Annotated in this window: 134 protein-coding genes (2 of these 134 only partly in view); 41 read left to right on the top strand and 93 right to left on the bottom strand. The window is 44.8% G+C overall.

Annotated elements, in window-relative coordinates:
• From JKP77_RS03475 to JKP77_RS03405, 15 genes are all read right to left on the bottom strand, one after another.
• Positions 1–52, bottom strand: the start of a protein-coding gene (locus JKP77_RS03475) for a hypothetical protein (protein WP_218309833.1). The gene continues 251 nt to the left of window position 1, outside the view; the window shows 52 of its 303 coding nt (coding positions 1–52); its start codon is at positions 50–52; its stop codon lies beyond the left edge, outside the window.
• Between the two features lie 14 nt (positions 53–66).
• On the bottom strand, positions 67–366 hold the full coding sequence (locus tag JKP77_RS03470) for a hypothetical protein (protein ID WP_218309832.1): 300 nt from the start codon (positions 364–366) through the stop codon (positions 67–69).
• A gap of 125 nt (positions 367–491) precedes the next feature.
• On the bottom strand, positions 492–1,106 hold the full coding sequence (locus JKP77_RS03465; protein WP_218309831.1) for a hypothetical protein: 615 nt from the start codon (positions 1,104–1,106) through the stop codon (positions 492–494).
• A 12-nt stretch (positions 1,107–1,118) separates the two neighbouring features.
• Positions 1,119–1,271 carry a hypothetical protein gene (locus tag JKP77_RS03460; RefSeq protein ID WP_218309830.1) on the bottom strand — a complete coding sequence of 51 codons (153 nt, stop codon included), beginning with the start codon at positions 1,269–1,271 and terminating at the stop codon, positions 1,119–1,121.
• Between the two features lie 89 nt (positions 1,272–1,360).
• Complete coding sequence (locus JKP77_RS03455) at positions 1,361–1,519, bottom strand: hypothetical protein (RefSeq protein WP_218309829.1); 159 nt, start codon at positions 1,517–1,519, stop codon at positions 1,361–1,363.
• Positions 1,520–1,783: 264 nt separating this feature from the next.
• On the bottom strand, positions 1,784–4,819 hold the full coding sequence (locus JKP77_RS03450; protein WP_218309828.1) for a VOC family protein: 3,036 nt from the start codon (positions 4,817–4,819) through the stop codon (positions 1,784–1,786).
• Positions 4,819–5,013, bottom strand: coding sequence for a hypothetical protein (locus tag JKP77_RS03445; protein WP_218309827.1), 195 nt, complete (start codon positions 5,011–5,013; stop codon positions 4,819–4,821). Before JKP77_RS03445 ends, JKP77_RS03450 begins: the two co-directional genes overlap by 1 nt.
• A complete protein-coding gene (locus JKP77_RS03440) occupies positions 5,006–6,265 on the bottom strand; it encodes a hypothetical protein (RefSeq protein ID WP_218309826.1) in 1,260 nt (419 codons plus the stop codon). The genes JKP77_RS03445 and JKP77_RS03440 overlap by 8 nt, the downstream gene beginning before the upstream one ends.
• Positions 6,252–7,010: a hypothetical protein gene (locus JKP77_RS03435; RefSeq protein WP_218309825.1), complete on the bottom strand. Its 759-nt coding sequence runs from the start codon at positions 7,008–7,010 to the stop codon at positions 6,252–6,254. Before JKP77_RS03435 ends, JKP77_RS03440 begins: the two co-directional genes overlap by 14 nt.
• 11 nt (positions 7,011–7,021) lie before the next feature.
• Positions 7,022–7,408, bottom strand: a complete 387-nt coding sequence (locus JKP77_RS03430; protein ID WP_218309824.1) for a hypothetical protein — start codon at positions 7,406–7,408, stop codon at positions 7,022–7,024.
• A gap of 13 nt (positions 7,409–7,421) precedes the next feature.
• Positions 7,422–7,991 carry a hypothetical protein gene (locus tag JKP77_RS03425; protein ID WP_218309823.1) on the bottom strand — a complete coding sequence of 190 codons (570 nt, stop codon included), beginning with the start codon at positions 7,989–7,991 and terminating at the stop codon, positions 7,422–7,424.
• 2 nt (positions 7,992–7,993) lie between these two features.
• Entirely contained in the window at positions 7,994–9,004 is a 1,011-nt protein-coding gene (locus JKP77_RS03420) for a hypothetical protein (RefSeq protein WP_218309822.1), read from the bottom strand.
• Positions 9,005–9,015: 11 nt separating this feature from the next.
• Complete coding sequence (locus JKP77_RS03415; protein ID WP_218309821.1) at positions 9,016–10,374, bottom strand: hypothetical protein; 1,359 nt, start codon at positions 10,372–10,374, stop codon at positions 9,016–9,018.
• Complete coding sequence (locus JKP77_RS03410) at positions 10,367–11,314, bottom strand: DotH/IcmK family type IV secretion protein (RefSeq protein WP_218309820.1); 948 nt, start codon at positions 11,312–11,314, stop codon at positions 10,367–10,369. Before JKP77_RS03410 ends, JKP77_RS03415 begins: the two co-directional genes overlap by 8 nt.
• Positions 11,314–12,033 (bottom strand): DotI/IcmL/TraM family protein, encoded by a 720-nt coding sequence (locus JKP77_RS03405; protein WP_218309819.1) that lies wholly within the window; start codon positions 12,031–12,033, stop codon positions 11,314–11,316. Before JKP77_RS03405 ends, JKP77_RS03410 begins: the two co-directional genes overlap by 1 nt.
• 116 nt (positions 12,034–12,149) lie before the next feature.
• Here JKP77_RS03405 and JKP77_RS03400 point away from each other — a divergent pair, with 116 nt between their 5' ends.
• Positions 12,150–13,295 carry a toprim domain-containing protein gene (locus JKP77_RS03400; protein WP_218309818.1) on the top strand — a complete coding sequence of 382 codons (1,146 nt, stop codon included), beginning with the start codon at positions 12,150–12,152 and terminating at the stop codon, positions 13,293–13,295.
• An 870-nt stretch (positions 13,296–14,165) separates the two neighbouring features.
• Here the strand turns inward: JKP77_RS03400 and JKP77_RS03395 are convergent.
• Both JKP77_RS03395 and JKP77_RS03390 read right to left on the bottom strand, forming a co-directional pair.
• Positions 14,166–15,137, bottom strand: a complete 972-nt coding sequence (locus tag JKP77_RS03395) for a hypothetical protein (protein WP_218309817.1) — start codon at positions 15,135–15,137, stop codon at positions 14,166–14,168.
• A 3-nt stretch (positions 15,138–15,140) separates the two neighbouring features.
• Positions 15,141–16,367, bottom strand: a complete 1,227-nt coding sequence (locus JKP77_RS03390; RefSeq protein ID WP_218309816.1) for an AAA family ATPase — start codon at positions 16,365–16,367, stop codon at positions 15,141–15,143.
• Between the two features lie 997 nt (positions 16,368–17,364).
• On the opposite strand from JKP77_RS03390, the gene JKP77_RS03385 reads away from it, so the two are divergent.
• Positions 17,365–18,453, top strand: coding sequence for a replication initiation protein (locus JKP77_RS03385; protein ID WP_218309815.1), 1,089 nt, complete (start codon positions 17,365–17,367; stop codon positions 18,451–18,453).
• A gap of 626 nt (positions 18,454–19,079) precedes the next feature.
• On the opposite strand, the gene JKP77_RS03380 is transcribed toward JKP77_RS03385, so the two are convergent.
• A complete protein-coding gene (locus JKP77_RS03380; RefSeq protein WP_218309814.1) occupies positions 19,080–19,613 on the bottom strand; it encodes a hypothetical protein in 534 nt (177 codons plus the stop codon).
• 76 nt (positions 19,614–19,689) lie between these two features.
• On the opposite strand from JKP77_RS03380, the gene JKP77_RS03375 reads away from it, so the two are divergent.
• The 3 genes from JKP77_RS03375 (at position 19,690) to JKP77_RS03365 (ending at position 25,455) form a co-directional block, all read left to right on the top strand.
• Positions 19,690–21,825, top strand: coding sequence for an ATP-dependent DNA helicase (locus JKP77_RS03375; protein ID WP_218309813.1), 2,136 nt, complete (start codon positions 19,690–19,692; stop codon positions 21,823–21,825).
• An 11-nt stretch (positions 21,826–21,836) separates the two neighbouring features.
• Complete coding sequence (locus JKP77_RS03370) at positions 21,837–22,733, top strand: recombination-associated protein RdgC (RefSeq protein ID WP_218309812.1); 897 nt, start codon at positions 21,837–21,839, stop codon at positions 22,731–22,733.
• 1,180 nt (positions 22,734–23,913) lie between these two features.
• Positions 23,914–25,455: a replication initiation protein gene (locus JKP77_RS03365; protein WP_218309811.1), complete on the top strand. Its 1,542-nt coding sequence runs from the start codon at positions 23,914–23,916 to the stop codon at positions 25,453–25,455.
• Between the two features lie 21 nt (positions 25,456–25,476).
• On the opposite strand, the gene topA is transcribed toward JKP77_RS03365, so the two are convergent.
• Genes topA through JKP77_RS03345 form a run of 4 tightly spaced genes read right to left on the bottom strand, consistent with a single transcriptional unit; the run spans position 25,477 to position 29,142 of the window.
• Complete coding sequence (gene topA, locus JKP77_RS03360) at positions 25,477–27,864, bottom strand: type I DNA topoisomerase (protein WP_218309810.1); 2,388 nt, start codon at positions 27,862–27,864, stop codon at positions 25,477–25,479.
• A 10-nt stretch (positions 27,865–27,874) separates the two neighbouring features.
• The gene (locus tag JKP77_RS03355) at positions 27,875–28,201 is read right to left on the bottom strand and encodes a 2Fe-2S iron-sulfur cluster binding domain-containing protein (protein WP_218309809.1); all 327 of its coding nucleotides are present in this window, start codon (positions 28,199–28,201) and stop codon (positions 27,875–27,877) included.
• 10 nt (positions 28,202–28,211) lie between these two features.
• A complete protein-coding gene (locus JKP77_RS03350; protein ID WP_218309808.1) occupies positions 28,212–28,871 on the bottom strand; it encodes a hypothetical protein in 660 nt (219 codons plus the stop codon).
• The gene (locus JKP77_RS03345) at positions 28,861–29,142 is read right to left on the bottom strand and encodes a hypothetical protein (RefSeq protein ID WP_218309807.1); all 282 of its coding nucleotides are present in this window, start codon (positions 29,140–29,142) and stop codon (positions 28,861–28,863) included. Before JKP77_RS03345 ends, JKP77_RS03350 begins: the two co-directional genes overlap by 11 nt.
• A 100-nt stretch (positions 29,143–29,242) precedes the next feature.
• Between JKP77_RS03345 and JKP77_RS03340 the strand changes: the two genes are divergently transcribed.
• The 3 genes from JKP77_RS03340 to JKP77_RS03330 all read left to right on the top strand — a co-directional run bounded on the left by JKP77_RS03340 (position 29,243) and on the right by JKP77_RS03330 (position 31,769).
• Entirely contained in the window at positions 29,243–30,106 is an 864-nt protein-coding gene (locus JKP77_RS03340) for a hypothetical protein (protein ID WP_218309806.1), read from the top strand.
• A gap of 2 nt (positions 30,107–30,108) precedes the next feature.
• A complete protein-coding gene (locus tag JKP77_RS03335; RefSeq protein WP_218309805.1) occupies positions 30,109–31,017 on the top strand; it encodes a LysR family transcriptional regulator in 909 nt (302 codons plus the stop codon).
• Between the two features lie 314 nt (positions 31,018–31,331).
• Positions 31,332–31,769, top strand: a complete 438-nt coding sequence (locus JKP77_RS03330; RefSeq protein ID WP_218309804.1) for a hypothetical protein — start codon at positions 31,332–31,334, stop codon at positions 31,767–31,769.
• Here the strand turns inward: JKP77_RS03330 and JKP77_RS03325 are convergent.
• From JKP77_RS03325 to JKP77_RS22495, 7 genes are all read right to left on the bottom strand, one after another.
• Positions 31,762–32,280, bottom strand: coding sequence for a hypothetical protein (locus JKP77_RS03325; protein WP_218309803.1), 519 nt, complete (start codon positions 32,278–32,280; stop codon positions 31,762–31,764). The genes JKP77_RS03330 and JKP77_RS03325 overlap by 8 nt on opposite strands.
• Positions 32,258–32,782, bottom strand: a complete 525-nt coding sequence (locus tag JKP77_RS22505) for an N-6 DNA methylase (protein ID WP_420840035.1) — start codon at positions 32,780–32,782, stop codon at positions 32,258–32,260. The genes JKP77_RS03325 and JKP77_RS22505 overlap by 23 nt, the downstream gene beginning before the upstream one ends.
• On the bottom strand, positions 32,779–33,453 hold the full coding sequence (locus tag JKP77_RS22500; protein WP_218309801.1) for an N-6 DNA methylase: 675 nt from the start codon (positions 33,451–33,453) through the stop codon (positions 32,779–32,781). The genes JKP77_RS22505 and JKP77_RS22500 overlap by 4 nt, the downstream gene beginning before the upstream one ends.
• 116 nt (positions 33,454–33,569) lie before the next feature.
• Complete coding sequence (locus tag JKP77_RS03310; RefSeq protein ID WP_218309800.1) at positions 33,570–34,370, bottom strand: prepilin peptidase; 801 nt, start codon at positions 34,368–34,370, stop codon at positions 33,570–33,572.
• A gap of 107 nt (positions 34,371–34,477) precedes the next feature.
• A complete protein-coding gene (locus JKP77_RS03305; protein ID WP_218309799.1) occupies positions 34,478–34,951 on the bottom strand; it encodes a hypothetical protein in 474 nt (157 codons plus the stop codon).
• A 48-nt stretch (positions 34,952–34,999) separates the two neighbouring features.
• Positions 35,000–35,335 carry a hypothetical protein gene (locus JKP77_RS03300; protein ID WP_218309798.1) on the bottom strand — a complete coding sequence of 112 codons (336 nt, stop codon included), beginning with the start codon at positions 35,333–35,335 and terminating at the stop codon, positions 35,000–35,002.
• Positions 35,336–35,339: 4 nt separating this feature from the next.
• Positions 35,340–35,855 (bottom strand): endonuclease domain-containing protein, encoded by a 516-nt coding sequence (locus JKP77_RS22495; protein WP_218309797.1) that lies wholly within the window; start codon positions 35,853–35,855, stop codon positions 35,340–35,342.
• A gap of 154 nt (positions 35,856–36,009) precedes the next feature.
• On the opposite strand from JKP77_RS22495, the gene JKP77_RS03290 reads away from it, so the two are divergent.
• Genes JKP77_RS03290 through JKP77_RS03280 form a run of 3 tightly spaced genes read left to right on the top strand, consistent with a single transcriptional unit; the run spans position 36,010 to position 38,047 of the window.
• Entirely contained in the window at positions 36,010–36,411 is a 402-nt protein-coding gene (locus tag JKP77_RS03290; protein WP_218309796.1) for a hypothetical protein, read from the top strand.
• On the top strand, positions 36,405–37,592 hold the full coding sequence (locus JKP77_RS03285; protein ID WP_218309795.1) for a hypothetical protein: 1,188 nt from the start codon (positions 36,405–36,407) through the stop codon (positions 37,590–37,592). The genes JKP77_RS03290 and JKP77_RS03285 overlap by 7 nt, the downstream gene beginning before the upstream one ends.
• Positions 37,592–38,047, top strand: a complete 456-nt coding sequence (locus JKP77_RS03280) for a hypothetical protein (protein ID WP_218309794.1) — start codon at positions 37,592–37,594, stop codon at positions 38,045–38,047. The genes JKP77_RS03285 and JKP77_RS03280 overlap by 1 nt, the downstream gene beginning before the upstream one ends.
• Here JKP77_RS03280 and JKP77_RS03275 read toward each other — a convergent pair.
• Together JKP77_RS03275 and JKP77_RS03270 are read right to left on the bottom strand one after the other, a co-directional pair.
• Positions 38,029–38,466 carry an RDD family protein gene (locus JKP77_RS03275; protein ID WP_218309793.1) on the bottom strand — a complete coding sequence of 146 codons (438 nt, stop codon included), beginning with the start codon at positions 38,464–38,466 and terminating at the stop codon, positions 38,029–38,031. The genes JKP77_RS03280 and JKP77_RS03275 overlap by 19 nt on opposite strands.
• A 500-nt stretch (positions 38,467–38,966) precedes the next feature.
• Entirely contained in the window at positions 38,967–39,713 is a 747-nt protein-coding gene (locus JKP77_RS03270; RefSeq protein WP_218309792.1) for a hypothetical protein, read from the bottom strand.
• A gap of 306 nt (positions 39,714–40,019) precedes the next feature.
• Between JKP77_RS03270 and JKP77_RS03265 the strand changes: the two genes are divergently transcribed.
• Complete coding sequence (locus JKP77_RS03265) at positions 40,020–40,361, top strand: hypothetical protein (RefSeq protein ID WP_218309791.1); 342 nt, start codon at positions 40,020–40,022, stop codon at positions 40,359–40,361.
• A 12-nt stretch (positions 40,362–40,373) separates the two neighbouring features.
• Complete coding sequence (locus tag JKP77_RS03260; protein WP_218309790.1) at positions 40,374–40,952, top strand: restriction endonuclease; 579 nt, start codon at positions 40,374–40,376, stop codon at positions 40,950–40,952.
• 2 nt (positions 40,953–40,954) lie between these two features.
• Here JKP77_RS03260 and JKP77_RS03255 read toward each other — a convergent pair whose 3' ends face one another.
• Genes JKP77_RS03255 through JKP77_RS03245 form a run of 3 tightly spaced genes read right to left on the bottom strand, consistent with a single transcriptional unit; the run spans position 40,955 to position 43,802 of the window.
• Positions 40,955–41,530 (bottom strand): hypothetical protein, encoded by a 576-nt coding sequence (locus JKP77_RS03255; RefSeq protein ID WP_218309789.1) that lies wholly within the window; start codon positions 41,528–41,530, stop codon positions 40,955–40,957.
• Complete coding sequence (locus tag JKP77_RS03250; RefSeq protein WP_218309788.1) at positions 41,530–42,837, bottom strand: hypothetical protein; 1,308 nt, start codon at positions 42,835–42,837, stop codon at positions 41,530–41,532. Before JKP77_RS03250 ends, JKP77_RS03255 begins: the two co-directional genes overlap by 1 nt.
• 56 nt (positions 42,838–42,893) lie before the next feature.
• Complete coding sequence (locus JKP77_RS03245) at positions 42,894–43,802, bottom strand: LysM peptidoglycan-binding domain-containing protein (protein ID WP_218309787.1); 909 nt, start codon at positions 43,800–43,802, stop codon at positions 42,894–42,896.
• A 141-nt stretch (positions 43,803–43,943) separates the two neighbouring features.
• On the opposite strand from JKP77_RS03245, the gene JKP77_RS03240 reads away from it, so the two are divergent.
• Entirely contained in the window at positions 43,944–44,684 is a 741-nt protein-coding gene (locus JKP77_RS03240; RefSeq protein WP_218309786.1) for a DUF7007 domain-containing protein, read from the top strand.
• A 50-nt stretch (positions 44,685–44,734) separates the two neighbouring features.
• Here JKP77_RS03240 and JKP77_RS03235 read toward each other — a convergent pair whose 3' ends face one another.
• The 13 genes from JKP77_RS03235 to JKP77_RS03175 all read right to left on the bottom strand — a co-directional run bounded on the left by JKP77_RS03235 (position 44,735) and on the right by JKP77_RS03175 (position 58,251).
• A complete protein-coding gene (locus JKP77_RS03235) occupies positions 44,735–45,565 on the bottom strand; it encodes a Dam family site-specific DNA-(adenine-N6)-methyltransferase (protein ID WP_218309785.1) in 831 nt (276 codons plus the stop codon).
• Positions 45,565–45,828 carry a DNA translocase FtsK gene (locus JKP77_RS03230; protein ID WP_218309784.1) on the bottom strand — a complete coding sequence of 88 codons (264 nt, stop codon included), beginning with the start codon at positions 45,826–45,828 and terminating at the stop codon, positions 45,565–45,567. Before JKP77_RS03230 ends, JKP77_RS03235 begins: the two co-directional genes overlap by 1 nt.
• Positions 45,819–46,280 carry a hypothetical protein gene (locus JKP77_RS03225; protein WP_218309783.1) on the bottom strand — a complete coding sequence of 154 codons (462 nt, stop codon included), beginning with the start codon at positions 46,278–46,280 and terminating at the stop codon, positions 45,819–45,821. The genes JKP77_RS03230 and JKP77_RS03225 overlap by 10 nt, the downstream gene beginning before the upstream one ends.
• A gap of 746 nt (positions 46,281–47,026) precedes the next feature.
• Positions 47,027–47,896: a hypothetical protein gene (locus JKP77_RS03220; protein WP_218309782.1), complete on the bottom strand. Its 870-nt coding sequence runs from the start codon at positions 47,894–47,896 to the stop codon at positions 47,027–47,029.
• Positions 47,897–47,959: 63 nt separating this feature from the next.
• Positions 47,960–49,282 carry a hypothetical protein gene (locus JKP77_RS03215; RefSeq protein ID WP_218309781.1) on the bottom strand — a complete coding sequence of 441 codons (1,323 nt, stop codon included), beginning with the start codon at positions 49,280–49,282 and terminating at the stop codon, positions 47,960–47,962.
• A gap of 65 nt (positions 49,283–49,347) precedes the next feature.
• Positions 49,348–49,980, bottom strand: a complete 633-nt coding sequence (gene yfbR / locus JKP77_RS03210) for a 5'-deoxynucleotidase (RefSeq protein ID WP_218309780.1) — start codon at positions 49,978–49,980, stop codon at positions 49,348–49,350.
• Positions 49,981–50,038: 58 nt separating this feature from the next.
• A complete protein-coding gene (locus tag JKP77_RS03205; protein ID WP_218309779.1) occupies positions 50,039–50,422 on the bottom strand; it encodes a hypothetical protein in 384 nt (127 codons plus the stop codon).
• Positions 50,423–50,579: 157 nt separating this feature from the next.
• Complete coding sequence (locus JKP77_RS03200) at positions 50,580–51,713, bottom strand: ankyrin repeat domain-containing protein (protein ID WP_218309778.1); 1,134 nt, start codon at positions 51,711–51,713, stop codon at positions 50,580–50,582.
• A gap of 67 nt (positions 51,714–51,780) precedes the next feature.
• A complete protein-coding gene (locus JKP77_RS03195) occupies positions 51,781–52,035 on the bottom strand; it encodes a hypothetical protein (RefSeq protein ID WP_218309777.1) in 255 nt (84 codons plus the stop codon).
• Between the two features lie 9 nt (positions 52,036–52,044).
• Positions 52,045–55,431 (bottom strand): sulfurtransferase TusA family protein, encoded by a 3,387-nt coding sequence (locus tag JKP77_RS03190; RefSeq protein ID WP_218309776.1) that lies wholly within the window; start codon positions 55,429–55,431, stop codon positions 52,045–52,047.
• A 138-nt stretch (positions 55,432–55,569) separates the two neighbouring features.
• The gene (locus JKP77_RS03185) at positions 55,570–56,670 is read right to left on the bottom strand and encodes a phosphoadenosine phosphosulfate reductase domain-containing protein (RefSeq protein WP_218309775.1); all 1,101 of its coding nucleotides are present in this window, start codon (positions 56,668–56,670) and stop codon (positions 55,570–55,572) included.
• A 46-nt stretch (positions 56,671–56,716) separates the two neighbouring features.
• Complete coding sequence (locus tag JKP77_RS03180; RefSeq protein ID WP_218309774.1) at positions 56,717–57,112, bottom strand: hypothetical protein; 396 nt, start codon at positions 57,110–57,112, stop codon at positions 56,717–56,719.
• A 26-nt stretch (positions 57,113–57,138) separates the two neighbouring features.
• Complete coding sequence (locus tag JKP77_RS03175; RefSeq protein ID WP_218309773.1) at positions 57,139–58,251, bottom strand: DNA sulfur modification protein DndB; 1,113 nt, start codon at positions 58,249–58,251, stop codon at positions 57,139–57,141.
• Positions 58,252–58,514: 263 nt separating this feature from the next.
• Here JKP77_RS03175 and JKP77_RS03170 point away from each other — a divergent pair, with 263 nt between their 5' ends.
• The 6 genes from JKP77_RS03170 to JKP77_RS03145 all read left to right on the top strand — a co-directional run bounded on the left by JKP77_RS03170 (position 58,515) and on the right by JKP77_RS03145 (position 64,078).
• Entirely contained in the window at positions 58,515–58,859 is a 345-nt protein-coding gene (locus JKP77_RS03170) for a hypothetical protein (RefSeq protein WP_218309772.1), read from the top strand.
• Positions 58,860–58,956: 97 nt separating this feature from the next.
• Positions 58,957–60,369, top strand: coding sequence for a DNA cytosine methyltransferase (locus JKP77_RS03165; protein ID WP_218309771.1), 1,413 nt, complete (start codon positions 58,957–58,959; stop codon positions 60,367–60,369).
• A 12-nt stretch (positions 60,370–60,381) separates the two neighbouring features.
• A complete protein-coding gene (locus tag JKP77_RS03160; RefSeq protein ID WP_218309770.1) occupies positions 60,382–61,281 on the top strand; it encodes a 3'-5' exonuclease in 900 nt (299 codons plus the stop codon).
• Positions 61,282–62,008: 727 nt separating this feature from the next.
• Positions 62,009–62,857, top strand: coding sequence for an HNH endonuclease family protein (locus tag JKP77_RS03155; RefSeq protein WP_218309769.1), 849 nt, complete (start codon positions 62,009–62,011; stop codon positions 62,855–62,857).
• A 436-nt stretch (positions 62,858–63,293) separates the two neighbouring features.
• Positions 63,294–63,812, top strand: coding sequence for a hypothetical protein (locus tag JKP77_RS03150; protein ID WP_218309768.1), 519 nt, complete (start codon positions 63,294–63,296; stop codon positions 63,810–63,812).
• Positions 63,812–64,078, top strand: coding sequence for a hypothetical protein (locus tag JKP77_RS03145; protein WP_218309767.1), 267 nt, complete (start codon positions 63,812–63,814; stop codon positions 64,076–64,078). Before JKP77_RS03150 ends, JKP77_RS03145 begins: the two co-directional genes overlap by 1 nt.
• A gap of 80 nt (positions 64,079–64,158) precedes the next feature.
• Here the strand turns inward: JKP77_RS03145 and JKP77_RS03140 are convergent, their stop codons facing one another.
• Positions 64,159–64,524: a hypothetical protein gene (locus JKP77_RS03140; RefSeq protein ID WP_218309766.1), complete on the bottom strand. Its 366-nt coding sequence runs from the start codon at positions 64,522–64,524 to the stop codon at positions 64,159–64,161.
• Positions 64,525–64,647: 123 nt separating this feature from the next.
• On the opposite strand from JKP77_RS03140, the gene JKP77_RS03135 reads away from it, so the two are divergent.
• The 4 genes from JKP77_RS03135 to JKP77_RS03120 are packed head-to-tail and all read left to right on the top strand — an operon-like array spanning position 64,648 to position 68,368.
• Positions 64,648–64,947: a hypothetical protein gene (locus JKP77_RS03135; RefSeq protein WP_218309765.1), complete on the top strand. Its 300-nt coding sequence runs from the start codon at positions 64,648–64,650 to the stop codon at positions 64,945–64,947.
• 9 nt (positions 64,948–64,956) lie between these two features.
• Positions 64,957–66,426 carry a DNA cytosine methyltransferase gene (locus JKP77_RS03130; RefSeq protein ID WP_218309764.1) on the top strand — a complete coding sequence of 490 codons (1,470 nt, stop codon included), beginning with the start codon at positions 64,957–64,959 and terminating at the stop codon, positions 66,424–66,426.
• Between the two features lie 18 nt (positions 66,427–66,444).
• Positions 66,445–68,106 carry a class I SAM-dependent methyltransferase gene (locus JKP77_RS03125; RefSeq protein WP_218309763.1) on the top strand — a complete coding sequence of 554 codons (1,662 nt, stop codon included), beginning with the start codon at positions 66,445–66,447 and terminating at the stop codon, positions 68,104–68,106.
• Between the two features lie 13 nt (positions 68,107–68,119).
• Entirely contained in the window at positions 68,120–68,368 is a 249-nt protein-coding gene (locus JKP77_RS03120; RefSeq protein WP_218309762.1) for a hypothetical protein, read from the top strand.
• Positions 68,369–68,372: 4 nt separating this feature from the next.
• Here the strand turns inward: JKP77_RS03120 and JKP77_RS03115 are convergent, their stop codons facing one another.
• The gene (locus JKP77_RS03115) at positions 68,373–69,368 is read right to left on the bottom strand and encodes a hypothetical protein (protein WP_218309761.1); all 996 of its coding nucleotides are present in this window, start codon (positions 69,366–69,368) and stop codon (positions 68,373–68,375) included.
• Between the two features lie 60 nt (positions 69,369–69,428).
• A complete protein-coding gene (locus JKP77_RS03110; protein ID WP_218309760.1) occupies positions 69,429–69,986 on the bottom strand; it encodes a hypothetical protein in 558 nt (185 codons plus the stop codon).
• A 146-nt stretch (positions 69,987–70,132) separates the two neighbouring features.
• Here JKP77_RS03110 and JKP77_RS03105 point away from each other — a divergent pair, with 146 nt between their 5' ends.
• The gene (locus JKP77_RS03105) at positions 70,133–70,456 is read left to right on the top strand and encodes a hypothetical protein (protein ID WP_218309759.1); all 324 of its coding nucleotides are present in this window, start codon (positions 70,133–70,135) and stop codon (positions 70,454–70,456) included.
• A 159-nt stretch (positions 70,457–70,615) separates the two neighbouring features.
• On the opposite strand, the gene JKP77_RS03100 is transcribed toward JKP77_RS03105, so the two are convergent.
• The 3 genes from JKP77_RS03100 to JKP77_RS03090 all read right to left on the bottom strand — a co-directional run bounded on the left by JKP77_RS03100 (position 70,616) and on the right by JKP77_RS03090 (position 74,978).
• On the bottom strand, positions 70,616–72,337 hold the full coding sequence (locus JKP77_RS03100; protein ID WP_218309758.1) for a S8 family peptidase: 1,722 nt from the start codon (positions 72,335–72,337) through the stop codon (positions 70,616–70,618).
• 1 nt (position 72,338) lies between these two features.
• The gene (locus JKP77_RS03095) at positions 72,339–73,586 is read right to left on the bottom strand and encodes a hypothetical protein (protein WP_218309757.1); all 1,248 of its coding nucleotides are present in this window, start codon (positions 73,584–73,586) and stop codon (positions 72,339–72,341) included.
• Between the two features lie 696 nt (positions 73,587–74,282).
• Positions 74,283–74,978 carry a hypothetical protein gene (locus tag JKP77_RS03090; protein WP_218309756.1) on the bottom strand — a complete coding sequence of 232 codons (696 nt, stop codon included), beginning with the start codon at positions 74,976–74,978 and terminating at the stop codon, positions 74,283–74,285.
• A 151-nt stretch (positions 74,979–75,129) separates the two neighbouring features.
• Here JKP77_RS03090 and JKP77_RS03085 point away from each other — a divergent pair, with 151 nt between their 5' ends.
• Positions 75,130–75,633, top strand: coding sequence for a DUF5983 family protein (locus JKP77_RS03085; protein WP_218309755.1), 504 nt, complete (start codon positions 75,130–75,132; stop codon positions 75,631–75,633).
• A gap of 264 nt (positions 75,634–75,897) precedes the next feature.
• On the opposite strand, the gene JKP77_RS03080 is transcribed toward JKP77_RS03085, so the two are convergent.
• Positions 75,898–76,377, bottom strand: coding sequence for a hypothetical protein (locus JKP77_RS03080; protein ID WP_218309754.1), 480 nt, complete (start codon positions 76,375–76,377; stop codon positions 75,898–75,900).
• Positions 76,378–76,752: 375 nt separating this feature from the next.
• Between JKP77_RS03080 and JKP77_RS03075 the strand changes: the two genes are divergently transcribed.
• The 3 genes from JKP77_RS03075 to JKP77_RS03065 are packed head-to-tail and all read left to right on the top strand — an operon-like array spanning position 76,753 to position 79,278.
• The gene (locus JKP77_RS03075; RefSeq protein ID WP_218309753.1) at positions 76,753–77,763 is read left to right on the top strand and encodes a hypothetical protein; all 1,011 of its coding nucleotides are present in this window, start codon (positions 76,753–76,755) and stop codon (positions 77,761–77,763) included.
• Positions 77,764–77,809: 46 nt separating this feature from the next.
• A complete protein-coding gene (locus JKP77_RS03070) occupies positions 77,810–79,003 on the top strand; it encodes a site-specific integrase (protein WP_218309752.1) in 1,194 nt (397 codons plus the stop codon).
• Positions 79,000–79,278, top strand: a complete 279-nt coding sequence (locus JKP77_RS03065; RefSeq protein WP_218309751.1) for a hypothetical protein — start codon at positions 79,000–79,002, stop codon at positions 79,276–79,278. The genes JKP77_RS03070 and JKP77_RS03065 overlap by 4 nt, the downstream gene beginning before the upstream one ends.
• Before the next feature lie 106 nt (positions 79,279–79,384).
• Here JKP77_RS03065 and JKP77_RS03060 read toward each other — a convergent pair whose 3' ends face one another.
• Positions 79,385–80,749 carry a hypothetical protein gene (locus JKP77_RS03060; protein WP_218309750.1) on the bottom strand — a complete coding sequence of 455 codons (1,365 nt, stop codon included), beginning with the start codon at positions 80,747–80,749 and terminating at the stop codon, positions 79,385–79,387.
• Between the two features lie 120 nt (positions 80,750–80,869).
• On the opposite strand from JKP77_RS03060, the gene JKP77_RS03055 reads away from it, so the two are divergent.
• A complete protein-coding gene (locus tag JKP77_RS03055; RefSeq protein ID WP_218309749.1) occupies positions 80,870–81,454 on the top strand; it encodes a hypothetical protein in 585 nt (194 codons plus the stop codon).
• A 6-nt stretch (positions 81,455–81,460) separates the two neighbouring features.
• Here the strand turns inward: JKP77_RS03055 and JKP77_RS03050 are convergent, their stop codons facing one another.
• The 3 genes from JKP77_RS03050 to JKP77_RS03040 all read right to left on the bottom strand — a co-directional run bounded on the left by JKP77_RS03050 (position 81,461) and on the right by JKP77_RS03040 (position 83,345).
• Positions 81,461–81,733: a hypothetical protein gene (locus JKP77_RS03050; RefSeq protein ID WP_218309748.1), complete on the bottom strand. Its 273-nt coding sequence runs from the start codon at positions 81,731–81,733 to the stop codon at positions 81,461–81,463.
• A gap of 107 nt (positions 81,734–81,840) precedes the next feature.
• Positions 81,841–82,470: a hypothetical protein gene (locus JKP77_RS03045; RefSeq protein WP_218309747.1), complete on the bottom strand. Its 630-nt coding sequence runs from the start codon at positions 82,468–82,470 to the stop codon at positions 81,841–81,843.
• 65 nt (positions 82,471–82,535) lie between these two features.
• On the bottom strand, positions 82,536–83,345 hold the full coding sequence (locus JKP77_RS03040; RefSeq protein ID WP_218309746.1) for a DUF6884 domain-containing protein: 810 nt from the start codon (positions 83,343–83,345) through the stop codon (positions 82,536–82,538).
• 327 nt (positions 83,346–83,672) lie between these two features.
• On the opposite strand from JKP77_RS03040, the gene JKP77_RS22215 reads away from it, so the two are divergent.
• Both JKP77_RS22215 and JKP77_RS03030 read left to right on the top strand, forming a co-directional pair.
• Positions 83,673–84,797: a hypothetical protein gene (locus JKP77_RS22215; RefSeq protein WP_246601057.1), complete on the top strand. Its 1,125-nt coding sequence runs from the start codon at positions 83,673–83,675 to the stop codon at positions 84,795–84,797.
• Positions 84,798–84,834: 37 nt separating this feature from the next.
• Positions 84,835–85,254 (top strand): hypothetical protein, encoded by a 420-nt coding sequence (locus tag JKP77_RS03030; protein WP_218309745.1) that lies wholly within the window; start codon positions 84,835–84,837, stop codon positions 85,252–85,254.
• Between the two features lie 379 nt (positions 85,255–85,633).
• Here JKP77_RS03030 and JKP77_RS03025 read toward each other — a convergent pair whose 3' ends face one another.
• The 7 genes from JKP77_RS03025 to JKP77_RS02995 form a co-directional block, all read right to left on the bottom strand.
• Positions 85,634–85,798, bottom strand: a complete 165-nt coding sequence (locus tag JKP77_RS03025) for a hypothetical protein (RefSeq protein WP_218309744.1) — start codon at positions 85,796–85,798, stop codon at positions 85,634–85,636.
• 20 nt (positions 85,799–85,818) lie between these two features.
• Positions 85,819–86,073, bottom strand: coding sequence for a hypothetical protein (locus JKP77_RS03020; RefSeq protein WP_218309743.1), 255 nt, complete (start codon positions 86,071–86,073; stop codon positions 85,819–85,821).
• 7 nt (positions 86,074–86,080) lie between these two features.
• A complete protein-coding gene (locus JKP77_RS03015; RefSeq protein ID WP_218309742.1) occupies positions 86,081–86,332 on the bottom strand; it encodes a hypothetical protein in 252 nt (83 codons plus the stop codon).
• The gene (locus JKP77_RS03010; RefSeq protein ID WP_218309741.1) at positions 86,329–86,778 is read right to left on the bottom strand and encodes a hypothetical protein; all 450 of its coding nucleotides are present in this window, start codon (positions 86,776–86,778) and stop codon (positions 86,329–86,331) included. The genes JKP77_RS03015 and JKP77_RS03010 overlap by 4 nt, the downstream gene beginning before the upstream one ends.
• A 177-nt stretch (positions 86,779–86,955) precedes the next feature.
• Complete coding sequence (locus JKP77_RS03005; protein ID WP_218309740.1) at positions 86,956–87,663, bottom strand: nucleotidyl transferase AbiEii/AbiGii toxin family protein; 708 nt, start codon at positions 87,661–87,663, stop codon at positions 86,956–86,958.
• An 8-nt stretch (positions 87,664–87,671) separates the two neighbouring features.
• Entirely contained in the window at positions 87,672–87,872 is a 201-nt protein-coding gene (locus tag JKP77_RS03000) for a hypothetical protein (RefSeq protein WP_218309739.1), read from the bottom strand.
• A gap of 125 nt (positions 87,873–87,997) precedes the next feature.
• A complete protein-coding gene (locus JKP77_RS02995; RefSeq protein ID WP_218309738.1) occupies positions 87,998–88,624 on the bottom strand; it encodes a hypothetical protein in 627 nt (208 codons plus the stop codon).
• A 401-nt stretch (positions 88,625–89,025) separates the two neighbouring features.
• Here JKP77_RS02995 and JKP77_RS02990 point away from each other — a divergent pair, with 401 nt between their 5' ends.
• Entirely contained in the window at positions 89,026–89,316 is a 291-nt protein-coding gene (locus tag JKP77_RS02990; RefSeq protein WP_218309737.1) for a hypothetical protein, read from the top strand.
• 257 nt (positions 89,317–89,573) lie between these two features.
• Here JKP77_RS02990 and JKP77_RS02985 read toward each other — a convergent pair whose 3' ends face one another.
• From JKP77_RS02985 to JKP77_RS02955, 7 genes are all read right to left on the bottom strand, one after another.
• On the bottom strand, positions 89,574–89,894 hold the full coding sequence (locus JKP77_RS02985; RefSeq protein WP_218309736.1) for a hypothetical protein: 321 nt from the start codon (positions 89,892–89,894) through the stop codon (positions 89,574–89,576).
• A gap of 19 nt (positions 89,895–89,913) precedes the next feature.
• Positions 89,914–90,786, bottom strand: coding sequence for a hypothetical protein (locus tag JKP77_RS02980; RefSeq protein ID WP_218309735.1), 873 nt, complete (start codon positions 90,784–90,786; stop codon positions 89,914–89,916).
• Positions 90,787–90,795: 9 nt separating this feature from the next.
• Complete coding sequence (locus tag JKP77_RS02975; RefSeq protein WP_218309734.1) at positions 90,796–91,008, bottom strand: hypothetical protein; 213 nt, start codon at positions 91,006–91,008, stop codon at positions 90,796–90,798.
• Between the two features lie 10 nt (positions 91,009–91,018).
• Positions 91,019–91,660 (bottom strand): DUF6904 family protein, encoded by a 642-nt coding sequence (locus tag JKP77_RS02970; RefSeq protein ID WP_218309733.1) that lies wholly within the window; start codon positions 91,658–91,660, stop codon positions 91,019–91,021.
• A 102-nt stretch (positions 91,661–91,762) separates the two neighbouring features.
• Positions 91,763–92,176, bottom strand: coding sequence for a hypothetical protein (locus tag JKP77_RS02965; RefSeq protein ID WP_218309732.1), 414 nt, complete (start codon positions 92,174–92,176; stop codon positions 91,763–91,765).
• Positions 92,177–92,344: 168 nt separating this feature from the next.
• Positions 92,345–92,713: a DUF7673 family protein gene (locus JKP77_RS02960; protein ID WP_218309731.1), complete on the bottom strand. Its 369-nt coding sequence runs from the start codon at positions 92,711–92,713 to the stop codon at positions 92,345–92,347.
• Positions 92,714–93,144: 431 nt separating this feature from the next.
• Positions 93,145–93,360, bottom strand: coding sequence for a hypothetical protein (locus tag JKP77_RS02955; RefSeq protein WP_218309730.1), 216 nt, complete (start codon positions 93,358–93,360; stop codon positions 93,145–93,147).
• A gap of 557 nt (positions 93,361–93,917) precedes the next feature.
• On the opposite strand from JKP77_RS02955, the gene JKP77_RS02950 reads away from it, so the two are divergent.
• The gene (locus JKP77_RS02950) at positions 93,918–94,277 is read left to right on the top strand and encodes a hypothetical protein (RefSeq protein ID WP_218309729.1); all 360 of its coding nucleotides are present in this window, start codon (positions 93,918–93,920) and stop codon (positions 94,275–94,277) included.
• 24 nt (positions 94,278–94,301) lie between these two features.
• Here JKP77_RS02950 and JKP77_RS02945 read toward each other — a convergent pair whose 3' ends face one another.
• From JKP77_RS02945 to JKP77_RS02920, 6 genes are all read right to left on the bottom strand, one after another.
• A complete protein-coding gene (locus JKP77_RS02945) occupies positions 94,302–94,796 on the bottom strand; it encodes a hypothetical protein (RefSeq protein ID WP_218309728.1) in 495 nt (164 codons plus the stop codon).
• Between the two features lie 15 nt (positions 94,797–94,811).
• The gene (locus JKP77_RS02940) at positions 94,812–95,021 is read right to left on the bottom strand and encodes a hypothetical protein (RefSeq protein WP_218309727.1); all 210 of its coding nucleotides are present in this window, start codon (positions 95,019–95,021) and stop codon (positions 94,812–94,814) included.
• Positions 95,018–96,565, bottom strand: a complete 1,548-nt coding sequence (locus JKP77_RS02935; protein ID WP_218309726.1) for a hypothetical protein — start codon at positions 96,563–96,565, stop codon at positions 95,018–95,020. Before JKP77_RS02935 ends, JKP77_RS02940 begins: the two co-directional genes overlap by 4 nt.
• A gap of 17 nt (positions 96,566–96,582) precedes the next feature.
• A complete protein-coding gene (locus JKP77_RS02930) occupies positions 96,583–96,789 on the bottom strand; it encodes a hypothetical protein (RefSeq protein WP_218309725.1) in 207 nt (68 codons plus the stop codon).
• On the bottom strand, positions 96,786–96,992 hold the full coding sequence (locus JKP77_RS02925) for a hypothetical protein (RefSeq protein WP_218309724.1): 207 nt from the start codon (positions 96,990–96,992) through the stop codon (positions 96,786–96,788). The genes JKP77_RS02930 and JKP77_RS02925 overlap by 4 nt, the downstream gene beginning before the upstream one ends.
• A gap of 64 nt (positions 96,993–97,056) precedes the next feature.
• Positions 97,057–97,482, bottom strand: a complete 426-nt coding sequence (locus JKP77_RS02920; protein ID WP_218309723.1) for a hypothetical protein — start codon at positions 97,480–97,482, stop codon at positions 97,057–97,059.
• 166 nt (positions 97,483–97,648) lie between these two features.
• Between JKP77_RS02920 and JKP77_RS02915 the strand changes: the two genes are divergently transcribed.
• From JKP77_RS02915 to JKP77_RS02910, 3 genes are all read left to right on the top strand, one after another.
• Positions 97,649–98,947 (top strand): DNA methyltransferase family protein, encoded by a 1,299-nt coding sequence (locus JKP77_RS02915; RefSeq protein WP_218309722.1) that lies wholly within the window; start codon positions 97,649–97,651, stop codon positions 98,945–98,947.
• 32 nt (positions 98,948–98,979) lie between these two features.
• Positions 98,980–99,237, top strand: a complete 258-nt coding sequence (locus JKP77_RS22725; RefSeq protein WP_420840033.1) for a hypothetical protein — start codon at positions 98,980–98,982, stop codon at positions 99,235–99,237.
• A 90-nt stretch (positions 99,238–99,327) separates the two neighbouring features.
• The gene (locus tag JKP77_RS02910) at positions 99,328–100,398 is read left to right on the top strand and encodes a DNA cytosine methyltransferase (protein ID WP_420840031.1); all 1,071 of its coding nucleotides are present in this window, start codon (positions 99,328–99,330) and stop codon (positions 100,396–100,398) included.
• A 17-nt stretch (positions 100,399–100,415) separates the two neighbouring features.
• On the opposite strand, the gene JKP77_RS02905 is transcribed toward JKP77_RS02910, so the two are convergent.
• Entirely contained in the window at positions 100,416–101,348 is a 933-nt protein-coding gene (locus JKP77_RS02905) for an SHOCT domain-containing protein (protein WP_218309721.1), read from the bottom strand.
• Positions 101,349–101,738: 390 nt separating this feature from the next.
• Between JKP77_RS02905 and JKP77_RS02900 the strand changes: the two genes are divergently transcribed.
• Positions 101,739–103,346 (top strand): PDDEXK family nuclease, encoded by a 1,608-nt coding sequence (locus JKP77_RS02900; protein ID WP_218309720.1) that lies wholly within the window; start codon positions 101,739–101,741, stop codon positions 103,344–103,346.
• Positions 103,347–103,455: 109 nt separating this feature from the next.
• Here JKP77_RS02900 and JKP77_RS02895 read toward each other — a convergent pair whose 3' ends face one another.
• From JKP77_RS02895 to JKP77_RS02870, 6 genes are all read right to left on the bottom strand, one after another.
• A complete protein-coding gene (locus JKP77_RS02895; RefSeq protein ID WP_218309719.1) occupies positions 103,456–103,959 on the bottom strand; it encodes a hypothetical protein in 504 nt (167 codons plus the stop codon).
• Positions 103,960–104,361: 402 nt separating this feature from the next.
• On the bottom strand, positions 104,362–104,610 hold the full coding sequence (locus JKP77_RS02890; RefSeq protein ID WP_218309718.1) for a hypothetical protein: 249 nt from the start codon (positions 104,608–104,610) through the stop codon (positions 104,362–104,364).
• An 8-nt stretch (positions 104,611–104,618) separates the two neighbouring features.
• On the bottom strand, positions 104,619–104,819 hold the full coding sequence (locus JKP77_RS02885) for a hypothetical protein (RefSeq protein ID WP_218309717.1): 201 nt from the start codon (positions 104,817–104,819) through the stop codon (positions 104,619–104,621).
• A gap of 12 nt (positions 104,820–104,831) precedes the next feature.
• Positions 104,832–105,221, bottom strand: coding sequence for a hypothetical protein (locus JKP77_RS02880; RefSeq protein WP_218309716.1), 390 nt, complete (start codon positions 105,219–105,221; stop codon positions 104,832–104,834).
• A 13-nt stretch (positions 105,222–105,234) separates the two neighbouring features.
• Positions 105,235–105,573 carry a type II toxin-antitoxin system PemK/MazF family toxin gene (locus tag JKP77_RS02875; protein ID WP_218309715.1) on the bottom strand — a complete coding sequence of 113 codons (339 nt, stop codon included), beginning with the start codon at positions 105,571–105,573 and terminating at the stop codon, positions 105,235–105,237.
• Positions 105,573–105,830, bottom strand: coding sequence for an AbrB/MazE/SpoVT family DNA-binding domain-containing protein (locus JKP77_RS02870; RefSeq protein WP_218309714.1), 258 nt, complete (start codon positions 105,828–105,830; stop codon positions 105,573–105,575). Before JKP77_RS02870 ends, JKP77_RS02875 begins: the two co-directional genes overlap by 1 nt.
• A 196-nt stretch (positions 105,831–106,026) precedes the next feature.
• Between JKP77_RS02870 and JKP77_RS02865 the strand changes: the two genes are divergently transcribed.
• The gene (locus tag JKP77_RS02865; RefSeq protein WP_218309713.1) at positions 106,027–106,575 is read left to right on the top strand and encodes a S24 family peptidase; all 549 of its coding nucleotides are present in this window, start codon (positions 106,027–106,029) and stop codon (positions 106,573–106,575) included.
• 9 nt (positions 106,576–106,584) lie between these two features.
• Here JKP77_RS02865 and JKP77_RS02860 read toward each other — a convergent pair whose 3' ends face one another.
• The 3 genes from JKP77_RS02860 to JKP77_RS02850 form a co-directional block, all read right to left on the bottom strand.
• Positions 106,585–106,827, bottom strand: coding sequence for a hypothetical protein (locus JKP77_RS02860; protein WP_218309712.1), 243 nt, complete (start codon positions 106,825–106,827; stop codon positions 106,585–106,587).
• A 102-nt stretch (positions 106,828–106,929) separates the two neighbouring features.
• Entirely contained in the window at positions 106,930–107,373 is a 444-nt protein-coding gene (locus tag JKP77_RS02855; protein WP_218309711.1) for a DUF4262 domain-containing protein, read from the bottom strand.
• Positions 107,370–107,582, bottom strand: a complete 213-nt coding sequence (locus JKP77_RS02850) for a hypothetical protein (protein ID WP_218309710.1) — start codon at positions 107,580–107,582, stop codon at positions 107,370–107,372. The genes JKP77_RS02855 and JKP77_RS02850 overlap by 4 nt, the downstream gene beginning before the upstream one ends.
• Positions 107,583–107,726: 144 nt before the next feature.
• On the opposite strand from JKP77_RS02850, the gene JKP77_RS02845 reads away from it, so the two are divergent.
• Positions 107,727–107,939 (top strand): hypothetical protein, encoded by a 213-nt coding sequence (locus JKP77_RS02845; protein WP_218309709.1) that lies wholly within the window; start codon positions 107,727–107,729, stop codon positions 107,937–107,939.
• Positions 107,940–108,110: 171 nt separating this feature from the next.
• On the opposite strand, the gene JKP77_RS02840 is transcribed toward JKP77_RS02845, so the two are convergent.
• The 5 genes from JKP77_RS02840 to JKP77_RS02820 form a co-directional block, all read right to left on the bottom strand.
• A complete protein-coding gene (locus JKP77_RS02840) occupies positions 108,111–108,329 on the bottom strand; it encodes a hypothetical protein (protein WP_218309708.1) in 219 nt (72 codons plus the stop codon).
• The gene (locus JKP77_RS02835) at positions 108,326–108,499 is read right to left on the bottom strand and encodes a hypothetical protein (protein WP_218309707.1); all 174 of its coding nucleotides are present in this window, start codon (positions 108,497–108,499) and stop codon (positions 108,326–108,328) included. The genes JKP77_RS02840 and JKP77_RS02835 overlap by 4 nt, the downstream gene beginning before the upstream one ends.
• Positions 108,500–108,507: 8 nt before the next feature.
• Positions 108,508–108,735: a hypothetical protein gene (locus JKP77_RS02830; RefSeq protein WP_218309706.1), complete on the bottom strand. Its 228-nt coding sequence runs from the start codon at positions 108,733–108,735 to the stop codon at positions 108,508–108,510.
• 158 nt (positions 108,736–108,893) lie between these two features.
• Positions 108,894–109,931, bottom strand: a complete 1,038-nt coding sequence (locus JKP77_RS02825; RefSeq protein ID WP_218309705.1) for a hypothetical protein — start codon at positions 109,929–109,931, stop codon at positions 108,894–108,896.
• Between the two features lie 70 nt (positions 109,932–110,001).
• Positions 110,002–110,595, bottom strand: coding sequence for a hypothetical protein (locus JKP77_RS02820; RefSeq protein WP_218309704.1), 594 nt, complete (start codon positions 110,593–110,595; stop codon positions 110,002–110,004).
• A 218-nt stretch (positions 110,596–110,813) separates the two neighbouring features.
• On the opposite strand from JKP77_RS02820, the gene JKP77_RS02815 reads away from it, so the two are divergent.
• Positions 110,814–110,896: the beginning of a tyrosine-type recombinase/integrase gene (locus JKP77_RS02815; protein WP_246601056.1), read on the top strand. Its footprint extends 193 nt past the window's final position; only the first 83 of its 276 coding nucleotides appear in the window; the start codon lies at positions 110,814–110,816; its stop codon lies beyond the right edge, outside the window.

The following is a 110,896-nucleotide window of genomic DNA, read 5'->3' as shown; positions in this document are numbered from 1 at the left end:
GCTGAATTACTCTGCTAAAGATCCTTACTTCACTAATTGCCATTACAGTCATCGCTTCCCACCAGGTTAATTACTTACTTCGCTACAATTTAAATCTTTCTCAGTGGCAGATGTTTGTGGAAGTTCAATCTCACCCAAAGCGGATTCTCTCTTACTAATTTTGTCAATAACATAGGTAACTCGGTAACAGCTACCGTCTTCTCGCTGATAAAGTTCCGTCCCAGATTTAGCAACAGAGGTCTTTACCGTAGTGACGATCTCAGAAACATATTCTGTTTTTTCAATATTCGAGGACAGTAGCTTAGGCTCTGCATGGGCAACGCCAGAAAAAACAGCCAATGTGAGTAATAGATTTTTAGTTTTCATAATGTTTCCTTATTTTTTGCGAAATATTGTTTGCGAAAAGTGCCTACCACTCTCCCCTTTTTGATTAGCGGAAGTTGAAAAGCCAGTTCTTCATCCGTTTTGCTAATTGCGTACTTCCCCTCTAACTAATTATCGTAGATTGAATGACAGTAGCCCTCTAACTTTTTAGAGTTCTCGCCGTAATCGCTATCATCTGTGCTACGTCCATTCACTATCTTGAAAACATCTTGCGCTAATGTGTAACAATCGGTGTGAAACTTAGTTGGTTCCTCGCCTTCGCCCTCTAACAACCAAATGCGCCAAAAGACCTCTTCTCCATAATGGCCGGTTGCCTCATCGACTTCACCAGGGGCCAGCTTATAACCACCTAATATGACGTTATTGGCTACTGCTATTGAGGAACACAACGATTCAAAGTCAGCCGTTTCAACTTTAACCACTCTCCCCAACTCATACTCTTCCATGAACATATTCTGATAGTGTCTATCGAGAAGAGGCCAGAGGTAACTTTGAGTTGGCAAGATGCTTAGTGGGCGGCAATAATCTGCTAGCTTACGCACAAGTGTCCTTCCAAAGTCCCACTGCACCCAATATGGATTACTCTCTTCATCAAAGATAGGTGCTCTTTCAGGGCGACCGTACAGTTCATTGTGGATTTTTGTGGACGAAGATATACAAGCTAATTTCAAGAGTAATTTGAAATACGCATCATCAAAACTAAGACACTCTTCAGAAAACATAATTATTCCAATCTAGCTTGCTCGTTTCTCGCAGTCGTCAATATGCTCGTTAATAAAGTTAGCCAGGTTGCTATCGTCATCTGTAATAACAGAATCCGATACAACCCCTAAGCTCGCAAATTCAGCTCTGTAGAAGGCATAATCATCTGTATAGGCTGATATCATGCCTTCATTTCCTGCATGAGTTAGAACCCTGTATGCATGCTTTTTAGCGCCAAAACCTCGCAGAGAGGCCTCAGTGCCGCTCATTATTGCTACATTGATGGACCAGGATAAGAATCGTCGTCAATATCATCAACTTCAACGTCTCCAGATGGTTTGTTACGCATCATCTCAAACACACAGGGTTGCTTGGCCGTTTTGTCCAGCGTCTCTTGTATTTCTTCTTCGCTCATAGGAGTGTTTTCTTTCATAATTTACTGCCTTTTTTCTGCTATTACATCGAATACCAATGTTTACACATGGTATATACTTTTTGCAAGATTAGAGGTGAATTCCTATATCCAATTGGTACTAATAATTTTTTTGACCATTTAATATAGACGGAAGACACCAGAGCAGAGAGGATTTGAATAAAATCCGCATAATCGCCGCATAAATGAATAATATATAAAATTTATCGGGACCAATATCAGCCTAAAATGCATATTTATTCCTTCTTGCGAAGCCCTCAAAGCCTAGTTCTTTTTGACCTTGAGAAGGTCTGAGGTCATTCTGTCCAAAAGCTGTCGTTCCAGTATGTCCAGCAAAGTCTCGTCCGCTTCATCTTCATTTAGATTTTTGAACGATTCGTCCTTCTTCTCTTGGGCAAGGAACCACTTTGCTGCCGTTCCATCTGGAAAGATCGTGGACAGCAGGTTTCTGGCATCCACGTCGCCAAGCTTTGAGGTGAGTCTGTCTCTGAGAGGCATATCCCGTTTCTCAGTAGTATAGGACCAGAGCTCTTTCGGGCCTTTGGGAAATCTAAAGACCTGTTCGACGGTACCGTCTTTCAGAACTGCTCTGTGTAAAAAGCTACTCCCGCCTTTCCTTGGCCCGTAGATTAGCCGCTGACGAAAAACAAATTTCGACTCGCTGCTCAGTCCAATAATGTCATCAAGCTCTTTAACGTACTTTGAGGGTAAATCACCCAAAACGAATAAATTAGTAGCCTGCTGTAGAAGAGGTCCAAAATCTCTGGGCTCGTGTGAAATCACACAAATACTGGTATTCCATTTTGGCCCTTCTTTAACATCAAAGTTAAGCTGGTCCCGGAAAGGTTTACAACCATTAGTAGTGTGAAGTTCATCGAAGGTGACGCGCTTAGGAGTAGCCCGAATGCTCAGTATTCGTTTCTCCTGATATGCCCTGTAGCGCTTATCGAAACGTGGGATATGATCTTCGTTTAAAACGAAGTCTTTGCAACCGATAAACCGTGCCAACAGCATAAAAATACCAGTTTGTACTATCCCTTCATCATTCGAGGTATCAACCATAGGCTTTACGTCGACAATCTTAATTCTGGCAGAGTCAAAATCTCTTGAAGACGGCCTATGGAACATACTGTAACGATTAATGGCCTCTTTAATTTTGAGGGCAAAGTAGTCCGGCAACAGCATCGACCCAACAGCGGGTATTTCACCGTAATCACGGTTGATAACGTCGCTATTCGCCGATGTTTCTCTGAAATCTCCGAGCAGAGGCATTGCCAGTGTATGGCAACGTTTTGACGCCTGAAGCTCGCCGATATCAAAAAGCCTATCCCTCAGCTCAAAGTATTTAGTGTATTCATCTATCTCAATGTCAGCTCCCGATGCGATTAAACGCTCAACAGCTTCATCAATGATAGGATCCACTCTCGGTACATAGGAGTTGGCAGTGCGGTAATCGAACTTTGACCGATAGGTCTCATCAATCACAGCCATAACCATCCCGCTTAAATTACTCGGTACAGATTTACTTGATGGGTCAGTACAAATCATCAGGAGAAAGTTAGCCAGGAACCCCTTCTCTTCTGGCAGTGGTACGTTGAGCCCAAACTGAATGTCGGCCGGGTTAATATAATCACCGCCCATTTTTAGCTTCGTCATTTCCACCAAGTGGCGCATATGAGGTGGCAAAGAGTCCTGGATAAATTTTCCATAACCCGTCGACGTGGGGCCGACATCTACGAAGGTTTCATAAGGTAGCTGTGTGTTACCTTTTTTTACCAAAAGAGCAAAGTTGATTGCGTTTGACAAGACTCCCTTCCCTTGCCGTGGACGAGCCAATAGCACATCGAGGTGATAATCCTGATTGTCGGCAATGGGTTCGAATGGGCAAACGACCTGGCTAGAATGCGTTCTGAATAAAAGGGAGCCAGACTGCCAATTTCTGCCTTCAGAGGTTACCGGAAGCATCATCGCCGCCGAACTAATAGGAGGAAAACCAACTGTAGAGGGGCTATCGAATTTCAACCCCGGTATCGTGGCTGCAAACGTTTCATAGGGGTCGCCAAGATCTGCTTTCGCAAAGCACCCTTCCCATTTCTGGACTGAAGACAACAGCTTTTCTCTGTTACGGATAACCTCTTTGAGGCTTTTCCCCCAGGTTAGAAAAACAATCTGCAGACTGCAGTACAGCTCGCTATTTCCTTCCCTGGTGGAGCGCTCTTTTACAGCATCACCAAACGCTTTATTATCTGGATGGCCCCAGCGTGTAATGGCCGCCAGTACTCGCTTTGCGTCATACCAGGCGTTACGTGAATGCCCTAAAATGAAGTTGACCCGAAATGGGATGTCAGGGTCGATTTCAGTCAAGAGGCTAGAGAAAACTACGTCCTGCCTGGGGAAACTGCAAACCGTAATCGGTGACAAATAAGTTGTCCCAACTCTGAGAATTCCATCCTCAACTTCATGCGTCGGTTGTGAGCCCAACTGCTTCGACAATGCTTCTGGCGTGTAATTATTGAGGGTGTCGCCTATTGCGCCGGCATATGGCTTTGTTGCCAGATACGTTTTGTGCCAGTTAGCGCTTTTATAATTACAACTATCGTAAGGCATGTTGATGCTGAAATGCTTACCATTAGCCACAGGATCAATCATCTGTGCTATGGCCTTGGCAGAAGCGCGACATTCCATTTTTGTTATTTTGATTTTAGCTTGAGAAAAGCGTCCCTCTACCTCATCGATTTTATTGAGATGCTTGTTAATAATGCATGGCAAAAGCGTGAAGGGATTGGACGCGCCCCCGAGGTTTACCCCCAAGTCTTCGTATAAGTCAGATCTCAGGTCAAAATCCTCATCCAACACGGCTTTCGACTCTGATTTGTGATTTGTGTATAGAGCAAAATAAGATTCGTGGAATGAACCGTCCTGTCTGTTTACTTTGAGGATCTCATCGAACACATCTTCGCAGGACAACCCTAGCTTCTTTGCTGTCTGCCTATCTCGATGCATGAGGGATTCGATTTCAGCATCTACTTTGCCTTTGTCTCTTGAATAGGACCACGATACTTTATGAGCGGGATCCTTTAAGAGTAACTTTAGGAGTCGCTGTATTTCAAGGAAGCCCCCTCCTGCGGAGTCTTCTATAGGCATATTGAGCATGCCATCAACCTTGAAGATAGTGACTAACGCACCATGTGCAGTTACAAACGTGTATTTATCAATGGGCATTTCCAGATCTATATAGTTGGATATTGCCTTTCTACTAACGGACGCAGCAAATTGCATGAAAGCTTTATGAAACCCCATTACCTAACCTCTTTCATCAACTGTTGAAGCTTGTGCATATGCTCGTCTGGATGCGACTCCATTACCCGATCAATCTTTTCAATAATCTCAAGCCCACCTGAAGCTCTCAAAGCCCCTTCCATAGAAGAGGACTTTCTCATTTTCGGTAGTGGTTGTTTTGCACTGGCAAAGCCAATAAATGTATCGTTAGACAATTGTTGATAACCTCACATCTTGTTCGCCGTCGCTCGCCCCTTCGCCGAGCTCTTCATCAAGCATGTTTGCATTTAGTAACCACATCGGCGGCGTTAGCCCCTGACGAAGACATTCTTCTGCAACAAATTTCAGCTGATGGTCTTCAATTGCCACGTTGACCGCCCCCATCGCAAAGCTCGTGACACAAATATCGCGCTGATGGAGAGCGAAAGCAGTTTTGAAAAGTAGGATACGGTCCCATGCTTTTAAAAACACGGCACGGGGAGAATATGCTGTACCGCCTCCAGGCTTTTTAGTGCCGCTACTTAGTGCTGAAATATGAGCTTCAGCAACCAGCCCCAAGGAGTAACTAACGTCACCGACTGCACTTTGCTCTTTCCAGCCATAGTGAACATCTTCATAAGATTGATACCGGCTTCCCACAATCATGCTTTTAACAGTAACTTCACTGATTGTGCTGAGAAATGCAGCCTCTTGGATTGGTACCCAGTCTCTGCGATCTGTGCCATTGGTATGGCCTAACAACTCTGCACACGCTTTGTCTACATTTCTCACTGATACCTTACAAAGAGCTGGCTTATCTCCGCCAAACTCTTTCAAAAACTTGTAAACAGCTGAATCTTCACCTGAGCGCGGCCCTTTACCTCTATCCGGCAGCTGCCCCTTGTAAACGGTCCACGGGCCAATAGGAATGGGAAATTTGGATAAAAGTCGAGCAAAGGTTGCTCGAGCAAACCTCAGCTTAGCGTTTCTAGATGCTCTCATGTTGTTGGTGTAGCATCTTTGCAGCGGCAAATACGCCTCACCAAATGCTTCATCTATTTTCGGTGTTCCAAAAGAAGCTGCTTCACCTCTCGGGAAAAGAGTCTCGTAAATACTCTCCTTGAGTGTTTTCCCTACTCTTTCGAAACCGTAGGTCTCCATTGCTAAGCGAACGGATCTGTCCACGAACTCACTCAGAGTATTTAAGCAGGATGCCGGGTCTTCGAAAATAGGAAGATCCAGGTCCTGACAGATAATGGATAGCTCTTCCCTCAAGAAGTTTGAACAGCGAAGACGCGGCTCTCTTGAAGCATTAATATTGAAGATCTGCTGCCAATCCAGGTTGCTGACAAACACTCCATCGGATTCAAGTGAAGAAAGATGATTAATTCTTCTCGGCCTTTCTCCAGCCAAAGAAGCCCATCCTGTTGCGGGGCGTTCCGGGTCATCAAAAATGACAACACCAAACTTAGTATCACTGCTCATCATCAGTTAACCTTGGGAAAGACAACCCATCCCCTTCCTCTGCGGTAGCCTTAAGCCATTGCTCGTAAATCTCTGGCTGCGTTTCTCGCATTACCTCTTCCCATTTATTCAAAGAAATTGGTTTGTAGGCCTCAGACTTCCACTTTTGGGCACGCTTTTCGTAAGCACTTAAGTCCGGGAGATATCGAGCATCACGCAGGAACTGAGGTGACTTCTTGTAAGCCGAATCCGGCATTAACGATAGAAAATTGGTCAACTGGTGGCTCGACGTAACCCCCAGAGTTTCGCAGATTGCTTTTTCCCGCGTGGAAAGAAGACTGTATTCAACCCGGACACAGTTTTTTATTGAGTTGATAGTAGTCTTAAGGTTACGAGAATGACCGTCAATGCTTTCAGATATCACATTGAGATAACTGTGCACGAAGTTATTTATCGCACTCTGAGACAGCTCTGGAAGATGAATTATCTTGCCAAGCCCGGAAGTAACTGAATAGCTGAGCCTATTTGCCTCAAAGCACATGCAGCATACGGTTTTAAATTTCGTTTTGGTGCGATTTTCATAAACCCGTGAGTCAGTCAGCACTGCATTATCATTGAAAGGCAAAAGACGCATAAAATACCGACTTTTAAACCCACAAAGCTTACAAGTGTACTTATCAACCGCAAACTGCTGCTTCGCCAACTCTGCGAATTGACGCTGCCGCAGTTCTGCGGCAACGTCAAAGCTCACTCCACGTAAAACGTTCACGGACTTGACCGTTATTCAACGCTAACTGGCGTAAATGTATTGTCGTCAGAGATATCTGAACCGAATACTGTCACCATGCCTGACCCGATCAAGTATGAACCATAAGACAATGCAACTGCGGCTGCAAAATACAGAACAAGCTCTTTGGGAGTGACCTGTTCCCTTTGGTTTTCTTGCCCGGCTTCTTTCAGTTTAGTACCGAACTGATACATGCACACAAGTGCTCCAATCGCCATAACAGCGAGAACTAAATACGAAAAAACGCCTATCGCATTTACAAGGTTATTCGACATGTCGGTTAGGCTGACAATTCCGGATGACTCCCCGCCTTCTTGGGCCAGAGCAGTGGCTGGGACAACGGCTGTCAAAATGACCAGTGGTGAAATGAACTTCTTCATTGTAGTTTCCTTCTTAGGTGGTTGAGCCAGCCAACATGGCTGACAATACATCAAAAAACGGTATAAAATTGAACACAGAAGCAGTTTTGGCTGGATTCCAAAGCACCACTGCGGAAAGTGTTTTCGTTATAGCTGAGGTGAGAGCCCCTTTTTCTGACCCGTCGTTCCGCCCAGCATCTATTAGTTTTTGGATTGCGCCATAAGCGAACACCAAAGCAATGAGTTGAAATGAAGCTTTAAGCATTAGTGCCGTTAGCTCAGCATCTTCTGACTGAGATATCTCCTCCGGCGAGTAAGAGAAAACAGGCGCTTCCTGGAAAGCTGATTCTTCGTAGAGCGTGGCGTACGAGGCGCTAAGAAAGGTAGTAAAACCTCCGAACAACACTGCCCCTAGAAAGCTAGTCATTACCTCTTTTGGGGTTTTAGGGCGTTCATACATGCCGCCTCCGGTCTTTCCAAGAGAGGCAAGTCCGAAACCAAACGCAGCTATGTAATACAGTGATGCGAGCGCCGCAACTGCCAGTACTACCCAGGAAATCTGCGAAAGGAATACGACAAAACCTGCTAGGCTACCTGTTTCCACGTTCAGTTAATCTCTTTACATGAAGCATTGGTGGGTTCGTATTTCTCTCCGCTTTCAAGGTAGAGGCAGCCCCACGGCCCTACTCTCTCCACCCGGCCATAACCACGGAGCACAGAACCATTCCAGATGACCTGTTCGTCGTCTGTACCATCGACAACTACCTTTGCCTTGCCTTCTACTGCTGTCACCATAGTGAGCGGCCTCCGAGGCTCTGCGGCCTTCGTTTTCTTGAGAGTAGCTAACTCACTCTCCAGACTTTTCACCTGCGCTTGCAGTTGTCCGATTTTCCCCTCAAGGTATTCTTCTGATTCGTCAAGACCAGCGACAATTGCTGCTTTAATAACTTCGAGATTTTCTTTGGTTAATTGCTGATTCTCAGCACTTTGTGATACTGATAGTGAGTTAAGATATTCATTCTGCTCGCTCAGCACGGCAGATAATTCGTTTATCCTGTCACGCATCGGCTCTAGGAAAGCGAGCACCTCCTCCTCAGTCATTCCTTCAACGATAGTGGTGGCAGAAGGTGTTTTTGTAGTCTCTCTTGCCGTATCAGCGCTACTTGAATCAGTTCGCTTATCCGCGATTAGTTCAGCATTACTTTGTCTTGCAGAGCTATTGGCCCCCTTCACTTCAAGATCCGAAAATGAAGGTTGAGAAGACTTTTCTTGTTTAGGAGATGGGAGTATTGCTGCGAAGCCAATTGACAGAACAGTGATCCCGACACCTACGAATATGAGTAGACCTCTATTCTTTTTTAGCCACGATTCACGCTGTTGGGCACCGTCATTCTCATCAGAGTATTCAGTCTCAGTTTCACGAATTCGCTCGTCACTAGCATCGCCCTGATTGACCTCCTCATCTACATCATCATCTCCGTCAAAGAGATTTTCATCGGTTTCTATCTCTAAGCCCTCATCTTCGACGGCACCATCATCAGACTCTTTACTGTGAAAGTCTTCGTCAGCAGTCAGGTTGTCAAAATCGGTAAATTCTTCACTAGGCCCTGATTTCATAATTGCCTCTGTCAGTACACATATTTCTTATTTAAAGGAGGGAGCCAGGAGTGCTTTGGATTCTCCAGAATCATCAGCCCCACTAGCTTGTTAGTCTTTAAGATGTGGTTATCTTTTGTATTAGCGACCTTGTTAAAAAGGTAGTCTTCACCACGATCACCCACACCACCGAAAGCTGATATAGCGATGTTTTCTTTATTCAATTCCACACTTGAGACGATATTTTCATCACCAGTGCTAACCGTGGTACCGACCCGTTTGGCCAGAGTGTTGATACCCGACAGCGCTCCTCCTGTAACTATGTATGCAAGCCTCTGTAGTTCTCGCGATTCAAAGTCATCCATGAGTATTGCATTACTACTGTCATCCGGCGTTACTGCCACTGCACTAAATGACCCGCTATTGCTGCCGTACGTAAGTGTTTGCGTCGTTATAACGAATCCCTGCCCTTCAACTAGTTCGGGCTTCGCGAGAAATATCGCATCGTTAACCCAAGAGTCAGGGCCTTCGACAGGGCGGAGTCGAATAAATGGTGTTTGCGTATCAGATTCAACATACCCATCAATTCTTGCGAGAATTTTTCTACCAGGTAGAAAGACATCTCCGCTGTAATTGGATTCATCAACCGACTCTTGGTCGGGAGCTGGAAGTTTGTCGTTATCTGCCGACTCTGAGTCCGTTTTAGGCTTGCTAAGGTCAAATGTAACCGTGGTGCCCATCTGTACAGATTTGCTTTCTAGAGCTTCGGTATCTTGCTGGCTTATCAGAGACATCCAGGACTGCATAAGTTCAGGGTCTCGTAACAATCCGCGTACGGTGCCTTTTGTAGTGTCAGGATTGGTACTCTGGCTATCTACTGCCCCTAAGAACAATTCCTCAGGCTCAGTCTGTTTGTCATCCTCCAGGGCTAAATCAGTTTGAATTGGCGTGTCTGTTGGCTCATGCGGCTTTGGCTCGGGCTTCGGCTCTTCTGGCTTAGCGTTCAACTGAGTAATATCAGTTTTTACCGATTTTATGAAATCATCCCGTCGTTCATTCAGCGCTTCTTCTTTATCGCTGAATCGGTCAAATGATACGTCTTCGTTGTCTCGTGAATTACGTCGGCTGGTTACTATTTCACTAGCCAGCTGCTGCGGGATTCTTTCCCCTTGAGAAACATTCGCACTTTTGGATCTTGCCTTACTTCTGACTCCACTATCGCTGGGTTCACTCCCGCCGTCACTCGACGGTGATAAGATAAAGATCAGAACAACGATTATCACAACGAGTGAACCAAAACCGGTGTAATAGCTTGTCTTAGCCTCATCAGGAAGATTTTTAAAACCTTGCTTGGCGTTTTTCAATGAATTGAGAATACCCACACTAGCCATTGATGACGTCCTCAAGCATTAATTCAAAGGACACTAACTCGCCTTCGTGCGTGAAAGTCAAAATATCGAGCATTGACTCAGGGGCTACCTTATAAACCCGGTAACCTCCCGATCCAAACTCTACCTCTTCATACGGCACATTTATTTCGAAGCGAGTAACTACAAAGTAGTCCCCGTTATATCGATATACGTCGACCCCTTCTCCTCGCACCGGGACAACAATTGACTCACCTGGTGGGTCGACAAGAAAGCTTCTTAGCTCTCCCGTTCCTAGAGAAGGTATTGTGTTTTTTGCAATTGGCCTGGCTTGCACGGAGGGAGAAGAAGCCATTATTTTGTAGGTTTTGACCCTATCTACCGCTAGTTCACCGGAAGCAACTTCAATTAATATAGGATGAGGGTAGCCGGACAAATAGACTAATAGGTTTCCCTGTTGATAGTCCTCTTCTGCTCTTATGACAAAGTGATTCCGACTTTGTTTATCGTCCTTATTTATATCGCTATCGCCTAAAATAGTGAAGTTGTTGTTGGACGGCTTAACTGTAGCAACATCCCATGGTTGGCCTGCGGCATCTATAAAATTCACCGTGGTAAATTTAAAAGGTTCGAGCATTATTCCACTTGGGACTCTTTGCTTGCCGTAAGATAAAGGAATTAGCGCGTCGCTTTTATTTTCACTATATGCCTTTACCGGAGTTGCGTTCGCTTTGCGAGTTCGCTCAAGCAATACCTTCTTTGCATATATCCATTCAGGTTTTTGCGGATTTGTTTCGAGCAAAAAAGACAAGATCATCTCTGGAGTCATTTCCGGCAACACATCGGGATCCAGCAAAATATCGACGTCAGAGGGCACCTCACCTGCAGGACTCTCACTCTTGTCAGAGGCCTGTGCATCGAGAGAAACAATGATAGTGAATAAAAGGAATATTGCGGCTCTCATTACGCTTCCTCGTATTTGTATATTTTGACGCCTTTGTGAAATTCTTGCTGTGAAACACGAATAATCTGCAGTTTGATTAGAAACCGAAATGTCCGGCTTTCACGGTCCTGGTCATAGCGTGTTATCAATAGCGGAATTTCAATACGATAAGCCTTTCTTCCATCAACCACGCCTTCAGCAGTAATAATTCCAGCTCCATCTAGGCTAGCCTCAAATGACTGTTCGTAGGTCCTGATATCTTGCAAGACGTTTTTTTGGAAATTCCGCATAAAAGAATTGCCAGCTTCACCAGTGAAGCAGCGAGGAACGACCTTATTTAGGTGCTGGATAGCGGTATAAAATGTGTATGAATTAAGCTCAAGAACGCAATCTTCGGCCCATGTAGTTAATTGGCGCGCACTAAGTACATTCTGGTCCAAGGGCGTTAGCTCAATGAAACGTCCATCTTCTTGCAAACCAAGGACCGTTGGTTGCTGCTCGGGCTTTGCGATCAGAACTATCAAAGCAACAACCAGTAGCATATTCAGGGCCATTGACAGCTTTGTCACAGACACGGTAGCGCTAAACGAATTTTTATAGATAAGTGTTCGCATGTACTGGGAAAATAGCAACTCGGTAGCTTGGCCGGCTAAACCAGGCTTCTTTTTGCTTGGAGCTGGCTTTTCACTGCGCGGGGCTCTTTTCGCTCTGGACTGTCTAGTGATTTCTTTTTCTGCCATTTGGGTTCTATCTCACATTACAGATGATGCACAACACATAACTCTCGTGCATAGTCGCCGCAATCTTATCACTATGTTATGCTTTGTGTATACCTTTTGATTCAATAATGAAAATCATGTCGAACATAAATTTTTCCAACTTTGATATCCGCTCATTAGTAGGACCACAGTCTCATCAAGAATCATTTGACTGTGACTTTCACGTAGATGCCGGTTCTGCAACAATTCAAGATAACCACTATTGCTGCAGTGCATGCGGTGTGAAATTCGATGGGGCAATGTATTTAGCGCAGCGTGACAACCTATCTTTAAGCGAATCCGTAGCTCTCATAAGTCGCATGCAGAAAACGAAGATACCGACGGAAGTGCTCCCAGATCTGAAAGACAAATTAAAACTTTACAAGATAAATCAAAGCGTTAATGAATTACTTCGCGAACACTTACAAAAAGACAATAAATGGGCGGCTAACGCCAGGGACTATGTTTTCAAGAGCAGAGAGTTGCGCAGTGATATCGTTGAACACGCAGGGATTGGTTTTTTTCCCGGCTCTAAGCAGTTTATTGACAATTTAGTTCGTGATTTTGATGCTGAGCTATTGGAGAACCTCGGTCTAATTACCAAGTCTAAGAGAGACAAAGGCTATTTTAGTTTATTCTCGAATAGACTTATGTTCCCGATTAAGAATAAGTATGGCCAAATCTGTGCATTTGGTGGAAGACAACTGGAAGGTGACAGGGCCAAATACATCAACTCATCTAATTCGTTAATTTTCCAAAAGAGAAATAGCCTCTACACAGTCCCCTCCCCTACTGTAGAAAAAACAAAGAAAGAAGTTGCTGTTGTAGTTGAAGGATACATGGATGTGATCTCTGGTACCCAGCGAGCGGATAGATTTGACTATTTTGCCGGCCTTGGCACTGCTCTGAACCCAGGCCAAGTCAGACATATCCTGCGCTCATATGACGAGGTAATTATTTGCAAGGATGGAGATAAAGCGGGAGTCAATTCAACTCTCGACTTTATTAAAAGTCACAACTCTGTGATCGAGAATAATAGAGTTAGTTACATAGCTTTGCCTGATAATATGGATCCAGATGAATTTCTAAGGAACAAAGGGCAATCTGCCTTTTACTCTATTATGGAATCGGCTTTAAGCGCTAAGGATTTTGTAGCAAGCCATGCACTTCGAAGCGCCTCAAAAAATTCAGTAGATGACCTTGTAGAGGCCGAAGCGCTTGATTCGTTTGGGATACATCCTTAGGCGTTCAACTGTTGAACGCCCCTTTATTGCGATTTGAGACCAACATCGACAACTGAGCCCTCCCCCCATCAGAGCAACCTTCTATAGAGAAAATCCATCGGGTTTTCTCGCTAATCTCAGCCATGCAAACTAATGCATATAATAGTCCCTAACAAAATCTGCCCTGTTATGAACGATCTTAATACTTTAATAGGGAATGGGCGATATAAAGCGGTAATTACAAACTCTGTTGGAGTCCTCAAGTGAAGTCATAAAAAAACGTTGCACTCACGTGTTCAACCGTTGAACAGTGCACATGAGCATTAGTTTTTCTATTTACATTCCATCAGACCTAAATAAACGGGAGAGTCAGATTAAAAAGGGAGATCTAAGCAAACTTAGACATTTGAACATTGCAAAATAAAGCGGTTTATTTCGAAGTTATGCAAACCGCTTAAAATCTTGTATGCAAATAAAATAGGAAAGAGTAGTACACATTAAGCGTTCAACGGTTGAACACCACTGACGCGAGGATATAGACAGTCAAGCGAATTTGATTAGCAATAACACGCGTTTCAAAGCTAATAATAGTAGGTTTGTGAAAGCGAGCGTTCAACGGTTGAACACCGCCATCGGGTGGCATATTGTCAGCAAAGCCAAGGGGGCAAGAATTAACACGAGCTTCTCACCATATATTAATAAGTTTAAGCAAGCGAACGTTCAACGGTTGAACATCGATACTTGAATGTTTTGAGAAGTAGAAACGGTAGTATGATGAAGATTGGCCGTGCTAAAGATAGCTGATAAACAAGTGTTCAACGGTTGAACAGGGTTCGAGAGCTCTGGTGGGGAGAGAAAAGGGGCTTTGAGCGCCCCTTATATGAATTTCAATCAGAGGGTATTGAGGAACTCCAGGAGCTTATGTCGCTTAGCTTCGTCTAAATACCTATCCTTAATTGTAATAACAGGTCCTGACTTGGTGATCTTTACGGAGCCAACTTTTCCTCCGTCGCCAAGCTTTCCTTCTTGGAAAGGCCCAGTATACGAAGTGACATTCGCATCATTATCGTTTATTAGCACACCTTTAATGATGTCTTCAACGACCGCTATTTGTCTCTGCAACTCCTTACTATCGGTGGAAAATTCAGGAACAGCTTCATGTATCAGTATCTGAGCTTCAGATATGACGCTTTGATCGATTACATTTGGACCGCCTAACCTTTGAATGTCACGCATAAACTTTTGCTTTATGCAGTCTAAAGATGGGAAGAGCTTGAAAAATCCATCATCATAATCTTGAAGTTTAAGTCCCTCAGTGACCGTACCCAGCGAAACCTTGAATTTCTTTGCCAGTTCCCTGTGAGAAAGCTTTTTCTCTACTGCTAAACTATTCTGAAAACGGCAAATTTTAAAAGCTATGTCGCAGAAAGAAGGCGTCATGTATATGTCAGATGTCTGAGCCAGCTGTGTCATCTCATCGTCGGTCAGATCATCAAAAATAAATATGACTAAATCGGCATCAGCCACCTCAACGGCTTTAGCGCGACGAAGACCCATAATTATAAGAATCTTATCGTCTCTACGAACACCTATGGCCGCATGGGAGTTTTTACCAGACTCTTTGATGGACGGCAAAATATCCCTTACAGAGAATTCCGTCAGCATCTTGTACGAACGGTAATTGAAGTCATAGTCATGTATTTTGCCGGTTAGTTCCCTGCCAGGAATCACTTCACACTTGTAGTTAAGATCCCTTCCATCGATAGGGGAGGGGAGTGTGAAGTTCTGGCCGACTGCAGACTCATCTACCTTGTCTTCAAGCAGTTCACTCAAGCCACGAGCTTTTTTTCTATCGTATACCATAGCTTAAACTCCCGGATGAGACTTCAAGATTGAGACCAGTTCACGACAAACATTGTTAATGCAATCTTTTGCATTACTCAACTGCTTGGGGTTAACCAGATCGTCTTTGGGCCTAATATCAATAACAGTTCTGAAGTTTTGCGATGCTACTTCGAACGCTGTACTACGATCGATCACGCGTAGAAACATATTCTCAGCACCCACAGCATTTTGAATCTCAGAAACCATGACTGAGTCTCGTGAATGCTCCTGATCGACGTTATTGAGGAGTATTTTAAACCATTGTAAGTTCTTACCTTTTGATGGTAATTGTGCCAAACGCTTTGGCAATTGCTGAAAAAATGTGACTGTAGCCATCCAATCAAGATTCTTCGGCGTCACTGGTACAATTATCCCAGTAGCAGCTTCTAACGCCGACCATACAATTGGCCCCATGCTCGGAGGGCAATCAATAAATATTAGGTCATAATCATCAATAACCTGGTCAATCACCCGTTCCTTCAACAATGACATTGCAGACATGTAATCGTCTTTAAAGTGTTCAAATACAAACTGATTGAAGCGGTCGTCCAACGGAAAACTGGCAAGTATATCCATATTTGGATACTGAGTCGGTTGACAAGACATCTTCACAAGGGCTTTATGACCAACCCGCTCAACGTATTTGTGATAATCATTATAGTCTTCGTCTTTCTCGTAGTCGGCAAGCATGAGATCAACAGCGGTCAAGATATCCTTGCTTTTCTCCATGTCCGGCTGTGAAAAATTACGGTCAGAGCCTTGAGGGTCTAGATCGATCAGAAGGCATCGTTTTCTTTCTGTCATACCATAAGATAGGCCAGCAGCCATATTCACTGATACAGTAGATTTACCTGTACCACCTTTCATATTCACATCTACTATAATATGTTTAGAGCCTACAGAGTCATTCCAGCTCTTAATCTTCATATGGTCAGCGATTAAATGGCAATGCTCAAGATCAAGCAGATATCGATTGCCTTTTTGAATAATCCCTTCAAGCTCACCTGAAGCTGTCAGTTCATCCATAGCTGCATTAAGTGTTGGACGGCTCACCCCAAGAGCAGCTGCCAATTCTGACTTAGCTAAAGCCAAATTCTCATTCACGACATTTACGTCATTTTTTACAGATGCATCTAATACAGCCTGAACTCTATCACGCAAAGTTTTAGTGACTGCAGCTTTTACCTTCTCTAGCGCATTTAATATCATCTCTACCTCCTATAAGTTTCATTTTACTTTACCAGTGTAATTTTACACTCTCAACAGTATTTTCACTTATTTATGTAAAATGAATCCGTTGTGGGAATGTGTATAACTTTAGTTATGCACATATCCACATCGCGTATAGTAAGGATTTATAGAGTAAGTATTGTTATGTATCTTGGACTTATCGATCTTATATAGATCTTATGCAAAGCCAACAAAATGCGGGTAAAGCCTTTATTTACGCGGCATCTAGTTTCTTTCACTGTTAACAAAGTTAGATCTGCGGTGATCAATCTTCGAATATCGGATCATTTTCTTAGGCGTTTGGATCTTAAACTTAGGCAAAACGATCTTTTACTTAGGTCTTGCGTGAATAAAATTAGTTAATGTGTGAAGGAACCTAGTTCAATTGAGGAGTAACTAAGATTTTTCACACATAAGAGTATACTGTAATTTCTTTGAAGCCACGTTTTAACTGGGATTGAGGGGTTCTCTCACCAATCTCGTGACATTTCTTAGGTAATTCACATGATATATCTAAGAAAAATCATGCTTGATTCTGGGTTAAAAAAACAAAAAAACAAAGTTATTTCTCGTTTATTCAATTGTTTACTGGTTATTAACGATTTTTTCTTTGCACCTCTTCAACACCTAAGTATTTTCACAAATTAAGACCGGGGAAGTGTTATATATTTGTTTTATATAGCTTTTATTTACCTCAGTACTAAAGCTATTAATCGACCGCTTCTGCTTTATCTAGGATTTTTCCACTTGTACAAGGATCCAGCATGTGCAAGTCCACTTTGGGGTTGGATCATTAATCGAACAGCTTAAGTTGTTGTTTTTGCTGCTCTTTATTGAATCAACCCTTGATTATGCATATCGTATATATTATGTATTCCTAAAAATTCCATTATGGAACTTTTTGTCAAAGAAGGGGGATCTTTTATAAAAAAAATTTTTTATAGTAGACTAGGCCGCTCATACGGAGGGACTAGTAGTGTTAAACAATACAGCGGCAGCGGATAATCAGAGGACCATCGTTGTCTCGCAGAAGTCAATGAAGTCGACATTTAAACAATCTCATGAATTCATATTCAGTTCACAAGATTTTACTTCAGCTGAAGAGATCATCCTTTCGCTACTTTGTTCACGAGAGAACGTCATAAATGTCCAATCTGAAGATAATCCAGTGGGTCAGGTAAATGCCTATTTATTCGAGCCAGATATTCTTGTGGATATCTTCAATACCGACTCAAAGAATCTTTATGCACTCCTAAATGATGCGTGTAAGAACTTGATGAAGACGCGATCCAAGTATGAAACTGACTCAAATGGTTCCAAATTCGAGCACGCTAATCTGTTCACTAAATGCGTATATGATTCAAGTGGTCTTTTGTTACAGCCATCGCAGGCATTATATGATCAGTTGTTTCTCTCCTCCAGGGGATTTGCTGAGATAGAGCAGGGGGGATTCGTCAGTGTTAGAAAGAATCGTCATGCAATGCGCCTGTTACGAATCCTTAGCCGATTTAAGAATGATAGTGGCTTGCATCCATTGAAACTGGAAAGTTTAAAAACGATGTTTGGGGTCTATGATGAGCATGGTAATGTCCTGAAAAAATCCTACACGCAAAACAGCCAGTTCATGAACCGGGTAGTAAAGCCAGCAATAGAAATTCTCTCTAATAATTCAGTCCTGAATAAACGTCTTACTCTGATAAATGGACAGGATGGCAACCTCGGATACCAGTTGTTGAAAAAAGGCTCCAAGGTTGACCGCATCAAGTTTCTATATAAATGGAGTCAGCCGGAATCCCTCTCGGATAGTCGAGCATATGAATATACTAAAGACGAGGCTTACAACCGGGCAAGAGAGTTAATGATGGCGAGAAGGAGTAACCGGGAGCTTTCTTTGGAGGAGCTTTACGAACTAAAAGCCTGCTTTGAAATACATGAAAAAAATGACTTTGCATCGATGATAGACGAAGAAATTATTCAAAAAGAAGAAACTTTGAAAAAAATGAAGGATGTCAACGAAATTGAAAGAAGTTACGATTTTAGTATTTTCGAAAGTGATTTGGCTTAACCATAACTCCTCATATGCAAGGCAAGGTTAGTAGGTTTCAAACTTCCTCAATTACAGATAAAGTCCGAGGTTATTTTTCATGGATAGTTTATTCAGATATGGATGAAAACTTAAGGCGCAATTCTCACAGGGCTACAACCGGAACAGGCAACACTCCTGTAAACACTGGCCCATCTTATACCGGTAGACCAGGTGTTTCTCATTCTCAAACAATCTCCCGCAACCTTCTTTCTCGGTCTAGTGAATATACAGGTCGCGGGCTTTTTCGATAGCTCAGGCTAGAGCTTAGAGAGATGGTGTCGAAAACTACTTTCTCGCAGTTCCTTCATAAGATAGTAAGTGAGGTTATCGGATAAGGACCCGCATGGAGGCTCTTAACTCAAACGTCTCTGTAAAACAGATATCCTTGTGGAAAGACTACGTTGAATTCTACAGAAAGGGCGCAGATTCAACAAAGCAGACGCGTGCTTCAAGACAGAATCCTTACAACGTGAAGGTCGGTGCTCGCCACGCTATACCGAAGAAGAGCACCGGTATTTTGCGTTCGATATGGCAGTTCTTTTCAAGATGAAATAATCCCGGGGGCTCCCCGGGAGATTGAAGTGTTTTTCTTGGAAAGAAGCTATTTAGAAAATCCGTTTCTGACCAAATACATACGTCTTTATAGCGCCCATCTCATTAGTGAAAAATACGTTACAAATTGCCCCTGATGAGTCACTCCCAGTTTCGGTTGGACAATCTTCGGTACTACAGTACCTCATATCTGAAACATCATCTGGCATATCAAAGGCACGAGAGAAATACTCTACATTGTAGGAGGTTTTTGGCTCAGCATAGAAGTGGTGGATTTCTGAGTATCGCAGCCGTGCACCTTCCTCTACGCTACTGTTGTTTCGCCCACATTCTACTTTGATGTAGTTCCTGCCAAAATCAAGGGGGAGGTAACCTGACTTACTCCCGAATTCTTCACCATTTACCTCTACGACTTTTATATAGCGATTGCCATTAATGCTGTTGTAATTGGAAATCCTCAGTACTGGCCGATCATCAAATTGAGACAGTGCAAGCTGCTCAGCCCCCGATAAATTTTCCAAGCTAGAACAGCCAAAAAGGCCCAAAGATAAAGAAGTACTTAAAACTATCAAACGTTTAATGTTCATAACCACACTATGCATATTAGATATCTTGTGTGTATAATATCAGCTTTAATTTTAAACTCCAATCAAGATGTCTGAGATGATAATCGACGCACAAATCGACAGGGTAATATACACCAGCAAAGATTATTACTGCGCGTCGGTTATTACATTGAGCGGAGAGAAAGTAGTAGTTAATGGCAATGTGGGCCCATTAACAGGCATCTACGTCAACCTGAGGGAGACCCCTATCAGATTTCATGGGGCATTCAGAAAACACCCAAAATATGGTCAGCAGTTTCATTTTACGTTGATAAGTCTGGCTCCATCAGCTTCTCCAAAAGATTATGTTGACCTTCTTACAACCCCTTACACAAAAAAAGCGCAAATGCTGGAGCCAATTAGGCACCTTGATAAATGGAGCGCCGAAGCCTATAGCAACGTTTCAAAGGTAATAAAGGAGCTTTACTCTCCTCCCATAGCAAAAGGTCACCTAGATGCCCTGGTTAGACATTCTTACTGGACAGTTGCTGTCAATAAGATGTCTGGCGTTAAAGGAGTGCAGTTTCAGACGTTAGAAGACTCTTTCGTGTCTCTCCCAGTTGGAAGAATAAAAGAAATCTTGGATGCACCGTATCGTATGTGCATTGAGAGAATCATAGACTTCAAAGTGGCATCAGTATTAGCGGGTCCCACTCATACTGAAGAACGGCAAGTCGCCGCCATAATAAGTCTCGTGGAGTCGTATTGTAAATCAGAAAAGTCGACCTGCGCACCTGTTGATGCAATTCTCCCGAAGCTATCAAAACTGACTGGTTTTGATAACCTGCCGGACACACCTGATTTTTCGATTCATAGCCGTGATGAATCCGATTTACTACAGTCTCGAATGTATCGTGATACAGAATTAGGAATCGCTCGGCGGATAAAAGCGCTTTCAGCTACTCCCTCTTCATACTGCATTACTTCCGACAACATTGAGCATGTTGTTAACGCTGAGGGTAAGGAGGCCACATCTTGTCAGCACAAAGCATTTCATATCTCAGAAAATCCGATCTGCTTAATTACTGGGTTGCCAGGTACCGGAAAGACTTTTTTTATCGACGTCCTGGTAAAAGCGGTTAAAGAGTTTACCCAAGCAAATGTTTTGCTCATTGGGCCAACCGGAACGAGTGCGATGCGCTTGGAAGAGATGTGTAACGAAGAAGCACAAACTATACACTCAGCTTTAGCATACAATCCTGGTACCAAAAAATTCTTGCATGATGAAAACAATCCACTAGATGCCGACTGGGTCATAGTGGATGAAGTGTCGATGACCGACACGTTCTTATTTTACAGTCTTCTCAAAGCCGTTCCGAATACAGCAAATCTTGTGTTGCTTGGCGACATTGATCAACTCGCATCAATAGGTGAGGGGGCTGTAATAAGAGACTTATTTGAATGCATACCTTCTGTAAGGATGGAGACCACTCGGAGGTTTGTTGAGGGAGGGATAATCAAATTTTGCCATGCTCTCTGTTCAGGAAAAATCGATTACGAATTGAAATCGAATGATATCAAAATACATATTACCCCATCGTTAGAAACCCTTCAGTCATGGGTATTTCAGGCAGTTGAGAAAATTCTCATTACAGCAAAACGAGCCGGCATGTCTCAGGTTCAGATAATGGCCCCAGAATACGCTGGGGAAGTTGGGATCGATGCCATAAACGAGTTTTGTCGAAAGGTATTGTTTCCCGATGTATCGCCGGTCGAAATTCAAGTCGGAGAAAAGACCTACAGGCACCATCAGGGAAGTAAAGTACTCATCAAAAAGAATATGCCCTTAAAGAAAGTTTTTAACGGTGATGTGGGGATGATTGTGAAGTTTAGCGGAGGAGAGGAAGACTTCGTTCAAGTCTCAATCAGAAACCGTATTGTTAGTTTGAGCATGCAGGAAGCAAAGAACATGATTCCCGGGTACTGCATTTCAATTCACAACGCTCAGGGTCAAGAGTATCCCTATGCTTTGACAATAGTCACAAATAAAACCAGCAAGATTCTATCTAGAAATCTCATCAATTCTGCTGTTTCACGGGGTAAGCGAACTGTGATCGTCGTAGCCGAAGATGGAGCATTGGAGATGTGCGCAAATAAAACAGAGCGCAACAGGATGACACTTTTACAAGAACATATCGAAGCAGAAGTGAGTCAACTTTTCTCACCACGCCAAGCAAATCAATCAACCTTATAACGGAATGTAGTATGTTTAGAAACTATTCGATTTACAAGCTTTCATCACCACTCAACCTCGATCAGATTGAGACACATTTGGAAAACTTCAGGAGCGCGGAGCCTCCCAAGCATAGCTTAGAAAATATTGGTTTTGCGCCGGTATTTCCATCTGTAGCAAATGAAGAGAAAGAATACTGTTACCTATTAGAAGGGGCGTACTATTTTCGGATCCAGACTTTCACTAAGAAGATTCCACCAGCATTAATAAAGTATAAGCTGGATGAAAAAATTAAAGACGTCGAAGCAAGAAATAACGGAGAACCCGTTAGCAAGAAAATGCACAGCGAGCTGAAGTCAGAAATTATTCGCTATCTAGCATCGTTAACTCCTGCTACTCCATCATCAGTGCTAATGATGTATGACAAAAAAACTCAATGCATAGTCATAGATGCTAGTGCAGATAAAAAGGCAGAGACATGTTTGGCTCTTCTCAGAAAAGCCATTGGCAGCGTCCCTGTAACTCCATTTTTTAAACACAGCATAGCTTCGGAGCTGACAAGTTGGTGTTTTGACCCTAAATCAACACCAGACGAGATTGATATCCTCGATAAGGGTAAGCTTCACTCGTTAGGTGAAGATGCCTCTGAAGCCTCATTTACCAGGCAAACAATGGACGCTGATGAAGTTGTGGCATCCAAGGAAGCTGGCAAAGTTATTAAAGAAATTCTACTCCAGTTTGAAGACCTATTTAGTTTTACATTCTGTAGTGATGGAAAAGTTAAATCACTGAAGTATACTGACATTCAGCAGAGCCGTTTCCATCAAAGCGATACAGGTATCCATGCCTCTCTTGATGCTTCACTTACTCTCAATACCGAGTCGTGCCGGTCATTCTTGAATTTCATTGAAAGAGAATTTTCTCGATAGTTTTTGTTGTTCTCTTATTAATAATAAGAAAATAAAGAAATAAGAACTAAATTATAAGATCTAAGGGGGAAGGAGTTCTCCCCCCTTAATTGGGCTACAGCCCTTACGGTTAAAGGGATTCAGTTTAATGACTCAATGCTTGTATCACCGCTTTGATCGTCTATCCCCCCACATCCGATCTCAACCGCTATCTTAAATCCCCGTAATGATCGGCCTATGATGACTATACTTGTAAGTTAGAATCACCGAATTGATCGAGAGCTGCATCGGCGAAAAATCTATAATTCACAGCATATCAACAAGTTACACGCATTACATCCACAGTAAACCCGATCAGTTTGTAGCTTTTGACTAACGGGAGGCTTTTTCTCAAGCACATTGGGGGCTATAGAGCGATCAAAACGGATATTTTGGATACCAGGCATCACTTGTCCGCAGATTATTGTCTTATGAGTTAGCTAAAATACCCAAATGGATCGGTACTAACCGAGTTTATAACGGTTGTTGCCTTGCTTTCAGCCTGACCAGTGAGTTATTTAGCTAAAATACCAAAGATGATCGAATTCATCTGAAGTAATCCGATCTATTTGGGGTTTTTAGGTCCATGAATCTTCAACCCTGTAAGCCTTGCCTGACAAATAAACAAACTGGGTAAGGTAAAGAGCTAAAATGACAGTTTTCATCGACTCTGTTCGATCAAAGCTGTCATTCTGGCTCACGTTTACTAATAAGCCATGTCTTGCCGACGTAACTCGATCATATCTGTCATTTTGGCTCTCTGAGCCCATTTATGGCGTATTAAGGGCTATGTTCGAGAGTATGCTGTTTAACTCTTTCCTGTAAATCCAATGTGTTCTGAATAGCTGGTTATGCACAGAGCATTAGCCTTGACGAATTAGTGACCTAAAATGACAGTTCCTATCGGCCCGGGCCTGGTTATTCTCGTTTTTTCCGATAAAAACTGTCATTTTAGGTATGGCACACGAGTGATAGTCAAAACTTGACCTAAAGTACCCAAATAGATCGCGCTGAAAGCTAAATTCCCCGATCAAATCTGGGATTCTAGAAAAATTGCGATCAACTTGGTGATTTTAGCTTTGCAGATAGTGTCATTAACCGGTTTTTCTCTTACATTGCTCTCAGGCAATCATTTTCGATGACGGTCCAAGGATGCTTCGAAATGAAAGAAGATGACTCAAACAATAAAAATGACACACCACATCAAATGACTTTATTACAAGCAGAAGCCTATACTAAGAACGTTGCTTTGGCTGGGACCTACGGCTTAAGCGAGTTGAGTTTGAGGAAGCAGAGAGCAGTAAACACCATTGCCCATGTGGTCCGTGAGCAGTTCTTCCTGCGTAACCCAAGTATTGAAAATTCCGATGACCTGGTTAATTCACTGACCGAAGAGTACATCGAGAATACAAACACAGTGTTCGACGTACCTGAAGATCAGATAATGGCAGCAATGGGCTACAAGGACAGAAAAAAATACCATTCTTACACTCAGGTTCTTGCGCTATTTGAAGAGATATCTAACGAAACCATCGGGTTCGATGCTTTGGGTATTGCTCGTAGTAAAGCGCAAAGAGAAGAGTGGAAAGGCTTTACTAAGTTTATTGGCTCTGTAGAGCGGGTGAACGGTCGCTTTAGAATATCAATGCCTCCCAAAATGGTTCACAAAATTGTGAATCCGGAAACATCATTCCAGGGAAGAGTTGACTGGCGACTCTACTCTTCAAGGAATACTCCCAGCATCTATGAAACTTGTGAGATTTTTTGGCAGCAGGGAGAAACGAAAACGGACTGGTACTCGGTTGAAGACATTAGGCGTTTAACTGGAACGTTGAGCTTCCAAACCTATGAGAATCCAGCAAAGCTAAAGAACAAGATAATTGACGTAGCGCTGAATGATATAAATAACAATCAGGAGCTTCCTCTGCATGTCGAGGTCGAGCAGGACTGCCAGGGACCTACACTAGATGCCTGGTTGAAGAAGCAAAAAGAGACCAATGGCAGGGCAGGGCGTAAAACAACAACCCACTTTAGGTTTACGTTCAGAGAGAAGGCTCTCTCCATTACTAAAAACGAATCCATTCATAATGAAATAAAGATCACTAGTTTTAAAATGGAACTACGGTCTCTCGGCGTGGCCAGCAACCAAATTGAAGGGGTGCTAAACGAGTGCCGCGATGAAGACGGGACGCTTAATCTTCGTTATCTTGGTTGGTGTATCCGAAAAGGGCGTGGGCTTCGAGAGCTGGCCAAGTATAAAGAGACCGATATTAATCAGTTTGGAGGTCTGTTTCGGAAACAAGTTATTCGTGGTCAAAAAGAGTTTTGGTTTTCTGTCGATTCGCTTCTTGTCAATTACTTGTCAGAGCGTATTAGTGACTTCGATCCTAAACATGAGAAGCATGGTCGGGAGCTAAGTAGGCTTTATGACCGACTCAAGACGAGTATTGTGACTGAGTTTTTAAATACGATCTCAGAAAGTGCGTTTGCCCATGTACGGTCGGATTTTATCGACTTTTTGGAAGCGAATTTTCCTGATAAGTTTAAGCGATATCAGGAAGGAAGCTATGCCCAGTCGTTGCAATCGCTTTGTGCCGTAGGGATGGAGTCTTATCCTTTTCACTTATACCTCGAATTAAACTGCGACCTGTTCACAACCAACCAATTCAAGTTTGCGCTATTCGCGGAATCAGAGAAAGATTAAAAAGCCCCTCGCGGGGCTTTTTCAGGCAGGTTCTTTGACGTCATCTCTGTTTTTGCATTTCGGGTAGCGGTTACATCCGAGGAAATTTCCTCGAGAGCTTTTTCTCTCTATCATTTTGCCTTTTTTACACTTTTTACAAGTAGGAGCTTTTTCTAATTCAGCTTTGGCTGATTTATAGCCTTCGATGTCCGCGGCCCCCTTGCTATCAGGCTTCATTGTCACACTGCAGTCTGGGAATTGGTTGCACGAGTAAAAGTAACCTCTCTTGCTGCTGCGCTTGACTATCTTTCCAGAAGAGCACTCTGGACAGCTTAGTGCTGATTCAAGTTCTCTTTCGTGTTTCCTAAAGGCGTCATAGTCGGGAGTTGATTCATCACCAGGGATCTTAACTTTGCAAGCTTTGCACGAGAACGCAAAAGAACCATCGTTGTAGTACCGAGTGAGCCCTTTGTTACATTTTGGGCAGGCATGATTTGTAGATGTAGGGGGTTTATAGTTTAGGTCTGGCTGACCGTTAGCATCTGGAAAGGCGCCATTACACTCTTTGTCAAAGTATCCTTTACACAACCAAGTGTGGCCAGGCCTTTTTTTGTTTTTGACCTTGCGAAGCTTGCGAGTTTCACAGGTGGGGCAGACTGGTGCGGAGCTGCGCTGATCACCTACCTCATGAAATCTATTCGCTTCTTTGCTAAACCCACTGTAGAAGCGTTGTAAGAAGTCTCTGTATCTGAGTTTTCCAGCCTGAATATCATCCAACTGTAACTCGGTCGTTTTCGTGTAACTGATGTCCATAAAAGTAAATGCCGGATCGAGCACGTTGAAAACAGCGAGCCCTTTCTCTGTGACTTGGAGTTTGTCGGTTTTTTTGTCGATTACCTCAACATATTGCCGTTGAATAATTGTCGACATAATTGATGCATATGTGGAAGGGCGCCCAATGCCTTCACTCTCCAATGCCTTTACCAATGATGCGGAAGTAAACCGGGATGGAGGGGCTGTTTTCTTCTCATCCGTTCTCACTGTGTCACAAGAAAGGACAGTGCCCAGATCCAGTGCCGGAAGTCGAGCCTCCGTCTGCTCTTTGCTGTTATCCTCCTCTGTATCAGCATCGTCTTTTGCGAGGAAAGCCTTCCAACCAGGCTTCTTTAGTACTTTGCCTCTAGCGGTCAGCACCATGGGGCGTCCATCGCAAGTCGCAGCTGTTTGTAGTTCTGCCCTCGTGGTGTCGAATACGGCATTGGCCATTTGGCTGGCGACAGTTCTTTGAAAAATCAATAGATAAATTTTCTTTTCTAAGGCGTCACTTATCTCTTCACCCATATTGCGCAAGTTTGTTGGCCTTATGGCCTCATGAGCCTCCTGAGCATCTTCCTTTGACTTCCACTTATTTGGACTCGACGGGATGTAATCTTTTTCATCTACTCCTTTTGCCAAGCACCACCTCGAAAGATAGGCCCTCACATCAGAAATCGCATCATCTGAAAGATTAGGGGTGTCAGTTCGCATGTAAGTTATAAAGCCTTTCTCATATAGCGATTGAGCGTATTGCATGGCTTTAGCTGGTGGGATCTTATATTTTGACGAGCACGCCATTTGAAACGTAGATGTAATGAACGGCGGAGGTGGCTTGCTCTTAGATGGCTTCTCTTCCACATCCACAACTTTAACCTTTGGTGATTGCTTTATTTGGGACGCGAGTGCATCAAGCTCCTGTTTATTGGTCCAATAGTCGTCCCGGCCCCCGTTTATATCTGCAGGTATAGGGGTTCCTTTGAAGTGCTTTTTAAAATCCCACACCGCATCAAATTTGACACCATCTTTTTGCAGACCACAAGCCAGCACATAATGGTCAGTAATAACGAATTCCCTTATTGCAATCTCTCTCAGAGCAACAATTTTTAATGCGACACTTTGCACTCTGCCTGCACTGAGAGAGGTATACATTGATAAATGATCACTGAGCGCCGGGCTAATTGTGTATCCAAGCACGCGGTCTACAACTCTTCGTGCTTCCTGCGCTGCAACCATGCGCATATTTATTCGGCCTTTGTTGCGCATTGCTTCGTTGATGGCTTTGGAGGTGATTTCCGTAAATGAGATCCTGTCACACTGTTCCGGATTCAACCCAAGAACCTTTGCAATGTGCCAGGCAATAGCTTCGCCCTCTCTATCGTTGTCCGTAGCCAGAACAACATTAGATGCCGACTTTGCATGGTACTTCAGATTATTGATGGACTTTTGATTCGTTGCTTCGTATGTTGGGGCCCAAGTAGAGGTATCTACACCCATGCTTTTGGCCGGGAGATCTCTTATGTGCCCAACGCTTGCCTGCACTACATGACCAGAGCCCAAGATTTTTGCGATTGTTTTGGTTTTTCCCGGGCTTTCTACAATTACTAATACCGTCACTTTCTCTCTCTTATGGATGCATCGCTGTCAGGGCTTCATTTTTAGCCTCAAGACTTTTTTCATATGCTTGGACTAAATATCCGGGTAGCTCTATAACCACTCGAGATATTCCTGATTTTGGTTTTACTGAGCACGCAAGAATTTCTTGGTCTGGATTTAGGCAGCCTAATTGGTCGTGGATTTCTGTAAATTGGCTTGGGTCTGCTTTAACTACGCAGGTACCACAGAACCCTTCACAGCACTGAACCGGCATCTGAATACCAACGTTTCTCAGAAGATGCGTCAACTTGGCCTCGCTAATTACATCAATTTCTACTTCCACAAGTTCATCATTCATAGCCTACCCCTTACTTCATGTTCATCTGCGAATGGCTGAAGCTATCGTCCTGCTCGACGGTTCTGAAGGTCATATCTTTGTCGACACGGGAGAGGTGTTCTTGTTGTTCCAATTTGCTAGTGGCGGCTCCTATGATATTCGCTACGTCCTTAGCATCATCAAGCCCATAAATGTACCGGTGCAGTGATGTAGAAGAAATGAGTTCTCCGATTGACTCTTCTGACATTTCGGTCATTTCACCATAAGCTTTCACAACATGATTTACGCAAGCGTTTAGGCGCTTTGCTTTAAGCCCTGGCAGGAACTTATTTGTAAGGTGGTTGACACTGTTCATAAGGTCCATCCCGTAATAACCGATTGCAGTTCCAGTAAGGGTCGCTATTGCAGTCCCTGTAATTGCATCTGCCGGCTTTTTCATGGAGACGACCGAGTTTAGATACTCAGGAAAGGTTTGCTTCATATCTTCAATTGGCATGCCGGAGAAATAATCTTGAACTAAGTCGATGATTGGCTGGTGGGCTGTAAATGCAGCTGCACTGGCAGCGAAAACACCAGCGTATACTAAACCGGCACGTACATTATCTAAGGAGGCGCTTTTGGGGAGCCACTGCATTGAACGTGTGACAGAAAGGTTAGCTTTGCTTGCTAACTCCAGTAGTTCAGACTTCATTTTTCGACCCCTTTGTTTTTTCAGATAGCGTTTTGAGCACCTCGTCGGAGAACCTAATTGCTTCTTTGACGGGCTGGTTGAACTGAGGCATATGGCAAGCGCTGCCGGTGATTGTCATTTGCGAAACATGGCTGATTACTGAGGTGTGATAGTTCAAAGCGCACACAATATTTTGAAGTGCATGAACCTCACTCTCAGCAAGCTCAGAAGTATTCACCTTGGTTAGAGCGCTCGATGCTTTCGTTAACTTTTTAAAGGCATCTTGAATCATAGTAATTAAGCCTAATTAATATATAATGTGCAGTATATGGCAAATTTCTTAGATTGTCAGCTATGTGCTATGTTGAGGTAATAAAGCCGGAGGCATTTTTTTGAGTAGCAATAATAGATCTGAACAAAGGGTACTGATTAATACAGACGGGTCTTTGTATATTGCTGGTACTCGGTATTCGGGCTTAAATGCAGCTTTGAAGCACTACGATATCGACCCTGCGAAGGCTGAAAAACTTTTATCTATGGGCGTGTCTTTAGATAAAGTGTTCTCTAAGGCATTTGCTTCTAGACCTATGTCTACTGGCACAGAAGTGCTGGGGAAGTTAAAATCCCAGGCGAATGAATCGGGCTTCAAAAGACAACGCTTACAGGTGCCGAACAAAAGCGCATCGAGTGTTGTAAGCCGCTATAAAGCGAAGTCCAGCTTTAAAAGTTTGCATAAGAATTACGGCTTTATCTCTCACTCATTAAACGAGATTCACAAATTTTGTGATGGGCATGCAAACAACAAGAAAGTACAATTTGGAAATCCAGGCTGTATTGTTATTAATACCTTATCTCGACTTTATGGAGATATAAGTGATGCATTCGGTGAGCGTTGGAAAACGTTCGAACAGCATGCCAGTATCCTCAATTGTGAAATGGAAGAAATTCTTGATCCGGGCGCTCCAGGCTGTGAGAACAAACCATTTGGAGAATTTGATTATCAGAAAATTCAGAGGCAAAAAAAAGCTGATTGTCTGATTTTACGCCACCCAAACGGTCATTTCTCTTCGCCATTACAAGCTAGTTTAGGTATAGTATTACGTAAGCGATTTAGCTTAGGCCTTACTACTGTTGTATTTATGAACAGGCCTTTTATTACAACGACAATGGAATACTCCAAATTTCTAATTGAATCATTTTACGAATATGGAAATGAGCTTCGCATTATAGATGCGAACCCATCCCGGGTGCTGTAGATATGTTTAGAACGGAAAAAATCACCGGTATATACGATGAAAAGTCTTTAGAGAGTTTCTGGGCTATCGTAAAAACAGGGCGCCTTACTGGAGCTGCAAATTTTCTTGATGTGACTCAACCAGCGATCTCTGCTGCGATGAAAAAGATAGAAAATAAGCTCAATACAAAACTTATCGACCGCGGTGGCCATAGAAAAATTAAGCTCACAGACGCGGGCAAAAGACTCTATATTTACGCCGACAAATACTTCTCTGATAGTCTCAGGAACGCACTCACTGCTAAAGATATACTTGTACAGGGTGAAAGCCACGTTGTTGGAATAAGTAGCCTGCTGCCTCCTAAAGCAATCACTGACATAATGTCCGCGGTGAATGCGGTTAGTGAAAAGCTGTTAGATATTCAGACTGTAGAGTGCAGAGTCTTTAAAACAATAGACTTGGTTGAATCCTTCAACAGTCAGGAGACATCCTTGGCGATTCTGCCAAATTTGGACAGAGATGTTTGTCTTTCTCTAAATGACGATCTTGTGCCACTGGCTTCTTTGTACGAAACTGTCTCAGCCTACACTGTTGATCTAAATTTAAATACTGCATGTCACGGACGCTTAATAACTACCGATGATAACTTTTCCTTGCTTGGCGCTGTAGAAGTCTTTGAAGTCTCCCCCACGATAGTGGATAGCATGCCCCAGGTTGTCTCAGAATTGATGAAATCTGGCACGAGCGCATTATTAACTGAAAGCCAGGTCGCTGATCTGAGTCGATATGGAGTGCCACTTCGTGAGATTTCTATGAATTCTGAAGGCGCAGTTCAACGTGATAATTTTACTTTCGGTTATGTAAGCCAGCACAGTACAATCCTCGCTCACTCTATTGTGTCGAAGTTAGGCGCCGAAAAGGCTATAGCTTAAACATACTGGCCACTCTCCTTGCGCTAGCATAAATATCAGTTTGCTCAATCTTGTACTCTCCTACAATTCACGCGTTACTATAAATTTTTTTGAACTTTTTTCATTAAAAATAAGATCGCTTAAGAATAGGTGGTTTTGAGGTTAGTGCTTGCTACTTATTATGCATTGCGTGTATACAATATGCACTTTTTCTGAAGTAAATAGTCACTCTCTGGCCTCAGGTTGAGGACCCAGACTTGTCTGAAAGCAAAATAAAATTTATAGTAAGCCCCACATCATCATTCGTATTTTGTTTTATTTGCAGTAGGTACAGCATGACGTTAGCACTTCGCCAGGAAAGCGTAAATTTTCACTCAAGAGTAGCAGATTCGACGCACATACAGTCGGTAAGCGAAAAGTATACGATATGCGCGATGACCTCTTATGGTAATCACTTCTTTGATGTGGAATCCCGAAGTGATCTTACTCAAGTATCTCAACTTGAACTGTTAGCCCTAACAAATGTCGATGCAGATGATGTCATCAACATCATGTGCGAAATATCTCATAAGGTCACAGTCGAAAGTGCTTACAAAGTGGGCATTATGACAACTGATGATACGTTCTACTTCAATATCCATTCTGAAGTCGATGTTAGCTCTCTCGAGCCTTCAGCTGTATTAGGGTTCATAGAACCTGAAGCGTTGGATAAAGTACCAGGTGACATAATCAACGTGATGGTGTGGCCTGCATCAGACGTCAGTTTCAACTAACAATTTCCCAAATTTTTCTACACGCCAAGTGCTCCATAGAGCGCTGAATATATAGCGGTATAGTCGACTTCCATTCTGAGATTCTACTGCTGGAAACTCCAAGCAGCTCTGCTATGTCTGCTTTCCTGGGCCGCTTGTTCATTCCTAAAGCCAAAAGGTAGCTACTGGAGGCTTCAATATACCACTCACACCAGTGTTGGAAACTAGCTTCACCTATTACGGGCATCGCGGTATATTCCTTGGATGTTACGATCTTCTGTATATCCAGGTATACGTCCTCTAAAAGCAATTTTGTCATTGGGTCATTCGGGTCTTCGCCAAACCTTCCGGCACTTTTGACTACCTTCATAATGTCGATTGCCTTAAAAGCATACCGAAGTTCGCTTGTATTTGTTGCAATTAAGAGAGCTTGTAGCTTCGTGCTTAAGCCAATCGCTGGTGGCACTGTCTTCTCAAAAAGAGTTGTCGAGACCAGCTCTTCAATTTGTTTATCTTGAAATACTAAATTCACGAAACGCTTCCAACACTAATGGGATGTCATTTTTCTGAACTTGTCGGCCGCGGGTATCCCAGCCAATAGATTCGATTACCGCCATAAAGACATCATCCTGCTGTCCCGACTTCTCAATAGACAACACAGATGTGCTCACTGACGTACCAGTATGATAGAACGTATGAGAGGGAAGGGAAATGCTTGCTTGGACGTAGTTCTCCTGCATAAGATGCTGTCTGAGGCTTTTGAAGCTGGCATTCGATGTTATTGAGCTTGGCAGTAGGGCCGTTACTGTTCCATTGTCCTTAGCTTTATCCAGTATCAAACCAAGAAATAAGGCAGACAGGCACTGCTTTGAGACTAAGCGCTGACTTGGCTCTATACCGTTCTCAGATTCTATCAGTTTAAAAGCGTATGGGGAGTTTGATACTCCGCTGGTACTCGATTTACCGAATGGTGGGTTTGATATTACCAAATCAAATCGCTCCTCGGATAGAGATACTTCTGCACCTAAAATCATGCTACCAACTCTTCTTTAGCTTCTTTCGCATAGTAGTATCCGCCTGCACAAACACACTCTAAGGAACTTGGCCTCAAGCTATCTCCTCTGTAAATTTCCAATCTGCCCAGCGTCTGGCCATGAATGCACTCTGCAGCACTAAAATTTGCTATCTGTAGCTTGGTGCTGAGTATATCCAGGTCACAACTGCACACAAAAAGGTTTTTGATTAGCTCTGGATCATCATTTAAAACCATTCGGCAAGTGGATAAGACCAGCTGACCAGAGCCACCAGCTGGATCCAATATACTGATAAGCGTGTTGCTATCTTTTGCATCATGTAACTTTGACAGCAAGCCATGATCTGGCCCCGTTGAAGAGAGTGCAGATAGTAAATCAGCAACAGAAGGTGGCGTATGATATTGGCCTAGTGCAGACTTTTGGCCTTTTCCGGCAAATTGCATCAGAAGATCAGAGACTACGTCAGTAAACGGAGGGGAGTTTCGATATGCATCAATGAGAAGCTGAACTCCCTCGTCAGCCCACTCTTTGGCTTTGCCATCAACATCTGCATAACCAGGAATGCTCTCGCCGGCAAGGAATTGGATAAAGTGGTCGATCAAAACGCTTAACGGAGTTCCGCTTCCTACTGCGTAAAAACCGTCTTCTAAATGCTTAACTAAAGATTTCATAGTACACCTCTACTGTTTTTATATACAGTAATTGTGCGTACAATCTTTGTCAATGTTTTATTTACATGGTGCTGGCTCTGATCGGCTTCATTTCGACTATCATCCTGAGATAACTGCTACATTATCTTTTGTAAAATGTCTCCGTAGAGAAGCATTATCCATCCTGCAATGCAGAGGCTTGGGCCGAAGGGGAAGGGAGAGTTTAAGTTATGAGTTTGTTTGCCAGACGCTTTACCCCATGCGTTTTTCATAGCAACCATAAACAGAAACAACGCACAGGAAATTATAGCAAAGCTGGCTGCAAGACTAATTGGGATGAACGTAAAAATTGCTGGAATTAATTTTAAGTCTCCTCCACCGATTTGCTCCTGCTTTAGAATTTTCTCCATCACCCAAGCGAAGAGCGTTAACGCAGCGAAACTTGTGACCAATCCAATAACTGCGGTATCAGACTCAATAAAAACTCCGTCAACCGACAAATAGAGGCCAAATCCCATCAGAGGAATGACTACAGTATTCGGTAGTAGCATTGACTCGAAGTCGACCTTTGACAGCGTGATGAGCGCGAACGAGATAACTAATGCCGCTATGCCTGCATATGTGTTTCCAAAAACACGAAGGACTTCTATAGCTGAGAATATGAATGCGGCATCGTATCCAAACTGCGACAGAAAGCTACTTCGCTTCTTCTTATGGTCGTGTCCGAAAAAGGAGAAAAGAGGGCTGGCCATTCCGTTGTGCTGAAGAGACCAGAATTTTACTTGTGACGCATCTGGAGAAACGGGCTGTTCCAAGAACTCAGCAACCGCAAGATGGTCCTCGTATACCATATTCTTCGGCAAGTACCAGGCAATGTGTTGAAGTACCCTGCCTACTACGAAAGAAACCAGTATTGTAAGTAAAAGTGAAATGAACAAATGTATTTCCTCTACGCCTATTATGCACAAAGGGTATACTAAATGAATGGTTGTGGTTAGACAATAAAAAAGCCCGGATGTACCGGGCTAGTTAAATTTTGTCAGCTCTAAGCGGCTTTGGCGGCAGCTTCAAATTCGACTCTATTCTGCAACACGTACTGCTCCAATGAGTCAATTTGCGAAATAGCCTGGCTGAGTCGGGAAGCAATAGTTTTAATGTGATTATTGAACTCGTTGACATGTTTTTCGTGAAGTAAGCCACTGATTGTCACCATGTCTCTGGTATCCCAGTGATATTGTGCCTTCTGAAAGGCAGCAGATACTGTTGGGTTTCGCCTCAGCACTGTTGACAACCCTTGAGTATTTAAGGCGTAACGATAAATTTTATAAGCTTTTTGCACGTCCTCAATATCTTGTGCGTCTCGGATACATTCTGAGCACAAGGAGAGAAGAGCATACGCTTTTCTGGCTCCTAAATAGTCATTCCCGAAAACTGTGTCGATATGCGCTGTAACAGCGACTTTCAAAGTGTTGATGACACCAGCTTTTGTAAAGGGACCATTGTTTTTACCGCTTATCATTATATCCTCTGTCGTGATGGCTTTTTGACGCTAATTTTAGGCTGCAAATTATGTGCCTTTTGATTCAATATTTTTGATAGCTTCAATAAGCTCTTTTGACTTTTCGGTAAATTTACTTTCAGTGACTTCCCGCGGATCACCGTAGACGTGCTTATGGAGGTATTTCGAAATGTCTATTCCAGCCTCTGCACATCTAAAAACGAGCTCCAAGCCTAACAATGTTGCCTCTTTGTTGGAGATTTTAAAATTATCTTTTAGTCTATCAATCTCAGCTTTTTTCGCGTGACTGACATGCATCTCTGGCAGTCTCGCTTGTTCCTGCTTTCTTTTTTCAGAGTGCCGCAAGTTGGCCTTTCTCAATATTGCCTTTCTTCTTTCATCCATTGGACTACTCCACTTTAATATCTGGTTGGCAGCCTACAACGCGCTTCTTCAATACCAATCTCAGAAATTTGTACTCTCTATGGCTTAAGCAGTTGCTTATTGAAGCGACTACGTTTTCTAACTCGTTTCTAACTTGTTCGTTGCTGATGGGTATTATCACCCAGCCATGCTCTAGAAACATCAACCATTTCTGTCTATCCCGCTTGAAGCCGGATTTTGAAAGTCCGTGATGACGATAACCATCCATTTCAACTATCACGCGATAATTTGGAAAAACAATATCACCTTCATACTTCCTTGAAGGTAAAACGTTAGTTATCTCATATGCTACATCGCCACCGTTCCAGTAAGTCCCAAATCTTTTAACTAAAGCTTGATATAGCAATACCTGCGGTTCTTTCGATGGAAGCGAAGAATATTCAGGTACCTCTTTTTCAAAGGACTTAAGTCTCGATTGGCCCTGAAGGCAGGTCGTCGCGCTACCTGTACCACCGCGAACGCGCTTCTCGACCTCTTTCACAGATTTACCCATAGAGGAGGCGAGCGAATCTAGGCTATCAAATCGTAAACTAATAGGATTATAGTTTGTACGTGCAATCATAACAATGCGCAAATATACCCTAGTCAGGTTATAATGTATAGTTGTTATAGCTTGTGCATAAATTGGAGGCAGTATGATTTCCGAGATCGACCCGATAGAGACCTTTGTTGATAATTATTTTCCCTCTTTGACCAACCCGCTATTACCCGCGGTTAGCTTTACTGAGCTCAACCTGGCTAATACAGCTGAGTTCGATGAGTGGTCCAAGTTACAGCGTGATGATTCTTTAGAGCGACGAACTCTGCGCTTTATTAATCAGCATACAAAAACGCCTCAGTACTTTGCCCGGATCCTCTACTCGGCGACGGTCTGTGGGTACTACATCGATAAATATGGCAATGAGCACGATCGAACACCCGCCGGAGTGGCACGTGAAGTTGAAATTGCACTGGCCTCAAGAACTACAGAATTCAGACGCGAGGTGGATAATTGTCTTTTAAAGCTTAAAAGCGTCGGTGGTGGCCGGCCATGCTGACTTCTTATCGAGACATAGCCGTTGCTGCAGCTACACAACAAGGAATACTTACTAACGTACAAAATTCATCAAGTGATGTAGATTCCATTGGTGAAGGTTCTTATGGTGAGTGTTTTTTCGCAGAAGGAAAAGCTGTAAAGGTTACGAGTTCTATCAGTGAAGTGGTATACGCCCTTCGGCAAATGCAGCACGGATACAGCGACAGCAGGGTGGGGATTGACGCTGTCATGCTGGTCGAGGAAGAGGGGCCAACTTTTGCAATTATTCAAGAGCTCGTTGATACAGACCACTCAAAAGTGTCCATTGCTGAGAGAATTCTGTCTGTAATTAATATAACCGGAAGGGAGGATGTGCCAGACCTTGTATCTCAATATGAGCAGCTGACCGGAAAGCGACTATCTGCAGAGGATATTTTTGTCATTGAAGACCTCTTGTCTAGTTATGACAGTTTGTCACTTACAGGTTGCATTGCGATGGATATACACAGTGAAAATGTAGGTGTGAAGATTTGTGATGGCCAAGAACATTTGGTGCTGTTTGACCAGATGAGCTCAGAACTCGAGTCTTGCATGTGTGAACAATTATCTGCCTATACAGTATCTGAATTACTGTTCGAATACTGTAACCAGAAAGAGCTGGATAATCTTGTTTACCTTGATCCGAAGTTCGTATTTGATGCGCTTTATCTGGATGAATATCTGCATTTCTATGAAGATCTTAAATATGCGTTCGATCTTGACGTAGCTTATGAACACCTACCAGAAGGAGACTGGGGAGCTGGTGGGTGCCTGGCATTCGCACTGGTTGCGTTGGAAGAGTGGAAGGCAGTCAGTAGTGATGAAGGGCTTGATACCCTAACTTCTCAACCAAAGGTAAAAGCAATCAAAAATGAAAAAAGTGGCCTAATAGAGCACGCTTATTTGCAAATTGGCCCTTATGCGCTAGATGCCTCAGGCCTGAACGCCGAAGCTTACTTGAGGAGACATTTTGTTTCATCCCAGGCCCCGCACCTCTCTGAGGAACACCTAAGTCTCATTGAGCTTCCGGTGCTGCCAGGGCAATTGACGTGCTCCTCCAGTATCGCGGATGAAATCGACAACGTCGATACCCAGGCGCTATACAGAACTCTGCAGGAAACAGGTATAATGCCATCCTACAGAGAGTCATTGGTGACGCCGTAATGTTAAAAAAACCATTAAGATATCTCCAGAGCTTAAACAACCGTGTTTACCTCTACATGCTGTTAGCCTCAGCAACGTGCATATTGCTTCTTAAAGATATTGGAAACGACAATATCTCTTTGATGCATGCAAAGACAGTGAGTGAATTTAAATCGCTGCCAGAACCTAACGTACCGCTTAAGTCATTTGCCGGCGTGTCGACGTCGAATGGTCGCCAAGTGGTCGTTACCTATACTTTTCTACCAGAAAATCGAGTAAGAAAAGTTGTTGATATGGGAAATGTGGTTTGGGAAGCTTTGGGGAAGTATCATTTCGAGGGCTCAGTGATGTATATCGAGCTGCTAGATGGTGAAGGTCTCTTCTACGATGTGGGCCGGCCCGTCGAATTTGATAACAACATGATGGTGTTTAAAGGGGATGGAGCCCTCAAGCATTATTACACTGAGGACTCTTGACTCTTCGCTTTTTTGATGACCACACTCTTTGAGATAATGTCGTGCAGCATTCGATTCTTAGCGTCAAACAACGCCCAAATCAAACCTACTCCCAATGTAAGCATGGATGCGGTATAGCCGAAGTATCTTATAAGGCTTGATTTGATTGTAAGCGGGAGGTGCTTATCATCACTCAACACTTCCAGACGCAATAGCATTTTCCCCGGAGTCGCACTATATCTCCGCCAGAACCATATTGTAAGCACCAGCGGCACCAGAATCTGCAGAATCACATCTCGCTGCAGTTGCTCCACACCTGACTTAGGTTCACCAAAAAACATCATGGATGGAAAGAAAATTAAAAACATGAAAACCAAGTCAATGAAGTGTGCAGCTGTACGTTCCCAAAAACTGGCATAAATGATATTTACGTTTTTCACGATGAGTCCTCAATTCGTAGGTAGTTGCCCCTGGTACCACCAGTGATCAAATTCAATTACATCAAGACCAGGATAAACCGCGATGAATATATCCATCAGTGGGTCTTTCGATATATGGATAGTGCTATCTGGGTCGTGCACGAACACCGGTGATGCAAAATGGTATTTCCCACTATTTTTTGTTGGCCGGTATTCAAACGGTCGTCGACAGAAAGAAGCGTTCAGAGAGGGGCTTTGATTAATACAGGTCTCTATATACCTGCTCGCAGTATACCGCTGAGAGCTTGTTTCTCCGGAATCTGGTTCTGCGATGAAATGCCCCGTCAGAATAGCAATTGGAATACATGACGCGAAGAAGAACGCCCGGGTAAGTGAGAAAAGAAAACTTCTTAGATTTCTTTGAGACATAAAAAAATACACCATGAGTTATCTTCATAGTGTATATCATGTGCATAATTTTGTGAATGCTAAGAGCTAAAGTTTGGGCGGCAAGCGTGGACTTAAATGAGGCTCTTTATTGCTCTCGACGAAAGCCTCAACTTCTCTTGCGATGCCTTTTTCGAAGCCTGAAGGTAAGTGCGAAAAGTGACGTCGAGGCAAAATACACCCAGAACTAACCATATGGCAGCTGAAGCAATCAGAAACTCACCGTTAAAATTTGCGTACTCGGCAGATTTCAAAACTTTATCTGCATAGAGTTGCTGTGCGTTGAGCACTTCGCCAGTAGCAAGCTGATAGTGGGCCACCTGCAGAAAGGTAAATGCCCCTTTTGTGAGACTGACAAGGTAATGAAGTACTACTAAGCGCTTTAACCACGTGGTTAGGCCGGATTCGTCGGTGCTCCGCCATTTTTTAAGGAATACGAGGAGGGGCACTGCAGTTATCGCCGGCAGCATGACCTGAAAGTAAGCCGAGTTTAGAAGCGGATTTGAAATTGGCTCTTCTAAGCTTATAAATAGCGCCGAAGCCACAACTTGCAGAGCTGCGTAACCGAGCACAAAGTTTCTATCATTATTGGAGAGGATACTGCTGGCACCAACTAGCATCAACAGACCGATCACGCTTACCAGGTAAGAAACTACTTCAACATTTACCCACAATAAACTGCCGCCTACAAAAGCGTGTTTTGTATAAGTGAAGATTTCAAAACTTAGGAACCCACTAAGCACTACGGCGGCTATAAAACTTACATTTTCCTGATTCGCCGATATGACTTTTTGAAATTTCGTTTTAAATACCGAAAACATTCTTCTTAACTCCCTGCCACATCCATGTCGAAGCTATGAATTTATTAGATGATTTATTATATAACTATTTTTTATCTGATTGTAAGTGTTCCTGATACAAAGTTATGCACATTAACACTCCTTAATGTATTTTCGTGATAGTGAAAGGCTTTTCTTTTGATGCACTTCATTGAATTTGCTATATTTTTAAAGGTATTTTGATATTATAAATTTTTTTTATAACGTGGGCGTATTGCTTACTTTCAAAACCGATAGCGCATATCCTCTTCACAGCGCATGTGCGCAAGTTCGTCCGGAGCACTCTTTATGCTTAAGTCTTTCAAATTTATAGGCTGTTTTTTCTTAATTGCATGTACTGCAGACGCGAGTACTTGTAAGGAGATCGAGAACCAGCAACTGATCTATGTGCTAAATGGATTACAAGTGCAATGCCCCGCTGGAAGCTTTGGATTCACTTTAAAATACAAAACAGAATTTCTCGACGGTAACCAGGAAGAGTTTATCTGTAGTGAAACGGCTTTCCAGGCGGAGAAGTCAGCTACTGAAGAGGCGAAGCTTTTCAATTTAAAAATAAACGTTGTCAGCGTAAAGGAAATGAGGAGTTTAAATGGGCCTCCCCCGGGAGAATGCGGTTTATCTTTTATTTGACAGGTATTCAGGATGCTCATATTTCGAACTCCGTGGTTGCTTGATGTCTCTGCAGCATCAGCGTTAGTCTACTACCGGCTTTATCATGCCAAGGCCCACGCTGTGGTCTATTCACCAATCCCTATTAAAGATAGCGCGTTAGATATTGTCTATTTCATAGCAGCGACTTTAGCGTTGTTAGCGGGTGTCAAATTACTTCAAAATCGCAGTCGCAAAGCTTATCTGCGTACTTTCAACTCTGTAATAGATATTCGACAACTAGATTGGAGTAAATTTGAGGAGCTGGTGGCCAGTGCGTTCGTAAAAGAGGGATATGCCGCCACATTATCTCCTCAAGGCACTGATGGTGGGATTGACATCATTTTAAAAAAGAGGGGACGTGTTCACATTGTGCAATGCAAGCATTTTAAAAAGCAAAAGGTTGGAGTAAAGGTCGTACGCGAAATGTTTGGGGTTATGGTCGGTATGGGTGCTTCAACCTGCATTGTGGTTTGTTCCGGGGCCTTCACTAAAGATGCAAAGGCCTTCGCTAAGGGTAAGCCTATCCGCCTGATAGATGGGCCCTCTCTTATCAGGATGATAGGTGATTAATCTCAGTCCAGAGCAAACAGCTCAATCGCCCTTTGAGTATTCCTTTCTTCACTCCACGCATCACTACAACCCAGTGAGATTTGGAAGTGGTAGATGTCTCCTGTAGATAAAGAATTTGAAAGGCCTGCCTGTATTTCTGGTTCATCACCTGCCGCTATGAGTACCATCACTATCCCCTGAACGGCTTGGTCGCATCCACTATCGATACAAGCCTCGATCCATTTGGCCATTCTGGTTTGCGAACCATCTTCAAAGCCAAAATCAAAATTCACAGGTGACCTAATTTTTGCACAGAGATCGCAAAGCATCATTTTCAAATCTTCACACTCTCTTTCTGAAAAGTGCTGTGTTAGCACTTTATTTAATGAGCCTGTGTACTCTGCGGGCGTCCTCAACCAAAGAGCGAGGTTGTTGGCTACATCGCTGTCGACGCAACCAATGTATACTAGACGGGCAAAAAGGGAGATGGCTCCCGGGTATTCTTGTGCTATCAGTTTTGCACAGCAGCCCAGTAATTGTGTCTCGTACTCTGAGAAGTAATGGGATGCTGCTTCCCTAACATCATGCTCAATTTCCACTATGGTGACACCCACGTTTCAAATTCTGTAGGAAACTGCTTTTCAAACTCCTGGTTCCGGAATGCAGCACGTTTTTTTGTTAAATCCACCAGCTCTTCTATAAGCGCTTTGGCAAGTGGTCCGTTTGGTATCTCGGACGTTTTCCCAGCGAAACTAAAAAACGAGCGCTCACCTCGAATTTGGATCTCACGGCCATTCCCAAGGTCGATGACGTCGATAGGGATATTTTGGATTTCAAAGTTTTTAAATTGCTGCAGTTCGTTCAAAAGAGCGAACGTCGTTTTAAAAAATTTGGATTTAGATAAATCGTGTGTGCGCCCCTCATACTCCATGAGCAAACTTCGGTCGGATGATATGAACGTCAGCCCGGTCGATGTGGATATCCGCTTACTTTGGCTTACTACGTTAGATAGCTTGAGACGCTTTTTCATGATATCAAGCAGGTAATCTTTTTGCTCTGACAGCGATTTCTTATACAATCCACGTCGGGAATCGTAATCAAACATGTTGAAGTTGTTGTGCATAACCCTGCCAAAAGTAAATGGCAGGTCTTCCACTTTTTTTAGCAACTTATTTCGTGTTCCGGTTAACACCAGGTCATTGATTCTATCTTGTGCCTGCACTAAAACACGCTTCCCAAAAGTCACCCTGCCATTTTCTGGGTATTCACTAGGCATAACCATTCGAAAACCTCTCCGGGACAGCTGCACTGGAGAATAAAACACAAGATGAATGTCGCCTTCTTCCCCGGTTGCAATGGAGCATGTCTCAAATTTCTCAGGTGCCTGCTTGTCCTCGTCGATTGAATAATTGATCAGAACCACGTCTTCAGGTGTCTTATCAATGCTAATTACGCCCTCGGATAAAACGTTTTGGCTTTGATCAATATTTACATATGGGTAGGTCTTCTGGCTGACCTTAGCATTTGATTCCGCACTAGATTCGAGTGGGGTGTCTACTAAATATTTGCGAGCTTTACTGCCTCCTGATAAAGGGGAAGTAGGGTGGGCGCATTCCTTGGGGCTAATTTCAAAATATTGCCCGTGTTTCTTTGGCGATGTAACGGCTCCTACACCGAGATCTAGTTTGCGATACACTCCGACCGGATTTGGCGTTTGAGAATCATGCTGATTGTGGCAAGCAGTTAATTTAAATTCGTAAGTTTTTCCCTGCTTTGAGGTAGCCTTGAGCGCTATGGATTGACCCAGAATACTAAGTTCAATAGAACGATAAAGCGAGTTGGCGTCAGAGATGACGACTTTACCTACTCTAACCGACGCGGTATCAACCTGAACATCCAGTGACATGAATTGTAGTTCCCATCAGCAATTTGATGCATAAACTATATCACATTTGCTTTATTTTAGGGCTGTGATTTAGCCAGTTTGCTAAAGATCTTTTTCGCTTCTTCTGCAGAGTACTTTTGTATATCGTCTATTGAGGGTATTCGGAGTGCGACGCCATTTTTCAATTCATTTATTGATCCGTCAAACCTATCAAGATTTGAAGAGTACAGTGCCACCGCGACCTGATATTGCGAAGGCTCGTGGTCGTCGTAAATTTCTGATATTTCTTTTGATACCCTCCAGGCGTTGTCACCGGAAGATGTTAAGTAGTACAAGCCGGCTTGCAGGTCTGAACCAACCATCTCGCAGTCTATTTCTATGCTACTTTTTGAAGATGCATTGTCAGAGCCATAGCAGGTAGGTTTTCTCCACCAGCGTTCGGCAACCACTGCTACAGAGTTAATTACTGTGATACCAGAATCTATAATTGGCTCCACTGCTTTGCCTGCAATACCAGAGAGCAACGACAACATAGCCAGGTTAAGCCCCGCTTTTTTCCAGTCGCCGTCTTTTCTCCCTAAGATATCTGCGAAATATTCGAGTGAACCAAGTCTGACATTTATATGGGCAACACCAATATCAATATGTGGGTTGTCAGACTGCAGCTCTTGTATGAGCAATCTGGACACCACGCTCGTCATCAATGCCATTTCATCGGAAGAAATATCAGAGATTGTGTCGGGATTCTTAGTCTTATTGAACGCACTTACCGTCCCGTCTATATCTCGCATATCAGTGACTAGCAGTCTTATCCTGCCAATATAGACCCACTCTGGATCTGTCAGTTTGGGATCATCGGTTTTCTTTGAGTCCGGTCTCCGCTGCCTTTTTGGCCCGTCAGTGTATTCAGCATTAGGAAAGGGTTCGCTGTCCCACTCGGGTAACTGAGGTGGAAGTTCTGGGATGGGCATTGGTTGCTGGCTCATAGTTTTTCCTTTTCTGGAGCGGACCTCATTAAAATAACCATAAAGCAAAGAAAAAGGGAAATAGTTTGCAAAAGATTGTACGTACAATTATAATAGTTAACATCAATTGCGCACCTCGGCATGTCAGGGGTTGGATTAATTATGTCATTTCTTACTCAAACAGCATCTAAACCAACTAAGTATTCGTTCTGGGACGGGGATAGCTCTGCACCTCGAACTCCGTGGGGTCCCGCGCAGACACTGGTCGACTTGGCGAATGGTGTTAAATCTGTTTCTACTGCAGGCCACGGCGGTATAAGGCTCAACAAGGATAAGCAAAAGCAAATCCCTAAATGCTTCCGCAAAACTTGGTATGAAGAAGACTGCGAGGCGGCCATAGTTGTCTATTTTCTCTATGATGAATTAAAAGCACTTGCAGACAAACAGCTGCGGGAAAACGGACCAGTTGTAAATAGCGCGGTATTGCCGTACATGAGAAGCTCTACCAAAGAAGATGCCTTTATGCATTTCTATAGTTGGTTCGGGGGAGCCTGGGACGCACGTCGTGGAGTAACTAAAGCCAAAGTCGATTCGTTTAAGGATTACAGCGATTCACAACGCGTTTATGAACGTTATTGCAACGATTACGATGCTGAGTTAGAGCGTATTGCCCGTGAAAAAGTTGCTCAGCGACAGAAGGGGTCATTGCAAGATGGTGTGCGGGTCGAGTTTGCTAGTCCATTCCAATTCACTTTCGGTGGGGAAAACCTCACAGTTAAGACATTTATCGTAAGAAAGTACGGGCGGAAAGTCAGGTTCGAAGTGAACGAAAAGGGGAATAATTTCCTAGCCCACCTTACAGGATGGAGAAACACCTCATATTCCATTGTGGGCAATGCCTAGAATGAGTACCTGTAGCCCCTGTGTTTTAGTAAACACTTAGGAGGCATTACTTACCAAGAGGAAGGGGCAAATTGCGCCGTCAACTCAACTACAGGCTGCCTCGTATCACCGCGGCAGCTGATTTTTCTCGCAGCGGGAAATGATTCTATCTCAGCACCTTTGTAAAGTTCCCGGGCATCCGCGGTGTCATGATTACAAATAACCACACGCACCCCCCGTTTTGCAGCACGGCGAGCTGTCACAGCGAGAAGTGCTTGCTGACGCATATCAAATGACGACGGTGAGTAACTTATAAAGTTTGATGTGTTACTCAAACTCAGATAGGGCGGATCGCATAAGATTACATTTCCTTTTCTGGCCCTAGCAAAAGCTTTCGTAAAATCCGTAGAGGTCAGTTGAGCTTTTCGGAGTTTCTGGGCAAAGGTGGCCATTTCATCTCCTGGAAACCTGGGAGATTTGTAGCGGCCGAAAGGGACATTAAACTTTCCCTGCCGGTTATACCTGCAAAGCCCGTTGTACCCATGGCGATTGAAATAGACGAAGAGTGCTGCCCGCTCTAACGGATCGCAACTTGAGTTAAACGACTCCCTGAGCGCGTAATATCGGCCCTCCGTGTTATTCATGGGTTTAAAAAGTCTTTCAACTTCTGTGATGAACATCGGGCCGTCACTTTTGAGGTATTGGTAAACCGACATCAGATCGACGTTATTATCATTAAGAAGGTAACTTTGATAGTCAGTATTCAAAAATACGACACCAGAACCAACAAAGGGCTCAATCAGCCTTTTTCCCTCAGGCAGTATAAGTGTAAGGCGATCAAGTAGCTGGTACTTGCCACCAGCCCACTTCAAAAACGAACGTTGTTTCTTTCGTGTGGCCATCAAAAAGTTAGCACCAGCTGCAATTCGTCGGACTTTTCTGACAATGAGATATCAGTAGCCTTGAATGTTCGAGATGTTGAATTTGCATCGCTTTCTATCAAACCTTGCGCTTCCATTGTTTCGAGCAACCGTATTGCTCGGTTATATCCCGCCTTCAAAACATGTTGCACGTCTTTTACAGTAAATGTTGTGCCTACTTCCTGGCGCCGCGATGCATTAATCAGCTCAGTTTTGTCGGACTCGTAAATATCTCTCAAATACACTTGGCTTCCCTCGCTTTGAATAGTGCTGACTTGGACTTCAATAACGAAAACAAACCGACAAGAACGATTTTGAGCTTGGGAAGCGTCAACGTGATAGTTGTCAGCGCAGTTAAAATACTCGAAAAAGCCAATGCGTTTATGCTGTAAAGCAGGGCCATAACCGAGAAAGAGATTACGATGCTTGAATAATCAGGCGCAAGGTGCGCCAAAGCAAACACGCCTATGATTAAGGTCCCTAGTGAAATCAGGCAGCAGGTAAAGAGTAATGTATTCAATAAGCCTGAGAGCTTTTCAAATCCAGAGAGACTTGAGCTGCTATGTGTTTTGGTGAATACCGCGGCCGGGACCGTGATGACGATGATTGAATATATCACTAAGTAGATCCAGAACATCCCTAATCCAGCAACCGTACCAGGTAGCGCCGGCGATATCACGGTAAGCAATCGATCCATTACACTACATCCGAATCAGAGTCATCTGAGATTGGGAGCAATAGGGCCACGATGAATATCACCGCAGAGAAGCCCATTATCATACCGACACCGGTGTATATCACATTCCCTGTGCCGAGAATTAAGCAAACCAAGAGTGTGAGAGCTGACATGAGAATGCAGGCGCCGCTTGATAACAAGATGGTATCTATTTTTCGTTCACTAACCATGATTGCCACTTTTGTTAGGGAAGTAAAACTGATGTGTGACTACCAGAGGTAGTACGATAATGCACACGGTAAGAGACGAAACTGTTAAAGATACCAGGAACGTCCAAGAAAAGGTGAGGGGATAAACTGTCAATTGGGAGACCAGTAAGCCCAAAGGCAAAAGCTGTCTCCACGATTCCAATTTAACGTTACTTAGCATGATCAGGCCACTGCGCCAGCTTTCTGTGCCCGGAGATGTCCATAAGTTGCAATAAATGCATAGATGGATAGCCTCCTGCAATCAGCGATTTCGGCTTTCCATTGTTAAACACCCCTCGTGCATATGTTCTGGAAACAGGTTTATCTGTTAAACCTCGAAGCACAGAGTTGGGTGTAAGGAGTAAATAGAACTCCCCATCTTCGGTAGGCCATCCGTTTTTGAACGTGTCTATTGAATCATCCCGCATTTATTTAAAATATATATTTTGTGCATACTTGTCTATATTGTGTACCGCTGAGTCAAGCCTGTCAATTAGCAGTTAAATTCATGTGAGGATATCAAGACATCAATGGTAATCTTGATGGCTCATCCTCTACAGCTTCGGAAGGGGGGGCCTTTTTTTTGTCCACCGCCAACACGGTCGAGACGATATGGGAAATGTCCACATCTGAAATGTCCAGGCCAGGGAAGGCAGTATCATATTTTCCTGATTTTCGGTTATGCTCCGATACTAGCCTGGACAATTCACATGAGAAATTAACTTCAGGAAAGAATAGGGGCTCTTCCATCATGTGCGTCGTCTCAGCTAACTTTTGAAGGGCTTCTACGACCATGTCTTCGGGGGCAAAGGTTGCTTGCAACTCAATAAATAACTGCTTCGCTGATTCGATATCGTCAACATCGAAACAAATGCTTTGGGCCCCAAAGCGCAGGTTTACGGATACCTGCTGTACTTCAGAGTCATCAGTGTTGTCGCAATAAAGTACTTTGATTGATGCCCCTTGCAGCAAACCTTTGCGATTTAAGGGGATCAGTGTTTCCTCCTTTTCACCCCGGGGGACTTTTGTTAGTGGCATGACAAAATGATCTGATTCGATAAGACTATTTATCGAGGACCTGGTAATTATCGGGAGAGATGGAGCTTCTAGCCTGCGAAGCCGTTGCGTTACAGGATACGGCAAGTTTACTTGTAAGCACCCTGAAGCGATATTGACAGGGACCATATTGCCTTCGCCATGGTTATGGAACAAATAGATCGTGGAATTGTTGCCTTCAGATCGGTTGTATATGGTCGTGGCGTAGAAGCACATTGTACTTATTGTCTCATCTTCACGCCCGACCAATAACAACGGATATTCAGCCAAATTAGTAACATTCAAGTATTGGTGAATGAGTTGCTGGTAACCCTGATCAAATTTATCTGCCATAGTGATGCCTAAAATATATTTTATATGCATAAAATAGCACCGGCGCAGAACCTTTTTCAAGGATTAATCGCTCTTGTAAGACACATTACTCCAAACTGATAAGTCTCTGCTGGTGAACAATTCATGCGGGTCCCAGCTTGGAGGTATCAGTTCCGCTTCAAGCTCTTTTTCGCTTTTGCTCGAAAGCACTTCCAATGATTTTCTCACTGCCGGGCTAAGCAAATATGAGAGCTTCTCCCTTGATTCAGAAAAGAAAAGGTTTTGCTTAATGCTTACGTCAACATCAATTGTGCTTCTGTTGTACTCCAGACGTCTGGTTACAATTCTGCAGTGTGGTTGTGCCGGGTCCGCAGGGTATAACTTGTTTACCACGGCTAATTCCCACGGCTTCATTGAGTTGTCGGCCCTTTCCACAAGGCACGCAATACCAAAACCTTGGGGGAAAAGCCCAAACATGGCCTGGAACTTATTCGCAAGCTCTAACTTTACTTCACCTTTATTAGCATGCTCTACGACGTGATACATGGCGTTTACGGTCTCCGACCGACACTGCTCTCGCTTCGTGGCGAGAATCAATGATGCATAAATCTGAGAGATTTTTATCGCTGATCCCAGCTCCTTTTCAGACTGCCCCTTCAACTTGAATGTGGTGATAGCAAACTCTGAAAATTCTTGAACTTTTATCTCATCGTAATCCGCGGTTTTACGGAGGTACTGCTTTTTTCTCTCCAGAACGAGCTTTAGGAAACTGAGGCTATGCCTTTCATTTATCTCAAGCAGCTTCCTTCGTTCGTTGTGATTTAGAGTGCGAAATTCATCCTTAGGTGAATGTTTGCATTCACCTGAAAGCAGTGCCTTCGCTTCCGGGTGAAAAAGACCGGCATCAAACGAAAGCAGACTGTAATAGAGAGGTGTGATCACTTGCTCCAAATACCGCTTTCTTGCCTTTTTATCAGAAAATCTGGAAGTACCTTCCCAATGTCGACTGATATGTCCTGTCTTGCAATAACCCTCCAACAGCAACTCGTCTAAAAACCTGGCAGTGGTGACAGCGCGATAGAGTGGTTTTAACTTTTTATTTACTTTCGGCTGGTGGACCTTGCCCCCAGGGGAAAGGTGAAAAAGACTGCCCAAGAACCTTGCTGATTTGCCCAGCGTTTCACTTCTCGACTCCCCTTCCGTCAGTGCTATCAATGTTTGGACGAGGTCATCCATATGAGTAAAGAAGTTTGTATATTCGTTTTCCGTGAGCAAAGTGCTTCCCTGCTGGGATGCAAAGTAACGTTCTGCATTACCGTACAGCGAAGGTTTCTTCGAGTCATAAGACAGTATTTTTCGGGCGAGACTATTAATCTCATCCAAATAGTGAGTTTGTGCTCTTTCCATCGAGTGTTCTTTTGGTTATATGGAGGGCCGAATGAATAGGCGCCTGTTAGGCGCCTTACTTGGTTTTATACTGATGCTTTGCGAATATTGAAATCATTCGCCACACTGACCCATTGCGACTTGGCCTGCTCATCTACTGTCTTGAACATTCCCTCAAGGAAGTGTTCGCAAAAATATTCGACAGCCGGCAGTCGGGTTTGGTAATTGCTCAATTGCTCGGCAATTTCCTCACTTGCACTTGAGAATTCATCGTTGCCTTTTGATAATTCAAATTGGCATTTTGCAGCTATGACATCAGCCGCCTTAGCAAGTAGAGCGTGAGGATCGGACTTATCTTGCGCAATGTAAGGCCGGTAAAGTTCCTGGAATTCAGGAGGGAGTGTTTGTAAAAGAGATTCCTCAAATTCTCGCTCCATCACTTTCATTGCCTGAGCAATCCGTGGATTTTTATATTTCGCTGTACTGGGGATATCTCCGCAATAGGACTCGCTCGCCTCATGAAATGCTGCCATTGATGCCACTTTATCTGGCGAAATATCCTCACCAAATTTCTCTTTCGCAATGACGCCAAGCACATGGGAAATGATTGTCGTCTCATATATGTGAGCTGAGAGAACCTCAACTTTAAACTGGCTCATCAAACCCCAACGATTGATGTTGTTTGCTCGCTTTAGGATGCCCACAAATTCAGAATTCATATAGTGACCTCAAGAGTTGTCTTTAATTCAGATTAACACAATATATATCTGTTGTGCATTATTGGCTTGCGGTGATCATCTCGTTGCGCTCTTCTAAAGGGGGTAGCTGCAGTGCATGCGAAAGGCGTTTCGATGCTTTATCATACAACGCTGAAATATGATAATTGTGAATTGCTTGAATTTGGATGAGCGGAGAGTCAGGGTGGATGGAGCTGTGTTCTATTTTGGACCAAATTCTAAAAGGGGCTTCTTCCAAAGCGATGCTATAGGAGCTGGCCAGGTGCCAGTTTTTTATTGCTTCGGCAGCGGAAACTCGATGTTCCCTTTGTGACAGCAAAAAGCTGTTTAGAATTTCAACCCTGATAATAGATCTCAAAACAGGTTTTGAGACCAGCTCTGTGTTTTGAGAGTAATCCAGGCTCTTAGCGATTGTAAACATCATTAGAGCGTTGCTGGTGGGTAGATGTGCCCGAGCAATAGGACCGGGAATATCAGAAGGGATAATGTCTCGCGAATACAAGGCCCTAATTAGATCGTCGGATGCCGGTGATGGGCAAGGTACCAAAGTGAGTGCCGAAGTTAATATAATTAGCCATTTGTTAATCATGTTCAGCCGTCATTTCTTCTAGAGCAGCGAGATATTCCCCGTATTTATTCTTTCTGGCCACCTCTGTAACGCTCAAGTTATTTTCGTCTTTAATGTCAAACTCAGCTCCGTGATCTTCCAGTACTTTCATGATACTAAGCCTCTTATCTTCAGGTGTTTCCGAAAACGGGAGGAATAGAAAATGGGCAGCTGTTCTACCATTGTGATCACGAGCGTTAATCTCGCTTTTGGCTACCAGTACTCGCACGACCTCTACTAACCCGCTCTCTACAGCAGCCATGAGAGGGGTAGCACCGGTCATGTCGTTAGGTGTGAGATTTGCGTTTATCTCGAGAAGATATGACGCTGCATCGATATTCCGTTGGAACAGAGCGCTCATAAGAGGCGTGTTTCCGTTCTCGCTGTTCGGTCGGTTGATGTCGACACCCAATAAAATCAGCTTTTTTACCCATGGCTTATAGGTGTCATTCCAGGAAGCTGAAAAACGCATCAACCTATGAATTAATGCTGTCCCGGAGAGCGAAGTCCTGTCTAAGTCATACTGGTATCTTTTGAGGATCATCAAGCACTCGAAGCACTCTCTCTCTAACGCAAGATGGCTTATTAGATACTGGTCACCTATAGGTAAGTAGGGGTAGAAATTTCGCTTTCTAAGTGCAGATTCGAACTGGCTGTGTTGGTCATTATTTACAGCAGCAATCGCTTCTCCGATATTGACAGCACTTATTTGCAATAGCTGTTCTATCTGCTTTTCCAAGAAGGCATGCATATGCTCATTGGTTTGTTTTTGCTGGTGGGATTGGATGAAGAGATCCAATAATGTGACACCATTCACGTCCAGATAAAAAGGGTTAAGACCAGTCTTGAAAAGTGATTCAAGAGACGCTACGTCTTGCTCCCTGAACGCTCTAGCAGCAGCGTTCTGCAATTTCACTTGCTCACGATTCGTTGGGTTACGCACATCTGCAACATGGGGGATGCGGTCTGTTGGGACGGGGGTGCTTATGATGGCGAAACTGCTATTCGCCCCTAATAATAAAGCAAAAAAACCCCAGGCTTTTAAGGTGAAATTACCTCCCCGGGGTGTTTTTTCAGATAGTTTCCAGAACAGGAGGGTAGGCCACATTGAATGATTCTCTTTAGTTGTTATGCACAAAGAGTATCAATAAAGCATCATCCCATCAATTCAGGAATTAGTTCTTAGATTTGGCCTTCACCTCAATAGCATTTTCTTCCCCGGTGATTTCCTTGAGCATCTGTCGCGCTCGCTCTACGTTGTTTGATTCCATGTGGTGCCCTTCCTGTGCCCACAGAAGGATTGTGCCAGGCTCTATAGCTTCTTTCTTTTTCTTGTATGTGAGCTCCAGCTTATCGTCACGAATTCGATATCTAAGCGCTTTGGTTGTATCGTCCGTACGAACGAGTGTCAGTGATAATGAATTATTCATTCTAATTCCTTACATGAGTGCCAGCAGGGCGTTGTTACGGCCGTCTGATGTTAATTTTCCGAATGTATCGTTACGTGCGCTTCTCTGTACCTGTCTAACAAGCATATCCAGTTCCTGAATGGCTGCTTTGGCGCCGTCAATCTTTGGTTGATGCCACTGTTCGCTGAGCGTCTTAGTAACGTCGTCAGACATCAATGATTGCTTATTCCCGCTCAGAGTCGATGCGAGAAAACTACTGGCCATTGCCAAGTTTACCGAGGGCATTTCCGGTAATGCTTTTTCTACCAAATCGAGCGCTGCCTGAGAATACACTCCATCTTCATTAAGCTGTTCAGCTTGTTTTACCGCGGATAATACATTATTCCACTCACGCATGGCATTGCTGAGATATTCTGCGTGATCTGTACGCAAACCCGTCAGATAGGTGGCCAAATCTTTTTTCGCAGAGGGTGATGCATTGACTGCAGCCGTTTCCGTCTTGCTGGCCACCAGCGACAGCACGTCGTCCACACTGTTAAAGGCTGGCGAGAATTCCTCTAACCATTCGTCAGAAAGTTTTACCGCACTTACAAAGTCGGCTTGGTCAAAACCGGTTACCCCAGCGCCAACCATTACTTTCATTGCAATCCACGAGGGAGACTGTACCTGGTGCTTAACGTCAAACAATCTCGCTATTCGCGTGGAAATTTCTTCAACCAAAACTGATGGATTTAGGGCTTTGAAGCGCTTTACAGCTTTGCGTCTTTGGTTTCTTTGTCTTCTAATCTCTAGCAAAGCCTTGGCTTTCACACTGCGATGTTGATTCATCAGCAGCACACCGTCCATGGATGCCAGCTCTTCAGCTGAGTTAGGCAAATTAAATAGGCCGGCGTAATTGAAAATCTCGGTACGCTTCAATGTCTTCTGAGCTGTATACCAGGTATTCAGGTTCACTGAAATCACGCCAGCCTGTGACAATTCCCAGAACGCGTCAGTATTTACAAATTGACGTAGAGTCATTTTGCCATCTTCTTTGCGTTTCACTCTGCGTAAGCTTTTGATTGCGTCGTCGTGCATCCGGATCGCTTTTTCGTAGCCGCCGAAATCTAACCACTCCGCCAGTGCGGGGGTAATCTCGAAATTGGGTGCGGACTCTTCAACCATTGTTTGGTGCTGAGAGATATATGGTGTTTCAACCAAAACATGGTCTGGTGCCCATACCTGCTCAGGCTTCATCCAGGCATTTTCCAGTGAAGGTACTGTTTGAGGTGCGTACATTCGCAGAGAGGTCTTCTGGCGGATGATACCGGAGGCACTTCTTTTGACAGCTCGACGCGTCGCACCCTGAACCTTGTCAGCTTTCGCCCGCTGCTCTCTAAGAGACTTGCCGACAACAACCATTTTTCGCTGAGTTAGGAGCTGTGTGAACGATATAGGAGCCGCAGTAGACTGTTCATTCCAGCGCGTTCTGGCTTTTTTGAGTAAGGCTTCCTTTGTGTATTTACCAGGCGTGAAAGCTTTTCCATTGACTTTCACTCGAAGCACTTCACGTTCGCTGATTCTGCTGTAGTGCACATTCGCTCGAAGCGATTGCGGTACCAGCTCTGACATGCAGCCTAAATTTCTTTCCGAATCAAAAATATCCCATGGGCGAAAGGGGGCGATGTGCATCGATAGCAGATCAATCCCTGGCTCAGACAATTTTATTGCCATCGCATCGCCAATGGTGTCATTGGGCGCCTTTGTCGTATCCACGTCAGGATAGGGGATGCGATTACCTTTTTTTACGACCTCGTTATAAATACCCAATGGCCTAAACGGAACTGACTTGACTCCATCCATCGCCCACAAAGCCGACAAGTAAATACAGTGATCCAAATTGGCCACGTTGATCAGATGCTGCTGCGCGCCTTCTTTGTACATGTCTAAAAACTCTGCACGCGTCTGCTCATCATGAATGGACAAGTCATTTAAAATCTCAGCATAGCCCGGATCCTTTTCCGGCGTACCGGCATTAACCAACGCTTTAAATTTCTGAGCACGCAAGTAGTCATCATGTGTCAGCTGCACATAATAAGTTAACAAGCGCTCCAACGTTCTACTGTTGAGTATATTTGGCTGTAGCATTGCGTGGTTGGTCACCGGGTCAAACGCACGAGGGTGATGGGTTCTACACGTAACGTCGTGTGCCACAGAGTACATAAAGTCACGTACTTTATTGGCGTTACCCTGTATAGCACTCCATCTGATACTACGGTTGTGAGCCACGACTGATTTATCTACTTTGCCTGCCTTAAAGCAATTCAAGCATCCATTTCTGGCAGAACCGCCACAGGCAACTTTCTGGTCATTCGCGCCTATGTTGATCTCGCATGTATCTGATGCCGAGTCACCATAAATCTGAATTAGCAGGCGGTTGCTTTTCAGAAAGCCATCCATTCGGTTACCAGGCGTTGGCACTATCATGGGTGTCTCACCGATTCTCTGCAGCAACTCAAACACCTCTTCATTGCTCAGGTCCCGGATAGGTGCAAAGGTGTTTAATCCGTCCTGGTTTTCATTAATCAGCATTGTGGCTGATTTATTGTTATCGAATTTCTTTATTGAAGCGCTTCGCTTTGTCCCTTCGTCATGGCGAGAGCCAATGCAGCTGACCAACTTCGATGCATCGTACCGGGCCATCAATTCTTTCTGGATTTTGTGGCTGGTATCAACCTTAAATATAACCGCGCAATCGGAATTAAGAGAGGGGGTCGACGGGAGCTTACGCGCTCCTAAGAAGAGGCTTGCAAACTGGTTATACAGTGGTGGTGTCTCATGGTGCAGGCTTAAGTTGATGCCATTTTCCTCGCAATAGGTTTCCAGCTTGCGCATCGCATAATGCGAGTACATGTGCATCGGGATGCTCTCATTTGCTGTATCGATATGGATCACAACAAAAGGGTGGGAAGCAGTGATGATCTCGTCTTTGATTGCTCGTAAATGCGCGACTACAGCCGCACTCAAGACCAGGCTACTATCTTTGCCAAAAGAAGACGGAATGACGAGCATGTAGCCTTCAGCTATCAGGCTGTAGAGTTCGCCAATAATGCTTTCGTAGATAGCATGCAACTCTTTGTCTCGGCCGTCACGTTCCGCTTGTACGTTGACGATTTCAACGGCGTTATTTTTTGCAGGAACCTCTGACTCATCAACCGTAATGACGAACTCAAATGTGCCGTCAGGTAGTTTGGTTTGCGAGTGGACATGATGGCCCATATGAGCGCAGTAAAAGGGAACATCACGCTGGGTGGATGGCTCGATAGTTTTAATCGTACATGCCGTGCCAGACTTCAATTCTGCACTCAGGAAACGGCGTACACGGATCATGACCTCCGGGCAACGGTAATCTTGCGTATCTAAAGTGATGTTCTTCATTATCTTATCCAACCCCTGAAAGCCGAGGTGCGCGTGCTGATGTACATATAATATATACATTACGACTGCGTTGCAAGCGCCTTTTCTAACTAATTCAGAAAAAGCACTCGCACGAAGGGAGAGGGATAAGATGTCAGCTTACACTGAGCCGCACCCTTCGCTGCCGAAAGCTCCCAGTGGGAGTTTCCAGTCGCTGGTGGTTACCGGTAGCGTATATTGCTGATTTACAGCTTGGCGCAGCGCTTCTGCGTCATCAATATTGAAGGGGGCGACACCATCACTGATGTCGATGACATTCAGTCTCTTCCTGCTAATGGTAACCCCAAACTTTTCTTCGTAGTCAGCGATTTGCTCCGCTTCTCCGGGGAAATGTCGCCGGATTGTCGCCCAGACCCGTGGGCTGTTATAGATACACTTCATGCAGCTGCTTCTGGTCCATCCCAGGCGATAAGGAACCGGTGCTGTAATACGTCGGCTCTCAAGTGCAGCCCAGACATCTTCTTCTGACCAGTTTAAAACTGGGCGCCATACATTGACGAGACGGTTTAACTTCCCCTTGGTGGCATTGGTGGCGTGAGACTCATATTGGTTGTATTTGCTTCTGTTGGCCGATTCCTGACGTCTTTCTCCAGAAATGACCAGCACTTTTTTGCCGTGGAATCTCGACTGAGAGTTAACTGCTCGACGTCCTACGTCGATCTTTAACTTAGAACTACACCAACGCTGGGCCAAACTTGCTGATTGCTGAGGAAATTTAAGTCGAGTGTTTTTCTTACTCAGCTTCAGATTGCGCTCCAGAGTAATTAGTCCACCTGGCGTCTCGACCATGTCAGGTTGGCTGATAGCGTCCTGCTTTAGCATCTCACCCTCAAACCCGCCTTTTAGCCAGGAAAAATAGAGAGGAACGTTAAATTCGGCGGCCAGCTTACGGTTATAATCAGCCATAAACATCCAGTCCATTTTTAGGGAAGAGCCTTCCCGACCATCAATGTCGTGATGCCAAAATTCCACCTTTCGCATATCCACTCCGGCCTGCTCCAGTCGAATAGCTGACGCGATGGAGTCTTTCCCTCCAGACATGAGCAGAATAATGTGGTCATATGCATCTAGGTCAATTTCCTCAGCATCACGGAAGACCGTTCCGCCACCTGTATCTGAAGGCTGAAGCGCCCCTCCGGTTGAGGACCGGATAGCGGAAGGAATGGTAAAATTATCATCGATATTATGTGAATCAAACATAAACGCCTCGCGTTGTAATGGGCGGTAGGAGTCGCCCAGGTATTCATTAAGTGAGATCGGCAGGGTTTAGTACTTCAACCAGTGTCTTTGCAAGAAACTCCGTTTCCGTCGTCGCCCGCCACTCCTGTGAACCTGACTTGTAAGAGGCGAAAACTTCCCATACATCACCGTCTTCACGGTATTCATAGGTAGGGGGAAGCGCTTCTATTTCAGCGCAAACGATATCTGGCCACCGCCCCACTTCACCACTATCCCAATCTTCGTTTTTATCTGTATAGCTGATGAGTTCTAACACCGGCTTCATTTGAAGACGATCATTCAGAGGGATAGACTTACACTGTTCGACCAGTGACTCTGCCTCGCTCCAGTCGATGCTTTCGTTTTCCTCCCAAGACGAATTTAATTGCTGGGAATATTCAAACAGTTTGCGCAATTGTTCCATTATTCTTTCTCCTGTAAGAGCGGCTGTTAGGCCGCGATACCCATAAATTCTTCGGTCATTTGAAGCTGTGCCTTTACGGCAAGCTTCATTGCTAGCGTTCTGGCACTACCTTTGATGATTTTCTTGTCAATCATGACCTTTCCTTGCCAGTGTGGCGCCACGCGAGACATATCCATTTCAACAAGCGGCTCAAGTATGGTGAAGTCCGGTTTAACAGAGGATTTGATGCTGTTATCAATGACCAGGTTACCGACTCGACCCAAGGCCTCAAGGCCGATGGCACAGCAAAGAATAGAATCCTCTTTCGCCTCTTTATTTGTTATTCTTCCTGAGCTGGCATCAGAAAAAACCGGGAACAGTGACTCAATCTGGCGAGCGAAATCAACGATTAGAGACAACCACATCGTTCTAAGCTGCTCATCCTGAAACTCGGCGTTGATTTGACTATCGGTCTTGGCCATGAACACGCGAAGAAAGGTTTTAAACTGTGCCAGAGTGTAAATGTGTGTAGTGCGACCGTCGCGGGCCACATGCTGAGACAGAGTACAGTTTGCCTTTTCTAATGCCTCCAGAGCATCAACAACGAAGCGTGAGCTCATTTCTGAACTATCAAAGAACAGGTTTATCGAGCTATTCGTCTTCACTACATTTTTGTGGTAGTCGGTGAATACTTGTCGGATCCGGGATGCATCCTCCAGCAGCGTTGGCCCGTTCGCTAAAATAATCTTGATATCAACAGTGCGCGTCGCTAACTCCGGACGCTCTGCAAGAGCACCGTCTGTACCTACAAGCCGACCTTGACCATCGACCAGCATGCGTTCCGCGTCTGAGGAGAGGGTGAGGGAGGCGAGCTTAGCTCCGGTTATCGAGACTGGTTTGACGTTTACCTGATTGGTGAAAAAAGCCGTTAGCTGGGGGAAAACGGTGTCGTCTCGATTAACCAGGTAATCAGTAATATTTTTATGTCGGCTTTTGGTGAGTTCACGCTGAAGGCGCTCATCATCACTTTCACACTGGTGAACCTCAAAGAGACTAATCAACTGAGCAAAGGTGATAGTTACATTGAAAGTCGTACCGACACCTTCATTGCCGGCAAAACCAAGGACATTTACTGTTTTGAATGTTGACTGAGTAGCCATTTGTTTTCTCCAACCCCTGTGTGCCGAGGTGCGCTGTTAAGATGTATATACTGTAATTGTACGTACAATCTTTTGTCAACATAATTTATCAATTATTTAGTTATCCACATTTTTTGTGGATTGTTCTGTGTATATGTGAGTTAAATCAGCGCATCTTGTGGGTTTTTGGTACCCGTCAAGCAATATTTGAGAAAATTCGATTATTTAACCTTCATTAATTTATGAAGACGCAAAATAAATGTAGTATGCACAATGAATTAGTTATGGGCATATTTGGTGAGATGATGGACATTGTTACCGGCAGCAAAAAAAAGGAACACCCCGTGGGCGGAAAACCAGTCTTCGTCCCGCTAGTTGCAGACGTTGAGTTGTATTGGAATGAGTTCTCCTCCTCTGCAGAAGCAGAGCAATATGCTTATGACATGGCATATAGCCGACAAGATGAACTTTTAGATAAGCTTGAGCGCGAGCAACACAGGCTCAGAGAGGTTCTTGGGAACTCGAATATGCTTGTAGATGGAGGCTCACACTCACTCGGTGATTTTGTCGAGAGAACGCTCTCTGAAATGTCCAGCCTTACCTCATTACTCTCCAATAATTATGCATAAAGTATATTTTTTGTTTACTTTCAGTGCGAGTTGCGTATACTAGATTGTACGAACAATGTGTGCCGCACCTCGGGTCTCATCAGGGGTTGGATTTATCATGAATGTCTCGGAAACGTTAAAGCTATCGGAAACCGGCAAGGGCAAGCGGGTTTGGATGAATAATAACGCATTAACTCGTTCTGGTTTGGTACCGGGCATGCGCTATGACGTCATCTATTTTGACAACTACGTGGATATTATCGTTAACCCCCACGGAAAACGGGTAGTGGTGGACAACGGTAAATCTCTGATTGACCTTGAAACTCAGCAGCTGGGGAATACTTTTCCTGATGTGTCAGAGGTAAGCGTTGCTTATCTTACAAATGGCGTAAGGATCCGAGCTTCACACAACGAAGAAAAAATACGTTCTCGTGAAAAAGTAATAGCCAATCCAAAAAAGACATGGCGAATTGGCGAGCTGTTCGCAGGTTTTGGTCATTTGGGAGCCCAAATTTCAAAGGGGCTTCAAGCTGCAGGGGTTATGGCAGCTCTAGCCTTCGCCAATGAATATGACAGGGTTACCGCTGACATTCATGCAACTAATCAACATGCATGGGAACACTGCACTGCAGATGCCCTCCTCGTAAATGAAGATTTGCTGACTATGAATATGGAGCAGGTACCGGATCTGGACATGCTGATAATGGGTTACCCGTGCGTAGGTTTCTCGGCAATGCAATCCAATCCCGATAAGCGTGACACCCGACACCCACAAGCTGGCGCATTGTTTGTCAGAGTGCTTGAAGTGATAAACCGGTCAAACCCAAGTGTGATCGTTTTGGAAAACTCACCATTCATGCAGGATTCTGAAACCATGCACATCATTGACGCTGTATTGCATGCTACTGGGTACAGCTCAGAATCCACAACCCTGAAGGGTACTGATCACGGTGATTTTGAGCCCAGAAAGAGGCTTGCCAAAGTGTGGTATTCCAGCGGGTTTACGCCCATCAATCTACATTTGATGCAACCTACGTTATCAGCAACTCGCACTGTCAGCGATGTCGTTGAGTATATGCCGGAAGACTCTCCAAAGTGGCGGGATTACGCATACCTGAGAAAACATGCCTCCAAGAAAACGCAAGGTCATGGATTCTTTGTCGCAGAGGCAGGTGATACGACGTTGAAAACGTTTGGTGCAAATTACGCAAAAGCACAACCAGACTCCAGTTTCCTTCCACACCCAACAGAGCCAAACTTGTATCGTATGTTTGAGCCATCAGAGCATGCAAACATACGCAGAGTAGACGGGGCGACGAAAGAAGCCATTGTTTCTGTAGCGAATGGAAAACACTGCCTCGTTAATGCCAGAGGAAGTTCAAAAGTAGCCCATCAAATACTGGGGAATAGTGTTGCGCCTCGCCCGTGGCTGGCACTTGGTAAACACCTCGGAGACTGGGTTTCCAGTCAACATAATCAAGAGTCTACATCTACCTTTGATGACGACGACTTCTTAAAACTGATTGCATAAAGAGAGAACACAATGCTCAAGAATGAATTTCCAGTAAACCGAATCGCAGAAATTATTAGTGCGCCAGAACATTTCAAATTGATAGAAATAGTTCCTCTTGTTAAGCAGGCTTCTCAGTTGCCAATTAGACTTGCCGAAGATGTTGGGGATGAGGAGGAGCTTGTTATCCTTGATCTAGAAACTGATGGCCTCAATGAACACGAGAACGATCCAATAGAACTCGGAATGGTAAAAGTTAGATTCAGCCCATCCCAAAACTGTCTGATAGAAATCACTGATTCTATTAGTATGTTTGAGCAGCCTCGCCAACCTATCGGGGAAAATATTACCGAGATTACCGGAATTACGAATGACATGTTAGATGGCCAGTCTTTTGACGAGGAGATGGTGACTACCTGGTTCGAAGGTGATCCGATCATCGTCGCGCACAACGCGTCGTTTGACAGAAAATTCTTTGAAACTCGTTTTCCTGAGTTGGGTAATTTTCGCTGGGGATGCTCGATTGCTAACGTTGATTGGCCTGCTCTGGGGTTTGGAAGCAAAAAGCTGGAATACCTTTTGAGTTCTCATGGTTTTTTCTACCCGGCTCACAGAGCTGAAGTGGACTGTTTGGCGTTAGCATGGCTTCTTCATATCAACCCTGACGCACTGCGACGCTTGTTAAATGGTATCCGCACCTCAACTGTGACTATCCGAGCCATAGGTGCGCCTTTTGAGGTGAAAGATGTTCTAAAAGCGAGCGGATACTCGTTCGATTATAATGGCGAAACCTCCTACTTCGCCAAACACTGGTATAAATCTGTACCGGGAGAAGATGAGCAAGAGGAACTGGATTTTCTGTGTGAACTTTATTCCAGTGCCTCCAACATGGTAGCTAAAGAATACATAACAAGCCGGGAAAGATTTAAATAATACTGCATAAAAATTATATGTTGTGCATTGACAGGCTAATGATATACATCTACTATTTGATTCATTGAGTTAGCGAGACCTTACTCAATAAAGCAAGGCGTATCTCCGGCGCTGGACAGCTGGATGTTACCAACCACTTCATGCCGCACTATGTGCGGCTTTTTTTTATCGATTAGAGTCGGATAAGCTAAAAGTTTCAGGTGACTCACTTTCGGTTTTAGTGTTCGTCATCACCCTCCACAGGATCACACCGGCTGCTGCAACACATAAAGATAATAAGGTAGATATCGTACTGCTGTTGCCAGAGAGCCAGCCATATAAGCAAGTGCCGGCAAAAAGCAAAAGCAAAGAGTAGATTAAGAGGTTAACAATCATTTTTTTGTTTATCATTTTAGCTCCAATGATGGTTATCGCTTTTCGGTAAGGCGAAGTTCATTTAATTTGTTCCAGGGAGAAGGGGATGCCTTGATAAGTGTCCGTGATTTCTCCTGTCTTTGAGACTGACAAGAAAATAGGAGAGGACAGCCCCGAGTTCAAAGTTCTGATTACAGAGATGTGCTGACCTCGAAAGTCAGCTTGGAGAGTATTGATCAACTCACCACAAGTAGTGGGGATCTTTTCGCCGTTGTGCCTTATTGTTATCATTAACCGTTATTAACAAGATAAATCATGTTATGCATATTGCATTTATATTGATCTAAAAGTAAAGTGGTGATTCAGGTCTTTTATGCTTGTGGCCTGCCGCCGCCTCTTTAGCTTGGAAGGCAATGAGGCGGCTAACTCAACCTTCTGGCTATTTGACTCTCCCATGCGCAAATCTGTTACCTTTCTCTTCATAATGGCTCATGTTTCACTATCCCCTTCACATGCTTTGGCGGATGTTGTGAAAAAATCCAACTCAGGGATTTGTCATGATGAATCATCAAGATATTTCGAAAAAACAAAGTCCTTTACGGCGTTCCCGTCTATTGAAGAGTGTTTAGGTAGCGGAGGCCGGCTACCCAAGTCCTATGCCAATAAGCATCGCGAGATAGAACTCGCTTCAAGAGCAACTGAAGAAGCTAATAGGGAGGGGCGAGGCTATTCGAAAATTTATGACCGTGACTTATATGAGCATTGGATAGATACGGATGGAGACTGTCAAAACACCAGGCACGAGCTCCTTATCGCGCAGTCTTTAGAACCAGTGACATTCACCAATGCAAGCAAGTGTACTGTCAAAACCGGTTCTTGGTACGGAGCCATGACCTCCAAAACCTTTTCTCTGGCATCAGATGTCGATATCGATCACGTGGTACCTCTGGCTTACGCACATGTTCGAGGTGCATGGAGCTGGCCTTCTGCGAAAAAAATGGCGTTTGCGAATGACGAAGACAACCTGCGAATCACCGAAGACAACATCAATCAATCCAAAGGTGCACAAGGCCTGACTGAATTTCTCCCTCCAAATCTTGCCTATAGGTGTAATTACATAAGGGACTTCGATGGAATTATGAAAAAGTATGGCTTGTCATATTTTAAATCTGAAGAGCGAGAGGTGGACAAGATGCTGGCGAAGTGTTCATCGCCTCACTGACATGGCCGCCAAACAGCAACTTCAGTACAGTCACTTAGACCAAAGTATAAATTCTCATATCTTTTATAATTTTGGTTTATATGGTGAGTATCCATCTAACCTTATGTTATTTATAAAAAATATTATTTATTCAAGTTTCACGCGTTCAATATCAGCGATTGGTTATGCATAATTAATACTTTTTGATTTACTGAGGTTTGACACATCTTCATTTTTATTTATAATTGCACTCGGTCGCCTGAACAACGGCCAGTCAAAACCTCTGGGCTTTGGCAAAACAAACAAAAATCATTCTTCTGATTCCCCCCACCGGCTCGCGCTTGTGGGGTTTTCTCTTTTATGGGCGTTGCAAAATTTTATTGAAAAAAGATTGAACGTACAATATAGTGGGTTTACTACATGATGCACCTCGGTCTTACAGGGGTTGGAACGACAAATGAATTCACCAGTGACAATACAATCTGGCACAGCATACTTTGGTGACAACTTGATTCAGTTAGAGGGAGTCGCCATTGGCATTGAAGCTGCTAACGACGGCGCACTCAGCTCCCGCCCTATTCAGAAAATTTCTTCTTACAAGGGAGCTACTTATATGCTTGAAGTAGAAGATCCTGACCTGGATGAAGTGACGGAAACGTTTTTGCTTCAGGCCCCACTTTCAAAAAGCATAGATATCCGGCTCACAGCACGACAGCGTGATGAATTTGATTGTTGTGTGGGAAGTCCAGGCGGTCCATGGGGAAGGGCTGTGAGTGATTTTATTGTGAACACTACCGAGAATCGTGACTTCATCGAATATGTTCAGAGCCTAACTGACTGTGATGAGCGAACCAAATATCTGGATTGCAAAATCACGGCAGAGGCCTTTGAGTGCTTGCGAGCGTTGAAAAGTTACGGACTTAGTCAACGAAAAGCTATTGTGGCCATGACCGATTTTCATAAAGGAGGTTTGTAATGCTGCGAGCCTTGATTCCATTTGTCGGAGAGATAGCGGTCCATAATCACTTCATCACCAATGATCTTTATGAATACTACCTTCTCGAAGAAATAAGCAAGGAAGGGTGCACAAAGTGCTTGGTTCATAAAGAAAGCACGGTGATCGAGGATGTTGATATCAGCAAACTCAAACCGAAGATAATAAGCTGGGCGAATGAGATGTCACCTATTCCAGGAACCCCCAACTACTTGCGCCCACCTATCAACGGCATTTGGATAAGTTAATTAATACCTAAGGGCCAATTGCCTTTCCTAAGTCAGTTGGTCTCACCTGGTCAATAATACCATTTTAGGTGCGTCTCAAATCACTTCCCAGAAAATTTACACATCGTGGGCAGGCGCACGACGCTACCACTTCGAAGCTCATCATAACGCTTACGCTTGCGTCTTTTATCGGGTGTATTCAGCACCTCTGCTTCCACAGCTCTTATATGCACACCAACTTCTGCAGCGTCAAAATGTTGAGCCAAGCAGACTGCTGAATTTGCGAAACCGGCAGCGAGCTTTGCCCTGACTTCCTTTTTGGAAATATTGGCGTCAAGCACCTCCTGTAACAAGAGGGCATATTGCTTCAGCGATTGCTCTCTATAACCGTCATTGTTTCTATCGCTTGCGCTGACTTGGAAAGCGAAAAATACGTTGATCAACATGTATAGAATTAAACACTTCAATGTTATCTCCTTTGTGCAATAAATATATTTTATTTGCATAAAAAGCTTGACGCAAGATTGTACGTACAATATATTGAGTTGAAATAAAGGTGCGCCTCGACTTTTCTGGGGCTGGATATCGTCATGAAGTTTAAATTTGATTTGAGTCAGCTGAAAAAAGCATTTGTTGGAACAGCCAACTGGGACATCTACGTCGACTCGGAAGGCCGTCTTTACTCAGTGGGTAAACCAGAGCGTCGGGGTGCTGATGGATTCAATATGGATTCTATGTACGGCGATAAGCACCATATCAAGCGCCTCATGAGCCGAGGGCATTTTTCTGATCACCCTACTGAAATCGGCCTTGAACTGTTAAGTGGATTACATTCTCGCTTTATTGGTACCGGCCCTCAAAGTGCTGACTCAGCAATACTGTCATTTTGAGGCCTTCCAATGTCAGCACTAATTGAATATCAAGACACCGCAAACTCGCCATCTGCACTGTTAGATCAACCGCTTATCGTAGATAACTTTGCAGGAGCTGGTGGCGCATCACTGGGCATGGCCAATGCGCTGGGGCGCAGTGTCGATATAGCTATAAACCATGACACTGATGCTATTGCTATGCATGAAGCAAATCATCCAGGAACTTTTCACTATTGCGAAAGCGTTTGGGATATCTGCCCGCGGAAAGCTACTCAGGGGCGGCATGTCGCTGCAGCGTGGTTCTCTCCGGATTGTCGTCATTTTTCTAAATGTAAAAACGGCAAGCCCAAGAAAAAGGAGATCCGCGGTCTAGCGTGGGTCGCTGTTAGGTGGGCCGCTACGGCTCGACCTGACGTCATTTTTCTGGAAAACGTCGAAGAGTTTAAGAGCTGGGGACCGCTGTTAGAGGATGGAATGCCTTGCAAACAGCGAGCTGGGCAAACATTCCAGTCGTTCGTCAATGCCTTGAAAAAGCATGGTTACCGTGTCGAGACCAAAGTGCTAATAGCTGCTGATTTTGGTGCTGCGACAAAAAGAAAGCGATTGTTTCTGGTTGCTCGCTGCGATGGAAAAGCCATTGTGTGGCCGACCCCGACGCACGCACCATATCAGTCCGCACAAGTGGAAAGGGTTAATAAGCTGCCCTATGAAGCAAGCTTCAGGCATATAGATTGGCAGGCACCGACAACCAGCATACTCGGCAGGCCTCGACCCATTGTACTTAACACATTAAAGCGGATTGTCAGAGGCATAAAAAGGTTTGTCATTGAAGATCGTGCCCCCTTTGTTGTTCAGCGAGGCTATGGCGAAAGGCCCGGACAGGTCCCAAGATCTCAGGATGCTCGTGAACCGTTTGGTACATTTGTCGCTGGTGGTATCAAGCATTGTGTGTGCAACCTTTCCCTAAAAGCGTCAGAGAATTGGAGTGCGCAGGGAGACTGGGCAGTCATGGCAAACATTGTTAAGCACTATGGGGGGAACTATAGCGGCGCTGGGTTACCACTGAGCGCACCACTCGACACCATTACGACGGTTGATCACCATGCCTTGGTAAACACTACAGTCGTAAAAGGGATAGCTCTTACCGATGAGGAGCGCTACAACGCGTGGTGTATAGCGAGAATGTTCGAAGACGCGTCAGAGGAAATCGGTGGCCAGGTCCCACTTGAACGCAAGCCGTACATAACAATCCATGGAGCGGTATTGGTAGATATTCACATGCGGATGTTACTCCCCAGAGAACTCTATAGCGCCTCGGGTTTCCCTGCCGACTTTCAAATTGAGCATGACACCGAAGGAAAGAAAATCAGCAAAACGAAGCAAGTTGCACGAGTAGGGAACGCAGTTCCACCTGTTCTGGCAGAAAGGCTCTTTAGCGCCAATTTACCTCAATTATGCCAACAGCCGGCGAACAACAGCCTGTCAATGAGCGCGTAGAAAAGGATTAAAAATACAATGAGTTCAGCACTAGCGTTAAATATACAATCGTCACTGCCACAATCTATTAGCAGGGCTTTTAGCACACCATCAAAATCTAAGGTGGAGCAATTATTATGGCGTTATGAGGTCAGTAAGAAATCATTGAATGAAACTTACAAAGCCGTTCAATCGTTCGCCTTCCAGGAGTCCGCTGATTTACTTCTTAAGTCTGGCCTTCCGCAAAGAGAATCTTCTTTGAACAGCAGCTTTTCTCAAGCTGATATAAAGAAAGCTCTGCTATTGCTTGATCAAAAGTATTGGAAACAAGCCATGGCATTGACGGATGTTGAAGTTCACATGCCTCAGAAGCGCCGCTCAGAATGGAACGAATCAATAGAAAGCCTCGACTTCCCTGAGTTCACCGAAGAGAACGTCATTAGTAGCTTGATAACTCTTCTCAGAGAGAGGGACCAGTTTGTTGCCGAACGCGTGGACGGCGCGTTCCGCAATTTAAGCTCGCAACATCTTACAAACGTCCCGCAAGGATTCAGAGCACGCATGATCATAAGTGGAATCCACTCAGATTCTTACCCAGATTCAGAGATGTGCGGATACTTGACCGATTTGCGTATTGTCGTTTCACGCTTTATGCATGGTGAAAGAGCCAGTGAAGAAAACCTTAAGCTTCATAACATTGGAACCTATGACCTGATTCGAGATCTCGTTCCCTATCCAGGTGAATGGCATGAAATAGATGGGGGGGCAATGCGGATTAAAGTATTCAAAAAGGGCACAGCGCACTTGGTGGTAGATCCGGACGTCGCCTGGCAACTCAATGAAATTTTAGCATTCCTGTATCCTCGGGCCATCCCCCCTGAGTTTCGACAGAAACCAAAAGCAAAAGTGAAGTCATTCAATCTAACGATGCAGCTGGTACCGTTCGATATTTTAAAATGCCTTCGAGAGCTGACCGAAAGTCGGGAATTTTTATCCTCGCACAGAGGTTACGGTAAAGTTATTCCGGGAGTGTATGAACTCCGTGGCACTTATAATATGGATAAGCATCAATTGAGAAAGTGTGACGACATACTTCAAGCCATTGGTGGTGAGAAAACAGGGCATGTAACTTACAAATTCGATTATGACGTGCTCCCTGTCATTAAAACAATTCACCGAACAGGATTGCTACCGGATAAGGTGTCCCATCAGTATTACCCCACACCGGAAAATGAAGCGTTGGAGCTAGTCAAATTGCTGACGGGGCTGCCAGGTGATCGCTTGCTTGAGCCAGAGGCCGGGCAGGGCAACATCGCTGTGCATCTTAAAGGGGATGTGACCTGCGTTGACGTCAGTAGCCTTAATTGCCAAATCCTAAAAAAGAAAGGTATGGAAAATGTTGTAGAGGCGGACTTTCTCAAGTGGGCTGAAAAGCAGAGCTGTGCAGGCGTTACTTTTGATGGTATTTGCATGAACCCTCCCTTTAGTTTGGGCCGCGCCGAGTTGCATATCAATGCCGCCATTGGGTTGCTGAGCAAAGATGGTGTACTTGCCTCGATAGCGCCAAAAGCAACCGCTATCAAACTGCAGAAGCAACATCCAGGGCTAACCTACAGTGATATTCCTCAGAATTCTTTCCCTGGCATTTCGATTGAGATGGTAAGACTAACATTCAGAAACCGCAGAAATAATAAACGTTAACAGTGAGGCAATTATGAAAGATAACAAGTTGGTGAATATTGATAATGCTTCGGAAAATGTCGACTCGAAGCAGCTTAATGAATACATGGTGATAGTAGAAGAGTTGGGAGAAGCACAAGAATACCGTGTCACGTCCCGCCATCAACTGGATGATATGGATGAGAGCGAGATGCTCAAGCTGTTAGGGCAGAAGATCCAATTTGGTAGTGAGGCTGACTTGTCATTGTACAGCCTCTCAACTATGCAGGTGGTGGAAGTATAGGCGGTCAACGGATCCCGAATCGGGCGGCGTTGTCGGAACCGTATTCGACAGCGTCGGCTATTTTTTCAGTGTTTACATCAAACTGAGAGGTGTTCTTCTGTGGAAATTGCTTCTTCCACAAATCAAAAATTAAAGGCACGTCATGTACTGCCAGGCAAGATGATAGTAGTTCGCGATCATCGCTCATGAAGTTGTTGCTACTTAAAACCAGTTGAAACAACAAATGCTGCTCAAATTTAACGTTTTTATCTAACATTCGTTGTATGATAAAGCTGTAACCGGCCTTGGCTTGTTCGTCTTCAAGCTCGACCATATTCCCGGTCATTGCCATTAGTTCCTCAAGTTCATCATAAGCATCTGCAATCTCTTCTGTTGCGAGCTCCGCAAATTCCATATCACACTCGAAAAGCGTACACGCCTCCAGTGTTAAGGCCGGAAAAATACTTTTGGCGCCATCAGCATTCTTAAACGACTGAAACCAGTTTGTCCTGAACGCTTCATCGCCCAGACGCAAAGAGTGTTCAGCGAACCTGAGAAACTGCAATGCTTTGAACATGCCCAGAGTGGATGCATTTTTCTTGAGTAGCGATAAATAATAGCTTTCCTCAAATGAATAGATGTTCTGGCCACTTTGGATCTTGTCGTAGGCTGCTAGAATTCGCTTCCTGCGCTCAGAACTAGGCACCCATTCGCCTTCCTCAGAGTCAGAGTAAGCGATCAGAGGGCCAAAGTAATCTGCACAGGTACTTTCGCCTTTTTCCAGGGTTTCAGCTAAGTAGGGGACCAGGTTATCGAAAACGCTATCGATGTCTTTGAGTGTTGAGGCTTCAACGTGAATATGAAGCTGTTCTTGCTGGACCACTTGCGTATTAAACCTGAATTCAGGCTTTGCCATTGCCGTGGTGTTTTCAGTGGCTTTTAGCAGTAGCTCTCGATCGATGTCATCAATCTTTTCAAGGCCCTTAGTCCCAAGTTTTCCTGTGATGGTAATTCCGTACATTATGAACAATTACTATTATTTATGCATAATGTAAGGAGTCTATATTAACCGCTGATGAAGTCAAATTCTGGCGTTAACACTTCGTAATGCGAATTGCTGGAGGTGTTCATTGAAAGACTGTATTTTTTTATCAGGTGACTGGGGTTTCGCCACTTTAGTTTGGCTCACGGGCTCTCCTGTGATCAGAGCGCGACATTCCGGATAGATTCCGTTCTCGACAGCATATTCGTAAACTTCTAAATGATGTTGTCTGAACTCTCTCTCACTGACATAAACCTTTGCTATCTCCAGGCACATTTCGCGAGATAACTTTTCTCGATTACTCTTGAGGAACGGCTTGCAGACTGTTATCCAGCGGTAGCGTTTCGCTGCCCGATAAGAAGGTTTATGACAATCTTTCCACTCTTTTGTCGTCCAGTACTTAGAAGCTTCAGCCTGACATTTCGATATTGTCCAGACCCTACTTGGGTTGCTCATATGAGCAGTAACTTCCAGTATGATGTTTCGCCGGTGTGCAGCATGATATGCGCGAGGCTCTGCTTTAAGCCAGTCATTTTTGTGTTCGTGTTGCAAAGCAGATTTGTGGATGGCGTCATAGGTCCATTTATTCTTTGGCATTGTCGTTACTTCTGTTATATCCAAATAAAGATAAATGATTCATTAGTACGCGTTAATTATGCATAACATAGTTATCATAAGCAAAACTTGTTTTATCTTTTTGGGTTTGATATATTGTACGTACAATATATGAGGGAAAACGTCTTATGAATTTAGCTGTATTAGTTCCTCGCGAAGGTTCGTATCCATCGCAGGTAATCAAGCAGGGTAGTGCAATTGTTAGTATGGGCGAGCCAGAAGGCATGGAAGAAAGTGTGCTGGTGTATTACGAGGGTAATATTCACGGTGCGTGCAACCTTGAATCATTTGAGGATAAATGCGAGATAGCGGCTGGACGTGGCCTGCAACGCTATCCGACAACAGCCTTTCTGGTTGCTGAAAAAACTGATTTCGTGGAGATTGGTACTTACTGCCCAGAGTCGAAGGAGGTGAAAATTAGTCAACCATCTGTTTTAGAGCAGTGGACATAAGTTTCCATTGAATGTTGCAAAAAATATATATAATGTGTATATTCTCATCATTGTTCAAATCCTCGCCACGGATGGCGTTCTCCCTGGGCATTTCCTCGGTAATCGGCTTGACCTGAGAGGCTTCGCCCGCCAACATGTTGGCGGGCTTTTTTTTGCCTATCAATCAGTACATGCCCTCGGGGTCTCGGTAATTCCTGATGTGTCCATGGTAATTGTTTTGGAACAAGAACCATCAGCGTCACAAATCTTAAATCCATAGTTTAGCGCTGTGTCGATTTCTGTGACGGTGACTTGTGAGTCTGGATATTCGTCCACCAGCGTTACCGTTTCATTTTCCCAGCCTGAGCTTTCAGGTGCTCTAGACAGGAGCTGAATGTATTCACCAGCATCGAGCTGCTTATTTTGTAGGAAAGTGAGCTGCACGATTGAGCATAACGGAGCACGGTCGCCGAAATACTTTACTGCCCAGTCCTGCTGGCACTCGTCGAGGTTATTTATTAAGTAGTCGACTTTCCCAATCATGCCGTTTTGAAGCTCGAACGCATATTTGGAAAACAACGCCGCATCAGGTAGGCCATTTCCACAGGTAGCACCTTTGCAGTCCGTCTCAAGAGTGGCAGCGGAAGAGGAAAGGCTTAGGGCCAGCTCAACGATGTCGGAGCCCACTCCCAGTTCTTGTACTACTGCGGCAATGACGCCAGAAATCAACGGTGTGCTTGCTGATGTTCCTTCCCACCAGCATGGGTTGGGATCATTCTCATTGCAGGCACCCAGAATGAACATGCCTGGTGCTACATAATCAATAAATTGCCCGCGGTTCGTAAACTCGGTAAGCAGGCCCGAGTCTTCATCAATTGCTCCAACTGCAATTACACCGTCACAATCGGCGGGATAAAAGTTTGGATCTGTCAGAGTCGAGTTGCCAGCTGCTGCGATTAAAATAAAACCTGCGTCCTTGGCCTTATTGATGGCACTTTGCATGTAGGTAGGGCAGGTGTCAGAACCCAGCCCGCCAAGAGACATGTTCACGATGCCAGGGTTGCCCTCATATGGGGATACGCCTTCTACCGTCTCTCCTGCCAACCAATCCAACATTGTAGCAAGGTCGGATAGTACGCCCGTACCACAATCCATCACGCGCATTGCATGGACAGTAGCATTTTGCACAACGCCAGCTCCCATAATGTCGTTATCCTCAACCCCAGCTGCAATAGTCGCAACACCCAGACCGTGGCCATTACATAACCCTTGGTCAACCGACTCTGGTCTCGGGCTATAATTGTCATTGGGGCGTTGAGGTACACCATCTACAGGCGTTGTTACGAAAGATCTCCCCGTATACTCAATTTCAGGGCTTTCGAAGAAGCTTGAATCCGCAATTACTAAGTCAATTCCAGAAGGGCTATTTCCGGAAAGCGTGTCATGATTCTCCCACATCTCAAAAACATTCAGACCGCCAGGCAAATGCTCCAGTGATTGATAGTAACTTTGTGAGTTGAGTTCCGGGTCGTTGGGAATTGTGCTGGTGGAGTGGATTACAATATCGGGCTCAACCAACCATGTTGATTGCTGTTGATTGAGTATTTTTGCGACTTCATCCGCTTTAAGGCCGAAGCTCTCCAGCGTAATTACTTTGTGAGCGCTCTTTTGCGCCAGGTCCGCAGGATGCGACAAGATGGCGTTGGTCTGTGCTGGCTTGGGTAAGCACCAAGAGTGACCATTCTCATTAACACAGATTGCACCATCGCGATTGAATTGCTGATTTTGCTGCTCAACTAACGGTGCGTGTGACAAAACAAGACGCACAGACTCTGGCTCACTGGCAAATGTCGTCGAGGAGAGGACCGCACCAAAGATGGCTATTAAGATTGATTTATACATGTTATTGGCCTCTCTCACAGTTTTCTGTTTCTGGAAAAGCAATTGGATGGAGAAAATCGAAAGGTTCTGAAAATGTCCATTCGTCGTCTTCGTAAAGACCAATGGCGGTATTTCCGATGAGTTGCGACAAAGTTTCGTTTTCTACGTCCAAATAAAGAGAAAGAGGGATACTCCGGATCATGCCATTTGTTGCGGTAACCAGGTTATCCAGTGCGTTGTTAGTGGGCAAAAACAAGTCTTGTGCCTGACTCAGAGTGGCATTGATAGCTTGGCCAAGAGTGGTCTCATCCCCTTCCCCGGATTCGTAAAAGGCGATTTCACTTTGAAGGTCTTCTGCCATTGTCATGGTTTGTTCGTCAAGTGAAGTAATGGTGAGATCACTGGGTTGTGTGAAGCTAGCTCGCTCCAGAGCGGGATCTGAAATAAGAGCTACCTCAAGCAGTCGGGTGTAAAGCTCTATTTCTGGTAGGTTTGTTAATGAGGGAAGTAAATTTCCTAGCGTTCTCGCATCAGATACCATTGTATCGCCAGAGCTATTACTCAAACTTATCTCCAGAGAAATATCGGATTCTCTTTGGCCAGAGCCGGGATTCGATACCTGGCTAACGTCATCCGTCGCAGAAAGAGAAAGTGTTGCGCTTCCACCAGCGACCAAGATCTCAGAGAGCCCGACTCGGAGTTGAGTGGCTTGCTCTGAACTCTCAAGCCCTACTGTAAGTGCATCACCCAGCTGCTCTTCTGCGTGAGTAGTGACATCAATCGATACGTTTCCTTCGGCGCCCATCAAGTTTACCGGTATTAGCAGCTCCTCATGTTCTCTTAACGAAAACGTGGTTTGGGCCAGTGAAAACTCAAGACCAGACGTGTTGTCTAAAAACACTTCGAATGAGTCGCTGCTTGAGCGAGATTTTTCGTCTGTCACGGTCACCGTGACATTAGCAGAACCGTTATTATTGATCTGGCCAAGTGACAATTGGCCACTTCCAGTATTGCCTGCCAAATCATGCGAGACTGAAAGGCCGGGGTAATCAGAAGTGATCGTGATAGAAGGATCACCTTGTGCACCTGAAACAGAAAACGTAAATGTCTCGCTCTGGTTTTCAGCGATACTGTTAACAGGAGTGATTTCAATATTCAGTGTGGGGAGGGGGGGCGTTTTTGGAGCGGACTCCCCATTAGAGCCGCCCCCACACCCATACACGGTGGTCGCGACCAACAAAAGTATAGGCCGCAGAGACTGGAATTGCATTCGTATTACCTCTCAAGTTTTATGCACAAGTGTTAATAGTGGTGCATATTAACGTGCTCTAACTTGGAAAGGTAGTCGCGGGTTGCCGAGAATTTAGTCCGACTCTTCCTTAATCATCCCATCTGGTTTTCAGACAATGTACTCTTTGAATTCAGGAGAATAGAACATCTTGTCAGGTCCGCCACTGACACCGGCTTTAGCTTGCACTCTAAATACGAGTCGCTGAACTATTTGGGGATCAGCTGTGAAACTTAGTTTAGGCGATACATGGCCAGTCCCGGAGATCACAGGCTGCTTGGAGTCCAGCGTGCAGTTTCTGCCCAGGAAATTCTGCGTGCCTAGATTGCATACAAAATTGGTTTCTCCACCGGATCTATCTTCGTATTCACCTGACATCGTAAGCTCAGTAAGCTTAATAGGTAAGCTGGTGGCATTCTGGACCGTGACTTCAACGGTATATTCTCCCCGCGTAGTCCCTTAATTATCCTCTGAGATAGCGTGATGTCAGGCTCAGGGACGGAAGGTTCCGGTGTTGGTTGATTCTCCGCCTCTTTCTTCTTATGGAACGTTAAGGCGGCGTAAATAGCACAGGATACGGTTGCTATTACCGTGATAGTTTCGATGTCCATGGTTTTATACTCCTTGGCTAATGGAAAGGTCGCGTACTTCCTGTCAAAAGTGCGGACTGGGTTGAGGTTAAGGCTGTCGCTCGGAGGAGATGTGTAGTTCTCCATTTTTAGCAACTATCTGAAAATTACTTGGTTCATTCGCTGCCCCTACTGTTAAGGTTGGGAGTCCGGCACTGACTTCAAGTTTTAGGTTTAATGAATTTGCCAGATGTTTATCTCTGAGATTGATTTCCGCATGGTTTGCAAATTCACAGTTGAGAATGTGGGAGCCCCGTAATACGCCGTCGACATCTCGCTGTGGGGCAACAGTCGTATCCGCAACTTCATACTCGACTCTGTGAGGTCTCACTGATGATTTGTGAGAGATGGCCACCAGCGCAACTTGCATTTTTGACCGGGCTAAAGAGCGCTCAAACTCTGTCATGGGGTCGCCTGCATCTAGCTCAGGGGGCTCTTCTCCAATCCATCCTTCAGGGTCATGGTATGCCCATACATTACGCTCTAGGCTGGGGAGGCTATCGCTCGGTGAAACCGAAAGCATCGGCTGGCTGGTATTAGTATTACTCAGGTAGTTTTGCAGGTCGTCAGCTTTACCTACCCCATTTACCTGTCCCCCGCAATATTGAGCAACGACCTCGCCGATGTCTCGAAAAAAGTCGATGTGCTGGGATTCTGTATCCAGTTCACCAATTGCACCTGGGTTTGTGAGTAGAGTAGTTACCAGTTCCGCTAATTCGTGTGGTTGTAATTGCTTTGACATCATTTATACCTGTAGGAGCTATTAAATTCGTTATGCATATTAGAGTACAAATAACCCAATGTAAACGCTAAATACATATTGACTTAATGTTACTTTGTTATATTGTTAACTCTCTACCGGAAACGGTGCTCCTACTCTAAAAAGCGAGGTAACTATGAAATTTACTGTAATTGGTCAACAAGCCGAAGATGGCAAACTTTTCTTTTTGCACGCAACGGCTGCGACTGTAAAAGATGCTATGAGCTGGCTCGAAAACGAAGTGGCTGACTCAAAAGCCGTTATGGCTGTCACTGGCCACTTGCTTGAAGGTGAGGTGATATTTAAGGGAGAAGAGCTTCCCGCAAAACATGAGACAGTTGCTGAAGTAAGCGCATCGGGAGAGAAATATGCCGCTATCGGGATATCAACCACAAATTTAACTGTTAATGACGTGGAACTGCTCACCTTCATGGCAAAGGATCCGTCTTGCAACATGGTCTCGATGCGTCAGACAGGCTTTTTCGTGAAACTTTACAATGAACCTACCAGTAATCATTACCCTGGTGCGAGTACCACCTTGCGGTCGCTAATGTCTGACGTTCTGGCTGGTGGATGCCGACTAATAGAGTTTGACACTGATGCTGAGCCTTTTGGTGACTATCCCCTGTTTGAGCATTAGGAGGGTTAAATAGAACCTCGCCGCAGCGAAAACGTTGCGGCGCGTACTGCTAACGTCCTTTGACAGCTACTATCTCATCTCGATGTCTGCTTCACTATGAATAGAGAACACTTGGGTACAGAATTCACAAGTGAATTGATGCCCTCTTGGATCTCCGTAGAAACCACTAAGGCGCTGTTTACAGTTAGGGCATTCGACTACTACATTTGTAGCAATTACTTCTGTAACTTCCATGACACACTTCCTCTTTGGTGTTGTATTCAATTATGGCTGCATATGAACTACGGCGGCATCATTCTCTTCATGCCAGGCATCAACATCACTGTCATAATGGTCCCTTACGTATAGCTCGAATTGCCTGTCTGACTCGCTGTCCGGATCATGCTTGTAGGCCAGCCCATCATCCAACTCCCGAAGGTTCTCTACCTTTTCGAATTCGACACCCTCTGGTGAACGAAGAATCAACATATCCACGGGAAAGTCGTAGCTCTCATCACCGGTTACTACAAACGATGAGTTTGACTCAGGGAGGTTGCTTTCAAGCCAGTCTTTTAGACTGATTTTTGGAAGGGCTTCGGTTGATTTGTGTACTTTCCACACCTCTCCATATCTTCTGGCTACGTTTGAGCTCTTGGATAAGCACATTGCCCCCTCAATACCATCTATGCCGGTAATGCCCTTCCACCCTGTAAAGTGAGGGTTGCTTGTGCCGTGATACCAGGTGTTTTCGGATGCGCTACTCATCAGTATCTCCAATACGAACATTCTTGCTATACTTTCCTCACTTCTACAGTCAGGTCAACGCCTGAACCATACATTTTGGTTAAATCCAGATTTGAATTTATATGTCATCTCATGAATACGATTGATCCCCCCGAAGAGGGAACCGAAGTCCTCTTAATGACAAAGCCTCCAGCGATCCTACTGAAAGCGACGTTTTCAAAAGGCATATTTCGAGTTAACGGCCATTGGTCTATCAGAGAGCTATCGATAGAGCATGTCGATTTTTGGGATTACGCTTAGATGCGCTAAATGCATATTGACTAATTGTTACACCATGTTATGATTTAACTGAAATGGCGACTCCTACCGCCTAATAATCCTAACGCGAGGTAACACATGAGTTTTGCAACTGTAGATATTGAAATACTTAAAAGAGACCACGACAGGTTATTCAAAAAAAATGACGATGGGGAATCACTTGCAGCCAAGCTAGGCATTCCGGAAAAGCACTGGGAAGGGCGTGAAAACTTTGTGTTTAAGGACCTCGGTGATAGAAAGTACGGTTCGCTTCCGGAATGGGAAAACGAGTTAATTCGTCTTCGGATCCCCTATGTAAGCAACCATGGGGAAGGGGAAGGCTTTGAGTCCGGATACCGCTCTTTTAATATTCTGCCAAATGGGGAATTGCTAAGCCGTACAGTGGGTGATGGTGATATTTACAGCTTGGATGTGGAAGACGTATTCAGCGCGTTTGAAGAAGGCTGCCTTGATTCAGAGCTTGAGAGATGGTCAGAGCAATTGAATATGATCAAGTGGCCATTACAAGAAGCCATCATTGAAGCGCGAGAAAAGGCGATACCAGAGGTGACCCAGGACTATGACGGTGAGCACGATGACTTTATTCGCTTGTTCTCACTCGCCGACGCGCTCGTCACTTCAAGTCTCGGCAAACTTACTTATCAGGAGCTTTTAGAATGCTCTGAACTGGTGCTACGTAGCCGGGTAGAAGCTGCCGGGGCTGAGCCTACACCAATTACCCAGAGACTGATCGGGGAAGCTCTTATCTATATCGGTAAATCTACAAAAGCGTTGGATGAAGTTAAGCATCGAGTAGCGTTAGAAAGAAAGCCTTTTCCACCAGCGAAACACGAGACGGTGCTATTAACTGTAAAGGCTCCGACAAAATTAGGAAGGTTTGAGCACAAGTTTTTGCTGCCACTCGATCCGAATGAGCGAACTACAGAAAACATAACCAAATTATCGATGTCAGTGTTGGATGCGGAGAAGCCTCTTCAAGCTGTCGATGTTATTTCAATTTCTCCAGCGTTACCGGTAGGGGAGTTGGCGATTCTACAAAAGCACATTGCAAGCGTCTCTCGGGAAACCGTGGAATCGATTATTCGTTAACGTGCGATCAGCTACTGGGGTCTCGGCCCCAGTGTAAGGAGTCATTGTGGGAACACTTATAAAGGGTAATGTTCGTACTGGTCGAGTGTCAGCTGTGGATGCGCGGAACGGATTGCCTGAATTGCAGTTTGAGCGAGCCAGCGTTGATGCCAAGATGCCCCTGCTTTTCAGCGAAGCCAGATTTTACGATGCCCTCGAACTCAATGAATTTTTGTTGAGCCTGGCGAATGGACGGCAGTTAACCGAGAGCTCTTTGCTTGGAAAAGCGAGAACGCTGCTTCGCTTCCTGGATTGGCTTGAGACGGTTGACAACGTTCCAGGTATCTATTCGGTTTCACTATCAAGTGATGCCGGTGAATGGGTTCCATATGCTAGGTATTGCGATTATATCTCAAGTAGAGTGGCCAAAGGCAGAATCAAGGATCAGAGCGCAAAGTTATACATAGCGCATGTTCGCCAATTCTATCGATGGGCGGCTGATGAGGGCAGGGTACGTGACTCTCTGATGGATAAGCCAGTTGAACAACCGGATGTGGTTCAGGCACTGATAAGGAGCTTAAAGCATTCTTCGTTTAATGCCCAAAAGGCCGCCCCTAGAGGCGATTCAGCTGAGCAGAGTATTGATGTCAATGCGCTCCTAAAAGCATGTAATAAACTGCCCGTATCAGCGGGTTTATGGGTAAAACTCGCACTTCAAGCTGGCCTAAACGCCTCCGATATCGTTTCAATAAAGGAAACAGACATCACAAAGCCTGCTTATGAACAGCAAGGTGCGGTAATTGAATGTGGGGAGGCTCAAAAAAGACAGGTCGTGGTACCTTGTGAGCTCATGCGCGAGCTGGTGGCTTATAAGCACACTCCGGAGAGAATATTCCGGCTTACAGCGTATAAAGAAAAATACCCGCACGAAAGGAACGCACCATTATTCATTAATCGCTCTGGAGAAGCGTTGAATAAAGGCTCTATTACGAATGTGGCATCGCAGATAAATAAAATAATGAAGCCCAGCGCAGAAAACAAAGTGTCATTTGATACATTCAGAAAGTTGCACGTCGCTGCTTTGATAAATGGTATGGACGGCACACCAATGGACAAAATGAAATCTATGTTAAAAAATCATCTGGGTATAAATCGGGACCAGAGTTTAAATCGCTACTTCGAGGCCAACTTCAATACAGACACTGTGCTTGGCCACCCTGTTTTTAAAGCGGCCTTATTTAGGAAAGGAGACTCGGCGTGAAGAGTGAAACCTACCAAAAGCTTGTAGATGCTATTGAAGAAAGAGGCAAAAGTGGGAAAGAACTCTCTGTGAAAGGGATAGCTGAAGACTGTGGTCTCTCGCACGCGACAATTTTTAATCGGTACCCGGAATTAGCGTCTTTGATAAAGGCACTTCAACATTTTGGAAGCTCCGCCAAAGAAAAAAGCCTACAGCAAGAGCTACAAGCTGAAAGAGAGAAAAATAAGCAGTTAGTGGAAAGAATTCAGGAACTGTATCATCACTTTACCCTTTAACTACTTTTTCGAATTAATCGCTCCGATTGTTCCGGTCTTGATCAGAGGCACACTTAGGACAAATACTATTGTCGGCTTAGCCCTCAGCCCTTTGGGCGGCGCTGAATCATGGCGCCATACGGTTACCGCAATGATTGCTGGTGACTACTTCAACGGTTTCATCTTCTCCGATTAGGTAGTGGTCTCTTAACTTTCTGGTTAGGCTACTGTCGTTAGATAGCTCAACCGGTTCGAACATATTACTTACCTCACGGTGATCGAGTACGACTTGGGATATTCCGGTTTGAGAGTCAATTAGCTGTAACATGGTACCCTGATCATCTTCGATCTTGTGAACGGTGACTGAGGAGCCGGTCCCAGTTAATTGCTTTTTCCCTGCGGACTTGATGGCATTGACCAGGCGTCCTGCCTTTCTCCCGACTGCCGTCGAAGTCGCGTTAACGGCGGTGGCAATGTTCCCAGAGAGGCTACCATTCGTGATAATCTCAACTGGCTTTCCAAAACCCTCAAGCTTAGTGAGAGCTGCATACAAGCGGGAGGGGGGCATTATGCGTTGTGATTCATCATCCATGTGGGTTTTTAATGTTTTCCCTGCAGCCGGGTTAACACCTTCAAGGAATTCGTTAATCGCTTTGCAGGTGGTATACCGATTGGGATCAACCATGTACTTGTCGGTATACATGTGTTCCCAAAGGCTTTTGGTTATGCCGCTTACAAGAGGAATCCCTTTTTCATGAGTCTGTTTCAGAAAACTTTCGAATTTCGAGCCAGCGCGAAGTGCAAAAGATTGCGCATTCTCTGCCCAGTCCCGACGCTCAGCAATTATTGATGATGCTTTGCGAAGCAGCTTTGCCGTGGTACCGGAGAGCAATTTTTTTCCAACGTAGAGCATGGCAGCAGCGCCGACTAATGTTGCTGCATTGGAAAGATCCGGGGCTGTCGTTACCTGTTGAAAGAGTTCGGTCGCTGAGGGAGCAACGTCATTTGCATCCATTAGTTTCATCAAAGAAGCTGTAGCTACGGTACTGGCAACATAGGCAAAAGCCTGAATGTATTTATCCTCGCTTAACTGGTAGTGGGAGACACGCTTACCTGGTAGTTCGGCTTTAGACCTTTCCGCTTGACGCATGATGATTTTCTGGACGGTCGGATCTTCGTGACCCGAGTGCAGCGGAATTACCTTTGCTGACTTCACACCACTTAAAGCTTCGTCCAGGTTAATGGCTCTGACGACATCTTCTTCTTCATTGATAGCGAGCAAGATAGGCTGCGAATCATCATCCCGGCCAATGCACAAATAGCTTTCTGAAAAATATTTATCCCCCAGTGCCGCGCTCACGGTGCTTTTATCCACGAAGAGTACACTGCCAATCGGGAATTTACCTGACAAAGCCTGCGCGGGGGTTAATGAAAGGGGGTTCTGAATTTTATCGGTTAACTCTGCGGCAACCTGGTCATTTATCATATGCATCTGATGTTTCCGTAGATGGCAACGAAAGCCTGAGCCTTCTGTTTCAAATCTTGTTGTTCAAGTTCCACTATAATACAATTGTATGCACAAAATATCTAACTTATGCAAAATGGCGGCGTTATGACAATGATTTCTTGGAGAACAGGTGACTTCGATGAAGGGATCCCACACAGTGAATTCTCTGTAATTCAGGAAACCGTGTATCTGGTACAGCCAGAAGGTAAAAAGCCAATAGCAGAAACCAATTACCGGGGCGACGCTACGTTCGGTGGTCAAAATGCCTTTGAGATATTAGTCAGCAATAATTTTCCTGACGTTGAGTTTTCGTGCCGTTCTGAAAAGCAGAGATTCGGTATGTATCTGCAGCATGCCACTATTTATGAAGATGACTGTCGTTATTTCGTAGATTGTGATTTGGTGCCTCAGGGGAGCGTTGCAATGCAGACTCTGAGAGGATTTCTCGGTGATGATAAGCCCATCGTCTCTTACAAGAGTAGGATGGCCGCACTACCCGATTTGGGAGGGCTCACGCTTAACACGCTGGTGGGTAGCGGCACGGTTGAGATGAGAACACTTAAGGTATTCTTCCCCCTAAAATTTTCTTATAACCCTCGTGTTAAGTACCACCAGCTTGGACCTAGCCGAATTTGTTCCTACCAGGGGTATTGCCCCAGAAGAGCTCACGATTTAGTGGTGGGGCTTTAACGAAGTTCACGGAGACTTTTCCGGTATGAAACTAATATTTCCATACTCGTCGAATGTCATGCCCTTAACATCGTACCCTTCATCAATAAGATAGCTAAGCAAAGAGGCAGCCAATGCCTCTGCATTATTCACGGCTTTTTCTTCTCGCTCTTTTGCGCTGACTATTTGCTGCACAGATTTGGAACCAAGGCTGTAGAGCTTGGCCCACTCAGCTTGGCTAGCGCCAGCTTTCTTTCGTATGCGACAGTAAAGTGCGTAATTTCGCGTTTCAATATCCAATGATAATCTCTCCACAACCTGCCGAATTTTGGTATCATGAGTTCGCCAATCATTTTGCCTCGCGGCTGGTTGGCAGCGCAGCGTGTGTAGGAGCCCGCTGCGCACCTTTACTCCTTCCCTGACGGATTATCACGTTGGTCATGATGATTGTCCATCCTTGCTATGATTTCTTTGTTGTCCTTTTTAAGGCGAGCAGCGAGGGGCGAAGCCACCGGCATTAATACTGGCTCAGCTCCATGAGCTCCATAACTGACAACGCGACCGCCCGGGGCAAGGAAGAAGTCAGCCTTTCGAAGAACTAGCGCCTGGCGCTGCGTTTCTGTCAATGGATAGTAAGGCTGGACGAAGTCATCGTCGTTAGAAAGATATTCTGCAAAGGTACCTTTCAGTGGTAACAGTCGACTTAACATCAAAGGCTCTTTCAGATACCAGTTCCTCGCAGCTTCATCGGGCGTCTGCCTTAGACGAAATTGCTCTTCTATCCAAGCGTCATTGACTGATTGCGGAAGAAAACCGGTGATTAACCGGCTAACTGCAACTTCATAACCGGGCAATGCCTCCTCTACCATGACAGTTTGGTGAAGTAGCGGGTGGTCGTCGACAAAATCAAATATCGACACGGAGACGTTAGTGTCATCGCGTGCTAATTTCAGAGTGCCAAAACCTCTTATTTCAAGAATTGCGGACTCCGGTGTGGACTGAACTAATTTGAAAGCCTCAAGCTGTGATTTACTCATGATTGCCTCGCAGAAAAAGGGCTGTAGGAGTAGCCCGTGTTCAACTGTTGAACGGATTGCCTCTATTAGGCTGCTAATTTCAAACCTTCTCGTATAGTTGAGAGATACACCTCGATTTCCTCCCGCGACTCGGTATCACGGTCCAATTTGGCGTATCTTCTAATTTCCGACTTCTCCTCATCACTTAACCCGAACCAGATGGCGCTGGGGCACCACTTGTTTCCTTTTTCATCAATCGCTTTTAAGCTTTTATTTGAACGGTCAATGGCAATTAGCGTGCGTAGGGAGCCCAGCTCAGGGGTTAATGTTTCTGGGTCGTTTCTCAGCCACGGCCTAAAACGATCCCCCGGAGTAAGCTTTAACCTGGCAGTTATCAGCTCTTTGCCATCATGCTGCCGAAACATACACCATACCGGGAATGATACCTCCCGAAAGTCTTCGAGGTGGCTCTTTAAAAAGCCTCTCTGCGTTCCGATCCCCGCGCCTTCGGGCGGATACTTAACAGACTTGTCGAATTCGGTGCTTTCAATAAGCTGAGAAAATGCGTATGCGTAGAGCTTAGGCAGGCAAGCTACAATCTCGCTGGGCGAGCACTGGGTGAGCGTAATTTCAAACGATGCGGCGTGTTCTTCCACAAAACCTGTAACATCCCGCTTTTGAAGCTTTCGCTCATAGGGGTGAATATATTGGTCAGCCATTACAAGGCCATACTCTGCAGATAGAAACGCCAAGTTGTAATCGATGCCACGCCTTGCTCCAGAGGCCAAGACTACAGAGCGATACCCGGTACCTTGGTACATATCAATAGCCGGACAGAAACAAGAATTCTTTTTTGCTGTGCATGGGATCACCACAAGCGGGATGTGCTTTTTCATATAACCTCGCGATGTATGTTACGGCAGTAGGAGTTGCCTTTTGCATAATAATACACCTATTGGGTGTGTTATCAAGTGTAATTATTATATTTACGTATTAATGCTCTTCTGAATGTGCGTAAGTTGGTTTTCGAGCCACAAAAGGGCTATACAAACGGCCTTTATGTATATATAATATTTACTTATTCGGTGAGGGAGCGGCGCACACACATGCCTTCTCTTCAAGCTTCTGACGGTTGCAGGGCCATCCCAGCGGGGGCTGACAGTAGAGAGCTACAAATCGACTTGTATTTAGACAGGCTTATACTTATACTTGGAAGGTAACGAATGTTTAGGAGAAACAACTATGGTAGGTCCACGTCTGGTTTAACACCGCTCTCCATTGCGGTCCTTTTAGCGGGGAGCGCTGTTCTCAATCCTGTTGCTCTGGCAACGCAATCTCAACAAAAAACACAAATCGAAACTGAAGCTGGTGATTCTGCACCGTCAGGCGATTCTGTATCTTCTCAAGATCCCAACTCTTTAATCAAGCCCAAAGAGACAGAAGAAAGTACGCCTGATGCGAATCAGGTTGAAACGACACCAACACAGCCCGATAGCAAAAAGTCTTACTCAATCTGGGAAGATAAGCTTTTCTATGGCTTAATCATATTTGCACTGGGCCATGTGCTTGTGCCAACTTGGCGATACTACTGGGCACGACACGTGCAACGTACCAACTATATGCGCTGGCTCCGAGCAGGGGTGGATTCATCGCTATCTCGCTATGGTGAGCCTGTAAGCGATGAAACATTAACGCAGCACGACAATCTTTCGAGCTTGCATCACAATTGGTATAAAAACTTTTCCGGCAAGGATTATCCGGTTCCATCCATGTTGCTTGATTTGCACCATCGCACTCTCACTGGCTTGAAGCGCCTAATGGAAGTGATACATGAAGGCGGCGGCAAGCTTTCTATTGTTCTGGCCGGACACCCCAAACTAAGAAACGACCTCAAATCGCCTACAATGGAAGAAGTCGGCTACCGCACCGTCACTATGTCCCTGGATGCCTCCCAAGGAATATTGCGTGACTATATCCATTGGCTATTGGATAAATGCACAAATGATAATGTAAAACCCAAAGACGTTATCGAAGACCAGGCGGTTGATTATCTAGCTGAACATCTCACAACCCCTCTTCAGGTCGAACAACACCTTACATTGGCTTTAGAAGAAGCATACGCCGTCGGCGTAAAGCCCATTAACGTAGAACTGTTGGAAGAAACGCTTTCCAGTCGAATTGATGAAATTGAACCGACCTTAATCAGGCACGGCTACAATGAGCGGGTCATTGCTGAACAATTCCGGTACCGACCAGCCGAAATCAGAAAGCTTTTCTCTGGTGGGTTAGAGCCAAGTAGAGCAAAGGAAATGACGGCTGAAATGCGAGAAGCAGGACTCCCAATTTAATACATTAAGAGTTACACCAATTAAGGAATATTAAGATATGCCTGAAAACGAACCACTTTTCTATCTTGACAATGAAGATCGTGCAGAATTCTCAGAGTACTGGGGAACTGAAAATCAAGACTTGTTGACCGCTGGCTCTAGGACTATGAACAGGCTCGAAAGATACTTGCCGAATGACGACTTCCAGGTTCTAAGAGTAATCTTCACTGCATTACATAGAGATTTTCAACTTCCAAATGTTAGATATACCGTCTATGTCGCAATGGCCGTGTTTTTTGCTCAAATTGAACAAGGTAAAAAAGTAAGCTCAGATTCAAAAGACATATTAGAAACAGAGCTAGCTATCGGGGTTCAACACCTTATGCAAGATGAAAATGAAAAATATGAGCGTGATTTAGAGCTAGTTATAACAAGGTGGAACGATTATATATCCAATCCCAGCGCCTTCGTCCTTTAAATGGGATTCAAAGGCGTTAGTGTCATTTATTGTGAGCCGAACTCGATGAAATCAGTCCCAGTATCAAATAATGTGGGTTCATTGTCACTTAATGTGAGCCGACGACACTGGATAGAGTCAATGATTGTGGGTCGGAAAGCACGGATAAAGTCAGGTCAAAGGGAATAGCATGTCAGGCCGCTACACTTAGCCAATCTCTGTTTTTCTGACGAAGTAGGGCGTAGGTCTATCATCGCTGTGTTTACCTCCATGGGTTTTTTAGCCAATGTGGCTGTGCGGCACGCTTTTGCTCTGTTAATTCAAGAAAATTCCGCACCGACGCGGTGAAACGGTTTTCACCAAATTTACAAGTCAGTAGTTGCCACTGGACTACGTACAATTACCTTGTGATTTCGTCTTGAGTTAACTGAAAGTGTCGAGCTAAAGCCACTACATCTTCCCTTCTCAATGCCGGGTAAGACGTTTCTCTGGCAAAAATCACAATAGTTTCCTCATTAGCTTCTGCAAGCTCGATGTCATCATCTGTAAAGCGGTGGTTCGTCATTTCCTCGTACATTGTTACCTCTACAGCTGAATCCAGCCTAAATATTCACCGACTAACAGGATTGCCATCGAAGCACACATGAGCTTTAACATGGAGGTGATTCCGTAAAGCGTGCTTAAAATACCAGACAGGTGCTGTCCCAAGTCGCGGTATTTCTGAGGAGCATCTTTTGTAATGAACCAGGCTATCTGGCCATCTCTTTGGACTGACTTGATGTACCCCTTTTTCACGCCCTTTTTATACAACGGCAATAACGCAAGGTGCTTAAAAACCATTCTTATGCTAACTCCTGACTGTCGCGATGCCAGCCTGCACGACTGGTTTGACGGCTTCACCGCCTTTTTCATTCACCAGCTTCACGAGGTACTCGCTTGCCGGGGCAATTTTTAGGACTCCGGACTGGAGATCCGCATCAAAGTCAGAATCTGACTCCTTGTACCAGGTTCTGGCATCTATTTTTGCCAGCTCTTCGGTCTCGCCCATCCCCCAGACATGTTCAGAATCAAAGACTACGATTTGGCTTATCATGCTCATGATGCTTTTTTCCTCTGGAAACTGGTGGCAATGGATTCTACTTCAGAGTGAATGCAGCAAAAGGTGGGAAGGCCAGCGTGGGTCTCTTGTGGAAACAACCAGACCACTTCACTTTCTTCGCCACCCATTTCAACTTTTCCGGGGTTGCTTACCGCAATAGCATGGAGTGGAACTTTCCAATCTATATCTTTCCCGGCAATTGTTCTGACAGTAATAGCGCCGGAGTGACCGGCATTTCGCAGCGCACTGACAAAGTCCTGCTGGTCACGAAGCCTGAGTGCTTCAGAGAAGGAATGTTCGTCAAGGGCTGGCCCTGTCAGAACGACCGGGACATTATCTACCATCACCGCGACATGGGAGGCTTTCTTCAGGCTTGAGACATTTTTTAACGTAGCAGGGCTGACACCTGCAGCTTTCAATCGAGACAGTTGGTTTTGCTTGTTCATAAGTGTATTTTCCGCACTAAACTTTGCGTACAATATATGCGTTATGCATAACAGTGTCAAGGTGCGCATTCCTTCTCATCCCCAACATTCGCTGCCATATTGTCGGACGTAAAGGAGCCTTCCCGTGCTTATAGGTTGTGCAAGGGGAGGGTAAGCGCTTTGCTTTGATATACGGTTTTAGGGGGCAGGAGAGGCGTTGCTCTGGCAAAGGTGTTGGAGCCAATGCTGTGCTAATGAAATTAGCTTCTTTTCTGAATCTGCATCCATCTCGCAAACCTTTATGGTTTTATGGAGATAGTCAGGAACATCAACTACACCCTGCAGCGCATTGATGAGGTTTTCTTCAGCAATAGGACCGTAGTGCGCATCCACTTCATCCCATGCAGCTTCAGAGGGCTCACCCCAGTAATGAAACATCATCAACAGATCGACAATATCTTTCTTTGGCTCTGAGCGATACCGGTCTGCGTTGGCCAGAATTTTGGTGATAAAGCAGCTATCACGATCAATGACAGGGACGCCCCACAATACGTCGGGTTGTGGCTTCAACTGATAGTCGTCGAAAGAGACAAACTCAAGCTTAATGGTAATGCCATCGACATCAATGATGGACCTCACCGCGTCTCGGTCAGCGCGGATATCTCTGTGGAGAGTGAGCGGAGTGTCAACCAACTTACCAAACGATGAATTGGTTACCTGTGTCCTTACGGCCCGGTAACTTGCTTTATTCGGACAGATGAAATCGATATCAACAGATTTTCTGAACTCATCGAGTTCCAGCGCGATGCGCGTGCCACCGCCGAACAAAATGCAGTTGTCGTAGAGATATTGCGTATTGAATTGAGATAGGGCGGACTTGATGGCAGCGTGGTGGCGGTCTTTCATTCAAAAAACTAAGCCACCAGCATGTAACCATGCCCGTAGTCATCGGCCAGTTTGTGAAGCAGGTCGTTTTCTACCGGAGTCAGGTGATTTTGGTCAATATAAGCCCAGCGCTTTTCAATTAAATCGAAAGCGGTTTCTTCGTCAATCTCATTGTCGTTCCAGTCCCAAAAGATACCTTTGAGCTCTGGATAGTCATTGATAACTAACATTTGCCTATAACCATCTGCTTAAACTGTTTAATAATTGTACCACACAGAATGCGGCTACGCTAATGCGTCACTTAGTGTGATACGCCGGTTCTACTAGTATACTACGAGCTTGCCAGGCTTTTGTATCAAATTCTGGATTCCATAAAAGCAATCGCTGTATCAATCGCTTGTTCAAAATACTCGCTTTCTCCTGCAAAGCCAAGTGCAGTCATGGCTGTCGAGCAATTGTAAGTGACTTCCAGAGACATTGCCCATTTTTCTTCGGGAGTTCTTCTAGAGACATCTGAATTTATGATTTCAGCAATTGTAAAAGTGCGCAGAGATTTGAGGTATTCCTCTTTCAATGAGGGGTGGCGGTCAGCCAGTTCGTTAAGCTTGATTATGCTATCAGGATATTTCGATGCGAAAAGGCCAAGGGGCACATGAGTTAAGAAGCTCTTGCCGAATGGCAGATCTTTCAATGAATTTCTGATGGCGTCTGCTGAAGCTCTCGGAAAATTTTCTTCGCTGCAATATTGTTCTTCAAGTCGCATAAGAGACCACTTATGTTCCTCAATGACTCCGTGGTCCCAATATCCCTCTATCAGTTTCTTTGTTCTGTTATAGTCGATCTCGGTATCCGCTTTGAGCAATATTGTTGCGGGTCCAGGAGTATCAGCAAACACAATCGCGCTGAAGAGACAAGCCGCTGCGCTGGTAATCAATCTGGTCAAAGTGGGGCGCTGGCGGGCAGTAGCGAGCATAGTAAGCATATTATTCCTTTAAAAAGCCATTCCAATAATGAAAGTGTTATCTTATTGTTTTATTTGCATAATATTACTATCTTCGTATTGCTTCAACTTATTGCAGACTTGCCGGTAACTTTCATTCAAACGGTATACCTCAAGGGTTCGGGCTCTGTACCTATCCTCCCAGGTATCCGCAATCCGGCATAGGTGATCATGACTGCTAACCCTTAGCAGTTTGTATTTAATAATTCTAAGGAGGCGCATAGCCGAATTCTCGTTGATAGTGTCGTGATCTCATAGTAGAGAAAAACCAGCTGATTGCACCTGTACAGAGTGTGGGAATTTTTTGTTGCAATGATTGTACGTACAATGTAGTGTAAGCATTAACAACGACGCACCTCGGCCCACAGGGGTTGGAGAAAACCATGTCAAACGAAATGACAATTCAAGAAGCCGCAAAAATAGTTAACGGACTCTCAGATGACTTCGAATCAGCAGAGGCTAACGAAGCGCGTGCCGGGTCAGCATGGGCGGCGTATTCCACTTATGTTAGCAAGCAGTATGGAAGCCCGGATCCAGAGCCTGTAGAGCAGGGTATGAGCGATCTCTTGGGCGATTTGATGCACTTATGCGACGCACTTGAGATTGATTTTTCAGAGCTCACTGCAAAAGCTGCGAGAATGTATCAAGAGGAAGTGGCAGACCCGCTAGGCTAAGGGGTAGGTGTAGGGCAATAATAAAATTTCAAACTGAAATGCTCTGTAGGCTTTACGATTTGGGCAGACTGCTCCACTGCACTGACAATAAAGTGTCATACTGAAATGAAAATAAGCTCCGAAATGGAGCTTATTTATAGCAATAAAATATCATAGTGGCATGGGCTTACAACTTCCATTCTCAATACAACTGACCGACTCTGTAGCAGGTCCGCCCCCTGAGCTAAAGTCTGTTGTGCCATAATCGATTTTTCCATCTACAGATTTGCACTAATTACGGGCGCTTTACGCTTTCTTAATTCTTCCTCATCAACAAAATGGTCCTCTACTACTAGAAGTCCTAAAGTGCCAACATTGTGATCAACAACATCAAGATGATTTGCACCCTCGTGTACCTTTAAGTTTTTATATTTGGCTTTTTGTAGAGTTGGTAATGAAGTTTTATAGGCTAACCCAACCTCGATTAGGCTTCGTAAAGTTGTTAGATCTTTAGTGGTCCAATCTACATTTAGTTCACCCACCAATTTTCCTCGAACTACTCGAAATTTGTTTTCTTCGATTTTTATAACTTCTATCATTGTATTGCCTATTACACCGTTAAATCAGATGCTTGTGCTGTTTTATGAAATTAATGTTAGTGTTAACAAGGAATCGCTTGCAGTCTTCAATAGTGTCTTGTGCTGCCATTATTCGAGAATCAATGCCATTAAGCCTTTTCGACCAATCCAGCAGTTGAGTATCAGTGAGTAAAGAAGTGTCGAGTTTGTCAAGCTCATCAAGTAAAGCAGGCATTTCATCATGGAGGACTTCTTTTATTACAATGAATGAACAGAACGCCCTTACGCCATAAATTATGCCTACCGGAACATTAATCATAAAATGTTGCTTTTCACTAGCACTAAGCTCTCTCTTTAGTCTTTCTTCCTCCAAAACAATATCAGCCTCAGATGCTTTCACTGTGTCAAAAACCTTCTCATCACCAGTCTTCGCTCGCCGTTCTAGCTTAACTCGCAATGCTCCAGTGATACTGCCATTGTTGGATTTAATGTCTCTTACTTTACAAAATAACTCCAAACCTTCCGGTTTCCACATACGGGCCACACGCTCGCGGATATAATCAAGCTCACCAATTCTTCGCTGTATATTTTCTCTGGCATTGCGGAGGTTTATGTCCTTTTTGAAAATACTTTCCAGCTCTTTAAAGTCTACTCCAAAGTATTTTTCGCCGCATTTGTGACCAATATTGGTCTCAATGTTATTGGCGCACACTACTAGATAGCCCTTTTTATGTGATGTATTGCATGAGCTAAGCCCGCAGTGATTTTCATCACTAAAATCATATTTTCCGATAATTCGTTTCAGCTTGATTTCAGTCGGATTCACTCCTCTCTTAAAGCCCGGCCTCTCGAATACCTCATCCCAGCTTTTGAGGTTAATGACTGATTTTCCGTCTTCAGAAAGTATGTTCACAGTCCGTTCCTATTGCGTTAATTCTTCGAAAAAAGCGTCTCTTAAAGAGATTTCATCGGCGCTCATTTCGTCTATCAGGGAATGAATTTTAGAAATGTGTCCGGCAAAAGATTCGTCGTCCGAAGGACGTACTTTTTCCAACTGTTCCCTGACATTCCCCAGCGCAGCAAGGTTAATGTTGCAGCGCTCCAAATCTAATATCTGCTGTTTAGTCGCCGCCATCTTTCCTATCTCAAAGTTTTGTATCGTTAGGAATAGTTTCCCATGAGTGATGATCGTAAATAGTCGGATCATAGTGGTTCACTCTGAGTTGAGGATTTCCACGAAGAAAGTCATCCATAGTCTTATCAAGAGATTTTAATATTTCAGATAACTCAGAAGCTCTTTTAGCTTTGGTCAAGCTCAAAAAATAAGAGACTCTACTTCCAATCAAGTCCTTTACTTGACTCTCCTGTATGCCAGAAAGCCTCTCAAAAGACGATAATATTTGGTTCCCTGACTTGGGAAATATTTCAGGAATAGCTTCAATGAATAGATGCTCAAGCCTATAAACTATGCTCTGCTCTAACTTAGTCGAGTCATAAAACGCCAGCGAAGCTCTGAGCAAAGCAAGCTGAACTGTAAAAGTTGGCCAGACCTGTTCTACTCCATAGATCTGAATCTTTTCATCGAAATGGCAAGCTGTATCAATTTCACGCTGCTTCTCGTAAGCCTTTCGAATATCATAAGCCAATGATACTAACAATCCTTCGTATTCGAGTGTTGGGGACTTTTCAGCACAGTCCATACAAAACGTATGCATCTCTCTGAGGCTCCAATAGTCACCCCATAAAACAAATCCGCCATTGTTTTTAGTTTTTTCAATAAAGAGCATACTCGCTTCCTATTTAAAATTTAAAGAATAGACTCAACGGTGCTGTATACAGCTGTGTATTGAAACGCAGGCTGTCCAGATTCTGTGTCAATTATTGACTCTCTAGCAACTTGTAGTGCTTTCTCGGTGACTCGTTGAGACACCAAGTTTTCCTTGCTGAACTATATGCGGTATTCCACCTTTATGAGCTTGCGATAAGAGGTCATTTACAGCTACTTTTACTATTGCTGTCGCATACCCTCTATTTCGATATTGTTCTGGTACTGCATAGCCAATAGAAATACATGGATGGCCGTCATGGAACCCATTCTTTACGCAGGAGCAAAGAGCTTTAACTGTGCGTTTGTCATCAATCATACGCGCATATGTAAATCGCATTACACCAGGCGCAGCTTGATCTACATAACTATACAAATTTGAATAACCAGGTACTTTTGCTAAAGGAATAATCCCCTGCAAAATATACTCTTGAAAGGACACAAGACTATCGTGCGGGTTTACCATTTCCGAAGGCATCTTATTTCCCATTAAGCGTTTAATGCGGATACCCGCACACGTTGTCCGTTTTCAAAGACCCAAATCCCAGCTCTTTTCATGTGCGACTTACTGATGTTATTTTCTTCGCAATGAGCCACAGAGTGCATCATATGTTAGACATTGGATCATCATCGTTCTTCTACTTGATTAGTTCTTGTGACGGTTCTTGACATAAAGATGCTCCCACTGCTTTTCCAGCCGCGAAAACTTGGTCTTGCCATTGTCTATCATCTGATGCGGCTCAATACAAAGTATGACTCTACCACGCAGAACAATTAGTGCCTGTTCTACATATTTAAGATCAAGCACGCAGAGGTCGGTTAAATCCATGTGAAAGTTGCTACCGTTATATGTTGATAACAGAACCTGCGCAGCAGCTCGGCTTCCGCTGGTATCTCCTTGCGCCACATTCAAAAGAGAAGAAACCGCATCAGAGTAATCGCGTTCAGTTACAATTAGCTTCTGCCTGAGGAATTCAGTCTCTTGCATCCTCGCCAATATCCGCTCATTCGCCATTTTGGCTCCCACTGATATTTTTTCCAGGCCGGGAGCTATGCTCGACGGCTTCAGGCAGCAGACTTAACCCACATTTTGTACATTGGTGCCACTGCTTCCCATTTTCAAACACCAGTCGCAATGTCGAGTACCATTCTTTGTCATCTTCATCATAGACTTGGTGATCGCAATTCATCGTTACCCTTTAGTTGTTGTTCTGGAAGAACTCTGGAAACTCACTCTGGTGTTGGGCAAGAGTAACTTTCCAGACTTCTCTCAAATAGTGTCTAAATACGCCGCTACAGCGACAAATTACCTGGATTATTCCAGACCCTTAAAATCGGAAACCGCACCACAATTAAGCTACAGAACGTTTTCCAGAATACCCTTAACTACGGTCTAACATTCCAGAACGCGATCTAAAGAGTACTTCAATGTTTCCTACAGTAAAATTACAGTCCTGTGCAGCACACATAGTCGTATGCACCATCAAATACTTCTCTAGCTAGTTCAGCATCACTGAGCTTGTTCCCACCACCTTGTGTACTAACAAACTCAAATAGGAAATCATGGTGCTCTAATGCCCATGCTTTCTCTACTGGTGTGAAGTTTCTTTTTCCCGCTGCAACCTCGTTAAGCTGCTCATCTGTTACACAAAAATCAGCCATGATCTATCCTAATTAACTACCAAATTCATATTTGCACGATAAGGGACGATTATCTTTGAGTCTTCATCCCACACTCCTAAGGCCGTACAGCAATATTACGTCCTCTAAGTACTTTTAGTAAATGTATTATATACATGCGAGTGTATATAATACAAGTACAATAGGACTGTGATTTGCACATTGTTGTGGGATAAGAATAAAGTTGTGACATTTGATCCCGCGCCTTTAATGTAAATCGCGGCATGTTAACTTATTGAAAAATTTAGGTATCTTGCTCATCATCCACAAGGAAGATTTCAGATACGGCAAAATTAAGATACTAATAAAGTATCATCATAAATCGCCACCATTTAAACATGCTGCCTGTGGAGTCAAAGGTAAAAAAGCAAGGTCACGATATATATCAACAACTTATGCTACATAGTGACATACTACCCTTAGGTTGTGATGACACTTTAATATTGTGATGAAACTTTGTTCTTATCCCACAATTGTCAGAGCGAAGCAATCTGCTATGATTAATGCACAAAACGTTATTTTTATGCATAGGTTGATTTATGGATATATTGAAAACTTTAGAGTTAAACAAAGAACGGTTTATTGGCAAACTGCAGGAGCTTATCGATCAGCTGGAAAAAAAGTGGGGTATCGAGCCTAGTCAATTGACACAGATGATGGATAAGCTGGACAATCTTATCTCGACTGCAAAAGATGACGTTGAGGCAATTTCAACTTCAGACATTAATGAGGTGCTTGATATTCTGGATGAGATTGAAGATAAATCTGAGGTGGCATTGTTCGAAGTGGATGAAGATTTGCACGGACTTCGAGCCAACATGGAAGAGGTGGAACGGACGATTGCTCGCAACTATCCAGGCCCGTCGATTGCCCCGAGTGCGCCATCACCATACAACTAGTTTTTGGCGCCTGAATTATGAGGCCTAGTGCCTCATAATCACATAAATCAAGAAGACCACATGTATAAACCCTAAGTACCACAACGCGGGCAATGCCCCACCTCTGAAGTTCTCCAGTTTTGATATTCGGGCTGCATCTGCCTCAAGTCGATTTTCAACTGCTATCGCATTGATTGCATTTTGGATGTTAGCGTAATTCGCATGCAGGTTTTCGCAGAAGTTGGAGTCACCCTGGCCATACTTCTCGTAAACGACATCCAGCAGCGGAGTAAACCACTTCTCACGAAACTCCTTAGTCAGCGTTTCCGCTTGTTCTAGAGCCATATTGTTATTGACAGCAATAGCGCTGGGGGTGTGCTTCTTTGCCCACTCGAACTTTCTTGTCTGTTCGAAGAAAAAAACCGAATTTATCCTGTCCTTATTGGTATCCCAGAACTCTTGTGGTGAGAGGTAATCGCCGCCCTCTCGATACATTGTCAACTCGGCCTGATTAAAACTACAACCTCGGGTTTTGTACACTTACTGTAATCTCCTTCAATTATCTTTGCGTAACTCGTGGGTGGGAAAATCACGCTGTATACGCTGCCCTTTATCGATGTAAGAGCAATTCGTGTAACCGGTTCTTCCGGCACTTTGTCGTGTTCCGTTCGAGAATGCCACAGCACCAAGCGACGCAGGGGCGTTGACCTTCATTTTGACGCTGATTGCTGGGTGGGAGACCGTGTCTCCGGGTTTTAAGCTCATGTTGGCTCCTCTGTAAACTCAATGGTAATGCTAAAGTTATCTTGTGGGACAAGTTCAATTTCAATTTCTTCGCCATCTCGAATCGAAGCGATATCTGATTTAGTTACTGGGACGACGTTTTGGATCAGGGTTCTTTTCGGTGGTAGGCTTAATTCTTGTCCCATTATTTTCAGCGTAATTCCCTCCTCCAATTCAATACAGCTTTTAACTTTACCGTTAAGGTATTCTTCAACCCTAGCTCGGTTTTTCTCATTAAATACGATGTCGATCTTGATTGGGCCGCGCAAATCTTCTTTTGTTATGAAGCGCCTTGTTTTGAGTATGATTTCATAGTTAAAAATTTCGCTTAACCCATCGTAATCGAAAGCGAGTTTATCTTTCTGGAAGGAAATCGGTTGGTGAGTCTTCTCACTGATATACCTTGCAGCAGCGAGATATTTTGCTGTGCAAAGTAGGTCACTAAACTCGGCATCATAGTCAATTTGAGCGGAAAGGTAGGGCTCACCTTCATACTCAAGGATTACTTTTGCCTTACGACCGTCGTGCATCATTTTTAAAAATTTGTGCAATTTATTTTGATACCCTAATCTGGAAATCAGCTTGCCTTCCCACAGTTCAAGGTTTGTCGTTAAGTCAAAACTAGCTTGATTGGTACTAGTGTTACAATGGAATTGAAATGATACGTGGCGACCAAATGCATGGCCTGAAAACACAAAGCCTTCACTGCCACTTTGAACGTGACCATTAATATCTACAGCCCCTAAATCAACCCCGTTGGCATCAATGATGGTCAGGATCATGTCTGCCTGGCGCTTTTGCGGAGCAATGTAAAGAGCTGGCCTTGTCTTGCTAATGTCGTCGAAAAGTTCTGAACCTTTTATACTAAAACTGCCCGCGCTAAGCTGAACCGGCTTTCCTACTTTGTGAAGGAGGTCCATATCAGCAGCAGAGCTTGTCGGGAGTTCAAGGACTAGCGCAGCTGTTTCCCTTGCATGAAGCGTGTATTTTGCACCACCTCTATCTGAATACTCAGAAGTCACTCGAAAACGAGGATCCTTTTTTTCCATTGCGCTGGTGGCTGAATGGTGAATGTGGCGAATAAGTGTCGAGCTATCCTCGCTGCCTAGTGTACCTTGCGCAAATTGCGCAACTAGGCTCATGCCCTGTTGCTGGGCCTCCGCCTCAGTTAATAATTTACGACCCACCCCGGTTTCCGCCCGTGCTATCGCGTCTTTTTTCCACCGGTGGAGTTCCGCGACAGAGTATTTTTGGTAGTCATTATCAATCAGGGTGCCGTGGGTATGGCACATCCAGATACCGTTCTCCGGGGATTTTCTCTCCGCTTTGCTCATATTTGGGTCGTATCTCGGCCCACCAGGTGCAGCTGCACAAATATGCGCTGCCACACCCACGTTGGTACGTTTATTTGAATTGGTGTGCGGGCCTTGTGTTAACGCACCGCAGCCGGGAAAAGAGCAGAGGAGTGCTACTTGCGTGGCCAGCAAGTTCTTTGTTGTCTGTGAAAAGTCATCCCTTGAAGACATCGTCCGGAAATTCTCTGTTATTTAGGTCCTGATACCGTTACTCCATCAGTATTGATGGTACTTGCGGTTATCTGGTCAGAATCAATAATGGTTCCTACATCGTCAAACTCAACCTTCATGTCCCTGGCAATTAGCTTTGCCTGGTTCAAAGAGTCGGCTCTGCAGGTGCCTACCAATTTGCTTTGCATAAAGATGCCATATTTCTGGCTTCCGCTTGTGTTCATAATTTTCCCCAGGTTTGTTCATCGGCAATGGTCATGGCTGCTTCCGCTCGGCGGCGAGCTTCCTCACGAGAGCATAAATCGTCCTTATGTACCTCGCAGGCAAAATGACCGGCAAATCCATCTTCACGGTATACTGCGCGAGAGGTTTTATCTGGGCAGTAACTGCAATAGGGGCCTTTCTGCTTTGACGTAAGTCGCTTCATGATGATTGACTCTCCGGAACAAAAAAATATCACATGCATATCATTGGTGTAACTGTCATGGTAGTCATGCCACTTTAGCTGGCTGAGCAGACGCTATCACGTGAAGACATCTATCCGGACTTATCACTACCGTGTCGATAGGTGCTGTATCCGGGCGTTCGGCAAGAAAATCATTCGCCGCGCTGACATCTTCGAATACGCCGGCTACCTGAAAATATTTTCTTCCGATCCCTTTAACATACATACCAGTGAAGGGGCGTTCCTTCGAAGACAAATCGCTTAATCTAATTTGCGTATCCCCGGCATACATCTCCGCCATGAGGTTAACATTTTTTATCTTAGGGACCTGTGCCACGCAGATAATATCCTTTTTGAACAACGCATTATGCCCGTCTACGCTGAATGCCAAATGCGTGACTTTGTGTACTTTGCGCATGGACTTTACAAATATTTCGAAGTTGTTTTCAGTCACAATTTTAGTGTGTGTCATACGGCCGCCTTATCTTTTTCTTTTTTCACGCTAAGCCCGGGGCCAGAATAAGTCAATAAAAAAATACACCTAATAGGTGTAAAAAATCCTTGCAACGCCACCTTTTTGTAATTATTATATATACATCTTAACGGCGCACCTCGGCTCACAGGGGTTGGATAAGGCAATGACTACATTTTACGACATCACTTCAGAAGCTCAATTCACTCAGGCTGTACGCCAACTGAAAGGCAAAGAGGCCGAATTTCTTTACTGTTGCGGTAGCTCAACGACTAACCCAAAAAATTATGTAACCCACGCATTTAAGCGCCATATCCCTGTGACACAAACCGCCAACCGCAGAAGCACCTGTATCGGTGTTGAAACAGCTGCAAAGCTGTCATTCGATGAGAAAAAGGAGCTGTTGACTATAGAGAACCTGAGCGATGACCAGCCAGTAGGGGATACCGCGTTCTTTAAGCACCTTAAGGGGATGAACAGCGAGGGTACCCTTACTGGCTATTTTAAGGAAAATGTAATGCCTTACCTGATGACCTTAGGTTTTCGTCCAGGTTATAGCCGCATCAGCGCGGAGCAGCTGCAGATCCTGCGTAATGTCCATGAGCTTTTCTGGTTCCTTAAGCACAATGGCAAGCTAAGTGTTTCGGATGAGGCGAACGACAATACAGTAGAGCCACCAGCGGGCACCGTTGAAAGTGAAATCTTCAGCCTTGCTATCAACGGTAACCGGTTAGAGCTTCCGCGAGAGCAGCTGCAGCACTACGCTAAAATCAAAACGCTGATGACGCGTGCTGGCGCAAAATATCAGAAGCTTGGCTTTACGTTTCCAGTTGGTACCGATGTTGAAAAGGTAAAGCGCGACTTGATCGCCGGTACCGAAGTCAATGACAAGAAGAAGTACCAGTTCTTCAGCACACCAGACAGCGAAGCAAAGCACCTAATCGAAGAGGCGGACTTGCAAGCAGGTGAACGCTGGCTGGAGCCCAGCGCCGGACAAGCGCATATCGCCCGGCTTGCTGCGAAAATCAGCAAAGACGGGGTCATGGCTGAGTTTATGCCCCAGAACGCACAAATTCTCCGTGAGATGGACATTGCACCGGTTTTTGAGGGCGACTTCCTCACCATGGATGCCACCATGCTGGGCGGCACATTTGACAAAATTATCGCTAACCCGCCATTTACGAAAAATCAGGATATCGATCACCTTGGCCACATGACCACACTGTTGAGTGAAAATGGCCGGGTAACCTGCATTACGTCTACCCATTACCAGCACGCCAGCACACTCAAGTGTGAAGCGTTTCGAGCTTGGCTATCGCTGGTGGAAGCTAAGGTCACGCCAATCAAAGCAGGCGCCTTTTCTGAGTCTGGGACGAACGTGGCAACTCAACGAGTCACTATCGATGAAAGCAACATTTCTGTTGCATGGAATGAGTTCTTAACCTCTTATCAGAGAGCGGCATAGCCGCTCCCAGTAGCACCTACAGGGAAATCATAATGTTAAAACCTAACGAGATTGTGGTTGATAACTTCGCCGGTGCCGGTGGCGCGAGCACCGGTATGGAAATGGGGTTGCAACGCAAGGTGGATATCGCGATTAATCATGATCCCGATGCCATCGAAATGCATAAGCTGAATCACCCTGAGACTACCCATTATTGCGAAAGTGTATGGGACGTGGATCCGATAATGGCCTGCGCCGGTCGCCCGGTTGGACTTGCTTGGTTCAGCCCTGACTGCAAGCACTTCAGTTAGGCGAAGGGATCAACGCCCCTTGATAAGAATATTCGTGGCTTGGCATGGGTTGCTATCAACTGGGCAGCGCAAGTGCCGGTGCGGGTTCTGATGCTTGAAAATGTCGAAGAGTTTGTTACGTGGGGCCCCGTTGTAGATGGGCGCCCCTGTTCCGAACGCCGCGGCGAGACCTTTGACGGTTTTATAAAAGCGCTATCAACGGGCCTGCCTGCGCAACATCCTGCAATGAAAGATATCTACCAGGCTCTGTTTCGCACCAGCTTTGACATCAAACGCAAGTTATCAATCTACAAAGCTATTCGCCGAGGTCTCGGGTACCAGATAGAGTGGCGATTATTGTCAGCCTGCGACTATGGCGCCCCAACTACGAGAAAGCGCCTATTTTTGATAGCCCGAAATGATGGAAAACCTATCATTTGGAGGAAGCCTACCCACGGCAGTGGTAAAGGCTTGAAGCCATTCCGGACGGCTGCAGATATTATCGACTGGAGCTTGCCAGTTCGCTCCATTTTCAATCGGAAGCGGCCTCTTGCAGAGAAAACTATGCAACGCATCGCTAAAGGGATCGAAAAGTTCGTTTTAAATGATGAGCCGTTTGTGGTCCCGGAGGCCGCGGCAATACCGTTTATTACAGAGTGCGCGAATGCCTCAAGTCAACGAAATATGGCCGCAGATGAGCCATTGCGAACAATTTGCGCTCAGGTGAAAGGCGGTCATTTTGCTCTGGTAACCAGTCACATTATGAAAATGCGAGGGACCAACGTAGGGCATCGCACCGACTCACCACTGCATACGATATCTGCAGGGGGCTTTCATCATGCAGAGGTGAGGGCGTTCATGTTGAAATACTATGGTACCAATTATGGGCATGCCCTGAATGAGCCTTTGCAAACCGTAACCACAAAGCATCGGTTTGCACTGGTAACCATAAAAGGTGAACGGTATCAAATTGTGGATATTGGCCTGAGGATGCTGGAGCCCCACGAGCTATTCGCTGCCCAGGCATTCCCCGAAACATACCAAATTACCTACGACTCTAAAGGTAACCGGTGGCCCAAATACAAACAGGTAGCTCGATGCGGGAACGCGGTTTGCCCCAATATGGCTGAAATGCTGGTGGCAGATAACTTCAGCTCGGTACCTGATGATATTGCCGCGTAATGACTGTCCGGGCAGACTTACCTGAATAGGTCTGCCTTTTTCTTCTCGAATTCTTCTTGCGTAATTTCTCCCTGATCTCGCAACTCTGCCCATTGCTTTAGTGCAGACGACTCGTCTAGGGCCCTTTTCTTTGTTGAAGTGTCTTTCAACTCGGTAACAATCCCTCTTGAAGTTGTTGAGATCTTTTCGGCTACATCCATCAATTTACGAAGAGCCCATCTAAAAAGGACATATCCGAAGTACAACCCTGCAATGAATGCTAGCCAAATTGATGCATTGCCGAGTAACGCTAGCGGCTTTTGACCATTGAGTTCATCTTGATTTTGTTCATTCAACTCAGCGACTTTTCCTTCTGTTTCCCGCTTCTGCCGTTTAAGTTGTTCGCTAATCAACGTTGTGTCCAAGGCCACGTGCACAACTTCACCTTCATGGGCAGGTTGACCAAATTCGGTTCGGTAGGAGGTGTATTTCACGTCGATTGGAATTCCGTGCAAGACGGCATGCTCTACTGTTGATGAAAAGAGATCATTTCTAGGGCCATTGCTGAAAAAGTTTGAGAATCTCCGATGGGGGATAACTTCACCGTTTATCGACATATCGTCATAGGTTTGAGAAAGCCGTATCCCCTCATCATTTACAATAGCACGAACCTCTCTACCTATTCGCAGTGTTGGTGCGAAGCTTATCCGGACGTTATCCTGGATATCTAGCAGCTCAAACACATCCCACCACGGACGCTCGGGGCCAAAGGCCATTTCAATCTCATAGTTGAGGTTATGAATCTCCACCTGTAAGTCTTCGGTCAACGGCCAGTAGGTGACGTCGACATCACGGAATCCATTAGATACGGGCTCTGTCTTTGGCGATATCAATTTTTCTGATGAAGGAGAGGTGGCATTGACCTGGAAGGCGAGTAACGAGAAAAAGAGAAGAGTAGAAGTCAGCTTCATGTCGCGAGTCCTTGGGGCATCAAAAATGGTAAGTAACATTCCGTTGACCTTGATTGTATCTGATAGCAGTTCACCGACCAAATTTGACCAATTTCCGTTCATTTATGCAGCATGGCGAGTGGGTGGGGTAGGTAGCCGCAACAATACATTGTCCTCCGTCAATAATGGCCTCCATGTAGTCCGGTTGCCCAGGATCCACAGCTCACTTGCAAGAAACTCCACGACGCGGTAATTTATTGGTGTGTGGTGTTCTGAGATCCATCCTAACCGGCAGCATCGGCAAGCCCAATTATCTCAACTTCATTTCATTATTTATCACGACAACGACATCATATTGGATGCTGGTCGTGAGTTAGCTGCAAGCTCCAAGACCAGAACAGGAATATCAATATGATTGTACGACCTGAGCAGCTGCCTGCCATAAAAGAAAGTGCTTACTTTCTTGAATCAAAACTCCGATTCGGCCCTTTCAAGCTTTTACATAAGAAACGTGACATCCATGACTTTTATGCAAAAGTGGTGTTTAACACCAACTGGGAAGAGCTATCGAGGGAGTCAAAAGGCCATGACAATTCGGATTCACACTTCTCTGAGCTTCTGGCCACAAAACATCAAATCGTCGACCGGCTTGAGAGCAACATCAAAGCATTACCAGACGAAAACAGTATTGCGTGGATGTTTATCGACCGGAGCGAAAGGGTGGTCGACGAAACCCTGAAGCAACTTATCCGCTCTGAACCTCACTTTGACAGTTTTGAGCTCAGCCACGATAGCAACGCTGCGCCGCTTATCAATCAGCTATGGCATGCGTATCGGGAGGTTCCGCGTAACTACCCGTTCAGCGAATTACTCAGTCACTTCACAGACACGTTGGGTCCACTTGACTGGGAGTTCAATGAGCTGATGATGGCGACGTTCTTCAGCGAGCCCAGTTTTGAATCGGTGATATGCAGCTACAAATCCTGGCTACGATTCAACAACAAGGGTGTCGACTTCACACTGCCAGACGAGTTGTCACTCATTGATATCTACCTAATCACACAGCTGGTGGATAACCAGGTAAAAGGGTGCACGCAATTGCTTAATCAGTTGCCCGTGGCCGCCGCACAGCAGATCATAGTCAAGAGTGAGCACTTTAAAGATATTGCAATTGCAAACGCTGTCATCGACTTTAACGACCCCGGGGCCGGAGAGGTTGCAAGTCGAGCAGCGAAAGGGCAGTTCAGTAAGCTATTGGAACCCTTTCCAGGTTTAAAGTCCACCAGCGCATTTTACCGTGCATTCTCAGATTTGAAGATGGCCCTGTCAGAGCCTGAAAACTATCAGCCTGTCCAAAATGAGCGGGGAGGGTATGCGCCGCAGCCAACTGTCTACCAGGGGTTGCTATTTCGTTCTCGTCTTGAGGCTAAGTACGCTTACTTTTTCGACAAAATGGGCTTGGAGTGGCGTTACGAAACGGAGTTTTTCTCTACCAGGCATGGTTATTATCTGCCGGATTTCTACTTGCCAGCTCTGAATGCGTGGGTGGAAGTGAAAGGGACGCTCCCAACGCAGACGGAAACCGATAAACTGGCCGACGTCGTTAAAGAGACCGGGCGTCCTGGTCTTGTCTTATCGGGCACTCTTCCGGGCGCGGTAACGTTGATTACTACCGGCTCTCGAGAGGCTGCCTATTTTTTCCCGTCAGAGTGGGAGCATTTATCGAAAACCTCGCCTGAGGCTTATCAGCTGCTACATACAACGGCCAAAAAAATTGAATCTGAACATTACTTGTTTTGTTCCATTCATATCGCCGACGCTTGTCAGCAAGCGACGGTAGAGTGTAACGAAAAGTATCGACGCCTTTACAATCGTTACGCAAAAGGCAGCTTGTTTGGCAGATTCTCAGAAGGCAGGCGCGAAGGAAGTGTTTACCAGAACCTGAAAAAAAACTCGCGATTAGATGGAGAGGAACTGATGGGTCTGGCGAATGCATGGGCGGAGATTTCTAGCCTGTAGCTTTGGTTTCTCACTCTTTCACCTGTTCTAAGGGCAACATTTTCCTTAGAACAGGGCCAGACCGGTTATTTTGCGCCCTCATCGATTACGCCCAAATTAATTCCTAGTCTCAAGTGCAAGCAGCAACGACATCGTCAATGGCTGCCCTTGCACCAGATAGCGAAAATTCTCCCTCAATTTCTACGCTATCTGTGTAGACAATGACCTGCGCCCTGTCTCCAGTTCTAAGCTCGTTTAACAACTGCATTGAAGGTTGCTGTGCCCAGCCGCTATTCGTAGAGTCTAAATCCATCGAGCCCATAGTGCTCATTGAGCCGTAAAGGGGGTAGGTGATGCCGTCATCAACTTTGACTTTCAGGCGCACTGATTGTCGAGCTGGGGCGATGTAGGTATCTGAGCCGAATGTAATCCCCAAGATTTTTATTTCCGGTGACAATTCTTTGCACAGAAAGCCTAACTGGAGTTGGTCTCCATTGATATCCTCAGTATATCGTTTTGTTCTGACCTCTCTATGCTTCTCGTCGATACTGTCTTCTGAATGGAATTCAGCAAATGTAGGGGGCATGAATAAAAGTATGACGCTTAAAATGCCTAGCTTGGTTATCATCTTCATAACAAAGTTCTTCCTTGGTTTGTTTTAATAAGCTCACTCTCAGCCTTGCCAGGGTTGCTCTTGCTTGGGTGAGTCCACCGCCATAGAGCTGGTGTTGATTCAAGTCATCTATTTTTTGTGAGAAACACGCCATAGGAGTGCGATTAGAAGGGCAAGCAGCGGCAGCACCACGAACAACCCGCCCAGATTAAGTCCTAATATTTCGAAATCCGTCAAATTCACTGTTTATTCCTCATCTTAGCTGAGATTGAAAGCCCCGATAATAAAGTCTTTCTGCCCACGAGCTATCGGGAGTTGGGAGGCTGGGTGTGCTTTTTCCTTTCGTAGCAGCCTCTTGTCCTCGTTAAAAAGGTGTTTTTTCTGGCAAAGCTCCAAGTCTATCCTTCAGTCGGCTCATGACATTTACTCTTTTTGTGTGTTGAATTGCGCTAACACCAGCCTGCGCTCGTGCTCGACCTTAGTAAGATCAATATCAAAATGCTTATGGATAACTTTGTCTAACTCAAGGTTTGCTGGATAGAAGGTGGCACCATCCCAGCGGCCGAACTCATAGCCTTTATCGTTTAGTTCACCAAGAAAACTACGAATCAGTTCAATGTCACTACTAGAAGCTGCCAGTTTATCAAGCTCTGGGAACAGTCGTTTGCTCATCTTTGCCTCTATTCTCTCATACTGTCTGGTTTTGAAGCTTTCGCGTACGGCTTAACTATCGCCATTCCATTGCGCTTCAGGACCGCCTTATAGGCTTTGATGGCAGCATCCGCTTCATACGCCAGTTCACCGCCAATTGAATCACAGGTTTCAGCGGTTTCAATTAGCGCTAACAGTTCTGCGGAGGTGATTTTAAGGTACTTGGCCATGGTCAGCTTATCCTATTGCGTTAATTGCTCGACTAGCAATTTTTTCTCAGCATCAATTAAAGCAACGCCTTGGTCGTGATTTTGCACAATAAATTCTTTCAAGCCTTCTCGCTCGAACAAGCCGCTTTCCATCATGTCTTTGTAAATCTCACCACATGAGCTTTCACGAGCAAAGTACATATCCAGCTCTTTTCCGCCCACAGTTTTAGTGGCCAAACGACAACCGTAAAACCGGGTCAGTGCAATCGCCACTACCTCATTGGAGAGGGATATACAATCGTCTACCCAATCCTCTGCCATGAACTGGCAATACACTGCCATCGGTGTTGGATCGATATCGGAAAGGACGCCTACCGACTGATCGCCCCTATCATAGTGATGAGTAATTCTGTAAAGTTCCATACTGACTCCTACCTTAGCTTATTAGCGCACGAACCCGCGCCAGCGCTTCGTCGATAACATTCTGAGGCGCTTGTTCAACGAACTGAACACCTCGATAGTCATAACCAATGGTCTTCATCTGCTGGCAGAGAACAACCCCTTTTGTTTGGGTCCTATCGCCCAGGCTTACTTCAAAGCCATGTCCTCTAACTGTAGAGGTAATAGGTGCGACCAGGGCAAGTTGGATCTGCCTGTTAAACGATTCTGGTGACAAAACCAGTGCAGGTCTTTTGTCGGCTTGCTCGACAATCGCAGAGTGGGGGGCGAGGGTTAAAACGATGTCACCACGAGCCGGAATATACTTCTTAACCACTATGGCGCCTCTTTGTTAGCAGGTGAATCGGTCAACCATGTTTTGTCTTCATCAGACAAGATCATCGCTTTCTGGCTACACTGAGCCAGCAGTTCCTCAAGGGGGTACTCAGGCTTGCGCACCGGCGCTATGATTATCCGGCCATTCTCCACTTTAACGTCAATTTTTTCATTAACATCAAGGTTCAATTCTTTTAGCAAGGCAGCAGGGATAATTACGCCTTTTGAATTGCCATATTTGCGAATTACAGTTTCCATAAAAAGCACTTTAAGTACCAACAATATATGTACACTAACACACTACGCTTATGTTGCAACTATGTTGGTACGTTCTATGTGATTTTCTACCTCATTCTGGATAGAGGCTTAAGTTGAAAAAATCAGTGGTGCTTGCGTATTGATTGGTGTGGCGGTACCTTTCCACCCACACTTTTATTACCTTTTTAAAAAATGTATGAATACTGAAGAATTTTGTCAGTGGGTGAAAGCGCTGCGTGGAAAACACATCACGAGAAAGGACTTTTGCAAAAAGTATCCGTGGCACGAAAGCACGGTTAAAGCTTACGACAAAAATAGAGTGCCTGAAGTTGATTACCTTTTTGCTATCCACCAAGAGACAGGGTATAGCTTCTCTGAGCTGTTGAGAGAGCGACTATTAACCGGGGTCCTCAATGTGCCTGCCTTCGAATTCAACAGCGCTCTGTGGAACGTGGAGCAGGGGGCGTTCAATATCATTGTTAGTGAGGATAATTCAATGATGCCAGTCATACCTGAAGGCGCCAGGCTAACCATTGATGGTTCGGCAACAGAACTCGAAGCAGGGAAAGTCTACGCTCTGAAACGAGATGGCAAGGCTATTATTCGAAGAGTTCGTGTGGGGGAAAGAGGTGAAGTGATTCTTTCTCCTGATAATATGAGTGTCAGTCCTATATTGGTTGGGGCTGAGAATGGTCTAAATATGTCAGTGCTAGGCAAGGTCGTAAAAGTGGAGCTCACCTTATAGGGCCAGGCACTATTTTTTCTGTCGTTCTTCGTCAGCTAGTTCATCAACGCTTGTGGGCTGTACAACCTCTCTGTGAACACCTTGCCACTCGCCATCATAGTAACCGGTTTTAATGAGCGGCTTTTCCGCATAGGTATCTTTCGTATTGCTGGCGGATTCCAGTCCCACGTCGATCAAAAATTTCACCACACTGATGACGCATTTAACCAGCAAGGTAATCGCTGTGGAAAGAACACTAAGCAGTAATTTCATAATTTCACACTCTCTAAGAACCCTTAAACAATACAGGTTTTACACCAGACATTGAACCGTGGCGCCAGCATGCAGCAACCACGGTTAACTCAAATTTACTCGTCAGTGCGCTGGTGGATTGCAGTACAATGGCTGGATGAAAGTGCTGTCGTAGGCATTTTCCCATGGGAACTGCCCCTTGCTGTCCGGTAACACCAGTTGCCAATATGTCACTTTCTCTAAGCTGTCAGTGTGCTCTGTGTAATACCTAAGTCCTGCACCTGTATGTTCGGACGTTAGTTTGTCATTGCACGGCAGGATCCAGACATCAAAGCCTTTTATTACCTTGTCACTTTTCTGGTTTCCCAATTCACCTGAGCGAATAAGCGTGCAGGTATCATTGATGAGCGTCGCGCACAGAGACGGCTGGAGAGGGACACTCAGAATGATGTCTTTGGAATTGACGAGCGCTTCGCCGACAGAGTAGGTATGCTCTCCCGCAACGGTAATGCAGGAACGGCCGGAATTCTCGATATCGTTTTTAATTTTTTGCATCACATCTTTCATTGTGACTTCGCTCCACTTTTTAAATTGGCCAGTTTCCAGAATACCTTTCCTGAGCGGCCAAGGTTCTTCTCCATCTTCGGTTCCCAGAACATCCATCCTATGTCATTCGGGTTAACAGCCCAGCGAATATTTTCAAGCTCGGGCTTAGATTGGGCAGCAGCCATATCATGGTGCCTGTCGTCCAGCTGGCTCAGCGTTGATACTGGCATGGTAAATCTCCTTTTAGTAATCAATGTAACTATTATATATACATTGCCTGCTTATGTAAATAATTTATTTACATTGAGTTGCATGTTGCTATCCAGGATGGTTGTAAATATAATAATGACAAATTACGTAAAGGTACCGACTCAATGACCGATGGCATGACCAACGATGAAATAGTGGATAAGGTGAAGGAAGTCCTGTCTTTAGATAATGACAACCAATTGGCATTGAAATTGGGGGTAGGGCGCCAGAACATCCGACAGTTTCGTCAAACCAAACGAGTGGGCGTGGCACAACTAATTTTCACTGAGCTGTTAAACAGGCTTGATGAGAAGAAAGTCGATGAGATGTCAGAGTGACTTACACCAATTAGATAACTCGGAATTCAGGTGTAAAAAAAGCACCTCCGCTCGGGTGCTTTGTGTAGTAGTAGGGGTGTTAAAAATCGGCCTCCATTCCATATATGAATAATGCCCTGTCTCCATGAACACATAGTTGTGACTCAACCACATCTTTGAGCTGCTCTATTGTTATTCGTTGCATAATCCCTCCTCTCCCAGCTCAGCTTTGACGGCATCAAGTATTTCATCGTCAGACATGTTGTACTGAGTCTTTAAGAAGCGAACTTGCGCCGACATTCCATTGTCGTTTACGCTCGAAGCGATCTTGCTTGCAGCATCATGGACTATCGAATCCAACGTTTCGCAATCAGCGCCTAATGCGTCAATTTTACTTTCTAACGTGCTCATAGCATGTTCTCCTGGTTGGCCAATTCTACTAAAGCGCTCTGATATTCCGACTTAACTTCAATCCGATATTCGTCAAACGGATAGGGTTCGAACGAATAAGGAATACCCTGCTTTGCCAGTTCGGTAGCCATCAAAATGGCTTTGTCATGCTTCACAATAGTTCCAAACATAGTGGCTCCTACTCGTCTTCCGGATCACCGATAGCGACCAGTACATCGAACCCCTTCTCTGTCAAAGGCCCCAGGTGCGCTTCCAGTGTCGCTGCCAGATCAGATTTTGACTTCATTATTTCGGGTTTCGGAGAGACAGAAATCGACACCGCAATGCCGTTTCTTTGCGTAAATGATGCGTTCTGCATACTATCAAGTTGCTCATCGCCAGAGCGATTCTGAATTTTCAAGCTCATAATATTTACCATCTGTGAAAGGATTGATGTAAATATAATATACCCACCCCTAAATGTAAATATAATATTTACATTGTTCGTATTTAACGGACGTTTTTTAATGATGCCTCGGGCTGGCATCTTTCTTTCGTCCTGTTTCATAGAATAATTTGGGCTTGTTAAAGCATCACCTTGGCAAGGCTGGCGACCCCGGCGCAGGTAGCAGCTACCGCAGATACGATGGCCAGATGTGATTGACGGGAACGAAGAGCTTTTATCGGCATTTGGAGGGTAGCACCAAGTTTGGTGCCTAAATGGCTGAGAATAATGCTTTCCAGGCTGTTAAACGTTTCGCGATGGCCCGGGTTAAGAAAGAAAGCATTCACTTCAACGCCTTCTGGCCGGTTAAACAGTGACGCTATGGGTACCGAAAATGTCCTCGCATGTTCATAAGGACCTGTTCCCTGATTTTTTGTGCAGCGCGTCTCGCGTTCCCACAGTGGGTGGCAATTTGCACTGCAGATCATGTGTAAACTGCATTCATCTATGAGCACAGAAGTGCTGATTTCTTTCAGCCGATGGTCGTCTACTAATGGCAATGCAACCGTTTGGTTGTTATACAACAGGGAGATCTCTATATCGTTTTCTTTTCTCGGGTCAATGTACTTCGGAAACCTTACCAATGCTTTGCCATCGAGTATTGGATCTTTTCTGCTGGCAAGGTGACGTGCGGCATTTAGTAATAGGTCCAAGTTGTTCTCAGCGTCGAATGGCCTTGATCCCGACGTCTTTTTTTTCGGTACCGGGATGTAGGGGAATTGCTCGATATATGAAGCTGGACGAAAATGCGTATTGAACTGTATTTGGGGCGGCTTAATGCTCGGCGTGCGTGCGGGCTTTACTTCCTCAAAGGCAATCCCACCAGCTGGTGGTAGAGAGGTATCTTCCAGGCTTTTTTCTGGCATGTTCCCGGGGATAGGCTCATGCAGAATGGGTGTTGTGTCGGTTTTGTCCAGGTGCCACGTATCGTCCCTATCGAGTCCAAGCCGAGTATCGTTTAATCGGGGCTGTGCGTCCTGCACGCCGAGGCGAGCAGATATAGAAAAGGCCAGCTCCCAGCTGAGCAGTTCATCAAGTCGAAAAGCAATCGTATGTGTGTCTGAAGAGCGCAACCTGGTTGCTAAGCATTTGAACAATGACGACAGTGTTTGGTGCACGACTACTCCTTATCCTACGGCGGTCACGGAGTATATCGAAGATTAATGACAGGAGAAACCGGTCTACAGGTTAGTTATCAGAACAAGATTTAAATTTATAGTTGTACGCCTCCATCTGAATTCGCTCCCGGAGCGTCCGGAAGCATCCAGCGCGGCTCTTACCATCGCAGGACGGATAGTTAACTGATTCTCCGTGCAAGGCATCAAAGAGGTAATTGAGGCTTCCCTCGAAGGGGGCGCTATTTTGCTCGACCCAATTGCGATAGTAACGCCAGTCCTCAAGCAGCTTGCCTTCAGGTTGGGCTATTATATTGTTGGATAGGTGGTCCTCAGGGTTTATCGCTTCGATAAAATCCAGCAATTGTTCCAAGACCACACAGTCATTAGGGTAGGTGATATTTTTGGCCAGTGTAGGCTTTTCACTAACTCCCGGCCAGCTATCGGTTTTCTCCAGATCGCGAATCTGGATTTTGAGTCGAGTGTTTTCAGCCTCAAGCCTCTCAATTTTGTCGGTATCTTTAGTTTCAATTACTTTTTCTGACGCACTATTATTGGCAGATAATAAATCATCGAAAAACACTCCGGCAGCAAACGAGGCGCCTATTGCAGCCAGAAAAAACCAAACACTCTCTATGCGAGATTTTGCTGATTTTGGTTCAGTCATCCAGATGCCTCCATTCACCTCTTTTGAGATATGCAGTATAACAACTGCAGGGGAGGGCGGGCCAAATCTCATTTACCCCCCCTCGAAAGTGGCAAAATATCCCTGAGAAAAATCACGAGTAGGAGATTGGCCAGAGCGGACTTGCTGGGCAATATTTTATCTATTGAGACCGCGCATTTCTTTATTCGCATCTGGTAATGCCTTGTTTCTGGCAAATAATGGAAAACGATTCAAGCCAAATAAGCTGTCAGATATGGTGTCGCGCTAATGTAATATTTGCGGGTATCAATCGTGCAGGCTC

Source organism: Alteromonas antoniana, assembly GCF_019249295.1.
GTDB classification, from domain to species: domain Bacteria; phylum Pseudomonadota; class Gammaproteobacteria; order Enterobacterales; family Alteromonadaceae; genus Alteromonas; species Alteromonas antoniana.
Note: the sequence above shows the minus strand (reverse complement) of the source record. Positions and strands in the feature narration are given on the sequence as shown.

Excerpts from the sequence above, each read along its gene's own strand:
- JKP77_RS03335 (WP_218309805.1), top strand. The coding sequence starts at position 30,109 with ATGTTTAGAACGGAAAAAATCACCGGTATATACGATGAAAAGTCTTTA.
- JKP77_RS03130 (WP_218309764.1), top strand. The coding sequence starts at position 64,957 with ATGTCAGCACTAATTGAATATCAAGACACCGCAAACTCGCCATCTGCA.
- JKP77_RS03260 (WP_218309790.1), top strand. The coding sequence starts at position 40,374 with ATGCTCATATTTCGAACTCCGTGGTTGCTTGATGTCTCTGCAGCATCA.
- JKP77_RS03200 (WP_218309778.1), bottom strand. The coding sequence starts at position 51,713 with ATGTGGCCTACCCTCCTGTTCTGGAAACTATCTGAAAAAACACCCCGG.
- JKP77_RS03290 (WP_218309796.1), top strand. The coding sequence starts at position 36,010 with ATGATTTCCGAGATCGACCCGATAGAGACCTTTGTTGATAATTATTTT.
- JKP77_RS02860 (WP_218309712.1), bottom strand. The coding sequence starts at position 106,827 with ATGAAATTACTGCTTAGTGTTCTTTCCACAGCGATTACCTTGCTGGTT.
- JKP77_RS02970 (WP_218309733.1), bottom strand. The coding sequence starts at position 91,660 with ATGCTCTTTATTGAAAAAACTAAAAACAATGGCGGATTTGTTTTATGG.
- JKP77_RS03185 (WP_218309775.1), bottom strand. The coding sequence starts at position 56,670 with ATGTTTGATTCACATAATATCGATGATAATTTTACCATTCCTTCCGCT.
- JKP77_RS03235 (WP_218309785.1), bottom strand. The coding sequence starts at position 45,565 with ATGGCCACACGAAAGAAACAACGTTCGTTTTTGAAGTGGGCTGGTGGC.
- JKP77_RS03115 (WP_218309761.1), bottom strand. The coding sequence starts at position 69,368 with ATGTACGGAATTACCATCACAGGAAAACTTGGGACTAAGGGCCTTGAA.
- JKP77_RS03100 (WP_218309758.1), bottom strand. The coding sequence starts at position 72,337 with ATGTATAAATCAATCTTAATAGCCATCTTTGGTGCGGTCCTCTCCTCG.
- JKP77_RS03030 (WP_218309745.1), top strand. The coding sequence starts at position 84,835 with ATGCCTGAAAACGAACCACTTTTCTATCTTGACAATGAAGATCGTGCA.
- JKP77_RS03150 (WP_218309768.1), top strand. The coding sequence starts at position 63,294 with ATGAATTCACCAGTGACAATACAATCTGGCACAGCATACTTTGGTGAC.
- JKP77_RS03265 (WP_218309791.1), top strand. The coding sequence starts at position 40,020 with ATGCTTAAGTCTTTCAAATTTATAGGCTGTTTTTTCTTAATTGCATGT.
- JKP77_RS22500 (WP_218309801.1), bottom strand. The coding sequence starts at position 33,453 with ATGAAATCTTTAGTTAAGCATTTAGAAGACGGTTTTTACGCAGTAGGA.
- JKP77_RS03010 (WP_218309741.1), bottom strand. The coding sequence starts at position 86,778 with ATGAACAAGCAAAACCAACTGTCTCGATTGAAAGCTGCAGGTGTCAGC.
- JKP77_RS02990 (WP_218309737.1), top strand. The coding sequence starts at position 89,026 with ATGTCAAACGAAATGACAATTCAAGAAGCCGCAAAAATAGTTAACGGA.
- JKP77_RS02845 (WP_218309709.1), top strand. The coding sequence starts at position 107,727 with ATGACCGATGGCATGACCAACGATGAAATAGTGGATAAGGTGAAGGAA.
- JKP77_RS03305 (WP_218309799.1), bottom strand. The coding sequence starts at position 34,951 with ATGATAAGCGGTAAAAACAATGGTCCCTTTACAAAAGCTGGTGTCATC.
- JKP77_RS03095 (WP_218309757.1), bottom strand. The coding sequence starts at position 73,586 with ATGCAATTCCAGTCTCTGCGGCCTATACTTTTGTTGGTCGCGACCACC.
- JKP77_RS03355 (WP_218309809.1), bottom strand. The coding sequence starts at position 28,201 with ATGAATGATGAACTTGTGGAAGTAGAAATTGATGTAATTAGCGAGGCC.
- JKP77_RS02930 (WP_218309725.1), bottom strand. The coding sequence starts at position 96,789 with ATGAACACAAGCGGAAGCCAGAAATATGGCATCTTTATGCAAAGCAAA.
- JKP77_RS03365 (WP_218309811.1), top strand. The coding sequence starts at position 23,914 with ATGAAAGAAGATGACTCAAACAATAAAAATGACACACCACATCAAATG.
- JKP77_RS03080 (WP_218309754.1), bottom strand. The coding sequence starts at position 76,377 with ATGAGTAGCGCATCCGAAAACACCTGGTATCACGGCACAAGCAACCCT.
- JKP77_RS03455 (WP_218309829.1), bottom strand. The coding sequence starts at position 1,519 with ATGAAAGAAAACACTCCTATGAGCGAAGAAGAAATACAAGAGACGCTG.
- JKP77_RS03000 (WP_218309739.1), bottom strand. The coding sequence starts at position 87,872 with ATGTTAGTTATCAATGACTATCCAGAGCTCAAAGGTATCTTTTGGGAC.
- JKP77_RS03040 (WP_218309746.1), bottom strand. The coding sequence starts at position 83,345 with ATGAAAAAGCACATCCCGCTTGTGGTGATCCCATGCACAGCAAAAAAG.
- JKP77_RS03470 (WP_218309832.1), bottom strand. The coding sequence starts at position 366 with ATGAAAACTAAAAATCTATTACTCACATTGGCTGTTTTTTCTGGCGTT.
- JKP77_RS03250 (WP_218309788.1), bottom strand. The coding sequence starts at position 42,837 with ATGTCACTGGATGTTCAGGTTGATACCGCGTCGGTTAGAGTAGGTAAA.
- JKP77_RS03420 (WP_218309822.1), bottom strand. The coding sequence starts at position 9,004 with ATGAAATCAGGGCCTAGTGAAGAATTTACCGATTTTGACAACCTGACT.
- JKP77_RS02885 (WP_218309717.1), bottom strand. The coding sequence starts at position 104,819 with ATGGCCAAGTACCTTAAAATCACCTCCGCAGAACTGTTAGCGCTAATT.
- JKP77_RS02880 (WP_218309716.1), bottom strand. The coding sequence starts at position 105,221 with ATGGAACTTTACAGAATTACTCATCACTATGATAGGGGCGATCAGTCG.
- JKP77_RS03285 (WP_218309795.1), top strand. The coding sequence starts at position 36,405 with ATGCTGACTTCTTATCGAGACATAGCCGTTGCTGCAGCTACACAACAA.
- JKP77_RS03380 (WP_218309814.1), bottom strand. The coding sequence starts at position 19,613 with ATGAACATTAAACGTTTGATAGTTTTAAGTACTTCTTTATCTTTGGGC.
- JKP77_RS02940 (WP_218309727.1), bottom strand. The coding sequence starts at position 95,021 with ATGAGCTTAAAACCCGGAGACACGGTCTCCCACCCAGCAATCAGCGTC.
- JKP77_RS03020 (WP_218309743.1), bottom strand. The coding sequence starts at position 86,073 with ATGGTTTTTAAGCACCTTGCGTTATTGCCGTTGTATAAAAAGGGCGTG.
- JKP77_RS02910 (WP_420840031.1), top strand. The coding sequence starts at position 99,328 with ATGCTTGAAAATGTCGAAGAGTTTGTTACGTGGGGCCCCGTTGTAGAT.
- JKP77_RS03205 (WP_218309779.1), bottom strand. The coding sequence starts at position 50,422 with ATGATGTTTACAATCGCTAAGAGCCTGGATTACTCTCAAAACACAGAG.
- JKP77_RS03060 (WP_218309750.1), bottom strand. The coding sequence starts at position 80,749 with ATGCATATGATAAATGACCAGGTTGCCGCAGAGTTAACCGATAAAATT.
- JKP77_RS02915 (WP_218309722.1), top strand. The coding sequence starts at position 97,649 with ATGACTACATTTTACGACATCACTTCAGAAGCTCAATTCACTCAGGCT.
- JKP77_RS02850 (WP_218309710.1), bottom strand. The coding sequence starts at position 107,582 with ATGCCAGTATCAACGCTGAGCCAGCTGGACGACAGGCACCATGATATG.
- JKP77_RS03440 (WP_218309826.1), bottom strand. The coding sequence starts at position 6,265 with ATGATGAGCAGTGATACTAAGTTTGGTGTTGTCATTTTTGATGACCCG.
- JKP77_RS03430 (WP_218309824.1), bottom strand. The coding sequence starts at position 7,408 with ATGAAGAAGTTCATTTCACCACTGGTCATTTTGACAGCCGTTGTCCCA.
- JKP77_RS22505 (WP_420840035.1), bottom strand. The coding sequence starts at position 32,782 with ATGATTTTAGGTGCAGAAGTATCTCTATCCGAGGAGCGATTTGATTTG.
- JKP77_RS02925 (WP_218309724.1), bottom strand. The coding sequence starts at position 96,992 with ATGAAGCGACTTACGTCAAAGCAGAAAGGCCCCTATTGCAGTTACTGC.
- JKP77_RS02895 (WP_218309719.1), bottom strand. The coding sequence starts at position 103,959 with ATGAAGATGATAACCAAGCTAGGCATTTTAAGCGTCATACTTTTATTC.
- JKP77_RS03450 (WP_218309828.1), bottom strand. The coding sequence starts at position 4,819 with ATGGGGTTTCATAAAGCTTTCATGCAATTTGCTGCGTCCGTTAGTAGA.
- JKP77_RS03045 (WP_218309747.1), bottom strand. The coding sequence starts at position 82,470 with ATGAGTAAATCACAGCTTGAGGCTTTCAAATTAGTTCAGTCCACACCG.
- JKP77_RS03300 (WP_218309798.1), bottom strand. The coding sequence starts at position 35,335 with ATGGATGAAAGAAGAAAGGCAATATTGAGAAAGGCCAACTTGCGGCAC.
- JKP77_RS03375 (WP_218309813.1), top strand. The coding sequence starts at position 19,690 with ATGATAATCGACGCACAAATCGACAGGGTAATATACACCAGCAAAGAT.
- JKP77_RS03240 (WP_218309786.1), top strand. The coding sequence starts at position 43,944 with ATGTCATTTCTTACTCAAACAGCATCTAAACCAACTAAGTATTCGTTC.
- JKP77_RS02835 (WP_218309707.1), bottom strand. The coding sequence starts at position 108,499 with ATGTTTGGAACTATTGTGAAGCATGACAAAGCCATTTTGATGGCTACC.
- JKP77_RS03110 (WP_218309760.1), bottom strand. The coding sequence starts at position 69,986 with ATGCCAAAGAATAAATGGACCTATGACGCCATCCACAAATCTGCTTTG.
- JKP77_RS03370 (WP_218309812.1), top strand. The coding sequence starts at position 21,837 with ATGTTTAGAAACTATTCGATTTACAAGCTTTCATCACCACTCAACCTC.
- JKP77_RS03005 (WP_218309740.1), bottom strand. The coding sequence starts at position 87,663 with ATGAAAGACCGCCACCACGCTGCCATCAAGTCCGCCCTATCTCAATTC.
- JKP77_RS03165 (WP_218309771.1), top strand. The coding sequence starts at position 58,957 with ATGAATGTCTCGGAAACGTTAAAGCTATCGGAAACCGGCAAGGGCAAG.
- JKP77_RS03135 (WP_218309765.1), top strand. The coding sequence starts at position 64,648 with ATGAAGTTTAAATTTGATTTGAGTCAGCTGAAAAAAGCATTTGTTGGA.
- JKP77_RS02950 (WP_218309729.1), top strand. The coding sequence starts at position 93,918 with ATGGATATATTGAAAACTTTAGAGTTAAACAAAGAACGGTTTATTGGC.
- JKP77_RS03405 (WP_218309819.1), bottom strand. The coding sequence starts at position 12,033 with ATGGCAGAAAAAGAAATCACTAGACAGTCCAGAGCGAAAAGAGCCCCG.
- JKP77_RS02820 (WP_218309704.1), bottom strand. The coding sequence starts at position 110,595 with ATGACTGAACCAAAATCAGCAAAATCTCGCATAGAGAGTGTTTGGTTT.
- JKP77_RS22215 (WP_246601057.1), top strand. The coding sequence starts at position 83,673 with ATGTTTAGGAGAAACAACTATGGTAGGTCCACGTCTGGTTTAACACCG.
- JKP77_RS03055 (WP_218309749.1), top strand. The coding sequence starts at position 80,870 with ATGACAATGATTTCTTGGAGAACAGGTGACTTCGATGAAGGGATCCCA.
- JKP77_RS03145 (WP_218309767.1), top strand. The coding sequence starts at position 63,812 with ATGCTGCGAGCCTTGATTCCATTTGTCGGAGAGATAGCGGTCCATAAT.
- JKP77_RS02960 (WP_218309731.1), bottom strand. The coding sequence starts at position 92,713 with ATGGCGAATGAGCGGATATTGGCGAGGATGCAAGAGACTGAATTCCTC.
- JKP77_RS03465 (WP_218309831.1), bottom strand. The coding sequence starts at position 1,106 with ATGTTTTCTGAAGAGTGTCTTAGTTTTGATGATGCGTATTTCAAATTA.
- JKP77_RS03330 (WP_218309804.1), top strand. The coding sequence starts at position 31,332 with ATGACGTTAGCACTTCGCCAGGAAAGCGTAAATTTTCACTCAAGAGTA.
- JKP77_RS03195 (WP_218309777.1), bottom strand. The coding sequence starts at position 52,035 with ATGAATAATTCATTATCACTGACACTCGTTCGTACGGACGATACAACC.
- JKP77_RS03410 (WP_218309820.1), bottom strand. The coding sequence starts at position 11,314 with ATGAGAGCCGCAATATTCCTTTTATTCACTATCATTGTTTCTCTCGAT.
- JKP77_RS03400 (WP_218309818.1), top strand. The coding sequence starts at position 12,150 with ATGTCGAACATAAATTTTTCCAACTTTGATATCCGCTCATTAGTAGGA.
- JKP77_RS03415 (WP_218309821.1), bottom strand. The coding sequence starts at position 10,374 with ATGGCTAGTGTGGGTATTCTCAATTCATTGAAAAACGCCAAGCAAGGT.
- JKP77_RS03155 (WP_218309769.1), top strand. The coding sequence starts at position 62,009 with ATGCTTGTGGCCTGCCGCCGCCTCTTTAGCTTGGAAGGCAATGAGGCG.
- JKP77_RS03225 (WP_218309783.1), bottom strand. The coding sequence starts at position 46,280 with ATGGATCGATTGCTTACCGTGATATCGCCGGCGCTACCTGGTACGGTT.
- JKP77_RS02920 (WP_218309723.1), bottom strand. The coding sequence starts at position 97,482 with ATGACACACACTAAAATTGTGACTGAAAACAACTTCGAAATATTTGTA.
- JKP77_RS03170 (WP_218309772.1), top strand. The coding sequence starts at position 58,515 with ATGGGCATATTTGGTGAGATGATGGACATTGTTACCGGCAGCAAAAAA.
- JKP77_RS02870 (WP_218309714.1), bottom strand. The coding sequence starts at position 105,830 with ATGGAAACTGTAATTCGCAAATATGGCAATTCAAAAGGCGTAATTATC.
- JKP77_RS02830 (WP_218309706.1), bottom strand. The coding sequence starts at position 108,735 with ATGAGCTTGAAAATTCAGAATCGCTCTGGCGATGAGCAACTTGATAGT.
- JKP77_RS02965 (WP_218309732.1), bottom strand. The coding sequence starts at position 92,176 with ATGCCTTCGGAAATGGTAAACCCGCACGATAGTCTTGTGTCCTTTCAA.
- JKP77_RS03180 (WP_218309774.1), bottom strand. The coding sequence starts at position 57,112 with ATGGAACAATTGCGCAAACTGTTTGAATATTCCCAGCAATTAAATTCG.
- JKP77_RS03460 (WP_218309830.1), bottom strand. The coding sequence starts at position 1,271 with ATGATATCAGCCTATACAGATGATTATGCCTTCTACAGAGCTGAATTT.
- JKP77_RS03220 (WP_218309782.1), bottom strand. The coding sequence starts at position 47,896 with ATGGCAGATAAATTTGATCAGGGTTACCAGCAACTCATTCACCAATAC.
- JKP77_RS02855 (WP_218309711.1), bottom strand. The coding sequence starts at position 107,373 with ATGAAAGATGTGATGCAAAAAATTAAAAACGATATCGAGAATTCCGGC.
- JKP77_RS02840 (WP_218309708.1), bottom strand. The coding sequence starts at position 108,329 with ATGAGCACGTTAGAAAGTAAAATTGACGCATTAGGCGCTGATTGCGAA.
- JKP77_RS03090 (WP_218309756.1), bottom strand. The coding sequence starts at position 74,978 with ATGATGTCAAAGCAATTACAACCACACGAATTAGCGGAACTGGTAACT.
- JKP77_RS03175 (WP_218309773.1), bottom strand. The coding sequence starts at position 58,251 with ATGGCTACTCAGTCAACATTCAAAACAGTAAATGTCCTTGGTTTTGCC.
- JKP77_RS03390 (WP_218309816.1), bottom strand. The coding sequence starts at position 16,367 with ATGATATTAAATGCGCTAGAGAAGGTAAAAGCTGCAGTCACTAAAACT.
- JKP77_RS03280 (WP_218309794.1), top strand. The coding sequence starts at position 37,592 with ATGTTAAAAAAACCATTAAGATATCTCCAGAGCTTAAACAACCGTGTT.
- JKP77_RS03125 (WP_218309763.1), top strand. The coding sequence starts at position 66,445 with ATGAGTTCAGCACTAGCGTTAAATATACAATCGTCACTGCCACAATCT.
- JKP77_RS02890 (WP_218309718.1), bottom strand. The coding sequence starts at position 104,610 with ATGAGCAAACGACTGTTCCCAGAGCTTGATAAACTGGCAGCTTCTAGT.
- JKP77_RS03345 (WP_218309807.1), bottom strand. The coding sequence starts at position 29,142 with ATGATTCAAGATGCCTTTAAAAAGTTAACGAAAGCATCGAGCGCTCTA.
- JKP77_RS02975 (WP_218309734.1), bottom strand. The coding sequence starts at position 91,008 with ATGGCGGCGACTAAACAGCAGATATTAGATTTGGAGCGCTGCAACATT.
- JKP77_RS03215 (WP_218309781.1), bottom strand. The coding sequence starts at position 49,282 with ATGGAAAGAGCACAAACTCACTATTTGGATGAGATTAATAGTCTCGCC.
- JKP77_RS02865 (WP_218309713.1), top strand. The coding sequence starts at position 106,027 with ATGAATACTGAAGAATTTTGTCAGTGGGTGAAAGCGCTGCGTGGAAAA.
- JKP77_RS02900 (WP_218309720.1), top strand. The coding sequence starts at position 101,739 with ATGATTGTACGACCTGAGCAGCTGCCTGCCATAAAAGAAAGTGCTTAC.
- JKP77_RS03120 (WP_218309762.1), top strand. The coding sequence starts at position 68,120 with ATGAAAGATAACAAGTTGGTGAATATTGATAATGCTTCGGAAAATGTC.
- yfbR (WP_218309780.1), bottom strand. The coding sequence starts at position 49,980 with ATGAATTCTGAATTTGTGGGCATCCTAAAGCGAGCAAACAACATCAAT.
- JKP77_RS03085 (WP_218309755.1), top strand. The coding sequence starts at position 75,130 with ATGAAATTTACTGTAATTGGTCAACAAGCCGAAGATGGCAAACTTTTC.
- JKP77_RS02905 (WP_218309721.1), bottom strand. The coding sequence starts at position 101,348 with ATGAAGCTGACTTCTACTCTTCTCTTTTTCTCGTTACTCGCCTTCCAG.
- JKP77_RS03160 (WP_218309770.1), top strand. The coding sequence starts at position 60,382 with ATGCTCAAGAATGAATTTCCAGTAAACCGAATCGCAGAAATTATTAGT.
- JKP77_RS03190 (WP_218309776.1), bottom strand. The coding sequence starts at position 55,431 with ATGAAGAACATCACTTTAGATACGCAAGATTACCGTTGCCCGGAGGTC.
- JKP77_RS03350 (WP_218309808.1), bottom strand. The coding sequence starts at position 28,871 with ATGAAGTCTGAACTACTGGAGTTAGCAAGCAAAGCTAACCTTTCTGTC.
- JKP77_RS02985 (WP_218309736.1), bottom strand. The coding sequence starts at position 89,894 with ATGATAGAAGTTATAAAAATCGAAGAAAACAAATTTCGAGTAGTTCGA.
- JKP77_RS03270 (WP_218309792.1), bottom strand. The coding sequence starts at position 39,713 with ATGTTTTCGGTATTTAAAACGAAATTTCAAAAAGTCATATCGGCGAAT.
- JKP77_RS03395 (WP_218309817.1), bottom strand. The coding sequence starts at position 15,137 with ATGGTATACGATAGAAAAAAAGCTCGTGGCTTGAGTGAACTGCTTGAA.
- JKP77_RS02955 (WP_218309730.1), bottom strand. The coding sequence starts at position 93,360 with ATGGCTGATTTTTGTGTAACAGATGAGCAGCTTAACGAGGTTGCAGCG.
- JKP77_RS03025 (WP_218309744.1), bottom strand. The coding sequence starts at position 85,798 with ATGACGAACCACCGCTTTACAGATGATGACATCGAGCTTGCAGAAGCT.
- JKP77_RS22725 (WP_420840033.1), top strand. The coding sequence starts at position 98,980 with ATGTTAAAACCTAACGAGATTGTGGTTGATAACTTCGCCGGTGCCGGT.
- JKP77_RS03245 (WP_218309787.1), bottom strand. The coding sequence starts at position 43,802 with ATGAGCCAGCAACCAATGCCCATCCCAGAACTTCCACCTCAGTTACCC.
- JKP77_RS03015 (WP_218309742.1), bottom strand. The coding sequence starts at position 86,332 with ATGAGCATGATAAGCCAAATCGTAGTCTTTGATTCTGAACATGTCTGG.
- JKP77_RS02935 (WP_218309726.1), bottom strand. The coding sequence starts at position 96,565 with ATGTCTTCAAGGGATGACTTTTCACAGACAACAAAGAACTTGCTGGCC.
- JKP77_RS02995 (WP_218309738.1), bottom strand. The coding sequence starts at position 88,624 with ATGCTTACTATGCTCGCTACTGCCCGCCAGCGCCCCACTTTGACCAGA.
- JKP77_RS03075 (WP_218309753.1), top strand. The coding sequence starts at position 76,753 with ATGAGTTTTGCAACTGTAGATATTGAAATACTTAAAAGAGACCACGAC.
- JKP77_RS03105 (WP_218309759.1), top strand. The coding sequence starts at position 70,133 with ATGAATTTAGCTGTATTAGTTCCTCGCGAAGGTTCGTATCCATCGCAG.